This is a genomic window from Streptomyces sp. NPDC059499, assembly GCF_042749285.1.
Taxonomy (GTDB): domain Bacteria; phylum Actinomycetota; class Actinomycetes; order Streptomycetales; family Streptomycetaceae; genus Streptomyces.
Genome location: NZ_JBHYTT010000002.1, coordinates 56,443 through 167,222 on the forward strand (window position 1 = coordinate 56,443; position 110,780 = coordinate 167,222).

Annotated in this window: 117 protein-coding genes, 1 tRNA gene and 4 pseudogenes (1 of these 122 running past the window's edge); 76 read left to right on the forward strand and 46 right to left on the reverse strand. The window is 70.4% G+C overall.

The window, feature by feature from the left end:
• The 6 genes from ACFW9O_RS05480 to ACFW9O_RS05505 all read left to right on the forward strand — a co-directional run.
• Positions 1-501 carry the end of a phosphatidylglycerol lysyltransferase domain-containing protein gene (locus ACFW9O_RS05480; RefSeq protein WP_384605365.1) on the forward strand. Its footprint begins 1,335 nt before the window's first position, so only the last 501 of its 1,836 coding nucleotides appear in the window; its start codon lies off the left edge, out of view; its stop codon occupies positions 499-501.
• 93 nt (positions 502-594) lie between these two features.
• Positions 595-1,392, forward strand: coding sequence for a dihydropteroate synthase (gene folP / locus ACFW9O_RS05485; RefSeq protein WP_384606603.1), 798 nt, complete (start codon positions 595-597; stop codon positions 1,390-1,392).
• Positions 1,389-1,871 carry a nuclear transport factor 2 family protein gene (locus ACFW9O_RS05490; protein WP_384605367.1) on the forward strand — a complete coding sequence of 161 codons (483 nt, stop codon included), beginning with the start codon at positions 1,389-1,391 and terminating at the stop codon, positions 1,869-1,871. The genes folP and ACFW9O_RS05490 overlap by 4 nt, the downstream gene beginning before the upstream one ends.
• Before the next feature lie 170 nt (positions 1,872-2,041).
• Positions 2,042-2,401 (forward strand): dihydroneopterin aldolase, encoded by a 360-nt coding sequence (gene folB / locus ACFW9O_RS05495; protein ID WP_329209760.1) that lies wholly within the window; start codon positions 2,042-2,044, stop codon positions 2,399-2,401.
• Positions 2,398-3,009: a 2-amino-4-hydroxy-6-hydroxymethyldihydropteridine diphosphokinase gene (gene folK / locus ACFW9O_RS05500; RefSeq protein ID WP_384605371.1), complete on the forward strand. Its 612-nt coding sequence runs from the start codon at positions 2,398-2,400 to the stop codon at positions 3,007-3,009. The genes folB and folK overlap by 4 nt, the downstream gene beginning before the upstream one ends.
• A 76-nt stretch (positions 3,010-3,085) precedes the next feature.
• Positions 3,086-3,568: a DUF3180 domain-containing protein gene (locus ACFW9O_RS05505; RefSeq protein WP_351165777.1), complete on the forward strand. Its 483-nt coding sequence runs from the start codon at positions 3,086-3,088 to the stop codon at positions 3,566-3,568.
• Positions 3,569-3,739: 171 nt separating this feature from the next.
• Here ACFW9O_RS05505 and folE read toward each other — a convergent pair whose 3' ends face one another.
• The 6 genes from folE to dacB form a co-directional block, all read right to left on the reverse strand.
• On the reverse strand, positions 3,740-4,345 hold the full coding sequence (gene folE / locus ACFW9O_RS05510; protein ID WP_384605375.1) for a GTP cyclohydrolase I FolE: 606 nt from the start codon (positions 4,343-4,345) through the stop codon (positions 3,740-3,742).
• A gap of 184 nt (positions 4,346-4,529) precedes the next feature.
• Positions 4,530-6,590 carry an ATP-dependent zinc metalloprotease FtsH gene (gene ftsH / locus ACFW9O_RS05515; RefSeq protein ID WP_384605377.1) on the reverse strand — a complete coding sequence of 687 codons (2,061 nt, stop codon included), beginning with the start codon at positions 6,588-6,590 and terminating at the stop codon, positions 4,530-4,532.
• A gap of 281 nt (positions 6,591-6,871) precedes the next feature.
• The gene (gene hpt, locus ACFW9O_RS05520; RefSeq protein ID WP_329215242.1) at positions 6,872-7,411 is read right to left on the reverse strand and encodes a hypoxanthine phosphoribosyltransferase; all 540 of its coding nucleotides are present in this window, start codon (positions 7,409-7,411) and stop codon (positions 6,872-6,874) included.
• A gap of 99 nt (positions 7,412-7,510) precedes the next feature.
• On the reverse strand, positions 7,511-8,584 hold the full coding sequence (gene tilS, locus ACFW9O_RS05525) for a tRNA lysidine(34) synthetase TilS (RefSeq protein ID WP_351165770.1): 1,074 nt from the start codon (positions 8,582-8,584) through the stop codon (positions 7,511-7,513).
• Between the two features lie 190 nt (positions 8,585-8,774).
• Entirely contained in the window at positions 8,775-9,914 is a 1,140-nt protein-coding gene (locus ACFW9O_RS05530; RefSeq protein WP_351165768.1) for a zinc-dependent metalloprotease, read from the reverse strand.
• A gap of 48 nt (positions 9,915-9,962) precedes the next feature.
• The gene (dacB, locus tag ACFW9O_RS05535) at positions 9,963-11,447 is read right to left on the reverse strand and encodes a D-alanyl-D-alanine carboxypeptidase/D-alanyl-D-alanine-endopeptidase (RefSeq protein WP_384605381.1); all 1,485 of its coding nucleotides are present in this window, start codon (positions 11,445-11,447) and stop codon (positions 9,963-9,965) included.
• An 86-nt stretch (positions 11,448-11,533) separates the two neighbouring features.
• On the opposite strand from dacB, the gene ACFW9O_RS05540 reads away from it, so the two are divergent.
• Together ACFW9O_RS05540 and ACFW9O_RS05545 are read left to right on the forward strand one after the other, a co-directional pair.
• Positions 11,534-12,028 (forward strand): inorganic diphosphatase, encoded by a 495-nt coding sequence (locus ACFW9O_RS05540; RefSeq protein ID WP_014155500.1) that lies wholly within the window; start codon positions 11,534-11,536, stop codon positions 12,026-12,028.
• Between the two features lie 200 nt (positions 12,029-12,228).
• Positions 12,229-13,941 carry a threonine/serine exporter family protein gene (locus ACFW9O_RS05545; protein WP_384605386.1) on the forward strand — a complete coding sequence of 571 codons (1,713 nt, stop codon included), beginning with the start codon at positions 12,229-12,231 and terminating at the stop codon, positions 13,939-13,941.
• 276 nt (positions 13,942-14,217) lie between these two features.
• On the opposite strand, the pseudogene ACFW9O_RS05550 reads toward ACFW9O_RS05545, so the two are convergent.
• Positions 14,218-14,925, reverse strand: a pseudogene (locus ACFW9O_RS05550) (DedA family protein); the annotation flags it as partial.
• 147 nt (positions 14,926-15,072) lie between these two features.
• Between ACFW9O_RS05550 and ACFW9O_RS05555 the strand changes: the two are divergent.
• Genes ACFW9O_RS05555 through ACFW9O_RS05565 form a run of 3 tightly spaced genes read left to right on the forward strand, consistent with a single transcriptional unit; the run spans position 15,073 to position 17,554 of the window.
• A complete protein-coding gene (locus ACFW9O_RS05555; protein ID WP_351165760.1) occupies positions 15,073-15,438 on the forward strand; it encodes a YbjQ family protein in 366 nt (121 codons plus the stop codon).
• Between the two features lie 55 nt (positions 15,439-15,493).
• Entirely contained in the window at positions 15,494-16,117 is a 624-nt protein-coding gene (gene wrbA, locus ACFW9O_RS05560; RefSeq protein WP_351165758.1) for an NAD(P)H:quinone oxidoreductase, read from the forward strand.
• Positions 16,118-16,132: 15 nt separating this feature from the next.
• Positions 16,133-17,554 carry a glutamate decarboxylase gene (locus tag ACFW9O_RS05565; RefSeq protein WP_351165756.1) on the forward strand — a complete coding sequence of 474 codons (1,422 nt, stop codon included), beginning with the start codon at positions 16,133-16,135 and terminating at the stop codon, positions 17,552-17,554.
• A 12-nt stretch (positions 17,555-17,566) separates the two neighbouring features.
• Here the strand turns inward: ACFW9O_RS05565 and ACFW9O_RS05570 are convergent, their stop codons facing one another.
• From ACFW9O_RS05570 to ACFW9O_RS05595, 6 genes are all read right to left on the reverse strand, one after another.
• Positions 17,567-18,373 (reverse strand): ABC transporter permease, encoded by an 807-nt coding sequence (locus tag ACFW9O_RS05570; protein ID WP_384605390.1) that lies wholly within the window; start codon positions 18,371-18,373, stop codon positions 17,567-17,569.
• Positions 18,370-19,332, reverse strand: a complete 963-nt coding sequence (locus tag ACFW9O_RS05575) for an ATP-binding cassette domain-containing protein (RefSeq protein WP_384605393.1) — start codon at positions 19,330-19,332, stop codon at positions 18,370-18,372. The genes ACFW9O_RS05570 and ACFW9O_RS05575 overlap by 4 nt, the downstream gene beginning before the upstream one ends.
• A gap of 84 nt (positions 19,333-19,416) precedes the next feature.
• Positions 19,417-20,058 (reverse strand): PadR family transcriptional regulator, encoded by a 642-nt coding sequence (locus ACFW9O_RS05580; RefSeq protein ID WP_384605396.1) that lies wholly within the window; start codon positions 20,056-20,058, stop codon positions 19,417-19,419.
• An 18-nt stretch (positions 20,059-20,076) separates the two neighbouring features.
• The gene (locus tag ACFW9O_RS05585; protein ID WP_384605399.1) at positions 20,077-20,628 is read right to left on the reverse strand and encodes a DinB family protein; all 552 of its coding nucleotides are present in this window, start codon (positions 20,626-20,628) and stop codon (positions 20,077-20,079) included.
• Between the two features lie 90 nt (positions 20,629-20,718).
• On the reverse strand, positions 20,719-22,176 hold the full coding sequence (locus tag ACFW9O_RS05590) for an aldehyde dehydrogenase family protein (RefSeq protein WP_384605402.1): 1,458 nt from the start codon (positions 22,174-22,176) through the stop codon (positions 20,719-20,721).
• Positions 22,177-22,230: 54 nt separating this feature from the next.
• Entirely contained in the window at positions 22,231-23,112 is an 882-nt protein-coding gene (locus tag ACFW9O_RS05595) for a helix-turn-helix domain-containing protein (RefSeq protein WP_384605405.1), read from the reverse strand.
• A 321-nt stretch (positions 23,113-23,433) separates the two neighbouring features.
• Here ACFW9O_RS05595 and ACFW9O_RS05600 point away from each other — a divergent pair, with 321 nt between their 5' ends.
• Positions 23,434-24,027 (forward strand): ATP-binding protein, encoded by a 594-nt coding sequence (locus ACFW9O_RS05600; protein WP_384605408.1) that lies wholly within the window; start codon positions 23,434-23,436, stop codon positions 24,025-24,027.
• 22 nt (positions 24,028-24,049) lie between these two features.
• Here the strand turns inward: ACFW9O_RS05600 and ACFW9O_RS05605 are convergent, their stop codons facing one another.
• Positions 24,050-24,292, reverse strand: a complete 243-nt coding sequence (locus ACFW9O_RS05605) for a DUF397 domain-containing protein (protein WP_033296523.1) — start codon at positions 24,290-24,292, stop codon at positions 24,050-24,052.
• A 256-nt stretch (positions 24,293-24,548) separates the two neighbouring features.
• Between ACFW9O_RS05605 and ACFW9O_RS05610 the strand changes: the two genes are divergently transcribed.
• The gene (locus tag ACFW9O_RS05610) at positions 24,549-25,037 is read left to right on the forward strand and encodes a hypothetical protein (protein WP_351165738.1); all 489 of its coding nucleotides are present in this window, start codon (positions 24,549-24,551) and stop codon (positions 25,035-25,037) included.
• Between the two features lie 68 nt (positions 25,038-25,105).
• Here the strand turns inward: ACFW9O_RS05610 and ACFW9O_RS05615 are convergent, their stop codons facing one another.
• The 3 genes from ACFW9O_RS05615 to ACFW9O_RS05625 are packed head-to-tail and all read right to left on the reverse strand — an operon-like array spanning position 25,106 to position 29,430.
• On the reverse strand, positions 25,106-27,202 hold the full coding sequence (locus tag ACFW9O_RS05615; RefSeq protein WP_384605411.1) for an FUSC family protein: 2,097 nt from the start codon (positions 27,200-27,202) through the stop codon (positions 25,106-25,108).
• A gap of 56 nt (positions 27,203-27,258) precedes the next feature.
• Positions 27,259-28,440, reverse strand: a complete 1,182-nt coding sequence (locus tag ACFW9O_RS05620; protein ID WP_351165733.1) for a DUF2786 domain-containing protein — start codon at positions 28,438-28,440, stop codon at positions 27,259-27,261.
• A gap of 60 nt (positions 28,441-28,500) precedes the next feature.
• Positions 28,501-29,430 (reverse strand): NADP-dependent oxidoreductase, encoded by a 930-nt coding sequence (locus tag ACFW9O_RS05625; protein WP_384605414.1) that lies wholly within the window; start codon positions 29,428-29,430, stop codon positions 28,501-28,503.
• A 143-nt stretch (positions 29,431-29,573) separates the two neighbouring features.
• Between ACFW9O_RS05625 and ACFW9O_RS05630 the strand changes: the two genes are divergently transcribed.
• Positions 29,574-31,280 (forward strand): bifunctional 3'-5' exonuclease/DNA polymerase, encoded by a 1,707-nt coding sequence (locus ACFW9O_RS05630; protein WP_384605417.1) that lies wholly within the window; start codon positions 29,574-29,576, stop codon positions 31,278-31,280.
• A gap of 90 nt (positions 31,281-31,370) precedes the next feature.
• Here the strand turns inward: ACFW9O_RS05630 and ACFW9O_RS05635 are convergent, their stop codons facing one another.
• Both ACFW9O_RS05635 and ACFW9O_RS05640 read right to left on the reverse strand, forming a co-directional pair.
• Positions 31,371-32,210, reverse strand: coding sequence for a carbohydrate-binding protein (locus tag ACFW9O_RS05635; RefSeq protein WP_384605419.1), 840 nt, complete (start codon positions 32,208-32,210; stop codon positions 31,371-31,373).
• A 74-nt stretch (positions 32,211-32,284) separates the two neighbouring features.
• On the reverse strand, positions 32,285-33,658 hold the full coding sequence (locus ACFW9O_RS05640) for an alpha-lytic protease prodomain-containing protein (RefSeq protein ID WP_384605422.1): 1,374 nt from the start codon (positions 33,656-33,658) through the stop codon (positions 32,285-32,287).
• A gap of 266 nt (positions 33,659-33,924) precedes the next feature.
• On the opposite strand from ACFW9O_RS05640, the gene ACFW9O_RS05645 reads away from it, so the two are divergent.
• Both ACFW9O_RS05645 and ACFW9O_RS05650 read left to right on the forward strand, forming a co-directional pair.
• Complete coding sequence (locus tag ACFW9O_RS05645) at positions 33,925-34,998, forward strand: DUF2804 domain-containing protein (protein ID WP_384605425.1); 1,074 nt, start codon at positions 33,925-33,927, stop codon at positions 34,996-34,998.
• 36 nt (positions 34,999-35,034) lie between these two features.
• The gene (locus ACFW9O_RS05650) at positions 35,035-35,715 is read left to right on the forward strand and encodes a phosphotransferase (RefSeq protein WP_384605428.1); all 681 of its coding nucleotides are present in this window, start codon (positions 35,035-35,037) and stop codon (positions 35,713-35,715) included.
• 50 nt (positions 35,716-35,765) lie between these two features.
• Here the strand turns inward: ACFW9O_RS05650 and ACFW9O_RS05655 are convergent, their stop codons facing one another.
• Positions 35,766-36,416, reverse strand: coding sequence for a response regulator (locus ACFW9O_RS05655; protein WP_384605431.1), 651 nt, complete (start codon positions 36,414-36,416; stop codon positions 35,766-35,768).
• A gap of 7 nt (positions 36,417-36,423) precedes the next feature.
• A complete protein-coding gene (locus ACFW9O_RS05660) occupies positions 36,424-37,713 on the reverse strand; it encodes a sensor histidine kinase (RefSeq protein ID WP_384605434.1) in 1,290 nt (429 codons plus the stop codon).
• A gap of 132 nt (positions 37,714-37,845) precedes the next feature.
• Here ACFW9O_RS05660 and ACFW9O_RS05665 point away from each other — a divergent pair, with 132 nt between their 5' ends.
• Both ACFW9O_RS05665 and ACFW9O_RS05670 read left to right on the forward strand, forming a co-directional pair.
• Positions 37,846-38,586, forward strand: a complete 741-nt coding sequence (locus tag ACFW9O_RS05665; protein ID WP_384605438.1) for an ABC transporter ATP-binding protein — start codon at positions 37,846-37,848, stop codon at positions 38,584-38,586.
• The gene (locus tag ACFW9O_RS05670; protein ID WP_384605441.1) at positions 38,580-41,045 is read left to right on the forward strand and encodes an FtsX-like permease family protein; all 2,466 of its coding nucleotides are present in this window, start codon (positions 38,580-38,582) and stop codon (positions 41,043-41,045) included. Before ACFW9O_RS05665 ends, ACFW9O_RS05670 begins: the two co-directional genes overlap by 7 nt.
• Positions 41,046-41,057: 12 nt before the next feature.
• On the opposite strand, the gene ACFW9O_RS05675 is transcribed toward ACFW9O_RS05670, so the two are convergent.
• The 3 genes from ACFW9O_RS05675 to ACFW9O_RS05685 all read right to left on the reverse strand — a co-directional run bounded on the left by ACFW9O_RS05675 (position 41,058) and on the right by ACFW9O_RS05685 (position 43,071).
• On the reverse strand, positions 41,058-41,411 hold the full coding sequence (locus ACFW9O_RS05675; RefSeq protein WP_384605444.1) for a hypothetical protein: 354 nt from the start codon (positions 41,409-41,411) through the stop codon (positions 41,058-41,060).
• A gap of 139 nt (positions 41,412-41,550) precedes the next feature.
• Positions 41,551-42,435, reverse strand: a complete 885-nt coding sequence (locus ACFW9O_RS05680; protein ID WP_384605447.1) for a sulfurtransferase — start codon at positions 42,433-42,435, stop codon at positions 41,551-41,553.
• 27 nt (positions 42,436-42,462) lie between these two features.
• Positions 42,463-43,071: a hypothetical protein gene (locus tag ACFW9O_RS05685; protein ID WP_384605450.1), complete on the reverse strand. Its 609-nt coding sequence runs from the start codon at positions 43,069-43,071 to the stop codon at positions 42,463-42,465.
• 276 nt (positions 43,072-43,347) lie between these two features.
• On the opposite strand from ACFW9O_RS05685, the gene ACFW9O_RS05690 reads away from it, so the two are divergent.
• Positions 43,348-44,622: a family 16 glycosylhydrolase gene (locus ACFW9O_RS05690; protein ID WP_384605452.1), complete on the forward strand. Its 1,275-nt coding sequence runs from the start codon at positions 43,348-43,350 to the stop codon at positions 44,620-44,622.
• 118 nt (positions 44,623-44,740) lie between these two features.
• Complete coding sequence (locus ACFW9O_RS05695) at positions 44,741-45,973, forward strand: beta-1,3-glucanase family protein (protein WP_384605454.1); 1,233 nt, start codon at positions 44,741-44,743, stop codon at positions 45,971-45,973.
• 9 nt (positions 45,974-45,982) lie between these two features.
• On the opposite strand, the gene ACFW9O_RS05700 is transcribed toward ACFW9O_RS05695, so the two are convergent.
• Complete coding sequence (locus tag ACFW9O_RS05700) at positions 45,983-46,846, reverse strand: MBL fold metallo-hydrolase (RefSeq protein WP_384605457.1); 864 nt, start codon at positions 46,844-46,846, stop codon at positions 45,983-45,985.
• Between the two features lie 48 nt (positions 46,847-46,894).
• Between ACFW9O_RS05700 and ACFW9O_RS05705 the strand changes: the two genes are divergently transcribed.
• Positions 46,895-47,320: a MerR family transcriptional regulator gene (locus tag ACFW9O_RS05705; RefSeq protein WP_384605460.1), complete on the forward strand. Its 426-nt coding sequence runs from the start codon at positions 46,895-46,897 to the stop codon at positions 47,318-47,320.
• A gap of 135 nt (positions 47,321-47,455) precedes the next feature.
• Here ACFW9O_RS05705 and ACFW9O_RS05710 read toward each other — a convergent pair.
• The 11 genes from ACFW9O_RS05710 to ACFW9O_RS05760 form a co-directional block, all read right to left on the reverse strand.
• Positions 47,456-47,529: transfer RNA gene (locus ACFW9O_RS05710), tRNA-Thr, on the reverse strand.
• 99 nt (positions 47,530-47,628) lie between these two features.
• A complete protein-coding gene (locus ACFW9O_RS05715; RefSeq protein ID WP_384605463.1) occupies positions 47,629-49,158 on the reverse strand; it encodes an alpha/beta hydrolase in 1,530 nt (509 codons plus the stop codon).
• A 93-nt stretch (positions 49,159-49,251) separates the two neighbouring features.
• Positions 49,252-50,457 (reverse strand): DNA polymerase III subunit delta', encoded by a 1,206-nt coding sequence (locus ACFW9O_RS05720; RefSeq protein WP_384605466.1) that lies wholly within the window; start codon positions 50,455-50,457, stop codon positions 49,252-49,254.
• Positions 50,458-50,663: 206 nt separating this feature from the next.
• The gene (gene tmk / locus ACFW9O_RS05725; RefSeq protein ID WP_384605468.1) at positions 50,664-53,732 is read right to left on the reverse strand and encodes a dTMP kinase; all 3,069 of its coding nucleotides are present in this window, start codon (positions 53,730-53,732) and stop codon (positions 50,664-50,666) included.
• Positions 53,733-53,925: 193 nt separating this feature from the next.
• Positions 53,926-56,778: a type I DNA topoisomerase gene (gene topA / locus ACFW9O_RS05730; RefSeq protein WP_384605471.1), complete on the reverse strand. Its 2,853-nt coding sequence runs from the start codon at positions 56,776-56,778 to the stop codon at positions 53,926-53,928.
• A gap of 282 nt (positions 56,779-57,060) precedes the next feature.
• The gene (locus ACFW9O_RS05735; RefSeq protein ID WP_351165684.1) at positions 57,061-57,258 is read right to left on the reverse strand and encodes a hypothetical protein; all 198 of its coding nucleotides are present in this window, start codon (positions 57,256-57,258) and stop codon (positions 57,061-57,063) included.
• 926 nt (positions 57,259-58,184) lie between these two features.
• Entirely contained in the window at positions 58,185-59,699 is a 1,515-nt protein-coding gene (locus ACFW9O_RS05740) for a methyltransferase (protein WP_384605474.1), read from the reverse strand.
• Positions 59,700-59,878: 179 nt separating this feature from the next.
• The gene (locus tag ACFW9O_RS05745) at positions 59,879-60,529 is read right to left on the reverse strand and encodes a small secreted protein (RefSeq protein ID WP_351165680.1); all 651 of its coding nucleotides are present in this window, start codon (positions 60,527-60,529) and stop codon (positions 59,879-59,881) included.
• A gap of 281 nt (positions 60,530-60,810) precedes the next feature.
• Positions 60,811-63,243, reverse strand: coding sequence for a sodium-translocating pyrophosphatase (locus ACFW9O_RS05750; protein WP_384605477.1), 2,433 nt, complete (start codon positions 63,241-63,243; stop codon positions 60,811-60,813).
• A gap of 268 nt (positions 63,244-63,511) precedes the next feature.
• On the reverse strand, positions 63,512-63,958 hold the full coding sequence (locus ACFW9O_RS05755) for an ATP-binding protein (protein ID WP_384605479.1): 447 nt from the start codon (positions 63,956-63,958) through the stop codon (positions 63,512-63,514).
• A gap of 206 nt (positions 63,959-64,164) precedes the next feature.
• A complete protein-coding gene (locus tag ACFW9O_RS05760) occupies positions 64,165-64,518 on the reverse strand; it encodes an STAS domain-containing protein (RefSeq protein ID WP_003967428.1) in 354 nt (117 codons plus the stop codon).
• Between the two features lie 79 nt (positions 64,519-64,597).
• Here ACFW9O_RS05760 and ACFW9O_RS05765 point away from each other — a divergent pair, with 79 nt between their 5' ends.
• Positions 64,598-67,090, forward strand: coding sequence for a DEAD/DEAH box helicase (locus ACFW9O_RS05765; protein WP_384605482.1), 2,493 nt, complete (start codon positions 64,598-64,600; stop codon positions 67,088-67,090).
• A 421-nt stretch (positions 67,091-67,511) separates the two neighbouring features.
• On the opposite strand, the gene ACFW9O_RS05770 is transcribed toward ACFW9O_RS05765, so the two are convergent.
• From ACFW9O_RS05770 to ACFW9O_RS05795, 6 genes and pseudogenes are all read right to left on the reverse strand, one after another.
• Positions 67,512-67,958 carry an Rv3654c family TadE-like protein gene (locus tag ACFW9O_RS05770; RefSeq protein WP_384605484.1) on the reverse strand — a complete coding sequence of 149 codons (447 nt, stop codon included), beginning with the start codon at positions 67,956-67,958 and terminating at the stop codon, positions 67,512-67,514.
• 13 nt (positions 67,959-67,971) lie between these two features.
• Complete coding sequence (locus ACFW9O_RS05775) at positions 67,972-68,406, reverse strand: TadE family type IV pilus minor pilin (protein ID WP_384605487.1); 435 nt, start codon at positions 68,404-68,406, stop codon at positions 67,972-67,974.
• Positions 68,393-68,605 (reverse strand): DUF4244 domain-containing protein, encoded by a 213-nt coding sequence (locus ACFW9O_RS05780; RefSeq protein ID WP_384606606.1) that lies wholly within the window; start codon positions 68,603-68,605, stop codon positions 68,393-68,395. Before ACFW9O_RS05780 ends, ACFW9O_RS05775 begins: the two co-directional genes overlap by 14 nt.
• An 81-nt stretch (positions 68,606-68,686) precedes the next feature.
• Positions 68,687-69,493: a type II secretion system F family protein gene (locus ACFW9O_RS05785; RefSeq protein WP_384605491.1), complete on the reverse strand. Its 807-nt coding sequence runs from the start codon at positions 69,491-69,493 to the stop codon at positions 68,687-68,689.
• Positions 69,490-70,335 (reverse strand): type II secretion system F family protein, encoded by an 846-nt coding sequence (locus ACFW9O_RS05790; protein ID WP_384606608.1) that lies wholly within the window; start codon positions 70,333-70,335, stop codon positions 69,490-69,492. The genes ACFW9O_RS05785 and ACFW9O_RS05790 overlap by 4 nt, the downstream gene beginning before the upstream one ends.
• 23 nt (positions 70,336-70,358) lie before the next feature.
• Positions 70,359-70,937 (reverse strand): annotated as a pseudogene (locus tag ACFW9O_RS05795) (ATPase, T2SS/T4P/T4SS family); the annotation flags it as partial.
• 36 nt (positions 70,938-70,973) lie between these two features.
• Here ACFW9O_RS05795 and ACFW9O_RS05800 point away from each other — a divergent pair.
• Positions 70,974-72,473: a recombinase family protein gene (locus ACFW9O_RS05800; RefSeq protein ID WP_384605493.1), complete on the forward strand. Its 1,500-nt coding sequence runs from the start codon at positions 70,974-70,976 to the stop codon at positions 72,471-72,473.
• Positions 72,474-72,477: 4 nt separating this feature from the next.
• Here the strand turns inward: ACFW9O_RS05800 and ACFW9O_RS05805 are convergent, their stop codons facing one another.
• Positions 72,478-73,179 (reverse strand): helix-turn-helix domain-containing protein, encoded by a 702-nt coding sequence (locus ACFW9O_RS05805; protein ID WP_384605496.1) that lies wholly within the window; start codon positions 73,177-73,179, stop codon positions 72,478-72,480.
• A 166-nt stretch (positions 73,180-73,345) separates the two neighbouring features.
• Between ACFW9O_RS05805 and ACFW9O_RS05810 the strand changes: the two are divergent.
• The 49 genes and pseudogenes from ACFW9O_RS05810 to ACFW9O_RS06050 all read left to right on the forward strand — a co-directional run.
• Positions 73,346-73,537: pseudogene (locus ACFW9O_RS05810) on the forward strand (helix-turn-helix domain-containing protein); the annotation flags it as partial.
• Between the two features lie 131 nt (positions 73,538-73,668).
• Positions 73,669-74,229 carry a DUF6907 domain-containing protein gene (locus ACFW9O_RS05815; protein WP_384605499.1) on the forward strand — a complete coding sequence of 187 codons (561 nt, stop codon included), beginning with the start codon at positions 73,669-73,671 and terminating at the stop codon, positions 74,227-74,229.
• Between the two features lie 5 nt (positions 74,230-74,234).
• Entirely contained in the window at positions 74,235-74,420 is a 186-nt protein-coding gene (locus ACFW9O_RS05820; RefSeq protein ID WP_384606611.1) for a hypothetical protein, read from the forward strand.
• Positions 74,417-74,668, forward strand: coding sequence for a hypothetical protein (locus ACFW9O_RS05825; RefSeq protein WP_384605502.1), 252 nt, complete (start codon positions 74,417-74,419; stop codon positions 74,666-74,668). The genes ACFW9O_RS05820 and ACFW9O_RS05825 overlap by 4 nt, the downstream gene beginning before the upstream one ends.
• A gap of 68 nt (positions 74,669-74,736) precedes the next feature.
• Positions 74,737-75,027, forward strand: coding sequence for a hypothetical protein (locus ACFW9O_RS05830; RefSeq protein ID WP_384605505.1), 291 nt, complete (start codon positions 74,737-74,739; stop codon positions 75,025-75,027).
• Positions 75,024-77,684: a hypothetical protein gene (locus ACFW9O_RS05835; protein ID WP_384605508.1), complete on the forward strand. Its 2,661-nt coding sequence runs from the start codon at positions 75,024-75,026 to the stop codon at positions 77,682-77,684. Before ACFW9O_RS05830 ends, ACFW9O_RS05835 begins: the two co-directional genes overlap by 4 nt.
• A 256-nt stretch (positions 77,685-77,940) precedes the next feature.
• Positions 77,941-78,324 carry a hypothetical protein gene (locus ACFW9O_RS05840; RefSeq protein ID WP_384605510.1) on the forward strand — a complete coding sequence of 128 codons (384 nt, stop codon included), beginning with the start codon at positions 77,941-77,943 and terminating at the stop codon, positions 78,322-78,324.
• Entirely contained in the window at positions 78,321-78,521 is a 201-nt protein-coding gene (locus ACFW9O_RS05845; protein ID WP_384605512.1) for a hypothetical protein, read from the forward strand. The genes ACFW9O_RS05840 and ACFW9O_RS05845 overlap by 4 nt, the downstream gene beginning before the upstream one ends.
• Positions 78,521-79,012, forward strand: a complete 492-nt coding sequence (locus tag ACFW9O_RS05850) for a single-stranded DNA-binding protein (protein WP_384605515.1) — start codon at positions 78,521-78,523, stop codon at positions 79,010-79,012. The genes ACFW9O_RS05845 and ACFW9O_RS05850 overlap by 1 nt, the downstream gene beginning before the upstream one ends.
• Positions 79,013-79,025: 13 nt before the next feature.
• Positions 79,026-79,457: a hypothetical protein gene (locus tag ACFW9O_RS05855; RefSeq protein ID WP_384605516.1), complete on the forward strand. Its 432-nt coding sequence runs from the start codon at positions 79,026-79,028 to the stop codon at positions 79,455-79,457.
• Complete coding sequence (locus ACFW9O_RS05860) at positions 79,457-79,696, forward strand: hypothetical protein (protein WP_384605518.1); 240 nt, start codon at positions 79,457-79,459, stop codon at positions 79,694-79,696. The genes ACFW9O_RS05855 and ACFW9O_RS05860 overlap by 1 nt, the downstream gene beginning before the upstream one ends.
• On the forward strand, positions 79,693-79,917 hold the full coding sequence (locus tag ACFW9O_RS05865; RefSeq protein WP_384605521.1) for a hypothetical protein: 225 nt from the start codon (positions 79,693-79,695) through the stop codon (positions 79,915-79,917). Before ACFW9O_RS05860 ends, ACFW9O_RS05865 begins: the two co-directional genes overlap by 4 nt.
• Positions 79,914-80,558, forward strand: a complete 645-nt coding sequence (locus ACFW9O_RS05870) for a hypothetical protein (RefSeq protein WP_384605524.1) — start codon at positions 79,914-79,916, stop codon at positions 80,556-80,558. The genes ACFW9O_RS05865 and ACFW9O_RS05870 overlap by 4 nt, the downstream gene beginning before the upstream one ends.
• A gap of 39 nt (positions 80,559-80,597) precedes the next feature.
• Positions 80,598-80,831 carry a hypothetical protein gene (locus ACFW9O_RS05875; RefSeq protein ID WP_384605527.1) on the forward strand — a complete coding sequence of 78 codons (234 nt, stop codon included), beginning with the start codon at positions 80,598-80,600 and terminating at the stop codon, positions 80,829-80,831.
• 115 nt (positions 80,832-80,946) lie between these two features.
• A complete protein-coding gene (locus tag ACFW9O_RS05880; protein ID WP_384605530.1) occupies positions 80,947-81,123 on the forward strand; it encodes a hypothetical protein in 177 nt (58 codons plus the stop codon).
• Positions 81,120-81,419 carry a hypothetical protein gene (locus tag ACFW9O_RS05885; RefSeq protein WP_384605532.1) on the forward strand — a complete coding sequence of 100 codons (300 nt, stop codon included), beginning with the start codon at positions 81,120-81,122 and terminating at the stop codon, positions 81,417-81,419. The genes ACFW9O_RS05880 and ACFW9O_RS05885 overlap by 4 nt, the downstream gene beginning before the upstream one ends.
• Positions 81,416-81,676: a hypothetical protein gene (locus ACFW9O_RS05890; protein ID WP_384605535.1), complete on the forward strand. Its 261-nt coding sequence runs from the start codon at positions 81,416-81,418 to the stop codon at positions 81,674-81,676. The genes ACFW9O_RS05885 and ACFW9O_RS05890 overlap by 4 nt, the downstream gene beginning before the upstream one ends.
• Positions 81,673-82,041, forward strand: coding sequence for a DUF6907 domain-containing protein (locus ACFW9O_RS05895; protein WP_384605538.1), 369 nt, complete (start codon positions 81,673-81,675; stop codon positions 82,039-82,041). The genes ACFW9O_RS05890 and ACFW9O_RS05895 overlap by 4 nt, the downstream gene beginning before the upstream one ends.
• Entirely contained in the window at positions 82,038-83,171 is a 1,134-nt protein-coding gene (locus tag ACFW9O_RS05900) for a hypothetical protein (RefSeq protein WP_384605540.1), read from the forward strand. The genes ACFW9O_RS05895 and ACFW9O_RS05900 overlap by 4 nt, the downstream gene beginning before the upstream one ends.
• The gene (locus ACFW9O_RS05905) at positions 83,168-83,332 is read left to right on the forward strand and encodes a hypothetical protein (protein WP_384605542.1); all 165 of its coding nucleotides are present in this window, start codon (positions 83,168-83,170) and stop codon (positions 83,330-83,332) included. Before ACFW9O_RS05900 ends, ACFW9O_RS05905 begins: the two co-directional genes overlap by 4 nt.
• Before the next feature lie 11 nt (positions 83,333-83,343).
• Positions 83,344-83,643: a hypothetical protein gene (locus ACFW9O_RS05910; RefSeq protein ID WP_384605544.1), complete on the forward strand. Its 300-nt coding sequence runs from the start codon at positions 83,344-83,346 to the stop codon at positions 83,641-83,643.
• 2 nt (positions 83,644-83,645) lie between these two features.
• The gene (locus ACFW9O_RS05915; protein ID WP_384605547.1) at positions 83,646-84,293 is read left to right on the forward strand and encodes a hypothetical protein; all 648 of its coding nucleotides are present in this window, start codon (positions 83,646-83,648) and stop codon (positions 84,291-84,293) included.
• Positions 84,294-84,499: 206 nt separating this feature from the next.
• On the forward strand, positions 84,500-84,730 hold the full coding sequence (locus ACFW9O_RS05920; protein ID WP_384605550.1) for a hypothetical protein: 231 nt from the start codon (positions 84,500-84,502) through the stop codon (positions 84,728-84,730).
• Positions 84,731-84,744: 14 nt separating this feature from the next.
• Positions 84,745-84,924, forward strand: a complete 180-nt coding sequence (locus tag ACFW9O_RS05925) for a hypothetical protein (protein WP_384605552.1) — start codon at positions 84,745-84,747, stop codon at positions 84,922-84,924.
• Between the two features lie 166 nt (positions 84,925-85,090).
• Positions 85,091-85,525: a hypothetical protein gene (locus tag ACFW9O_RS05930; protein ID WP_384605555.1), complete on the forward strand. Its 435-nt coding sequence runs from the start codon at positions 85,091-85,093 to the stop codon at positions 85,523-85,525.
• Positions 85,526-85,591: 66 nt separating this feature from the next.
• The gene (locus tag ACFW9O_RS05935; RefSeq protein WP_384605558.1) at positions 85,592-85,825 is read left to right on the forward strand and encodes a hypothetical protein; all 234 of its coding nucleotides are present in this window, start codon (positions 85,592-85,594) and stop codon (positions 85,823-85,825) included.
• Position 85,826: 1 nt separating this feature from the next.
• The gene (locus ACFW9O_RS05940) at positions 85,827-86,597 is read left to right on the forward strand and encodes a hypothetical protein (protein WP_384605561.1); all 771 of its coding nucleotides are present in this window, start codon (positions 85,827-85,829) and stop codon (positions 86,595-86,597) included.
• Between the two features lie 169 nt (positions 86,598-86,766).
• Complete coding sequence (locus ACFW9O_RS05945; protein WP_384605564.1) at positions 86,767-87,225, forward strand: phage terminase small subunit P27 family; 459 nt, start codon at positions 86,767-86,769, stop codon at positions 87,223-87,225.
• Entirely contained in the window at positions 87,194-88,990 is a 1,797-nt protein-coding gene (locus ACFW9O_RS05950; RefSeq protein ID WP_384605566.1) for a terminase large subunit, read from the forward strand. The genes ACFW9O_RS05945 and ACFW9O_RS05950 overlap by 32 nt, the downstream gene beginning before the upstream one ends.
• A gap of 17 nt (positions 88,991-89,007) precedes the next feature.
• The gene (locus ACFW9O_RS05955) at positions 89,008-89,178 is read left to right on the forward strand and encodes a hypothetical protein (RefSeq protein ID WP_384605569.1); all 171 of its coding nucleotides are present in this window, start codon (positions 89,008-89,010) and stop codon (positions 89,176-89,178) included.
• Entirely contained in the window at positions 89,178-91,661 is a 2,484-nt protein-coding gene (locus tag ACFW9O_RS05960) for a phage portal protein (protein ID WP_384605572.1), read from the forward strand. The genes ACFW9O_RS05955 and ACFW9O_RS05960 overlap by 1 nt, the downstream gene beginning before the upstream one ends.
• Entirely contained in the window at positions 91,648-92,382 is a 735-nt protein-coding gene (locus ACFW9O_RS05965; protein ID WP_384605575.1) for an HK97 family phage prohead protease, read from the forward strand. The genes ACFW9O_RS05960 and ACFW9O_RS05965 overlap by 14 nt, the downstream gene beginning before the upstream one ends.
• A 63-nt stretch (positions 92,383-92,445) precedes the next feature.
• Positions 92,446-93,651, forward strand: a complete 1,206-nt coding sequence (locus ACFW9O_RS05970) for a phage major capsid protein (RefSeq protein WP_384605577.1) — start codon at positions 92,446-92,448, stop codon at positions 93,649-93,651.
• A complete protein-coding gene (locus ACFW9O_RS05975) occupies positions 93,651-93,893 on the forward strand; it encodes a hypothetical protein (protein WP_384605580.1) in 243 nt (80 codons plus the stop codon). The genes ACFW9O_RS05970 and ACFW9O_RS05975 overlap by 1 nt, the downstream gene beginning before the upstream one ends.
• Positions 93,894-93,908: 15 nt before the next feature.
• Positions 93,909-94,463 (forward strand): hypothetical protein, encoded by a 555-nt coding sequence (locus ACFW9O_RS05980; RefSeq protein WP_384605581.1) that lies wholly within the window; start codon positions 93,909-93,911, stop codon positions 94,461-94,463.
• Complete coding sequence (locus tag ACFW9O_RS05985; protein WP_384605583.1) at positions 94,463-94,792, forward strand: phage head closure protein; 330 nt, start codon at positions 94,463-94,465, stop codon at positions 94,790-94,792. Before ACFW9O_RS05980 ends, ACFW9O_RS05985 begins: the two co-directional genes overlap by 1 nt.
• A gap of 1 nt (position 94,793) precedes the next feature.
• Positions 94,794-94,973 carry a hypothetical protein gene (locus ACFW9O_RS05990; RefSeq protein ID WP_384605586.1) on the forward strand — a complete coding sequence of 60 codons (180 nt, stop codon included), beginning with the start codon at positions 94,794-94,796 and terminating at the stop codon, positions 94,971-94,973.
• A 10-nt stretch (positions 94,974-94,983) separates the two neighbouring features.
• Positions 94,984-95,352, forward strand: a complete 369-nt coding sequence (locus ACFW9O_RS05995) for an HK97-gp10 family putative phage morphogenesis protein (protein WP_384605588.1) — start codon at positions 94,984-94,986, stop codon at positions 95,350-95,352.
• Positions 95,349-95,771, forward strand: coding sequence for a DUF3168 domain-containing protein (locus ACFW9O_RS06000; protein WP_384605591.1), 423 nt, complete (start codon positions 95,349-95,351; stop codon positions 95,769-95,771). Before ACFW9O_RS05995 ends, ACFW9O_RS06000 begins: the two co-directional genes overlap by 4 nt.
• A gap of 70 nt (positions 95,772-95,841) precedes the next feature.
• A complete protein-coding gene (locus ACFW9O_RS06005) occupies positions 95,842-96,276 on the forward strand; it encodes a phage tail tube protein (RefSeq protein ID WP_384605593.1) in 435 nt (144 codons plus the stop codon).
• A gap of 2 nt (positions 96,277-96,278) precedes the next feature.
• The gene (locus tag ACFW9O_RS06010) at positions 96,279-96,692 is read left to right on the forward strand and encodes a hypothetical protein (protein ID WP_384605596.1); all 414 of its coding nucleotides are present in this window, start codon (positions 96,279-96,281) and stop codon (positions 96,690-96,692) included.
• A gap of 32 nt (positions 96,693-96,724) precedes the next feature.
• A complete protein-coding gene (locus ACFW9O_RS06015; protein ID WP_384605599.1) occupies positions 96,725-97,021 on the forward strand; it encodes a hypothetical protein in 297 nt (98 codons plus the stop codon).
• Positions 97,021-98,997, forward strand: coding sequence for a hypothetical protein (locus tag ACFW9O_RS06020; RefSeq protein ID WP_384605602.1), 1,977 nt, complete (start codon positions 97,021-97,023; stop codon positions 98,995-98,997). Before ACFW9O_RS06015 ends, ACFW9O_RS06020 begins: the two co-directional genes overlap by 1 nt.
• Before the next feature lie 8 nt (positions 98,998-99,005).
• The gene (locus ACFW9O_RS06025) at positions 99,006-101,726 is read left to right on the forward strand and encodes a hypothetical protein (protein WP_384605605.1); all 2,721 of its coding nucleotides are present in this window, start codon (positions 99,006-99,008) and stop codon (positions 101,724-101,726) included.
• 12 nt (positions 101,727-101,738) lie between these two features.
• The gene (locus ACFW9O_RS06030) at positions 101,739-102,179 is read left to right on the forward strand and encodes a hypothetical protein (protein WP_384605608.1); all 441 of its coding nucleotides are present in this window, start codon (positions 101,739-101,741) and stop codon (positions 102,177-102,179) included.
• A gap of 3 nt (positions 102,180-102,182) precedes the next feature.
• Entirely contained in the window at positions 102,183-102,689 is a 507-nt protein-coding gene (locus ACFW9O_RS06035) for a hypothetical protein (protein ID WP_384605611.1), read from the forward strand.
• 64 nt (positions 102,690-102,753) lie between these two features.
• Entirely contained in the window at positions 102,754-103,494 is a 741-nt protein-coding gene (locus ACFW9O_RS06040) for an N-acetylmuramoyl-L-alanine amidase (RefSeq protein ID WP_384605614.1), read from the forward strand.
• Between the two features lies 1 nt (position 103,495).
• Entirely contained in the window at positions 103,496-103,720 is a 225-nt protein-coding gene (locus ACFW9O_RS06045; RefSeq protein ID WP_384605617.1) for a holin, read from the forward strand.
• Between the two features lie 21 nt (positions 103,721-103,741).
• Positions 103,742-104,080 (forward strand): hypothetical protein, encoded by a 339-nt coding sequence (locus ACFW9O_RS06050; protein WP_384605620.1) that lies wholly within the window; start codon positions 103,742-103,744, stop codon positions 104,078-104,080.
• A gap of 766 nt (positions 104,081-104,846) precedes the next feature.
• Here ACFW9O_RS06050 and ACFW9O_RS06055 read toward each other — a convergent pair.
• A complete protein-coding gene (locus ACFW9O_RS06055) occupies positions 104,847-105,602 on the reverse strand; it encodes an XRE family transcriptional regulator (protein ID WP_384605623.1) in 756 nt (251 codons plus the stop codon).
• Positions 105,603-105,720: 118 nt separating this feature from the next.
• Between ACFW9O_RS06055 and ACFW9O_RS06060 the strand changes: the two genes are divergently transcribed.
• From ACFW9O_RS06060 to ACFW9O_RS06070, 3 genes are all read left to right on the forward strand, one after another.
• Complete coding sequence (locus ACFW9O_RS06060; protein ID WP_384605626.1) at positions 105,721-105,891, forward strand: hypothetical protein; 171 nt, start codon at positions 105,721-105,723, stop codon at positions 105,889-105,891.
• A 232-nt stretch (positions 105,892-106,123) separates the two neighbouring features.
• Positions 106,124-106,600, forward strand: a complete 477-nt coding sequence (locus ACFW9O_RS06065) for a glycine-rich domain-containing protein (protein WP_384605629.1) — start codon at positions 106,124-106,126, stop codon at positions 106,598-106,600.
• An 83-nt stretch (positions 106,601-106,683) separates the two neighbouring features.
• Positions 106,684-107,487: a hypothetical protein gene (locus tag ACFW9O_RS06070; RefSeq protein ID WP_384605631.1), complete on the forward strand. Its 804-nt coding sequence runs from the start codon at positions 106,684-106,686 to the stop codon at positions 107,485-107,487.
• Between the two features lie 207 nt (positions 107,488-107,694).
• Here the strand turns inward: ACFW9O_RS06070 and ACFW9O_RS06075 are convergent.
• Positions 107,695-108,273 (reverse strand): annotated as a pseudogene (locus ACFW9O_RS06075) (ATPase, T2SS/T4P/T4SS family); the annotation flags it as partial.
• Positions 108,270-109,409, reverse strand: coding sequence for a septum site-determining protein Ssd (gene ssd, locus ACFW9O_RS06080; RefSeq protein WP_384605634.1), 1,140 nt, complete (start codon positions 109,407-109,409; stop codon positions 108,270-108,272). The gene ssd and the pseudogene ACFW9O_RS06075, both read right to left, overlap by 4 nt.
• 510 nt (positions 109,410-109,919) lie before the next feature.
• Between ssd and ACFW9O_RS06085 the strand changes: the two genes are divergently transcribed.
• Positions 109,920-110,759 carry an HAD-IB family hydrolase gene (locus tag ACFW9O_RS06085; protein WP_351165659.1) on the forward strand — a complete coding sequence of 280 codons (840 nt, stop codon included), beginning with the start codon at positions 109,920-109,922 and terminating at the stop codon, positions 110,757-110,759.
• Positions 110,760-110,780 lie beyond the last annotated feature (21 nt).

The window sequence follows — 110,780 nt, forward strand, 5'->3', positions numbered from 1 at the left end:
TCGCCGTACGGCGATCTGAAGGCGGTACTCCACTTCGTGCCGTGGGGCGGGGACGGTCTGTCCCTGGAGCTGATGCGACGCGACCGCTCGGCCGACCCCGGCATGAACGAACTCCTGATCGTCGCCTCCCTGCAGGCCGCCCCCAGGCTGTCCGTCGCACGCGTCTCGCTGAACTTCGCCATGTTCCGCTCCGCCCTCGCACGGGGCGAGCGGCTGGGGGCGGGACCTGTGCTGCGCTGCTGGCGCGGGCTGTTGATCTTCCTGTCGCGCTGGTTCCAGATCGAATCGCTGTACAGGTTCAACGCGAAGTTCCAGCCACGCTGGGAGCCCCGTTTCGTGGTCTTCCGCACCAGCCGCGACCTGCCCCGGATCGGCATCGCCGCCCTGCAGGCCGAGGGCTTCGTGAGCCTCGCGCTGCCCCGCCCGTTCCGCGCCCGCCGCCCCCGCCCCTGCGGCCACCGGCCCGAGCAGGGCGCGGAGCGCGGCGTCCGGGCGGCCTGACGGACCCGTTCCCGGGCCTAGGCTGGTCGTATGAGTACGTTGCGAGGACGGGGCACAGTGCAGGGACTGCCGGAGTGGGACCGCTGCGCGGTCATGGGGGTCGTCAACGTGACGCCCGATTCTTTCTCCGACGGGGGCCACTGGTTCGACACCACAGCCGCGATCAAGCACGGCCTCGAACTGGTGGCCGAGGGTGCCGACCTGATCGACGTCGGCGGTGAGTCGACCCGTCCCGGCGCGAGCCGGGTGGACGAGTCGGAGGAGCTCCGGCGGGTGATCCCCGTCGTGCGGGAGCTGGCCTCCGAGGGCGTCACGATCTCCGTGGACACCATGCGGGCCCGCGTCGCCGAGCAGGCCGTCGCCGCCGGCGCGGCCCTCGTCAACGATGTGAGCGGCGGCCTCGCCGACCCGGACATGGTCCCGGTGGTCGCCGGGGCCGGTGTGCCCTTCGTCGTCATGCACTGGCGCGGTTTCAGCGAGTCGATGAACAGCAGGGCGGTGTACGAGGACGTCGTCGCCGAGGTGATCGCGGAACTGCGCACGCGCATGGACGCCGTGATCGCGGGCGGCGTCGCCCCGGAGAAGCTGGTGATCGACCCCGGCCTCGGCTTCGCCAAGGACGCCTCCCACGACCTCGCGCTCATGGCGCACCTCGGCGAGCTGCGTGACCTGGGCCGGCCGGTGCTCGTCGCCGCCTCCCGCAAACGCTTCCTCGGGCACGTCCTGGCCGGCGAGGGCGCCGCCCCGCCACCCGCCCGTGAGCGCGACGCCGCCACGGCCGCGATCTCCGCCCTCTCCGCCCGTGCGGGCGCCTGGGCGGTCCGGGTGCACGAGGTGCGCGCCACGGCCGACGCCGTACGCGTCGCCCGTGCCGTCGAGGGGGCGGCGTGACCGACCCTCGCGAGGAGCAAGAAGAGGCCGCCGCCGACATCGAGTCCGTCGAGCAGGCCAATACCGCCTTCTACGAGGCGATGGAGCGAGGCGACTTCGACGAGCTCTCCGCCCTCTGGCTGCCGGGCGAGGACCTCACCATCTCCTGCGTCCACCCGGGCTGGCCGGTGCTCACCGGCCGCGGCGAGGTGCTGCGCAGCTACGCGCTGATCATGGCGAACACCGAGTACATCCAGTTCTTCCTGACCGATGTCGGGGTCGCGATGACCGGCGACACGGCTTTGGTGACCTGCACCGAGAACATCCTCAGCGGCGGCCCGGCCGAGGAGGGCAACTCGCTCGGACCGCTCGTCGGCCAGCTCGTCGTCGCCACGAATGTGTTCCGGCGCACGCCGGACGGCTGGAAGCTCTGGTCCCACCACGGCTCACCGGTGCTGGCCGAAACCGGTGAGGAGGACGACGAGGAGTCGTCCTCCTGATTGAGCCCCCGGATCTCGGGGTATACGCGGCTACCGACCTCCGTGCGGTCCGGCGCGCGTCCCCTGCGGGCGGGCACTGTCCGTGCTCGCAGGTAGATTCGAAAGAAGGCACTGTGCCGCCCGCACGCGGCCTGGTGCCCCTACGACCAACAACAGCAGGAGTGATTCGCGTGGATCGTGTCGCGCTGCGCGGCCTCAAGGCCCGTGGGCACCACGGTGTCTTCCCCCGGGAACGGGAAGAGGGCCAGACCTTCATCGTGGACCTGGTGCTGGGCCTCGACACCCGCCCCGCGGCAGCCGCCGACGACCTGACCAAGACCGTGCACTACGGCGTCGTCGCGGAAGAGGTCGTCGACATCGTCAAGGGTGAGCCGGTCGACCTGATCGAGACCCTCGCTGAACGCATCGCGCAGCAGTGCCTCAAGCACGACGGGGTTCAGGAGGTCGAGGTCGTCGTCCACAAGCCGGACGCCCCGATCACCGTGCCCTTCGACGACGTGACCATCACCATCACCCGGAGCCGAACGTGACTGCATTTTCCACCGAGGGGCAGAGCGATCCGACCGTCCAGCCGGTTCCCGCCGCCGTGGTCGAGCAGGTGGACGCGGCGGACGTCACCCTGTCCAATCCCAAACGGGCCGTGATCTCGCTGGGCTCCAACCTCGGCAACCGTCTGGAGACGCTCCAGGGCGCCATCGACGCCCTGGAGGACACCCCCGGCCTGCGGGTCAAGGCGGTCTCCCCCGTCTACGAGACGGAGCCCTGGGGTGTGGACCCCGGCTCCCAGCCTTCGTACTTCAACGCGGTGATCGTCGTGAAGACCACGCTGCCCCCGTCCTCCCTGCTGGAGCGCGGCCAGGCCATCGAGGAGGCCTTCGACCGGGTCCGCGAGGAGCGCTGGGGGCCGCGCACCATCGACGTCGACATCGTGGCGTACGCCGATGTGGTGTCCGACGACCCGCTGCTCACCCTCCCCCACCCGCGCGCCCACGAGCGGGCGTTCGTGCTCGCCCCCTGGCACGACGTGGATCCCGACGCCCAACTGCCCGGCTCCGGCCCGGTCGCCGATCTGCTGGCCGGCGTCGGACGCGACAGTGTGCTTCCCCGGGCCGACCTGGAACTCAGGCTGCCCGAGTAGTCGTTAGGCTCAACGCACAGGGACATCCGGTACAGGTGTCCGACACGGGCAACGGCGGCGAAGGGCGGCACTCTCGGTGAAGCAACTACGGCTCGGGCTACTGGCCGGACTCTTCGCCGGAGCCGGCGTGCTGTCCTGGGGCGCTGCCCGTCTCTGGGACGCCCTGGGGACCTTGCCGAGCGTGCCCCTCGCCGCACCCATCGTGCTCGCGGTGATCGCCGTCGTCCTGCTCGCCACGGCTCTGTCGATCCGTGCGCGCCTGCGCGCGCAGCGGGAGCGCCGCCCCGGAGCGAAGGGCGTCGAACCCCTGATGGCGGCACGCGCGGTGGTCTTCGGCCAGGCGAGCGCGCTCGTGGCCGCCCTGGTCTGCGGGCTGTACGGCGGCGTGGGCGTCTTCCTGCTCGGCTCCCTCGACGTCCCGCCCCGCCGCGACCAGGCCATCTACGCGGGCTTCGCGGTCCTGGCCGGCGTGGCCGTCGTCGCTGCCGCCTTCTTCCTGGAGCGCGTCTGCAAGCTCCCGGAGGACGGGGACGACAGCAAGAAGACCGCAGCCGCCTGACGGGCTTCTGCGGGCCCCGGAACCGCGCTGCGGCGCGGTGGCCACGGAAGCCGGGCCGCGGCAGCCGTGCTGCCGCGGCGGTGCGGCGGTGCGGCGGTGCGGCGGTGCCGGGCTACGGGGTCCTGGTCACCGGGTTCTCGATCAGAGTGATCCGCCGCCCCGCCTTCGGGCTCAGCGCGCCATGATGAGGCTCATCGCCTCCGCACGCGTCGCCGGATCCCGCAGCTGGCCGCGGACCGCCGACGTGATCGTCTTGGCGCCGGGCTTGCGGATGCCTCGCATCGACATGCACATGTGCTCGCACTCGACGACCACGATGACCCCGCGCGGCTCCAGGATCGCCATCAGGGAATCGGCGATCTGCGTGGTGAGCCGCTCCTGGACCTGCGGACGCCGGGCATAGACATCGACGAGCCGGGCCAGCTTGGACAGCCCCGTGATCTTGCCGCTGGTCGCCGGGATGTACCCGACGTGGGCGACGCCGCGGAAGGGCACCAGGTGGTGCTCACAGGTGCTGAACACCTCGATGTCCTTGACCAGCACCATCTCGTCGTGACCGAGGTCGAACGTCGTCGTCAGAACGTCCTCGGGTTCCTGGTGGAGCCCGGCGAATATCTCCTTGTACGCACGCGCCACCCGCCCCGGCGTCTCGCGCAGCCCTTCGCGGTCAGGGTCCTCCCCGACCGCGATGAGGAGCTCACGTACGGCGGACTCGGCCCGCTTCTCGTCGAAAACGCCGATCGAGCCCTGCCCGTCCAGCGTCACCGGGTCGGTCATCTGTGCCTCGTTCCTCTGTGCTGTCGCAAGCGCATGGTCGCCCCGACATCGCGGGCGTGGCCCGGCCATGTCGCAGGCATACGGAAAAGCCGCGCCCCCACAGGCTAGAACCTGGGGGGCGCGGCTTCCATTCCGGGCCTGGTGGTGCGTCCGTGACAGGGGCCACACCAGTCGGACAGGGGTACTAGCTCTCGGGACGCTCCTCCGGAACCGCTTCCGAGGAGGTGCCGAGGTCCTTCGACGTGATGTCCTTCGGAGCGATCTCCGGCGGGGTGGCCGAACCGTTGGCAGTGCTCGTGCCGTTGGTCAGGGCCAGCTCCTTGGGAGACAGGACCGGCGGACGCGTCGACGGGGTGCGCCGGGCGGATCCGGTCCACGCCGGGCGGGCCGGACGCCTCACGATCGGGGCGAAGATCTCGGCGATCTGGTCCTTGCCGAGCGTCTCCTTCTCGAGAAGCTCAAGAACCAGTGCGTCGAGGATGTCGCGATTCTCTACGAGAATCTCCCACGCGTCGTTGTGCGCGGTCTCGATGAGCTTCTTGACCTCTTCGTCGACGAGCGCCGCGACCTCTTCCGAGTAGTCGCGCTGGTGGCCCATCTCCCGGCCCACGAAGGGCTCGGTGTTGTCGCCGCCGAACTTGATCGCGCCGAGACGCTCCGTCATGCCGTACTGCGTGACCATCGCGCGGGCCGTGGCAGTGGCCTTCTCGATGTCGTTCGCAGCGCCGGTGGTCGGGTCGTGGAAGACCAGCTCCTCGGCCGCGCGCCCGCCCAGCATGTAAGCCAGCTGGTCGAGCATCTCGTTGCGCGTCGTGGAGTACTTGTCCTCTTCCGGGAGCACCATCGTGTAACCGAGGGCGCGGCCGCGGGAGAGAATCGTGATCTTGTGGACCGGGTCCGACTGGGGAGAAGCCGCCGCAACCAGGGCGTGGCCGCCCTCGTGGTACGCGGTGATCTTCTTTTCCTTCTCGGACATGATCCGAGTCCGCTTCTGCGGACCCGCCACGACGCGGTCGATGGCCTCGTCGAGCATCTCGTTGTCGATCAGCTTCTTGTTGCTGCGCGCCGTGAGGAGCGCCGCTTCGTTCAGCACGTTCGACAGATCGGCACCGGTGAAGCCGGGCGTACGACGGGCGACCGCGTTGAGGTCGACGTCGGGGGCGACCGGCTTGCCCTTCTGGTGCACCTTGAGGATCTCGAGGCGGCCCTGCATGTCCGGCCGGTCGACGGCGATCTGCCGGTCGAACCGTCCCGGGCGCAGCAGCGCCGGGTCCAGGATGTCCGGCCGGTTCGTGGCGGCGATCAGGATGACGCCGCCCTTCACGTCGAAGCCGTCCATCTCGACGAGCAGCTGGTTCAGCGTCTGCTCGCGCTCGTCGTGCCCGCCGCCCATGCCGGCGCCGCGGTGGCGGCCGACAGCGTCGATCTCGTCGACGAAGACGATCGCCGGAGCGTTCGCCTTGGCCTGCTCGAAGAGGTCACGCACCCGGGAGGCACCGACACCGACGAACATCTCGACGAAGTCGGAACCCGAGATCGAGTAGAACGGCACGCCGGCCTCGCCCGCGACTGCGCGAGCGAGCAGCGTCTTGCCCGTACCGGGCGGCCCGTACAGCAGGACGCCCTTGGGGATCTTGGCGCCGACGGCCTGGAACTTCGCCGGCTCCTGGAGGAATTCCTTGATCTCGTACAGTTCCTCGACGGCCTCGTCCGACCCCGCCACATCGGCGAAGGTCGTCTTCGGCGTGTCCTTGGTGATGAGCTTGGCCTTGGACTTGCCGAACTGCATGACCTTGGAACCGCCGCCCTGCATCTGATTCATCAGAAACAGGAAGACGACGACGATCAGGACGAAGGGCAGCAGCGAGAGAAGGATCGAGACGAACGGGGACTGCTTCGACGGCGAGACGGTGTAACCCTTCTCGATGTCACCGCTCTCGAACTTCTGCTGCAGCGTGTTGGCCAGCTCGACGCCCTGGTTGCCGATATAGCTCGCCTGGAACTTGCTGCCGGACTCGCCCTTGAGCTTCTGGCCGTCCTTCAGCTCGATCTTGAGAATCTGTTCGTCACCGGTGGTCAGCTTGGCCTGCTCCACCTGGTCCTTGCTGATCGCCTGGATCACCTTGCCGGTGTCCACCGTCTTGTAGCCGCCGGACGAGCCGACGACCTGCATCAACACGACCACGGCGAGGACGGCCAGCACGATCCACATGACCGGCCCACGGAAGTATCGCTTCACGTCCATCCATACGGAGCGAAGACGCCCCGTCCCTCCTGCCCGTAGGTAAATGCTGCTGTGAGAAAAGACTGTTCTTCGGACGGTACCCCAGCATTGTCACCCGCGACCGCAGGGGACGTCCGACAAACCCGCCTTCGAAGGCTCCAACGGCGGGAAAGCGACGAGGGTTCCCCAGAGTTCGGCCGGGTTCGGCGGGGTCCCCGCGCCTCGTCCGTGCGACGGGTCCTTACGCCGCTCCCGTACACCGGGTCGGCACACCCGTCCGCACGCCGCGTCCGGACGGGGACTCAGCCGCCGTAGACGTGCGGGGCGAGCGTGCCGACGAAGGGAAGGTTGCGGTACTTCTCCGCGTAGTCCAGCCCGTAGCCGACGACGAACTCGTTGGGGATGTCGAAGCCGACCCACTTCACGTCGATCGCGACCTTCGCGGCGTCCGGCTTGCGGAGCAGGGTGCAGACCTCCAGGCTCGCCGGTTCGCGCGAGCCGAGGTTGGTCAGCAGCCAGGACAGCGTCAGGCCGGAGTCGATGATGTCCTCGACGATCAGGACGTGCTTGCCCTTGATGTCGGTGTCGAGGTCCTTGAGGATCCGGACGACGCCCGAGGACTGCGTGCCCGCTCCGTACGAGGAGACGGCCATCCAGTCCATGGTGATCGGGGTGGACAGCGCGCGCGCCAGGTCCGCCATCACCATCACCGCGCCCTTGAGCACGCCGACGATGAGCAGGTCCTTGCCCGCGTACTCCGCGTCGATCTTCGCGGCCAGCTCGACGAGCTTCGCGTCGATCTCTTCCTTGGTGAGGAGCACCGACTGAAGGTCGGTGCCCATGTCCTTCTCGTTCACCCGCGTCTCTTTCTTTGCCTTCCGGACCCGGGCTGTTCCCCGGGCCGGACCGGCCGTCTCGCCTGCACTTCAGCCGCTTGCGCTTCAGCTCTGCCGAATCACCAGTCTGCCACCCTGCCGCAGCGCTTCGACGCGGCCGGGCAGGTTGATGGCCCCCTGGCCACGCCATCCGGTGATGAGCCGGTCGACTTCCTCGATGTGGCGGGCGAAGAGCGAACCGGCCGGGGATCCGGCGTCGATGACGGCTCGGCGCAGCACCCGGCGGCGCACCGCGGGCGGCAGGACGGAGAGCTTGGCGCACTCCAGGCGCCCGTCGTCGTCACGCACCGAGCGGTCGGCCTCGGCCGCCCACGTGTCGAGGGCGTCGGCATCGTCGCGCGAGAGCTGCGCCGTACGGGCGAGGGCTTCGACGACGCCTTTGCCCAGCGCCTTCTCCAGGGCGGGCAGACCCTCGTGGCGCAGCCGGGAGCGGGTGTAGGCGGGGTCGACGTTGTGGGGGTCGTCCCAGACGGGGATCGACTGGACCAGGCAGGCCTTTCGGGCGGTCTGCCGGTCGAGCTGGAGGAAGGGACGGCGGTAGCGGCCCGCGGGGCCCGAGGCTGCGGCCATCCCGGAGAGCGAACGGATGCCGGATCCACGGGCGAGGCCGAGGAGGACGGTCTCGGCCTGGTCGTCGCGGGTGTGGCCGAGGAGGACGGCGGCGGCGCCGTGGCGCTCTGCGGCGGCGTCCAGCGCGGAGTAGCGGGCTTCACGGGCGGCGGCTTCGGGACCGCCGTCGCGGCCGACGTGGACGGCGACGGCCTCGACCGGGTCGAGCCGCATCTCGGCGAGGCGGGTGACGACCTCGGTGGCGCGGAGTCCGGAGCCCGGCTGGAGGTTGTGGTCGACGGTGATGCCCCCGGCCCTGACGGGCAGCTTGCGCGACTCGAAGGCGAGGGCGGAGGCGAGCGCCATCGAATCGGCGCCCCCGGAGCATGCGACGAGCACCAGCGGGGTATCGGGCCGTTCGGGAAGGGCGGCCCGCCGCGGGCCCGCTCCGGCTTCGGCGAACTCGGCACGGCCGGCCTGTTCGATGTGGCGGTTGTAGTCGGTGACGACGTCGTGGAGTACGCGGCGGACCGCCAGGCGTATCGCCGCGACCGCAGGATGGGGACCCATGTCCGGTGCCCTTCGGTGAGGTTCTGGGAAGGTGCCTCGGAGTGCCGGGACGCAAGGATCCCGTTACTCAGAGTGCGTCGATGGTGACAGAGCCAAGCTGTTCATCGAGCATTGCACGCCTTCCCATGCCCCTATGGTCCCTCGGATGGGTGATTGGAGGGGCAATCCCGTGCCATCGGGCGGGCCATGATCACGAATCTGCCTTACGGTGCACCCTCGCGACCCAGTCCGCCGGCTTGGCGATCTCCGCCTTGGTGGGAAGGGTGTTGGGCGAGGTCCAGACGCGATTGAAACCGTCCATACCGACCTCGTCGACCACGGCCCGGACGAACTTCTCGCCGTCGCGGTACTGCCGCAGCTTGGCGTCGAGGCCCAGGAGCTTGCGCAGCGCCAGGTCCAGACGGCTCGCACCGCGCGCCCTGCGCTGCTGGAACTTCTCCCGGATCTCCGCGACGGAACCCACCACTTCGGGTCCCACCCCGTCCATCACGAAGTCCGCGTGGCCTTCGAGCAGGGACATCACCGCGGTGAGGCGGCCGAGGATCTCGCGCTGGGCGGGCGTCTGGACGATCTCGACGAGGCTGCGCCCACCGTCGTCCTCGCCCTGCTCGCCCTCGGGGCGGCTGCTGCCCGAGAAGGTCTGGGCGGCCTCACGGAGGCGCTCCAGAACGGTCATCGGGTCGACGTCGGTCTCGTCGAGGAACGACTGGATTTCGCCCTGCAGATGGTCGCGGAGCCAGGGCACCCCGGTGAACTGGGTGCGATGGGTCTCCTCGTGGAGGGCCACCCAGAGCCTGAAGTCGTGCGGGTCGACATCGAGTTCGCGTTCGACGTGGACGATGTTGGGGGCCACGAGCAGCAGCCTGCCGCCGCCCTTGGTGGAGGCGGGCAGCTCGCGGGTGGCGGGCGCGAAGGTCTCGTACTGGCCGAGCACCCGGGAGGCGAGGAAGGACAGCAGCATGCCGAGTTCGACACCGGTCACCTTGCCGCCGACCGCGCCGAGCACGGCACCGCCGGGGCCGTTGCCACGCCTGTCCTGCATCTTCCCCAGCAGGGGACGCAGCAGTTCACGGAAGCCGGCGACGTTGGCCCTGATCCAGCCGGCCCGGTCGACGACCAGGACCGGGGTGTCCTCGGGTTCGTGCCCCTCCGGGATCATCCGGGTGAACGAACGGACGTGCTCCTCCGACGCCTTGGCATGTCGGCGGAGTTCCGCGACGACGGCGCGGGCCTCCTCGCGACTGATCTCGGGACCCGGCCGTACCAGCCGGGTCGCGGTCGCGACCGCGAGATTCCAGTCGACCATCTCGGCACCACCGATGCTCGTCATGCGTCAACCGTACGTGAGACGGCCCCCCGGTGGTGGGGTGTCAGCCGCTCATCGGGTGCCTTTGGTGAGGGTGGTGGCCAGGGCGTCGAGAGAGGACTCCGCCTCACGCGGGGATGTGGTGCCCGATGCCAGGAAGGCGAAGGCGAGCAGCCGGCCCTGTGCGTCGACTGCGGTTCCCGCGAGGGCGTTCACCCCCGTGAGCGTGCCCGTCTTGGCCCGGATCAGGCCGGTGCCGCGGGAGGTCGCGGGGTAGCGGCTGCCGAGCGTTCCGGTGAAGCCGGCAACCGGCAGACCGGTGAGGGCGGACCTGAGTTCGGGGTGGTCCGGGTCGGCGGCGAGGGCCACCAGGGCCGCGAGCAGGCCGGCCGTCACCTTGTCACCGCGGTTCAGGCCGCTGCCGTCGGCGAGATTCGCGCCGGCCAGCGGCAGACCCAGCTTCTTGAGCCGGTCGGTGACGGCACGCTTGCCTCCGGCGAAGGATGCCGGCCGGCCCGCCTTGAGGGCGGTCTGGCGGACGAGGGCCTCGGCGATGTCGTTGTCGCTGTTGGTCAGCGCCCGTTCGACGAGGGCGGAGAGCGGCTTCGAGAGGTGCGTGGCCACGGTCCTGGACCCTGATCCGGCCCGCCCGGAGGAGGGGGCGGACCGCGTGGCGACACCGGCCTCGTCGAGCAGGTCCGCGAAGGTGCGGGCGGCGTCACCGGCCGGGTCGTCGGTGCGGCGGGCGGGGCCGCGGTCGCTGCCGTCGAGCCGGCCCTCGTCGACCATGAGCGCGCTGACGGGCGCGATGTTCTCGTTGGGGCCGATGGGGTGCAGAGCGGGGCCCGAGTAGCGCGACGTGTCGTACTTCAGCTCGACGGCCCTGGTGCCGCCGTCGCGCAGGGCGTGCGCGGTGTCGGCGGCCAGGTCGCGCAGCGCGGCCTTGTCGAGGGTGGGGTCGCCGCCGCCGACGAGGGTGACCGTGCGGGAGTCCGCGGACACCCGGACCGTCGTCGCGATGCGGTGGCCCGGACCGAGGGCGGAGAGCGCGGCGACGGTGGAAGCGATCTTCACGGTGGAGGCGGGGGTCATGGGGGTGGCAGCGCCGCGCGCGTACAGCTGCTCGCCGGTGGCCGTGTCGACGACGACCGCGGTGCGCACGGTACCGAGCGCGGGCGCGTCCAGAAGGGGCGTGAGGGCGGCCTTCAGGCCGCTCGCGCCCGCCGGGGCCGTCAGTCCGGCCGTGGCGCCCAGGGGGGCGAGTACGGCAAGGGCGCTCGGTGCGGGCTCCGGCCCGGTGGGCTCGGCCCGCCCGTGATGTGCGCCACCTGCGCGCTCCCGGGCGACCGCCCGGTCCTGCTCGGCCTTACGCTGACCGGAGTCCCAGGGACCGGCGGCCAGCACGGCACCGGCGGCGACCACCAGGCCGAGCACCGCGGAGCCTGCGACGAACCGCCAGTCGTTCGGCCCGTTCCCTCGCTTCACGTACTTCGAGTCTTTCCACTTGTCCCACCTGTTCAACGGTTCGTTCGACGGTCTTTCCACCGGCTCGGCCACCGTTGACCAGCCCCTTTCGCGAGCACTCGTCTGCGTGAGGGACACTTAACCACCAGTCGTATGTGTTGATCATGGAGGAGCCACCCGTGGAGTTCGACGTCGTTATCGAGATCCCGAAGGGTTCGCGGAACAAGTACGAGGTGGATCACGAGACCGGCCGGATCCGCCTGGACCGTCGACTCTTCACCTCGACCAGCTACCCGGCGGACTACGGTTTCGTCGAGAACACCCTCGGCGAGGACGGCGACCCGCTGGACGCGCTGGTCATCCTGGAGGAGCCGACCTTCCCGGGCTGCCTCATCAAGTGCCGCGCGATCGGCATGTTCCGGATGACCGACGAGGCCGGCGGCGACGACAAGCTGCTGTGCGTCCCGGCGTCCGACCCCCGGGTGGAGCACCTGCGCGACATCCACCACGTGTCGGAGTTCGACCGCCTGGAGATCCAGCACTTCTTCGAGGTCTACAAGGACCTTGAGCCCGGCAAGTCCGTCGAGGGCGCCGACTGGGTCGGCCGCACCGAGGCCGAGGCCGAGATCGAGGCCTCCTACAAGCGCCTCGAGGCGCAGGGCGGCGCGCACTGACGTGATCCTTCCGGTTCCGCTTCGGGCGGAGCCGAACGGATCGCGGCGCATCGGGCCGATCGGGCCCAGCTGACCGTACGAGGAATGGGCGGCGCACCTTTCACCGGTGCGCCGCCCTTTCGCGTGACGGCCCATGTCCGTGCCCATACTGGGCAGAAGCGCAGCCGGGGACACGCGCAGCCGAGGAGGAACGAGGTCGAGTGGTGGCGGAACAGGGCGGTCCGGAGGACCAGAAGCCCCAGTCCGACGAGGCGCACAGCGCCTTCGTCCCACCTGCCGGGGTGGAGCAGCCTTCGCCCCCGTCGGAGGACGACCACCCCACATCGGAATTCGCCCTTCCGGCCGGTCTGCACACCGATCCGTCGGCACCCCAGGGATCGGGCCAGGGTTCCGCTTCCGGCCCGGGCGGCAGTGCCGCCGAGGCCCTGAGTTCCGCCTTCGTCCCACCGAGCGGGTACAACGCGCAGCATCAGCCGCCGGCCTTCACTCCGGCGCACGGCATTCCCATGGTCCGGCTGACCAAGGAAGCCCCTTGGCAGGACCGGATGCGCACGATGCTGCGGATGCCCGTGACCGAGCGTCCGGCGCCCGAGAGCGTGCAGAGGACCGATGATTCGGGCCCCGCGGTTCCCCGCGTGCTCGACCTGACGCTGCGTATCGGGGAGCTGCTGCTCGCGGGCGGCGAGGGTGCCGAGGACGTCGAGGCGGCCATGTTCGCGGTGACGCGCTCGTACGGTCTCGACCGGTGCGAGCCGACGGTCACCTTCACCCTGCTGTCCATCTCGCACCAGCCGTCGCTGGTCGAGGACCCCGTGACGGCGAGCCGTACCGTACGCCGCCGGGGCACCGACTACACGCGGCTGGCCGCCGTCTTCCAGCTGATCGACGACATCACGACCGCGGAACACGTCGAGGTCTCGCTGGAGGAGGCCTACCGGCGCCTCGCCGAGATCCGCCGTAACCGGCACCCGTACTCGGGCTGGGTGCTGACGGCCGCGGCCGGCCTGCTCGCCGGTTCGGCATCGGTGCTGGTCGGCGGTGGTGTGCTGGTCTTCATCGTGGCAGCGGCCGGCGCGATGCTCGGGGACCGGCTGGCCTGGCTCTGCGCCGGCCGAGGGCTGCCCGAGTTCTACCAGTTCATGGCCGCCGCCATGCCGCCCGCCGCGATGGGCATCGCACTGACCCTCACCCATTCGACCGATGTCCGCCCGTCCGCGGTGATCACCGGTGGGCTGTTCGCACTGCTGCCCGGGCGGGCCCTGGTGGCGGGCGTGCAGGACGGGCTGACCGGCTACTACATCACCGCGGGTGCCCGGCTGCTCGAAGTCATGTACTTCTTCATCGGCATCGTCGCCGGTGTGCTGCTGATGCTCTATCTGGGCGTCCAGCTCGGTGCCGAGCTGAACCCCGAAGCGAAATTCGTGCCCAACGACCGGCCGGTGCTGCAGATCCTGGCCTCGATGGCCCTCAGTCTGTGCTTCGCCATCCTGCTCCAGCAGGAACGCTCCACGGTGCTCGCCGTGACCCTCAACGGTGGCGTGGCCTGGGTCATCTACGGGGCGATGGCCCGCACCGGCGACATCTCGCCGGTGGCGGCGACAGCGGTGGCGGCCGGCCTGGTGGGGCTGTTCGGCCAGCTGTTCTCGCGCTACCGGTACACGTCGTCGCTGCCGTTCATCACTGCGGCGATCGGCCCGCTCCTACCGGGCTCCGCGACGTACTTCGGTCTGCTGGGTGTGGCCCAGAACGAGCTGGACGCCGGGCTCGCCTCGCTCTCCACCGCGGTGGCGACGGCGCTGGCCATCGCCATCGGGGTGAATCTCGGGGGCGAGATCTCCCGGCTGTTCATGCGGGTACCGGGAGCGGTCGAGGGCCCGACCCGCCGGGCGGCCAAGCGGACCCGCGGCTTCTGACACGCGAACGGCGCCCTGTCCCGTGGCGGAATCAGGACGCCGTGTGCCTCGCCGGATGCGCGGTCAGCGCCTGGCGTGCCGCCCGCGCTGACCGGAAGCGCCACCCTGGCCGTTGCCCTGTCCGTTGCCCTGTCCGTTGTCGTAGGGACCCGCACCGGGGCCACCGTTGTACGGGCCGTTGCCGGGGCCGCTGTACGGGCCGTTGCCCGGGCCGTCGTACGGACCCGCACCGGGGCCGCCGCCGTACGGACCGTTGCCCGGTCCGCCGTACGGGCCGCCGTACGGGCCCGCGCCGGGGCCGTCGTCGGAGGGGCCCCGGCCCTCGCCCCGGTCCTCGCGCCGGGCCTCCGCCGCGGCCTCCTTCTTGGACCTGCTGCGGGCGCGGAGGAACTCGATCGCGATCGGCACCACAGAGATCAGCACGATCAGGATGAGGATCAGCTCGATGTGCTCGTGCACGAAGTCGATCTTGCCGAGAGCGGCGCCGAGCACCGTGACCCCGACGCCCCAGAGGATGCCGCCGATGATGTTGAACGTGATGAACGAGCGGTAGTTCATCCGGCTCACACCGGCGATGATCGGCGTGAAGGTCCGGACGACGGGGACGAAGCGGGCCAGCACCAGCGACTTCGGTCCGTACTTCTCGAAGAACTCGTGGGCCTTCTCCACGTTCTCCTGTTTGAAGAGACGGGAGTCCGGGCGCCTGAAGAGGGCCGGGCCCACCTTGCGGCCGAAGAGGTAGCCGACCTGGTCCCCGATGATCGCCGCCAGGGCGACCAGGGTGCAGACCAGCCAGAGCGGGTACTTCAGGTCGCCGGTGGTCACCAGCAGACCCGTGGTGAACAGCAGGGAGTCACCCGGCAGGAAGAAGCCGATCAGCAGCCCGGACTCGGCGAAGACGATGAGCAGGAGGCCGGGAAGCCCGAACGTGTTGAGCAGGTAATCCGGGTCCAGCCAGCTCGGGCCGAGCGCAAGCGTATTCAAGGGTCCGGGCTCCAGGATCGATCGATGGCGGCTGCGTGGCCGTTCCAAAGCTACCAACGCTGCGGGGCGCCTCTGGGTTCCAGTGGCGTAAGCAGGGATGCGTGCGGTACGAACCGGGGCAAAGCTGTCCTCAGGAGGTGCCACCCCATGGGCATTGAGGACTACGGCGGCGGACAGACGACCCGGGCGGACGTGCTCGTCGTCACCACGAATGACGTACCCGGCTACCAGGTGACGCAAGTCATCGGCGAGGTCTTCGGACTGACCGTCCGCTCCCGCCATCTCGGCAGCCAGATCGGCGCGGGGCTGAAGTCGATGGTCGGCGGCGAGCTGAAAGGGCTGACCAAGACCCTGGTCGAGACCCGCAACCAGGCGATGGAACGGCTCGTCGAGCAGGCGAAGGCACGCGGCGCCAACGCGGTGCTGATGATGCGCTTCGACGTGAGCGAGGCGGCCGACGTGGGCACGGAGGTCTGCGCATACGGAACCGCGGCCGTGATCAGCGAAACCTGACCGGTCACCCCGCACTCCCCCGCTCGCTCCCGACCTGCTTCCCGGAGGTTCCCGCATGCCCACGTCGGTCAACGTCGCCGTCGTCTACTACTCCTCGACCGGCACCGTCGCCACGATCGCCAAGGCCATCGCCAAGGACGCCGAGAACGCCGGCGCCGAGGTAAGGCTGCGCCGAGCCGCCGAGCTCGCCCCGCAGGCCGCCATCGACTCCAACCCGGCGTGGGCCGCGAACGCGAAGGCGACGGCGGACATCCCCGAGGTCTCTCCGGACGACATGGTCTGGGCGGACGCGGTGATCCTCGGCACACCCACCCGGTACGGCAACGTCACCGCCCAGCTCAAGCAGTTCCTCGACACCCTGGGCGGCCTCTGGCAGGCGGGGAAGCTCGCCGACAAGGTCTACAGCGGCTTCACCTCCACCAGTACGACCCACGGAGGCCAGGAGTCCACGCTGCTGGCGCTCTACAACACGGTCCACCACTTCGGCGGCATCCTCGTCACCCCCGGCTACACGGACCCGTCGAAATTCGTCGACGGCAATCCGTACGGCACCTCGCACGTCGCGGGGCAGGGCGACATCCCGGTCGGTGAGCAGACCCTGACCGCGGCCAGGGTCCAGGCCGAACGCGTCGTGAAGTTCACCCGGGCCGTCAAGGCCGGACTCGCGGCCGAGAACTGAGAGGGATTTCCGCAGATGGCTCTCCACAAGGGTTCCCACGGCAAGGCCCCGTCCGACGAGCAGCGCAGACTCGCTCTCAACCCCTTCTTCGGCGAGGCGGACCCCACCGCCGAGATGGCCACCGCGCCGCCCACGCACCAGCTGCCCGACGGTCCGCTGCCGCCTTCGACCGCCTACCGGCTCGTCCACGACGAGCTGATGCTCGACGGCAACTCACGGCTGAACCTCGCCACGTTCGTCACCACCTGGATGGAGCCCCAGGCCGATGTGCTGATGGGGGAGTGCCGCGACAAGAACATGATCGACAAGGACGAGTACCCCCGCACCGCCGAACTGGAACGGCGCTGTGTGGCGATGCTCGCCGACCTCTGGCACGCCCCGGACCCGGAGGCCGCCGTGGGCTGCTCGACCACCGGTTCCAGCGAAGCCTGCATGCTGGCCGGGATGGCGCTCAAGCGGCGCTGGGCGGCAAGGAACAAGGACCGCTATCCGGGGACCGCACGGCCCAATCTGGTGATGGGCGTCAATGTGCAGGTCTGCTGGGACAAATTCTGTACCTTCTGGGAGGTCGAGCCCCGCCAGGTCCCCATGGACGGCGAGCGCTTCCATCTGGACCCGCAGGCGGCCGCCGATCTCTGCGACGAGAACACCATCGGTGTGGTCGGCATCCTCGGCTCGACGTTCGACGGTTCGTACGAGCCGATCGCCGAACTCTGCGCCGCGCTGGACGAGCTCCAGGAGCGCACCGGGCTCGACATCCCCGTCCATGTGGACGGGGCCTCGGGCGCGATGGTGGCCCCCTTCCTCGACGAGGACCTGGTGTGGGACTTCCGGCTGCCCCGGGTCTCCTCGATCAACACCTCCGGGCACAAATACGGTCTGGTCTACCCGGGGGTCGGCTGGGCCCTGTGGCGCTCGCCGGCCGAACTTCCCGAGGACCTCGTCTTCCGGGTCAACTACCTGGGCGGCGACATGCCGACGTTCGCCCTGAACTTCTCCCGGCCCGGCGCGCAGGTGGTGGCGCAGTACTACACGTTCCTGCGGCTGGGCCGGGAGGGATACCGGGCGGTTCAGCAGGCGTCCCGGGATGTGGCACGCGGGCTGGCCGAGGCGTTCGAGGCACTGGGCGACTTCCGGCTCCTCACCCGGGGCGACGAACTTCCCGTGTTCGCCCTGACGACGGAGCCCGGCGTGGACGCGTACGACGTCTTCGACGTGTCGAGGCGGCTTCGCGAGAACGGCTGGCTGGTGCCCGCGTACACCTTCCCCGCCAACCGCCAGGACCTGTCGGTACTGCGGGTGGTGTGCCGCAACGGATTCTCCTCGGACCTCGCGGAGCTGCTCATCGAGGACATGCGCAGACTCCTGCCCGAACTACGCAGCCAGTCTGGCCCGTTGAGCCGCAAACACGGACCGCAGACCGGCTTCCACCACTGAGGACGGCGCCGGTCAGCGACTGAGCAGAGCGAACTTCCGCACGGCCAGCGGGAAGAACAGGGCCGTCAGCGCCACCGGCCAGGCCACCGCGAGCAGTTCGGCGTGTTCGGCGGCCCAGGAACCCCCGGCCCCGCCCGGGTTGCCGAACAGGTCGCGCACGGCCGTCGCCGTGGCCGACATCGGGTTCCACTCGACGGCCGCGCCCAGCCAGCCCGGCATCGACTCCGGCGACGCGAACACGTTGGAGAGGAAGCCGATCGGCCAGACCAGGATCTGCACCGCCTGCACCATCTCCGGCTTCCCCGCGACCATCGCCAGGTGGATGCCGATCCACAGCATCGCGAACCGCAGGAGCAACAGCAGCCCCACGGCCCCCAGTGCGGCGGCAGGCCCGTTGTGCCAGCGCCAGCCGACCGCGTACCCCACACCGATCATCACGGCGAGCGCGGCCACCGACTGGAGCATGTCCGCGACGCTCCGTCCGACCAGGACCGTGCCGGAGACCATCGGCATGGAACGGAACCGGTCGATGACCCCCTTGTTCAGGTCCTGGGTGACGGAGAGCATCGTCCCCTCCAGGCCGAAGGCCATGGTGAGCGCGAGCATGCCGGGCACCAGGAACTCGGTGTTGTCCCCGTTGACGCCCTGGCCGCCGCCGACCAGGTAGTTGAACATCAGGAGCAGCATCACCGGGAAGACCAGGCCGACGACCATCTGCACCGGCTGCCTTGCCCAGTGCGCCAGTTCGCGCCGGGTCATCGTCCAGGAGTCGGTCAGCGCCCAGCCGATGCCGCCCGCTCCCGCCGCTGCCGTACTCATACCGCCACCGCCGCATCCGTTGCCATGTGCACCGTTTCGTCCGTCCCGGTCAGGGACAGGAACACCTCGTCCAGCGTGGGGCGGCGCACCGCGATGTCCTCCGCCTCGATACCCGCCTCCTCCAGTGCCCGTACCGTCCGGGTCAGGGTCGCCATCCGGTCCGGAGCCGGGGCGCTGAGCAGCCGCCGGTCCGCGTCCACGCTCACGCCCTCGCCCAGGAGCCGCGCGGCGGCACCGAGCCGGGCAGCGTCGTGGACGACCACATCGATGCGGTCGCCGCCGACCATGGCCTTGAGCTGGTCGGCCGTCCCCTCCGCGATGGCCCGGCCCTTGTCGATCACCGAGATCCGGTCGGCCAGCTGGTCCGCCTCTTCCAGGTACTGCGTCGTCAGCAGTACGGTCGTGCCGCCCGCGGCCAGTGAGCGCACGGCATTCCACACCTCGGTCCGGCCGCGCGGGTCGAGTCCGGTCGTGGGCTCGTCCAGGAAGAGCACCTCCGGATCCGTGATCAGCGACGCGGCCAGGTCGAGGCGGCGCCGCATACCTCCGCTGAACTGCTTGACCGCCTTGCGTCCGGTGTCCGCGAGCCCGAACCGCTCGAGGAGCTCGTCGGCCCGCACGCCCGCGCGGCGTGCGCCCAGGTGGTGGAGCCTGCCGAACATCTCCAGGTTCTGCCGGCCGCCCAGCTCCTCGTCGACAGCCGCGTTCTGCCCGAGCAGCCCGATCCTCCGGCGGATCTCGACGGCCTTGTCCCGCACGTCGAACCCCGCCACCTCGGCCCGGCCCTCGTCGGGCCTGAGCAGGGTCGACAGGATGCGTACAGCGGTGGTCTTGCCCGCCCCGTTGGGGCCGAGCACCCCGTGCACGGCGCCCCTGCGGACGATGAGGTCCAGTCCGTCCAGGGCCTGCTTGGCCCCGTACCGCTTGTGAAGTCCTTCGACGACGATCGCGTCGCTCACGATCCCACCAGCCCTCCGGAACACGTAGTCAAACTTGACTAGCTCGTCGAAGGTAAGCCATCCGGCAGCATTCGTCAAACTTGATTAGCTGGCGTCGCCCGGATCGGGGATGCCCGTCGCGAACGGGTTCTCCTGCCCCTCGGACAGCACCCCGACGAAGGGTTCCCCCTCACCCGCGAAGGTGTACGCCCCGCCCTCGATCCGCTCGATCAGACCGCGGGTCCACTCGGCGCCCGCGTCCGCCGTATGGATCCACAGATGCATGATCTCGCCGATGTGCCCGAGCGACTCGGGGCCCTCCGACGGCGTGTAGTAGTCCGTGACCGAGGCCCGCCAGCCCTCGATGGCGGCGATGCGCTCACGGAGCAGGGCGACGGCCTCGGACCGCTCGAGTTCGACGATGAAGCCGATGCCCGCCGAGAGCACGTCCGTGTTCTGGTCGTACGACGTGAGCGCCGCGCGCAGCAGGGAGAGGAACTCCTCGGTGCCCCGCTCGGTGATCTCGTACTCCGTACGGGGCGGGCCGCCGACGGTGGAGGGGGCGGTCTCGTGCGCGAGGAGCAGGCCCTGCTTCGCCATCTGCTTCAGCGCGTGGTAGATCGAGCCCGGCTTGGCGCTGGACCACTCGTGCGCGCCCCAGTACTCGAGGTCGTTGCGGACCTGGTAGCCGTGCGCGCGGCCGTGCTGGCGTACGGCACCGAGGACCAGCAGCCGGATCGCGGACATGTCACCCACCCCTTGTATTCAACTTTGACTAGGGTAGCCCGCTTCCTCCGCGACCAGCTGGAGGGCGCTCCTGCCGTCCAGCGATTCACGGATGATGTCGGCGTGCCCCGCGTGGCGTGCGGTCTCCTCGACGAGATGGACCAGCAGCCAGCGCATGGAGCAGCGCTCGCCCTTCGGGTACCAGGGGGCCTCGGGAAGCGGGAAGGTGTCGTTCATGCTGTCGACCCCGTGGATGAAGGCCTCGGTCTCCGCGGCGACCTTCGCCCAGAACTCGATCACCTGGGGGACCGTCTCGTCACCGACGAGGCGGAAGCTGTCGGCCCAGGTCTCCGCGTCGCGCTGCCTCTCGTTCGGCAGCCGCTGGGCCATCCGCAGCCAGTTCAGCTCCGTCTCGGCCACGTGCTTGACCAGCCCTGACAGGGAGAGCTCACTGACGCTGGGCCGGCTCGCCGCCTGCTCCTCGGTGAGCCCCAGCACGGAGCGCCGGATCGCACCGCGCTGCGCCTCGACGAAGGCCAGGAGCGCACCGCGCTCGTCGCCGGGGGCCTCTGAGGGAACGTGAGTGACCATGATGTCTGCCTTCGGTGGTACGTGACGGTATTGCCTGCCCCGTCAACGTACGTACCCATCAGGCCGGCCTCGGCCCCCGACCCGCGGGTGTCAGAAGGGAAAAACCGTTCGCCCGTGCTGGATCGAGATCCACCTCTGGGTGGTGAAGGCCTCCACCGCGGCCTCCCCGTTCAGCCGCCCCATGCCGGACATCTTCTCGCCGCCGAACGCGACCAGCGGATCGTCCTGCACGGTGGCGTCGTTGACATGGAACATCCCGCTCGTGATGCGGCGGGCGAACCGCACCCCGCGCTCCGCGTCCGCCGTGTGCACCGCACCGCTCAGCCCGTAGGGACTGTCGTTGACCATCCGCACGGCCTCGTCCTCGCCGTCGAACGGCACGAGCAGGGCGACCGGGCCGAATATCTCCTGCTCGAGCAGCGGCGAGTCCTCGGGCAGGCCGGACAGCACGGTGGGCTCGACGAGACTGCCGCGGGTGCGGCCCCGTACGAGCGCGGTCGCTCCCGCCGCGAGCGCCTCGTCGACCAGCGTCCTGAGCGCCTCGGCCTGGAACTCGCTGATGACCGGGCCGATGCGGGTATCCGGGTCGCGCGGGTCGCCCGTCGTGAGCGCGGCGACCGCCGCGGTGAACAGCTCGGTGAACTCCGCCTCGACCGACCGGTCGACCAGGATGCGGTTGGCGGCCATGCTGACCTGCCCCTGGTACAGGAAGCGGCTGAAGACGGCCGCCCTGACCGCGTGGTCGATGTCCGCGTCCTCCAGCACCACCAGGGCGCTGTTGCCGCTCAGTTCGAGGATGGTCTTCTTGAAGAGCCCGGCGGCGGTGGCCGCGACATGGCGCCCGACCCGGTCCGAGCCGGTGAACGAGATCACCTTGGGTACGGGATGCTCGATGAACGCGTCGCCGATCTCCGCACTGTCGGTGATCACGACGTTGAGCAGCCCGGCCGGCAGCCCGGCGTCCTCGAAGATCTTGGCGACCAGCCCTCCGCCGACGACCGGAGCGTTCTGGTGGGGCTTGACCACCACCGCGTTGCCGAGTGCGATCGCGGGGGCGACCGTCTTCATCGTCACCAGGAAGGGGAAGTTGAAGGCGCTGATCACACCTATGACACCGACGGGCAGCCGGTAGACCCGGTTCTCCTTGCTGTCGGCGACCGAGGGCAGCAGCCTCGCCGAGGGGCGGAGCGCCTGCCGGACCGCCTCGCGCAGGAACTCCTGGGCGGCATCGACCTCGTACTCGGCCTTGAACCGCGTGCCGCCGAGCTCGTCGATGATCGCCTCGACGATGTCGTTCCTGCGCTCACCCACGAGGCGTACGGCGTTCTCGAGAACGGCCCTTCGCTCGTACGCCGTGGCCGCCGCCCACTCGGTCTGGGCGCGCTCGGCAGCCCGGTAGGCCCGGTCGACCTCCGCCGCGGTGGCCACCGTGATGGCACCGAGCTTTTCGCCGTTGTAGGGATTGAAATCAATGATGTCCCACGAGCCGCTGCCGGTCAGCCACTCGCCGTCGATGTACTGGTGGGCCAGTTCATTGAAGAAGGACATGCAATCCCTTACTGCAGGCGCAGACTCCTGTCGGTAGCTCATCGTACGTGTGAATCACGCCAGTTGAAGGAGACCGCGAAGGAGATCCCGGCTCTCTTCCGGCCCCGGGCTCTCCTTGTGGAGCCGGGCCATGGCCTTTTCGTACTGGGCGACTTCCTCGGCCTTGTCCAGATAGAGCGCACTTGTCAGCTGCTCCAAGTAGACAATGTCCGACAGATCGGATTCCGGAAAGCTCAGCATGGTGAATGCGCCGCTCTCGCCCGCGTGGCCGCCGAAACTGAAGGGCATCACCTGAAGCGTGATGTTCGGCTGTTCCGACATGTCGATCAGATGCCGCAACTGGGCGCGCATCACGTCGCGCTCGCCGTAAGGGCGGCGCAGCGCCGCCTCGTCGAGCACGGCGTGGAAGCGGGGCGCCCGCTCGGAGACGAGTACCTTCTGGCGTGCCAGCCGCAGCGCGACCCGGCGGTCGATCTCCGCCGCGGGAGCGCCGCGCATGCCGCGCGAGACGACGGCATGGGCGTACGCCTCGGTCTGCAACAGGCCGTGGACGAACTGGACTTCGTAGATCCGGATGAGCGAGGCCGCTCCCTCCAGACCGATATACGTCTGGAACCAGCCGGGCAGCACATCGCCGTAACTGTGCCACCAGCCCGCCACGTTGGCCTCACGGGCCAGGCCGAGGAGGGAGTCCCGCTCCGCCTCGTCCGTGACTCCGTACAGCGTGAGCAGGTCCTCGACGTCCCTGGCCTTGAAGCTCACCCGTCCCAACTCCATGCGGCTGATCTTCGATTCGGAGGCGCGGATGGAGTAGCCGGCCGCCTCACGGGTGATGCCGCGCGACTCGCGCAGGCGCCTGAGCTGTGAGCCCAGCAGGATGCGCCGCACCACAGATCCACTCGACTCGCCTGCCGGCACTGGTCCAACCCTCCCCATCGCTTCCCGGACTCCGGGGTCCCCCCGAACCCCGGAGCCGGATTCTGCCACCAAAACGCTTCAGCCCGTACTCATTCGATTACGGAAATGGCAAGAGTTCCGGAAAGCTCCGAAACTTGATGCCGGAAGAAATGAGTCAGAACCGGCACGCTACCGGGCAGGTCCGGCGCGTGCACGTGCATCTGCCCTTGCATCTGCCGTGCGCATTCGGAACCATGGTCCTCGCGCACCTGCGTGCTCGTTCGTGTTGTGCCGCTGTACCCCGCAGTACCGCTGCAACCAGCAGTGCCGCTACAGCCGCGAATCCCGGGAGTGCCTCGCATGGGGACGAATGGATCGACGATGCTCGAGCCGTTACGGCAGGGGCTTCCACCCATCGACCCCTCGGCGGTCGCGGGCTCGGCCTCCTGCGCGTTGCCGGCCCGGTTCGAAGCGGTGGGCGGCGCGCGGAAGTTCACCCGTACGACTCTGACGTCGTGGGATCTCGGCGACCGGTTCGACGATGTCGCCCTGGTCGTCTCCGAGCTGGTCACCAACGCGTTGCGGCACGCCCTTCCCGCCGACCTCGCGTGTGAGCGCCAGGACACGTCCGTGCGGCTGCATCTGATGCGCTGGACCTCACGGCTGGTGTGCGCGGTGCGCGATCCCAGCGACAAGAGCCCGGTGGCGGGCGAGGCCGCCGACTCGGCCGAATCGGGCCGCGGTCTCTTCCTGGTGGAGTCGTTCAGCGACGGCTGGGGCTGGCACCCCTCCCCCGTGCTGGGCGGCGAGCAGCAGACGGCCGGAGTACACCGCGGCAAGGTGGTGTGGGCACTGTTCCGTCTGCAGGACAGGACCCCGGCGGAGAGTGCGGTTCCGGAGCTCCCGCCCCTCGGCGGCGCGGTGCCGGCCGAGGCAATTCCCGACAGCGTGTAGGCAGGGCGGCGGAGCGATTTCTTCAGCCGCCCGCCGCCAGATGATCGAACTCCCCGTCCTTGACGCCCAGCAGCAGCGCCTCTATCTCGGCCGGCGTATAGACGAGGGCGGGCCCGTCGGGGTGGCGCGAGTTGCGCATCGCCACATTCCCGCCGGGCAGTTTCGCGAACTCCACGCAGGACCCCTGGGAGTTGCTGTGTCTGCTCTTCTGCCAGACGACTCCGCGAAGCTCTGTGGCCGCCATGCCGTTGTACACGTGGTGCACAGGACGCTCCCCGAGTTGCAAGGTGCAAGTGTCAACTAGCTCGGATCATAGCTGTGTTCATATGCCAATGCATGAGCAGATGCACGTGCACGGGGGGTATGCGCGCGATTACAGCTTTCCCGGCCTACCGGTGTGCCCCTGCTGGGAGAGAGACGAACGGCACGCCTATTCGGCTCCCTCTTCCGGAAGTTGTTCCGTTCCCCCCTGGTAGCTTGGCGCGGACTTTTGCCCGCGAATCAACAAGGGGGATCTCCACATGGACAGGCTCGTACGTTCCGGCGCCGTTCTTGCCGCCGGCCTCGTCGCCGCTCTCACGCTGACCGCGTGCGGCAGCGGGGACGACAGCGGCAAGGGGAAGGATTCCGGCAGCGGATCCGATGCCGGGCAGAGCGCGACACCCGGCGCCGGCAGCGACGACAGCGGCACCCCGGGCGCGGAAGCGACCGCGCTGGACGGCACGTGGGCGGGTCTGTCCGACGGCAAGGCCGTCGCCCTGTCCGTCGCCTCGGGCAAGGTGGCGCTCGTTGCCGACCAGCACGTCTGTCAGGGCGATGTGAAGGACATGGGCGAGGTGATGCTCGCGCTGACGTGCACCGACGGCAACACCGACCGCACCATGGGATCCATCGAGTCCAACGACGGCAAGACGCTCGTCGTCTCCTGGGACGCCGGAGGCAAGGACACCCTGACCAAGACCGATCCCGGCAAGCTGCCGACGGGCCTGCCGGACGTCCCCGCCCCCTGACGCACCGCCGGCCCCGGATCCTGTCGGGCGGCCTTCGATCGCCCGGTCGGACGTCGCCCGGCCGGCTCTCAGACCCTGCGCTTGCCCTTGGGGAGGTCCAGACCCCGCGCGAACTCCTCCAGGGCGTCGAGGAGCATGGCCGCTCCGCTGCGCACGAAGGCGTTGGGCGGGGGCACCGCCTCCGGGTGGCCCTCCGGCCTGTCCCAGCCCGCGAGCACCTGGCGCACCGGCTCCCAGTCCGGCACACGGCGCTCCCGCACCGCCTTCGCGCCCTGCTCACTGACCCGCCGCAGCGTGGCCGCCAGGTCCGCCGCCCCCGGCACGGGCACGGCCGTGCCCGGGGGCAGATGGGCCTCCAGCAGCATCGTGACCCGGCCGAACTGGGCGAGCGCGTGCTGGGCCTCGTCGGCGGAGAGGCGTGAGATGCCGCGGTGTCGCACGGGTTCGTGCCGGGCGGTCGCCAGCGCTTCCTGCCACGCGACGCGCGCCTCACGGGTGTCGAGCAGCGCCTTGCGCACATCGGTGTCGCTCCGGGCCGCCGGATCGGCGTACCCGTCGAGGACGGTCGCCGCGTACCGCGCGTCCGTGATCAGCCAGCGGGCCAGCCGGTTGCGCAGCCTCGGGGTCTCCCAGGCCGGGTAGACGGCGTACGAGATCATCGCGAGCATGCCTCCGGCGAGCGTGAGGACCACCCTTTCGGTGACGGTCTGCGACCAGTCCTCCCCCGCCATTCCGAGCAGGAAGACGACATAGGCGGACACGCAGGCCTGGGAGACCGCGTATCCGCTGCGCATCAGCAGGTACATCAGCCACGCGCAGGTCACCGCGAGGACGGCGGCGAACGTCACGCCCGGCTCGACCGCCTGTACGAGGCCGGTGGCGAGGGCCACGCCGACGACGGTGCCGCCGAACCGGGCGACGGACCGTGAGTAGGTCTGCGAGAAGTCCGGGCGCATCGCCATCACCGCGGCCATCGGCGCCCAGTAGCCGTGCCCGAAGGGCAGTGCGGCGCCCAGCAGGAAGCCGAGCGTGGCGACCGCCGAGAGCCTGATGGCGTGCCGCAGGACCGGCGACTCCCTGCGCAGCTCGCCGCGCATCGCCGCCAGCGCCACCGGGACGAGCCGCAGCAGGCTCTGCCGGCGCCGGGTGTCGGCGGCGTGTCCGGCCGGCTCGCGGGTGCCCGCGCCCTCGGCGATCTCGATGACGTCCGCGAGCAGTGCGTCGAGCCGGTCGGCGGCGCGGCGCGGAGGCCCTGCCAGGATCACCTCGTTGTCGGGTGTCCCGAGAACTCCCAGGTCGGTGGCGGCGAGGTGGACCGGTTCTCCGTGCCGGACCGCGTGGGCCGCCGCGTCCAGTACGGATCCGGCGGCGCCGAGCAGCTCCCGCACCCAGACCCGCTCCAGCCCCTCGCCGGGCACTCCCAGCGCCGGATCCGCCAGTGAGGCGAGGACCGGCCGCAGCCGTTCGGCGACGCCTCGGGCGCCGTGCAGTTCGACGGGGAGCCGACGGGCCTCACGAGGGGTGATGGCGGCGGCGCTGCGGGCCGTCATCAGCGGTACGGGGTCGAAGGGCGCGACCGGGTCGTGGCGCAGCCTGCGGGCGTAGTCGGCCTCGGCGGCGAGGGCGTCGGCGAGCGCGTCGCGCTGGGCACCCCATCTGCGTACCGGGAACAGCACGATGAGGGCCGCCTGGACCAGCCCCCCGAACGCCATCATCGCGGCGTGCGCGGCGGCTTCGGCGACGGAGCCGGGAAGAGTGATCGTGACGAGCATGATCGCGACGTTGGATCCCGCGAGAATGCCGGCCGTGGGACCCACGGCCCAGGTCATCCCCGCGGCGAACGTCCAGAGCGCCAGCAGGACCAGGAACACGACGGGCTGGGTGATGCTGACGTAGCCGACGAACGTCGACACGGCCAGACTGCTGCCGGAGATCAGGGCGAGCACGGGCCGGGGGCGCCAGCTGCGTTCGAAGGTGGCGATCCCCGCCTGGAAGGCCCCGAAGGCGGAACTGGCCGCGATCGCCGGGCCGAAGAAGGCGAGGGACAGCCCGACGACGAGGGCGAGGCCCGCGGCACCGCGCAGAGCGATCAGCGGTTCGAGACGCTGCCGCTCGATGCTCAGCCCCGAGCGAGCGGTCTCCTTCAGCGCCCGGAGCCAGCTCATGAGGGCGAGCCTAACCGCATTCCCCTGCAAGCCCGACTTATGCCGCCCTCGCGGCGCTATCTGTCGATTTCCGGCCTCCTGCCGCCCATCCTGGCCCGGTCCGCGGCGGCCGTGCCGTGGGTCCAGCCCTCGGCGTCCGTGGCGCCGCGCACCCGGGCGGTGGTCGTCCGCGGGAACATCCGCTCCGCGGCGTCCGTCACCGCGACGTCCCGGGCCGCGAGCACGGGCAGCAGGCCACCGACGGGAACGTCGCCGGCCTCCCCCGCCGCTCGGCTGCCGGCGTCGGCCGCCGCCGTGACGCGTGCGGTGTCGTCGGCGAGCCGGCTGCCCAGGCGCTGGGCGTACGCCATCAGGAAGGACTGCCGGAAGGTCTTGGTCCGCTTGCGTCCGCCGGCCCTCTGCCCGGCCTCCGCCTTCGTCATCGCGGCCGTGCCCTGCACCAGCAAGGAGGTGAAGAGCAGCTCCACGGCTTCCAGGTCGGGCTCGAAGCCGACGACCGTGGTGAAGCCGAGATCGCTGTTCCACACGGCCCGGCAGCGGTTCGCGGAGGCGATCGAGTCGAGCAGGATCGCCTTCGCGCTCTCGTACGGGGCATCGACCCCGATCCGGCAGGCCCCCGGCGTACCGGAGCCGTGGGTACGGGCGGCGAGCAGGGCCTCGTCGATGCTGTGCCGGGCCATCAGTTCCTGCGCCTTGGTGGTGAGTGCCTCCGCCTCCTCCGGGAAGCCGGTCGCCTCCGCCTTGGCGAGCAGGGCACGGATCCGGGTGAGCATCCGGGGTTCGCCGTGGGCGGGCGGCCGGTGGAGGTCGTCGGCAGCGGTCCCGGGCGGCGGGCCCACCGGCTCGATCACCGGCAGCCGCAGGAGGAGGCGGTACAGCTCCAGCAGTCCGGATGCGTACGTGAAGCGGTCGGGCCGGTTGCGCGGCGCCGGGGCGGGCAGCCCGGCGAGCTGGTCCGCCCAGCGCGGCGGGAGCTGTCCGTAGCGCGCCGTCTCCGCGGTGATCAGCGCGGCGGCGAGCCCGGCCCCGGACTCGTCCAGCTCGCGCCGGACGATCCGTACGACATCTGCGGGCTGCCAGCCGCGCGACCAGGCACGCCGCAGGAATTCCTCGCCGCGCAGGTGCAGCGCGTCGTCGGCCGACGGATCGGCGGCGAGGAGGGACGCTCCGGTGTCGAGGCCGGCGTCACCGTCCGAGTAGAGGGCTGCCGCGCATGCCTGGTCGATCACCGATTCCATCGGATCAGGGTAGGCCGGACGGTGCGGCCGGGGCCGGTCGGGCCGGGGGCACCGTGCCTCTCAGTGCGCCCCGGGGAGGAGCACGAGCTTTCCGCGTACGTGCCCCGCCTCGCTCAGCTCGTGCGCCCTCGCCGCATCACGGAGCGCGAAGGTCTGCGCGACCGGAATCCGCAGCTCGCCGACCGCGGCCAGCGCCGCGTACTCCGCAAGCTGTTCGGCCTCGTCCGGATGCCGCCCGCCGCCCGCGGAGAAGGCCACGCCGTACTTCGCCGCGTCCGCGTCGGCGATGGTGACGATCCGTTCGGCCGTACCGCCGCGCAGCTCGACCGAGTCCGCCAGCGCGCCCTTGCCCGCCGCGTCGAACACCGCGTCCACGCCCTGCGGTGCCACCGCGCGGACCCGTTCCACGAGCCCGTCCCCGTACTCCACCGGAATCGCGCCGAGCACCCGCAGGTAGTCATGGTTGGCAGGCGATGCCGTCCCGATGACCGTGGCGCCCCGGGACGCGGCCAGCTGGACCCCGGCGGAGCCCACCGCGCCGGCCGCGCCGTGCACCAGCAGGGTGTCGCCCTCTGTCACCGCGAGCTCGTCCAGCACGCGGGCCGCGGTCGCCGTCGCCACCGGCAGGGCCGCGGCCTCCTCCCAGCCCAGCCCCTCGGGCTTGAGCGCGACGGCATCCGCATCGGCCAGGGCGTGGGCGGCGTACGCGCCGGTGGCGCTCCGCCCGAGGACCTCGTCGCCGGCCGAGAACCCTGTGACGCCCTCACCCGTCTCGTCGACGACTCCGGCGAACTCACTGCCGGGTGTGGCGGGCAGCGGGGTGGGGAACGCCGCCTCCATCCAGCCGTTGCGGATCTTGTAGTCGACCGGGTTGACCCCGGCGGCCCTGACCGCCACCCGGATCTGCCCGGGTCCTGCGTGGACGTCCTCGGTCCGGACGAGGCGCAGTACCTCCGGTCCGCCGAACTCCTCGTACACGATCGCTTCCATCACCTGTCTCCTCCGCACTTCGCCGCGCACCGGGACACGCAGCGCGTCCCCCACCGATACTCGCGGCTGCCCCGCGCGCCCGCCCGGCGAGCCGGGCCCGCCGCACCCCTGTCGATGTCAGTGCCGGGTGCCAGACTCGGACCATGACCGAACGTTGGGCTCTGGCCACCGCGGAGGGGGGCGCCGCACTCCTGGTGCCGCTGGAGCGCGACGGCCTGCCCGCCGGACCGGTCGTGTCCGAGCCCGACCTCGTCGAGGCCGTCCGCTCCCGCCCCGACGTGATCCGCTGGGTCTGGCGCTCCACCGCGGAGATCTACCCCAGGCTGCTCGCGGCGGGCGTGCGCGTCGAGCGCTGTTACGACATGGAGTGTGCCGAGCTGCTCCTGCTCGGCCACGAGGGGCGACTCGGGGAACCCCGCTCCGCCGCGGCCGCCTGGGCCCGGCTGCGGCATGCCGCGGTGCCGCCGGACCCGCCCGCCCGCTCCGCGGAACCCGGTTCCCAGTCCTCCCTCTTCGAGCCGCAGTCCGGCACGGACGTTCCGTTCGAGGCGCTGCTCCAGGTGTACGCGGAGCAGCTGCGCCGCCACGACGCGACGGAGCATCCCGACCGGATGCGGCTGCTCACGGCCTCCGAGTCGGCCGGAATGCTGGTCGCCGCCGAGATGAACCGGTCCGGGCTCCCCTGGCGGGCCGATGTGCACCGGGAGGTGCTCCACGGCCTGCTGGGCGAGCGCTACGCGGGCGGCGGCGAGCCACGTCGGCTGGCCGAGCTGGCGGAGGAGGTGTCGGCCGCGTTCGGCAGACGGGTGCGCCCCGATCTGCCCGCCGATGTGGTGAAGGCCTTCGCGCAGGCCGGGATCAAGGTGAAGTCGACCCGGCGGTGGGAGCTGGAGGAGCTCGACCACCCGGCGGTCGAGCCGCTGATCCAGTACAAGAAGCTGTACCGCATCTGGACGGCCCACGGCTGGAGCTGGCTCCAGGACTGGGTCCGCGAGGGCCGCTTCCGCCCCGAGTACCAGCCGGGCGGCACCGTCAGCGGGCGCTGGACGACCAACGGCGGCGGAGCCCTGCAGATCCCCAAGGTGATACGGCAGGCGGTCGTCGCCGACGAGGGCTGGCGCCTGGTCGTGGCGGACGCCGACCAGATGGAGCCGCGGGTGCTGGCCGCTATCTCCCGCGACCCGGGGCTGATGGAGGTGGCCGGCCACGACGGCGACCTCTACAAGGCGCTGTCCGACCGGGCGTTCCAGGGCGACCGCGAGCACGCCAAGCTCGCGCTGCTGAGCGCCGTCTACGGTCAGACCTCCGGCGACGGCCTCAAGAACCTGGCGGCGCTGAGGCGGCGGTTCCCGCTCGCCGTCGCCTATGTCGACGACGCCGCGAAGGCGGGCGAGGAGGGCCGCCTCGTCCGTACATGGCTGGGCCGGACGAGCCCCCCGGCTGCGGGGGCGGGTGAGGACGAGGAGGCGGGCATCCCGCAGGAGAGCGAGGATCCGCCGGCCGCGGAGAGCTCCGGGGAGTACGGGTTCGTCCCGGGGTACGCGTCGTCGAACACCCGGGCCCGCGGCCGCTTCACGCGCAATTTCGTCGTCCAGGGCAGCGCCGCGGACTGGGCGCTGCTGCTCCTGGCGGCGCTGCGGCAGACGCTGGCCGCCGGTCACATGCGGGCCGAGCTGGTGTTCTTCCAGCACGACGAGGTGATCGTGCACTGCCCTGCCGACGAGGCGCCCGGGGTGGTGGACGCGATCCGGGCGGCCGGCGAGCTGGCCGGACGGATCGCGTTCGGTGAGACGCCCGTGCGGTTCCCGTTCACGACAGCTGTCGTCGAGCGGTACTCCGACGCCAAGTAGGGGCCGTTCCTGCCGGGCCGGTGGCTGTTTCCGGTGCGGGAGAGCCGGACGGCCAGGACCGGGATCCCGGTCCTGGCCTCTGCCGCGTATCTACCCGCGTTCCCACAGCGCGGGGACCCGCGGCGGTTCCCACCCGGCCATGGCCGAGTGTGCCTGGAGGCAGCGATAGGCCACACCGTCGTACGTGACACCGTCCCCGGCACGGTAGGAGGTCCCGGCCGCCCACGTGCCGCCCGGGGAGCCGGTCGGCGGGTCCGTCGGCGGGCCGGTCGGATCCGGCTGCTGAGCGACATCGAGGACGAAGTCGAACGTGCCCTGTTTCCCGGATCCGACGGTACGGACGTTCATCAGCAGCGCCGGATCGTAGAGGGCGTCCGTGGCGTTGCGTGGCTCACCGGGGAAGTACAGCTGGGTGGTCAGCACGGGCCGGCCGGGCGCCTGGGCCTTCACGTGGATGTGCCGGGTACGCCCCGGATACAGGCCCGCCACCACGGTGGTGAGCGTGAAGGAACCGTCCGCACCGGTGAACTGGTGCCCACGGAAGGCGAATCCCCGCATGTCGTACGCCCCGGCGGCGTCGGCCTGCCAGAAGTCGAGCAGCACTCCGGCGACCGGCCTGCAGGCCCGGCCGAAGACGTATCCACTCACCGTGAGCGGGGTACCCGCCGTGCCCGGGGTCACCAGGACGGTACGGAGCGGTGAGGCGGGCTTGAAGTACGGCCCCTCCATTTGCGGCGGGGTCGGATCGTCCCCGTCGTCGCAGGCCGGAGTGGGGGCGAGAGGGCTCCCTGCGGAACCCGTGTCACGGGCGAGAGCGACACCGCCGCCCGCGATCAGTGGGGCCGCGCTCGCGGCGACGGCGGCTTTCAGGAGGCTCTTGCGGCTGATCCGGCGGGCGCCGGGAAAGCCATCGGGGGTTTCTGGAGTCATGGCTGGGTCCTCGGAGTTCCTCGGAACGGGGAAGCGGAGCGGGGAAGGCGGGAGGCCGGGTGCGGTGCGCCGGATCAGAGGCGCTGCCAGAGGGCGGGCACGTTCGGCGGCTGCCAGCCGGCCTGGGCCCGGTGGCCCTGCAGGCAGCGGTAGCCGGCGCCGCCGTACGTGACCGTGGCACCGGCCGCGTAGGTCGTGCCCGCCGCCCAGGTGCCGCCCGGCTCGGTCGGCGGGTCCGTCGGGTCGGTGGGCGGGTCCGTCGGCGTACCGCTGGTCATCAGGGTCAGCCCGTAGACCTGGAGCGCGGCGTTGACCGGCTGGAAGTACGTCGTACCGCCCGATGAGCAGTTGCCGGAGCCGCCCGACGTGACCCCCTGGGCCTGGCTTCCGGAGATGAACGAGCCGCCGGAGTCGCCGGGTTCGGCGCACACACTGGTCCGCGTCACCGGGGAGATGGTCCCCTCGGGGTAGGTGACGCTGGTGTTGCGCTGCTGGATCGTGCCGCAGTGCCAGCCGGTCGTCGATCCGGAGCGGCAGACCGAGGAGCCTTCGAGCATCTCGGTGGAACCGGCGACGGTCACGTCCCCCCGGCCGTATCCGTTGACCAGGGCGCGCGGGGTCCAGTTGGCGTCGGTGGCGACCCAGGCGTAGTCCCGGCCGGGGAAGGTGGAGGCCTGGAAGGAGCCCTGGGCCTGCTGGTTGACGCCGTTGGTCGTTGTTCCGGCCCTGCCGCAGTGCCCGGCGGTGACGAAACCGTTCTGCGTGCCGCGCCTGACCGGGAAGCCTATGGAGCAGCGGCCCGAGCCGTTCATGTAGTACGCGTCGCCGCCGCGCAGGTCCGCGAGGGCGCGGGGCTGCTCGCCGGACCGGTTGACCTTCACCACCGAACGGGAGACCCCTGCGGCGGCGAGCAGGGCGTCCGCCGCGGAGGTGTCCGCCGCGTTGACGACGACCCGGTTGGTGCGCACGTCGACGTACCAGGACGGCACACCCTCGGGGGTGGTGCGACGAGCCGCCTCGTCGAGGGCGGCCTTGGCCGCTTCGAGCCGGTCCAGGCTGTGGCCGACGACTTCGGCATCGGCGCCGGCCCCGGTGATCCGGGCGGCTTCGGAGGCGTCGGTGGTGGCGACGGTGAGAGCCGCGCCGTCACCGCTCACCCGTGCTCCGGCGAAGCTGGCGCCGAGGGACCTCTCCAGTCCCGAGGCGATGACCGCCGCCCGGTACTCGTTGCCTGTCCGGGCGGCTGCCTCGTCGGCGTCGAGGCCGAGGTCGCGCTGCAGGGCCTTGATCAGTCCGGGTGGGGGCGTGCCGGGCGCCGCGGCCGGGGCGGTGGCGCCGGCCGGGTCTGCCGATGCGACACCGGTCAGCCCTGCGAGGGCGAGCGCGCCCACCGCCAGGGCGGCGGTACCTGCGGCGAGTGCGCGTCTGCGGAGCACGGTTCTCTCCACGTAACTCTCCTTGGGGTAAGGGATGTCGAGCCCTCGGGTACAGGGCACGGTGAGGGTGGGGAACTGCCGGAAACGTAGCCGCGCCACACGTCCCCCGAGGAGATCCCGTCCGCCCCCTCCCGTCGCGTTATGGGGTCCCCGCGAGCCCTCCCGAAGCATTGCCGGGACGTGCTCGGAGCCGTACCCGGCCACCTCCCGGGGGCCGCATCCGGACGCGTCCCGAGCCGTACCGGAGTACGGTCCGGCGCCCGCTATAGGCTCCGCCCATGGCGACGCACGAGCGCGAGATCACCGAGCCCGTCGACCTCTGCCTGCCCGACGGCAAGCTGAATCCGGCAGCGGTCGGCTGGTCGAGGAAGCCGCTGCACCGGGCCAATCTGCGCGGCTGGGGCCGGACCAAGCGGTGGGAGTACTGGTGCGTGACCACGCCCACCCACCTGGTGGCGCTGACCGTGAGCGACCTCGACTTCCTGGCACTGAACGCGGTCTACGTCCTCGAGTACGGGCCCCGGGGCCGCGAGTTCGAGTGTTCCTCGATCGTCCCCGCCGGCCGTGGCGTCCATCTGCCGGACACCGTCGCGGGGGCGCCGGGCTCCGAGGACGTGGTCGTCGGACCCGCCCGGCCGAGCGGCGGCAAGGTACGCATCGAGATCCGCGACGAGAACGCCGGCACCCGGCTGCGGGCCCGCTGTCTGACCCGGGACCGGCTGCCGCTGGAGGCCGACATCCTCGTCTCGCGCCCGGCGGGACACGAATCGCTCTCCGTCGTCGTGCCGTGGAGCGAGCAGCGCTTCCAGTACACCTCCAAGCACACCGCGCTCCCCGCCGCGGGCCGGGTCCGTATCGGCACCGAGATCCTGGAGTTCGGCGCCTCCCGGACCACGAGCGCGGCCGGCAACGACACCTGGGCCGTCCTGGACCACGGCCGGGGGCGCTGGCCGCGCGCGGTCGACTGGAACTGGGGTGCCGCGTCCGGCCGTACGGACGGGCGCACGCTGGGTCTCCAGTTCGGCGGCCGCTGGACGGCGGGGACGGTTTCCACCGAGAACGGCCTGTGCGTGAACGGCCGGCTCACCAAGATCGGTGAGGAGCTGGACTGGCGCTGGTCCGCCTCCGACCCCCTCGCCCCCTGGACCGTCCGTACGACGTCGTCCCGCCAGGTCGATCTGACGTTCACCCCGTTCCACAACCGCTCCACCCACACGGACGTCGGACTGATCGCCAACCGAACCGACCAGTGCTTCGGCCACTACAACGGCCGGGTCCGGACCGACGACGGCACCGAGATCGCCGTGACGCAGCTGCTCGGCTGGGCCGAGGACGTCCGTATGCGCTGGTGACTCCCCCTCGCGCGGCCGCCCGGGTAGGTTTCCCTCATGCACATAGGCCATCTGCTGGGCTCAGGACGCACCGCCGATGTGTACGCACTCGACGAGTCCTGGGTCCTGCGCCGCTACCGTGACGGCGCCGACGCCACCGCGGAACTGGCAGTGATGTCGTACCTGTCGGCCTCCGGGTTCCCGGTCCCGCGCATCGGTCCGCCGTCCGACCCCGCACTGTCCACGGATCTGGTGCTGCAGCGGCTGACCGGCCCGACCATGGCCGAAGCGCTGATGGCGGGCACGCTCACCGAGGCCGAGGGGGGCGAGCTGCTGGCACGTCTGCTGCGGGACCTGCACGCGATCCCGCCCCGGCTCTCCCAGGACCCCGAGGACCGGATCCTCCACCTGGACCTGCATCCGGAGAACGTGATGCTGACTCCGCAGGGTGCCGTGGTGATCGACTGGAGCACGGCCTGCGAGGGGCCGCCCGCCCTGGACCGGGCGATGTCCGCGCTGATCCTGGCCCAGGTGTCGCTCGACCCGTCGTTCGCCGCCGGTGAGCGCGTCAGGATCCTGCTCGCGACGATGCTGGCCCGGCTCGCGGACGAAGGCGGTGTCCCCTCAGGCGCCCTGGCCCGTGCCACCGCCCGGCGCGCGGCGGATCCTCGGCTCACCGCGCAGGAGTCGGCGGTGCTGGACGAGGCGGCGGAACTGGTCTCGGCGCTCGCGGGCTGACGGGGCCTCGGCTGCCCGTCGTCGCCGGGGTCCGGAACGAACGGTTCCAGCTAGGGGCTGCCCCGGAGATAGGCCAGCACGGCCAGCACCCGGCGGTTCGTCGCGTCCGTCAGTGAGAGGTCCAGCTTCGTCAGGATCGAGCCGAAGTGCTTGCTGACCGTGCCTTCGCTGACGGTCAGCGCCTCGGCGACCGAGGCGTTCGACCGGCCCTCGGCCATCAGGGCCAGCACCTCCTGCTCCCGCGCGGTGAGCCTGGACAGCGGGTCGCGGCGGTGTCTGAGCAACTGCCGCACCACCTCCGGGTCGACGACGGTGCCGCCGTCCGCCACCCGCTGGAGGGCATCGACGAACTCCTCGACGTTCCCGACCCGTTCCTTCAGCAGATAGCCCACGCCCCGGCCGTCGCAGGAGTCAAGCAACTCCTCGGCGTAGGCCCGCTGGACGTACTGGCTGAGGACGAGGACGGGCAGCTTCGGGCGGGTCTCCCGCAGGGCGACCGCGGCTCTGAGCCCCTCGTCGGTGAAGCCCGGCGGCATCCTCACATCCGTCACCACGATGTCCGGGGTGTGCGCGGTGACGGCCTCGGTGAGCTCGTCCGCGCTGCCGGCACCCGCCACCACCTGGTGGCCGAACCGCTCCAGCAGACCGATGAGGCCCTCTCTCAGGAGCACGCTGTCCTCGGCCAGCACGATACGCAGCATCAGACCCTCATTCGACCAGGTGGGCGGGGGAGCAGGGGGCGTCCAGCCGGAACACCGTCGGCCCGCCGGGCGGGCTGGAGATTAGCAGCTGACCGCCCACCACGGAGATGCGGTCGGCCACTCCCTGAAGGCCGCTGCCCCCCGACGTCCCGGCGCCACCGGTTCCGTCGTCCCGGACCTCGACGGTCAGGCGTTCCCCGTCGGTCCGGCCGGTCACCCGTGCCCGGCTCGCCCCACTGTGCTTGGCGACATTCGCCAGTGCCTCGCAGACCGCGAAGTACACGGCGGTCTCCACCGGTTGCGGAAGCCTGCCCGGAATCTCGAAGTCCATATCGACCGGCACGGCCGAGCGGTCGGCGATGTCCTCGACCGCGGCGGCCAGGCCCCGGTCGGTGAGCACCTGGGGATGGATGCCCCGGATGAGTTCCCTGATTTCCACGAGGGCCACCCCTGCTTCCTCGTGCGCCTTGGCCAGCAGGCTGCCCAGCGGCTCGGCGGGAGCTTCGAGCCTGGCCAGGCCGAGCGTCATCGAGAGGGCGACGAGCCGCTGCTGGGCACCGTCGTGCAGATCGCGTTCGATCCTGCGGCGCTCCGCCTCGAAGGCGTCGACGAGCCGCATCCGGGAGCGCCCCAGCTCCTCCAGCCGGCTGTCGAGCCCGCCCGGCCCGGCGGACAGCAGGACCCGGGTGAGCGCGGCGCGCGCCACGGCCGCCCACCCCAGCGGATAGGCGAACAGCGGCAGCAGCACCAGCCCGAGGAGCGCGAGCGCGAACGCCTGCGGATACGAGTCGGCCAGCCAGAGCTTCATGACCCGCACCTCCTCCCCACCGGTGACGGTGGCCATGACGAGGGGCGTCGCCAACAGACCGCCGCAGACGGCCAGTACGGCGCCTGCCACCAGACCCTCCAGGGGCCACAGCACGAAGGCGAACACCAGCACGTACCCGAACTCCCGCCAGGTGGCCCGCTCCCGGAGCCGGATGCGCAGCCAGGCCGCCAGGCCGGTGCGCTCGGGCGCGCGGTGCGGATCGGCGAGGGGAACGGGGTCGATCAGCAGCAGCCTGCGCCGTTCCACCGCGGCCACCGGAATGCCGATGAGGGCGAGCATCAGCAGGAGCAGGATGCCGACGATCACGAGGGTCAGCGCGCTGCCCACCACGGCAAGCAGCACGACCGACGCGAGGAGGCCGGCACCGATCGGAACGCTGCTCAGCAGGTAGAGCGCCGCGCACCAGGGCCGGCTGCCCAGGAGGTAGCGGGGCTGCCGAAGGGCCTGCCGGAGGGTGAGGGAACTCATGAGCGCACCGTAGACAGCGCGGGCCGGGTGCCACCACCCTCCTGGCAGGGGGCCGGAGGTGGAGCTGGCTCCACCCCCAGGACTCCTCCTCGCTGCGATGTGCGCGCCGGACTCCGCCGGTTGACTCGAAGCATGAAGAACCAGCCAACTGCCGTCCGGCTCGACTCGGTCACCCGGTCCTTCGGGAAGCCTTCCGAGGCGGTCACCGCCCTCGACGCGGTCAGCCTGACCATCCCCCGGGGCTCCTTCACCGCGATCATGGGCCCGTCCGGCTCCGGGAAGTCGACGCTGCTCCAGTGCACGGCCGGACTCGACCGCCCGACGGCCGGCCGGGTGTTCCTGGGGGACACGGACCTGACCGTACTGAGCGAGAGAAAGCTGACACTGCTGCGCCGCGAGCGGATCGGCTTCGTCTTCCAGGCCTTCAATCTGCTGCCCGCGCTCACCGCGGAGCAGAATGTGGCGCTCCCCCTCCGGCTGGCGGGCCGCAGACCCGCACGGACCGAGGTACGCGCGGTCCTGGAACGGGTCGGCCTGGGCGACCGGGCGCGGCACCGGCCCGGCGAGCTGTCCGGCGGACAGCAACAACGCGTCGCCCTGGCCAGGGCCTTGGTCACCCGCCCCGAGGTGCTCTTCGCCGACGAGCCGACGGGCGCGCTCGACTCGCAGACCGGCCGCGAGGTCCTGACGCTGCTGCGGGCCATGGCCGACGCCGGCCAGACCGTGATCATGGTGACGCACGATCCGGTGGCCGCCTCCTACGCGGACCGGGTGGTGTTCCTGGCCGACGGTTCCGTGAGGGACGAGCTGGACGACCCGGCGGCCGAACAGGTCGCCGCCCGTATGACCGCCCTGGCGGTGGTCCCGTGCTGACCCTGGCACTGCGCTCGATGCGCGCCCGCTGGGTCACGTTCGTCGGTTCCTTCGTCGCACTCGCCCTGGGCGTCGGACTGATCGCCATGACGGGCCTGGCACTGGCCGCCACGTTCGACGCCCCTGAGCGCTCCCCCGAACGGTTCGCCGCCGCCCCGGTGGTGGTGCGCCCCTCGGAGACCCTGCGGGTCGCCACGCCCGTCGGGGACCGTACCGCCCGGCTCTCCGACCCCCGGCCCGTACCGGGTTCTCTCGCCGCCGCGCTCAGCGGTCTGGGCCGTACGGCCGAGGACCGGACCTTCCCGGTACGGCTCGCCGGGAAGAGCCTGACCGGCCACCCGTGGTCCATCGCCGCCGCCACCCCGTACCGCCTCACCGCGGGCCGTGCTCCCCGGACCGCCGACGAGATCGTCGTGACGGCGGGCGGCGCCCCGGTCCCGCGCATCGGTGACCGCGTCCGGGTCTCCGCGCCGGGTCACACCCGGGTACGGACGGTTGTCGGCACGGTGGCTGACGCGGGTTTCGAGACCGCGGTGTTCCTCAGCGATGCCGAAGCCGCCCGTATCCACCCGGACATCGACGCCGTGGTGGTGCACGCCGACGCCGACGCCGTACGTGCGCTGACCGGGTCCGTTCCCGGCATGAGCGTCCTCACCGGCGACGACCGGCGCCGGGCCGACCCCGATCCTGACCGGGACAGCGAGGCGCTGACCGCCGTCAACGCGATGCTCGGAACAGCGGCCGGCATCACCGGCTTCGTCTCGGTCTTCGTCGTCGCCTCGACGTTCTCCTTCACGGTGGCCCAGCGCAGGAGGGAGTTCGGGCTGCTCCGCACCGCGGGAGCCACCCCGGGGCAGGTGCGACGCATGGTCGTCGCCGAAGCCTGCGTGGTCGGTGTCCTGGCCGCTGCCGCGGGCTGTCTGCTGGGCGAAGCGGCCGCGCCGCGGCTGGCCGCATGGCTCGTCGACGAGGGTCTCGCCCCCGCGTGGTTCGCCATCGGGGACGCGAACTGGCCGCTGCACACCGCCTTCTGGACAGGACTCGGCGTGGCACTCACCGGAGTGGTCGTCTCCTCGCACCGGGCAGGGCGGATCCGGCCCGTGGAGGCGCTCCGCGAATCCTCTGTGGACAGCCGGCCCATGCCGACGAGCCGCCTGCTGCTGGGGGCGGCGGTCCTGCTGACCGGCCTGGGACTGCTCTGCTGGTCCCTGCTGACCGACCCGGGGGACGTACTGAAGCGGAAGACGTACATCCTGCAGCCGCTGTGGCTCATCGTGGGCTCCGCCCTGCTCGCCCCCCTGTTCCTGCGCCCGCTGACCCGCCTGGTCACCTGGCTGCCCGCCCGGCTCCCCGGCGCCACGGGCATGCTCGCCCGGCAGAACGCCTCCACCTCGATCCGCCGCACCGCGGCGGTCGCCGCACCCGTCCTCGTCACCGTGGCCCTGGCCGCCTCGCTGCTGGGTACCGTGGCCACGATCAACCAGGCCAAAGCCACCGAGGCAGCGACGCAGACCCGGGCGGACTACGTGGCCGGCGGGGACGGCCCGCTGGACCCGCGCTTCGTGCAGCGGGTACGGAGCATCCCCGAAACGGTGAGCAGCGCCTCCCGTTCCACGTCCGTCACCGTCCTGGAGGAGGGCACCGCCCTCATCAGGTCGGACGCCAGGGCGGTCGATCCGGCCGCCCTGGCCGCGACCGCGCACCTCCCCGTCGTCTCCGGCCGCATCGGCGACCTCGACGACGGCTCCATCGTCGTCAACGAGGAATGGGCGACCCGCACCGTCGGCGACCGGGTGAGCGTCTGGCTGGGCGACGGCAGGAAGGTGTCGCTGCGTATCGCGGCGGTACTGCGGGTCGGCACGGGGAGCAACGGCGTGTACGTGACCCCGAAGAACGCGGCGGGCGCAGCCGTCGACCGCGTCGACATCGAACTCCTTGCCGGAGCGAACCGTTCCACCGTCCGCGCCCAGCTCGGGCAGACCGGCCGGGCCACCGGCACCCCGGTCCTCACGAAGGACGCCTGGATGGCCACGCACGACCCGGGAACCAGCGGCAACACCCGTGCGGGCCTGCTGCTGATCCTGGGTATCGCCCTTCTGTACACAGGCATCGCCCTGGCGAACACCCTGGTCATGGCCACCTCCGACCGGACGCGCGACCTGGCGGTGCTCCGTCTGACCGGCGCCACGAAGACACAGGTCGTCGGACTGGTCACGGCCGAGGCGCTGATGGTGGTCGCGGTGGGCACCGTCCTGGGCGGCGCGGTGGCCGGGCTGAACCTGTTGGGCGTCAAGGGCGCACTGGAACTGCTCACCGTGAGCTCCCAGGTGATCGTGCCCTGGGCCGGCCTGGGAGCCGTGGCGGCCGCGAGCGCCGTACTGGCGACGGTCTCCGCCGTTCTGCCCGCGCTCGCCGCGATGCGCACCCGGCCGGTCGGGACGGCGGGCACCCGCGAGTGACCCGGTGGCGGTTCAGCTGTTGAGCGCGTACGCCAGTGTGATCACCGGGAACGGCCACACCACCGCGCCGAGCAGGGCCAGTCGGCCCATCGGGGTCATGCGGCGCAACGGAGGGGACCGGTACAGGCCGGTCAGCAGGGCAGCTCCCGCAGCGAGCACACCGGCCGCACCCAGCAGGAACGACGTGGGGGACTCACCGGAGGCCGCGCCCCAGAGCGCCGCCATCAGGACCAGGAAGCCCAGGATGCCCAGGGCGGCGAGGGGTACGCACCAGATCAGAGCGACCAGGACGACCTGCCGGGTGGATGCGGGGCGGGGGCGCGCCACGGGCGGAACGGGGGAGCGGGCGGGGAGTGCGGGGAACATGCGCGGCTGCCTTTCAGCGCTGCGGAGTACGTGTGCCCACCCTGCGGGATGCGGCCCCGCCGACGCATGCGCGCACGTACTCAGCCGCGCGGTCCACGGCACTCATTCCGCAGCCTCGACGCGCCCCGGCAGAACCGCTCTACTCGCCCGTCACGACCGGCAGTTCCGACGGCCGGCCCCACTCGCTCCACGAACCGTCGTACACGGACACCGCGCCGTATCCGGCGAGTTCGGCGCCCAGCGCCAGGACACAGGCGGTGACACCCGATCCGCAACTGACGACCAGGCGTTCCCGCTCCCCCACCAACGCACCGAAGGAGGCACGCAGTTCGTCGGCCGGAAGCATCCGACCGTCGCGCTGGATCTCCCCGAAGGGCAGGTTCAACGCACCCGGCATATGGCCCGGCCGGAGCCCCGGCCGCGGCTCGGCCCCCGTACCGGCGAACCGCTCCCGGGAACGCGCGTCGAGGACGGCGGAACGCGGGTCCACCAAGGCGGCCACCACCGCACCACTGCCGACCAGCATTCCGTCGCGCGGGCGGGCGGTGAAGTCACCGACAGGCTCGGCGCCTCCCTTCATGCAACCCGCCCCCTGCGCCTTCTCCGCCCTGTCGACCGGAAACCCGGCCGCGGTCCATGCGGGCAGGCCACCGTCCAGCACCGCGACCCGGTCGAAGCCCATGGCCCGCAGCATCCACCAGGCGCGGGCACTGGAGTAGATCCCGGCGGCGTCGTAGACGACCACGGTGTCCGTGCCGTCGACCCCCAGAGCGCGCATCTCCTCGGTGAAGCGGCGGGCACCGGGCATCGTGTGCGGCAACGACCCGGCACCGTCGGACATCGCCCCGTCGATATCGAAGCGCCGCGCCCCGGGAATCCGCCACCCGGCCCCGCGGTGCGCACCCACCGAGGCGTCGAGGACCACGAGGTCCGCAGCCGCGATCCGCGCCGCCAGCCAGTCGGCGCCGACGAGCGGCCCCGGCAGGCTTCCGGCGTTATCGGCCGTTCCCGCGTCGTCGGTCATGCCCGTTCTCCCCCTGGCCGTCCGTCGTCAGCTCCCGTCCGCCATGCGTATCAGCCTGACCACGCGCAGCAGATCGCGATGACGAAAATACGTGGCCGCGTCATCCTGGTGGGCGGGCGGCTCCATACCCCGCTCCAGTGCGACGGCGCAGGCTGCCAGGCGGGCCCGCTCCCGCTCCCCCGACGCCCCTTCGGACTCCAGGCAGTCGGCGGCACAGAGATCCACGGCGCGGCTCAGCCCGTCGGTGAGCCCCGCGCTCCTCAGCCGTACGCGCCAGTGGCCCACGGCGTGCAGCGCCGCCTCGCGCCGCGCGCCGTACCAGTACTCCGGGCTGTTCGGATTGCGCTCACGGGGGCCCGGGGTGCGGAGCCCGCGCCGTTTCGCCCCTGCCCGCTCCTCCGCGTACGCCCTCAACTCCAGCTGCCACGCGGCTCTGCTGGCCTCGATCACGCCCAGAGCTCGCAGCAGGGCGTCCTCGTCCGTGCGGAAGGGACCGGCCTTGTGCGCGAGATAGCTCACCGTCGCCTCGAAGCCGATCGGCCGGTACAGCTGCACGCAGGAACGGAGCGAGACCACCCGGCGCCCGTACGGCAGGGAGGAGTCGCGGACCTTGCGTGCGAAGTTGGTGAAGCCCATCCACGGGAGGCTAACCGGCCCTTCGGACTTAAGACCGAATTAAAAGCGCCTTAAGCGATCCGGGCTTTGTGACGCCCTCTCAAGTAATAGCAGGTCAGGGCGATTTCATCGTTGAAACCACAGTTGGCCGAGCCGGGGCATCTGCGTACCATCAGGCTCCGTCGGCGGCGAACACCGCAGGACGAGAGCGCTCTCAAAACGCTCCCGCGCGCACTTCCGCACCTCCCCCGCCGGCTCCGCGTCCTGCTCTTCCCCACAGAAAAGGGTACGTAGCCCATGGCCGCTCACCGCTCACCCAGATGGTCACTCGGCGGACTGGTTCTCCTGCTCTCCGCCGCGCTCTCCGCCGCACTCCTGATCACCACGACCGGGCCCGCCGCCACGCGGGCCAACGCCGCCTCCGCCGCCGCGCAGACATGGTCCGACGAGTTCAACGGCGCCGCGGGCAGCGCGCCGGACGCCTCGAAGTGGACTCTGGAGACCGGAGGTTCGGGCAACGGCAACAACGAACTGCAGTACTACACCAACAGCACCCAGAACGCGTCCCTGGACGGCAACGGGAACCTCGTCATCACCGCTCGCAAGAGCAGCGGCTCCGGCCTCCAGTGCTGGTACGGGGCCTGTCAGTACACCTCCGCACGCCTGAACACGGCGAGGACCTTCACGCAGGCGTACGGCCGCTACGAGGCCCGGATCAAGATCCCGCGCGGTCAGGGCATCTGGCCGGCCTTCTGGATGCTCGGCGACGACCTCGGCAGTGCGGGATGGCCGAACAGCGGCGAGATCGACATCATGGAGAACGTGGGCTACGAGCCCAACACCGTCCACGGCACCATCCACGGCCCCGGTTACTCCGGCGGTGCCGGCATCGGTGCCTCGTACAGCCTGCCGGGCGGCAAGGCGTTCGCCGACGACTTCCACACCTTCGCGGTCGACTGGAGCCCGAACGCCTTGGTCTGGTCGGTGGACGGTCAGACCTACCAGACCCGCACACCCGCCGATGTGAACGGCAACAAGTGGGTGTTCGACCACCCCTTCTTCATCATCCTGAACCTGGCCGTCGGCGGTAACTGGCCGGGCAGCCCGGACGGTTCCACCGCCTTCCCGCAGACCATGACCGTCGACTACGTACGGGTCTCCACCTCCGACGGTTCCGGCGGCGGCACGGGCAAGACCGGCCCGATCAAGGGCATCGGCGGCATGTGCGTCGACGTCGCGGGCGCCTCGAACGCCGACGGCACCCCGATCCAGCTGCACGGCTGCAACGGCGTCGACGCCCAGAAGTGGACCCTGGGCACCGACGGAACGGTGCGCGCGCTGGGCAAGTGCCTGGACGTACAGGGTGGTTCCACCGCGGACGGTGCGGTCGTCCAGCTCTACACGTGCAACGGCACCGGGGCCCAGAAGTGGGTCCACACCCAGGCCGGCGACCTGACCAACACCGGGGCGAACAAGTGCCTCGACGCCAAGGGCGGTTCCTCGGCCGACGGCACCCGGCTCCAGATCTGGACGTGCACCGGGGCAGCCAACCAGAAGTGGACCGTCGGCTGACCCTCGGAGTCCCGACCCCCGCACACCCCTCGGGGGCCGGGTCCCCGTACCCCCCTCTCGGGGGGCCGGCCCCCACACAACTCCCCACACGCACACGCACGAAGGCGAGAACCCTCATATGACCCCCCGCCACCAGCGCAACGTCTCCCGCCGCAAGCTGATCACCGCTCTTGCCGGAGCCGCTGTGGCCGTCCCCGCCATCGCCGTGATCGCCCCGCACGCCCTCGCCACGGTCGACTCCGACGACCCGGCCGACTCGGCCGGCACCGGCACGAAGGCCACGTCCGCCGGGGCGCTCCCGCTGACGATCGTCAACAACTCCGGTTCGTTCGCCAACTCCTCGGTGTTCGTCTACATCGTCGGCAACCTGGACGGCAAGCAGGTCCGGGTCACGCCCGAGGGCACCCTGGCTCCGATATCCCTCTCGGACAACGGCGCGGACGGCTTCACCGACTACGCCATCGCCCTGTCCGGCAGCGGCGAGACGAAGCTGTCGCTGCCGTACATGTCCGGCCGCATCTACGTCGCCCTGGGCGACCGGCTGAAGTTCAAGGCAGTGGCGGACGGCAACGGCAACGCCGCCCTCCAGTACCCCGCGGGCTGGGTGACCTCCGACCCCAACTACTCCGTGCTGCACGACTGCGCGGAGTTCACGTACAACTCCTCCGGGATGTTCTGCAACACCACCATGGTCGACATGTTCAGCGTCCCCATGAGCATCGGCCTGACCGGCGCCAAGGACCAGACGACCGGCACCCTGCGCGACGGCGGACGCGAACGGGCCTTCGCCGCTGTCAGGGCGATCCCCGAGTTCGCACCCCTGGTGGTGGCCGACCGGCGCATCATCGCCCCCGGACACGGCCTGGACGCGGGAATCTTCGCCAAGGACTACTTCGCCCCGTACATCGACGAGGTGTGGAGCACCTACACGGGCAGGGACCTCACCGTGACCACCAACGCGGGAACCTTCACCGGCCGGGTCCGCGGCGACAAGTTCGTCTTCGGCGGCCCGGCATCGGTCTCGTTCAGCCGGCCGACCACCCGCGACGTGCTCTTCTGCGACGGCAACCTGGCCGCCCCCAACGACGGCACCACCGGCCCGGTCGCCGCCGTCCTCGGCGCGGGCTTCAACCGCTCCACCCTGATCAGCAACCCGTCCCAGCCCACCACGGACCCGGCCGCCTTCTACCGGTCGTCACGGCTGACCAACCACTACTCGGCGGCCATCCACGCGGCAACCCAGGACGGCAAGGCGTACGGCTTCGCCTTCGACGACGTGGCCGACTTCGCCTCGTACATCCAGGACACCGCCCCCACGGGGGCACGACTGACGCTGACACCGTTCCAGTAAGGGGGCGGCTCAGCCGCGCTGTGCGCCGGGGTCGAGGATCGGAACCGGTCCCGCCCCGGCTCCCGGCGCGACGCCATCGCCGTAGCGGGCCAGTTCCCACGGGTCGTGTGCGGAGAAGACCTCGACCTGGTCACCATGGTCGCGGACCAGCTCGCGCAGCCGGGCCTGAGTTCCGAGCCTCAGATCGCCATGCACCTGTGACTGCGTCTGAACGATGTCCAGCAGGGGGTGGGGTTCCCTGGGGTGCCCGATCTCCCGGTGGTAGTAGTAGGCGTCGCCGCAGTGGAGGAGCCAGCGGTCACCGTTCTGTACGGCGACCCCCGTGTGGCCGGCGGTGTGACCGCCGAGAGGGACCAGTTTGATCTCCGGCGGCAGCCCCTTCGGCTGCAGTGCGGTGAATCCGAACCACTGCTCGCCAGGCTCGGGATCGTAAGTGATCCAGCGGGGCTCGTGTGCCCAGTGAGCAGGGCGATAACGGAAGTTGGGCGCCTCGGCGCGCGCGGCCTCGAGTTCGGATGCGAGCACGTGGACGTGGGCGTCGGGGAAGTCGGGAAGACCTCCGCTGTGGTCCACGTCCAGGTGGGTGACGAGGATGTGCCGCACGTCGGACGGCGCGTACCCCAGCCGGGCGATCTGCCGGACGGCGGTCTCTTCCTCGTCGAGCACCGGTTGTGCCATGTCGACCCAGTCGGTGCCGAGCGTACCGGCCGGGTCCCGGACGTTGCCGAGGCCCAAGCCGGTCTCGACCAGGACCAGTCCGTCGACGTCGGTCTCGATCAGCAGACAGTGGTTCACCGCGGGTGCGGGCTGCGGGCCGTCGTACGTGGCCTCGATCGTCCGGACCGATCCGCAGTTCAAGTGATGAATCTTCATGGCGCCTAGACTGCAACTTGAACCGCGATTCAAGTCAAGGGAGACGTGGTGGACGAACCGTTGCTGGACATCGCCGAGGTCGCACGGTCGTCAGGGCTCGCACCCTCCGCTCTGAGGTTCTACGAGAAGAAGGGCCTGATCGCTGCCGCGGGCCGCAACGGCCTGCGCCGTACGTACCGTCCGGACGTACTGGAACGCCTGGCGCTCATCACCTGCGCGCGCAGCGCCGGACTCTCGGTCGCCGAAATCGGCCGCTTCCTGGTGGCGCGACCGTCCGACGCGGCACTGCGCGTCCGCATGGCCGCCAAGGCCACGGACCTCGACGAGCAGCTCGGCCGGCTCACGCGACTGCGCGACAGCCTTCGGCACGCGGCCGTCTGCGACCACGAGCCGATCGTCGACTGCCCGGACTTCAAGCGGGCCATCGGCAATGTGTCCGCACCGGCGATCGACACGAGCGGGCCCGCCTTCTGACCACCGCTCGCGGTGGACCGCCCTGGACTCGAGTGGGCCGGGAACAGCAGCAGCCCGCGCCGCCCGGAGGCGTCACCGCGTCCGGAAAAAGCAAAAGCCCCAGGTCACGGCGAGTGAGTCCTGAGGCTTCTACAGAGCCGCCTTCGGGATTCGAACCCGAGACCTACGCATTACGAGTGCGTTGCTCTGGCCAACTGAGCTAAGGCGGCACCGCTCTGTCGCACCATGGTGCGGTCAGCAGCGACGCCAAGTCTACACAGTTTCGAAGGGTGCTCCGCACCGCCCGCCCCCGCGGCCTTGTCCGCAGGTCAGGAGCACTTCTTGCCGTCCTTGGGCGGGGTGCCTTCGAGCAGGTACGTGTTGATCGCCGTGTCGATGCAGTCGCTTCCCCGGCCGTACGCCGTGTGCCCGTCGCCGTCGTAGGTCAGCAGGGTTGCGGAGGAGAGCTGGTCGGCGAGGGACTCGGCCCACTTGTAGGGGGTGGCGGGGTCGCGTGTGGTGCCGACCACAACGATCGGGGCGGCCCCCTCCGCCTCGATGCGGTGCGGGGCACCGGTGGCGTCGACGGGCCAGGAACCGCAGTTCAGGGCGGCCCAGGCGAAGCCCCTGCCGAAGACCGGGGATGCCTTCTCGAAGGCGGGGACGGCCTCCGCGACGGCTCCCGGGCCGGAGAAGGCTGGGGGCAGGTCGAGGCAGTTCACGGCGGCGTTGGCGAACATCAGATTCGCGTACGTGCCGCTCGGATCGCGCTCGTAGTAGCTGTCGGCCAGGGCGAGGAGCCCGGAGCCGTCACCGTGCTGGGCCCCGGCAAGGGCCTCGCGGAGCTGCGGCCAGGCCGCCTCGTCGTACATCGCGGCGATCACACCCGTGGTCGCCAGGGACTCGCCCAGCTGCCGGGTCTCACCGGTCGGCACGGGATTCGCGTCCAGGTCGGCGAAGAGCTTCTTCAGTGCGGTCGCCGCGTCCGCTGCGGACGTCCTGCCGAGGGGGCAGTCCGGCTGCTTCACACAGTCGGCGGCGAAGGACTGGAACGCCGCCTCGAAGCCGGCGGTCTGATCGCGGTTGATGTCGACCGCGGGGAGCGAGGGATCCATCGCCCCGTCCAGGACGAGGCGGCCCACCCGGTCGGGGTACAGCTCCGCGTAGGTCGCGCCCAGGAACGTGCCGTACGAGGCGCCCACGTAGTGCAGCTTCTCGTCGCCGAGCAGGGAACGCAGGACGTCCATGTCACGCGCCGTCTCGACGGTGGAGACATGCGGGAGCACCTTGCCGGAGTTCTTCTCGCAGCCGTCCGCGAACGCGCCGAAGGACTTGCCCAGCTTCGCGATCTCGGCGTCGCCGTCGGGAGTCTGGTCCACCTGCGTGTACGCGTCCATCTCCTTGCCCGTCAGGCACGTGACCGGCTCACTGCGTGCCACCCCGCGCGGGTCGATCGCGACCATGTCGTACCGGGCACGGACCGGGGCCGGGTAGCCGATGGCCGCGTACCCCTGGACGTAGTCGACGGCCGAGCCGCCGGGGCCGCCCGGATTCACCAGGAGCGATCCGATCCGCTTGCCGGGGCCGGTGGCCTTCTTCCGGGAGACGGCCAGCTTGATGTCTCCGTCATCGGGCTTCTCGTAGTCCAGCGGCGCCTTCATCGTGGTGCACTGGAAGCCCTCCACCCCGCAGTCCCGCCAGCGCAGCTTCTGCCCGTAGTACGGCTCGAGGTCCTCCGGCACAGCCGATCCGGTGGCCGACGCACTGGGCGCCGAACTTCCGCTGCTGCAACCGGAGACGAGGAGGCCGGCAGTGCCGAGCGCAGTGGCGAAGATGTGGAGCAGGCGCCTGGAGTCCATCCCCGGAGCGTAGCCGCCGGGTGATGACTCAACCGATTCCCTACTCATACGGGTGAATTCGCGCACCCTCAGGACTGTCCGCGGGCACCAGCATCAGCCCGCCCGCAGCGCCATCGTCATCGCCTCCACCGCGAGCAGCGGCGCCACGTTACGGTCCAGGGCCTGGCGACAGGCGATCACGGCCTCTATCCGGCGCAGGGTGCGCTCGGGGCCCGAGGACTCGGCGATCCGCTCGAGGGCGTCCCGCACATCGGTGTTGGAGAGGGCGATCTGCGAACCGAGCTGGAGCGCCAGGACATCGCGGTAGAAGCCGGTGAGGTCGGTGAGCGCCAGATCGAGGCTGTCGCGCTGTGTACGCGTCTTGCGGCGCTTCTGCTTGTCCTCCAGCTCCTTCATCACCCCCGCCGTGCCGCGGGGCATCCGGCCCCCGGCGACGGCGCCGAGCGCGGCCTTCATGTCCTCGGTCTCCTTGACGTCGACCTCCTCGGCCACCTGCTTGGCGTCGTCGGTGGCCGTGTCGATCAGCTCCTGGGCCGCTTTGAGGCAGCCGCCGACGTCATGCACGCGGAGCGGGAGCTTCAGAACGGCGGCGCGGCGGGCGCGGGCCCGCTCGTCCGTCGCGAGGCGTCGTGCCCGGCCGATGTGGCCCTGCGTGGCGCGGGCTGCCGCGGCGGCCCGCTCGGGGTCGATGCCGTCGCGCCGGATCAGCACATCGGCGACGGCCTCGACCGGGGGCGTACGAAGTGTGAGGTGGCGGCAGCGCGAGCGGATCGTGGGCAGCACATCCTCGAGCGAGGGCGCGCACAGCAGCCATACCGTGCGGGGTGCGGGCTCCTCGACCGCCTTCAGCAGGACGTTGCCCGCGCCTTCGGTGAGGCGGTCCGCGTCCTCCATGACGATGACCTGCCAGCGGCCGACGGCCGGGGAGAGCTGGGCGCGACGGACCAGCTCACGGGTCTCCTTCACGCCGATGGAGAGCAGGTCCGTGCGGATCACGTCCACGTCCGCGTGCGTACCGATCAGCGAGGTGTGGCAGCCGTCGCAGAAGCCGCAGCCCGGTGCCCCGCCCAGCGCCCGGTCCGGGCTGGTGCACTGGAGCGCGGCGGCGAAGGCACGGGCGGCGGTGGACCGTCCCGAGCCCGGCGGCCCCGTGAACAGCCATGCGTGGGTCATCCTCGACCCCGGGGGCACCGGCTCCCCCGCGGAATTGGCGGTGACCAGCGCATCGGCGTCCCGGGCGGCGGCAGCGAGCTGCTCCTGCACTCGGTCCTGTCCGACCAGGTCGTCCCATACGGTCATGGGTCACCGCCCTTCCGGTGGTGTGGTGCGGGGAAAGCCGGATTCCCATTGTGCGGGAAGGGTCTGACAATCCTGACTTTCCGGCTTCCGCGCATTGACGGCTCCGGGGCCCGGGGCCCGGACGGCCCGGGGCCCGGGCGCCGGACGGCTCCCCGGCTCCCGGGCTTCACGGTCTCGCGGTTCCGGTCTTCGGCCCCGCCCTCCCGTCAGCGGCGCGGCCGGCGCCCGTCCCGCCCTGAGGTGCCCGGGTCGTCGTCCTGGCCGCCGAGCAGTTCGTCGGCAAGAGACGGCAGATCGTCGAGCGGCGTCTCTTCCGCCCAGTCGGAACGAGGACGCTTCTTGGCGCCCGTACGGCCCTGCGCGGCACGCCCGGCCTGCGGGTCGTCGCTGACCTGGGGCAGTTCGCGGGTGCGCTCGTTCTCGTTCTCGCCGGGCGAGGCACGGCGCTCGTCACGGAAGACACCCGGCGGCACCCGGTCCGCCGGGTCCTCGTCCCGCACGGGCGGCAGGACAGCGGTCTCGTCCGCGTCACGGGCCGGGCGGGCCGACGGCTGGGCGAGCGGGACCGGCTGCGTGATCTCGTTCGGATTCACGACCGGGGTCGGAACCGTGAGCTCGTTGTCCGGTGCGGGCGGTGCGGACCGCTTCCTCGCGGCCTCGTCCGCCTCGGCCCGGGCAGCCTCGGCCTCCGCACGGGCGGCCGCCTCGGCCTCGGCACGGCGGCGGGCCTCCTCGGCCCGTACCAGCGCGTCCTCCGCCTTGCGCTGCTTCTCCAGGCGCAGCTCCTCCGCCTCCTGGCGCAGCCTGGCCTCCTCCTCGGCCTGCCTGCTGAGCCGCGCCTGCTCGGCCTCGCGCACCCGCTCCTCGGCCTCGAGGCGGGACCGCTCCTCCTCCGCACGGCGACGGGCGTCCTCGGCGCGCCGGCGGGCCTCCTCGGCCTGGCGCTCGGCCTCGTGCCGGCGCGCGTCCTCCTCCTCGCGGCGCCTGCGCTCCTCCTCCTCGGCACGGAGCTTGGCGAGCTGTGCCTGCCGCTCGCGCTCCAGCCGCTCCTCCTCCGCCTTACGGGCGGCCTCTTCCTCGGCCTTGCGCCTGGCCTCCTCCTCGGCTGCCCTGCGCGCCTCCTCCTGAGCCCTGACCTCGGCCTCGGAGAGCGGGAGGAGCCGGTCGAGCCGGTGGCGTACGACGGTGGTGATCGTCTCCGGCTCCTGGCCGGCGTCCACCACCAGGTACCGGGACGGGTCGGCCGCGGCAAGGGTGAGGAAGCCGGACCGTACCCGGTTGTGGAACTCGGCCGGCTCGGACTCCAGCCGGTCCGGCGCCTCCGTGAAGCGTTCCCGCGCGGTCTCCGGGGCGACGTCCAGGAGCACCGTCAGATGCGGTACGAGACCACTCGTCGCCCACCGCGAGATCCGGGCGATCTCGGTCGGGGAGAGGTCGCGGCCCGCGCCCTGGTAGGCGACGGACGAGTCGATGTAGCGGTCCGAGATGACGATCGCGCCGCGCTCGAGCGCCGGGCGGACGACCGAGTCGACGTGCTCGGCGCGGTCCGCGGCGTACAGCAGGGCTTCGGCCCGGTTCGACAGTCCGGCCGACGACACGTCGAGCAGGATCGAACGCAGCCGCTGGCCGACCGGGGTGGCCCCCGGCTCGCGCGTCACGACGACCTCGTGGCCCTTGGCCCGGATCCATTCGGCGAGCGCTTCGACCTGAGTCGACTTCCCGGCCCCGTCGCCGCCCTCCAGAACGAGGAAGAAGCCGTCGGCAGCAGGCGCGACCGCGGGGTCGCCGCCACGCAGCGCCTCCCGCAGATCACGGCGGAGCGGCACCCCGGAGCGGTCGTCCGTCCTGGCGAGGACGATCACGGCCACGGGAAGCAGCAGGGCGCCGATGAGCATCAGCGCGAACGCGGCGCCGCCGTGGGCGAAGACGAAGTCGCCGGAGCCCAGCCGGTGCCGGCCGATGGCGGCGGCGAGCAGCGGCCCGCCCACCGCGCCGAGCGCGACCAGCACCCGGACGACGGCCTGGAGGTGTTCGGTGCTCCTGGCCTGCCGGAACTCCTCGGTCTCCTGCTCGACGATTACGTGCCCGACGTGCGCGGCGACACCCGCCGAGTAGCCGGCCAGCAGGGCGATCAGCAGCCCGGTCGCCGTGTCCGGCACCAGGCCGAGCGCGAGGAGCGCGATGCCGGTGACGGCCGTGGACAGGGCCAGCAGCCTGCGCCGCGACAGGGCGGGCAGTACCTTCTGCGCGGTACGGATTCCGAGCGCGGTGCCGCCGGTCAGGACGAGGATCAGGAGCGCGAAGGTGGCGGGTCCGCCGCCCAGGTCCGCCGCGTGCAGTACCGAGACGGCCGCGGCGGCGGAGATGGCCCCGGCGACCGCGGCGCATGCGGCGACGACGAGTGGCGCCGTGCCCGTGCGGCCCTTGTCCGGTCCCGTACCGGTGGTCGGCCTGCGCAGGCCCTCCAGCGGGGAGCGCGGGCGGGGCGTCGGAATGCCCGGCAGTTCGAGGAAGTACAGGGTCGAGATCGAGGCCGAGAAGAGGCCCGCAGCGACGTACGAGCCGAGGGCGGCCTGGTGGAAGGAGAACCAGTCGAGCCCCGACCCGAGCAGGTTGCCGACCAGCGTGGCGACCACGAGGACGGCCGCGGCCGCGGGGATCGCGAGGAAGTTCGTCCGCAGGGAGAGCCTGCGCAGTGCGTCGAGGTGGTCGGGCAGGGGGCGCACCGTGGCGCCCTCGGGGGGCGGAGAGGGGAGCAGGGCGGGGGCCGCGCTCTCCTTCGCCACCGTCCACAGACGCTCTCCGACACCGGTCACGAAGACGGTGATCAGGATCATCATGAGCGCCCTGTCCGGCATCCAGTCGATCCACAGCGGTGCGACGACCAGCAGGGCGAGCCGCAGCCCGTCCGCCCCGATCATCAGCCAGCGGCGGTCCACCGGACCGCCGGGCGCCGTGAGCGCCGTCAGCGGCCCCAGGAGTACGGCTCCGAAGAGCACGGTGGAAATAATCCGGGCACCGAACACGGCGGCGACGGCAAAGGCCGCCCCGCGGTATCCGGAGCCGAATGAGCCCTCAAGGACCGCCGCCTGCAGCGACAACAGCACAAGCACAAGAACGGCGAGTGAATCGCCGATACTGCCGACGAGCTGGGCACTCCACAACCGCCGGAGCGGGGGAACACCCAAGAGGGCTCGTACGGCGCGCTCGCGTGAGTCTGCGGCAAGTGTGTCGGAGGTGGGGCTCACGACCGGTAGCTGCTCGGCTCGCGTCATCCGCCCAGCCTATCGGGAGCGGTGCGGTGCTCGGGGGCCGCGTCCGAACATACGGCCGCCGGCCGCGGGCCCAGGGGCGCTCACGGTGGGCCCGGCTCACGGTGGGCCAGCCCACCGCCCGGACCCTCCACAGCACGATCTGCCTGACCCCCAGGAGCTGGAGATCCAGCTCCTGGGGGTCAGGCAGCGCGAATCAGTCCTCCGAGGACGACGACGCGGGGGCGGTCTTCTTGGCCGTGGCCTTCTTCGCCGTCGTCTTCTTCGCCGCGGTCGTCTTCTTCGCCGCGGTGGTCTTCTTCGCGGCCGCCGTCTTCGTCGCGGTCGCCTTCTTCGCGGGCGCCTTCTTGGCCGGGGCCTTCTTCGCCGTCTTCTTCTTGGCGGGTCCCTTGGCGCGCTTCTCCGCGAGGAGCTCGTAGCCGCGCTCCGGCGTGATGTCCTCGACGCTGTCGTCGGTCCGCAGCGTCGCGTTCGTCTCGCCGTCGGTGACGTACGCGCCGAAGCGCCCGTCCTTGACGACGACCGGAGCACCGCTCACCGGGTCCGTGCCCAGTTCCTTCAGCGGCGGCTTGGCGGCGGCCCGCCCGCGCTGCTTCGGCTGGGCGTAGATCGCGAGTGCCTCGTCGAGCGTGATGTCGAAGAGCTGGTCCTCGGACGTGAGCGAGCGCGAGTCCGTCCCCTTCTTGAGGTACGGACCGTAGCGGCCGTTCTGCGCGGTGATCTCCACGCCCTCGGCGTCCTCACCGACGACCCGGGGCAGCGACATCAGCTTGAGCGCGTCCGCCAGCGTCACCGTGTCCAGCGACATGGACTTGAAGAGGGAGGCGGTCCGCGGCTTCACCGCGTTCTTGCCGGTCTTCGGGGTGCCCTCGGGCAGCACCTCGGTGACGTACGGGCCGTAGCGCCCGTCCTTGGCGATGATCTGGTTGCCGGTGACCGGGTCCGCACCGAGCTCGAAGTCGCCGCTCGGCTTGGCCAGCAGCTCCTCCGCGTACTCCACGGACAGCTCGTCGGGTGCCAGGTCCTCCTGCACGTCGGCGCGCTGGTGCCCCTCGGAGTCCTTCTCGCCCCGCTCGATGTACGGGCCGTACCTGCCGACCCGGAGCTTGATGTCGTTGCCGACGGGGAAGGAGGAGATCTCCCTGGCGTCGATCGCACCGAGGTCGGTGACGAGCTCCTTCAGGCCGCCGAGGTGGTCGCCGTCGCCGTTGCCCGCGTCGGAGGCCGCTCCCGCACCGGCCGCGCCTTCGGCACCGGCGCCGAAGTAGAAGCGCCGCAGCCACGGCACGGACTGGGCCTCGCCCCGCGCGATGCGGTCGAGGTCGTCCTCCATGCGTGCGGTGAAGTCGTAGTCGACGAGCCGGCCGAAGTGCTTCTCCAGCAGGTTGACCACGGCGAACGAGAGGAACGACGGCACAAGGGCCGTGCCCTTCTTGAACACGTAGCCGCGGTCCAGGATGGTCCCGATGATCGAGGCGTACGTCGACGGGCGGCCGATCTCGCGCTCTTCGAGTTCCTTGACCAGCGAGGCCTCGGTGTAGCGGGCCGGCGGCTTGGTGGCGTGGCCGTCGACCGTGACCTCGTCGGCGGTCAGCGCGTCGCCCTCGGCGACCTGCGGCAGGCGCCGCTCGCGGTCGTCGAGCTCGGCGTTCGGGTCGTCGGCGCCTTCGACGTACGCCTTCATGAAGCCGTGGAAGGTGATCGTCTTGCCGGACGCGGAGAACTCGGCGTCCCGGCCGTCGCTCGCCCGGCCGCCGATCTTGACGGTGACGGAGTTGCCGACGGCGTCCTTCATCTGGGATGCGACGGTCCGCTTCCAGATCAGCTCGTACAGCCGGAACTGGTCGCCGGTGAGACCGGTCTCGGCCGGGGTGCGGAAACGGTCGCCGGACGGGCGGATCGCCTCGTGCGCCTCCTGGGCGTTCTTGACCTTCCCGGCGTAGACGCGGGGCTTGTCCGGGAGGTAGTTCGCCCCGTACAGCTGCGTGACCTGCGCCCGGGCCGCGGAGATCGCGGTGTCCGAGAGGGTCGTGGAGTCCGTACGCATGTAGGTGATGAAGCCGTTCTCGTACAGCTTCTGCGCCACCTGCATCGTGGCCTTGGCCCCGAAGCCCAGCTTCCTGCTCGCCTCCTGCTGGAGGGTCGTGGTGCGGAAGGGCGCGTACGGCGAGCGGCGGTACGGCTTCGACTCGACGGACCGTACGGCGAACGTGGAGTCGGCGAGCGCGGCGGCCAGGGCACGGGCGTTCGTCTCGTCCAGGTGCAGCGTCTGGGCGGAACCCTGCTTGAGCTGTCCGTCGGAGCCGAAGTCGCGGCCCTGCGCGATACGGCGCCCGTCGACCGCGCTGAGGCGCGCGGTCAGCGTCGAGGGGTCGGACGCGTCACCGGTGCGGCCGGTGGCGAACGTGCCGGTGAGGTCCCAGTACTCGGCGGAACGGAAGGCGATGCGCTCGCGCTCCCGCTCGACGACGAGGCGGGTGGCGACGGACTGGACACGGCCCGCGGAGAGCCGCGGCATGACCTTTTTCCACAGGACCGGCGAGACCTCGTAGCCGTAGAGGCGGTCGAGGATACGGCGGGTCTCCTGGGCGTCGACCATGCGCTGGTTCAGCTCGCGCGGGTTGGCGACGGCCGCCCGGATCGCGTCCTTGGTGATCTCGTGGAAGACCATCCGGTGGACCGGGACCTTGGGCTTGAGCACTTCCTGCAGGTGCCACGCGATGGCTTCGCCCTCGCGGTCCTCATCGGTGGCGAGGAAGAGTTCGTCGGATTCGGCAAGGAGCTGCTTGAGCTTCCTGACCTGGGCCTTCTTGTCAGCATTGACGACGTAGATCGGCTGGAAGTCGTTCTCGACGTCCACGCCGAGGCGGCGGACCTCACCGGTGTACTCGTCGGGCACCTCGGCGGCGCCGTTCGGCAGGTCGCGGATGTGCCCGACGCTCGCCTCGACGACGTATCCGGGGCCGAGATAGCCCTTGATCGTCTTCGCCTTGGCAGGCGACTCGACAATGACGAGTCGGCGGCCTGCGGTCTCGCTGGTCGGGGACAACTTCGCTCTTCTCTCCGGTCGGCACTCGTGGGGCATCCGGGCAGCGCAATGACGCTGCTCGCGGTGCTGTCGCTGCGGAGTGTGACGGTACAACCCGCCCCCGTGTCAAACGGCAAAAGCCCGCAACGGCCACTCGAACGGTAACCCGACTTCCGCCATTCCTGCCGCCCGGACTGCCCGGTCCGCGCTTCGCACCACTGCCGCCTGCGGGTTTCGAGGTGCCGTCGAGGTGCCTGCGGAGCGGTGGCAGAGCCGGTGAGTCGGCCCTGCCGGCGGTCTGGATCAGATGCGGGTGAAGCACCACACGCCGAGGAGGAGGAAGAGTACGCCGAAGAGCGTGGCGAGAGCGGTGGAGGCGACAGGGCTCACACCGTGCGCCACCGGCGCACGGTGGATGGTGCGCGCCCCGGTCCAGATCAGGAGGGCGGCGCCGAACAGCGCGAATGCCGATCCGGCGAAGACCGCTGTGACGTTCTCCATGCCCGTACCCCTCAAGCTCGTCGCATCGGCTGTCGCACGGCTACCAGGTACCAGCCACGCGCTGAGGGGACGGTGCCACGCCGGGGCGTCGCCGATGCGAACCCCGGGTGAACAGCACGCTCCGAAGGCGGGGAGCGGAGCCGGAGCGCACCACCCGCCCGAGGAGCCCGCGGTCCGGGCCGCCGCCCGCAGTCGGCAGGAGCAGTACGGATCCGGCCACCTTCGACACGAGGAAGGCATCCCGCAATCGGAGCCCGTGCGACCCCGGGGCCGGTCCTGACGCCGAGCAGCCCGCAGGCGCGGCGAGCAGGACGGTGGCCGGGCCCGGCAGCACCCCGAGCGGAATCCGTGGACCGGGCAGGAGCAGGGCGGCCGCGCTTGTGAAGAAGCTGGTCAGAAGGCTGTTGAGGCATACGGAAAGGGGCGGCCGAGTCGGAGCGGAGCGCGGGGGCGTGGACTGGGAGGAGCGCGCCGGGGTGACGTACCGGCTCTCATCGGCGATGGCCACGTGCCACCGGAGACGCGTGCTGTGGAGGAGCGATCACGGGGTTGCCGAGCAGAAAGAACCGGTCGTCGGAGACCGCGAGCTGCCGCCCGATGACGAGAGTTGGCGAACGCGTCGGCGTTGCGCAGCAGAACAAGGGGCACCGCGAGCAGCGGTCCCCCTCCCCGAGCGCCAGGACGCGGAGGGTCACGCCAGCCAGGATGAGCGCCGGATGCTGACGAGCTGTTCACTGCGACTTGGGCCGGCCAGGAGTGTCGAGTGCCCTGGCCTCCCGCAGTCGCCTCTACCGGTCGCGCGACCCGTCGGCCCCGGTCATGTACCGGGTCGTCAGCAGCACAGCGGCGCCGCCGGTGGGCAGATCCGCGACGGTGTGCCCGCCCCGACCGGCTCGCTCCGGATCACGGGGCGTCCGCCACCGCGCTCACGCGCCGCCCCTCACCGGCTCCAGGAAGCCCTCCTCCACCAACAGCCGGATCGCCTGCGGGGTGCGGTCGCGCAGCAGCACCGGGTCCTCGGCCATGAGCTGGGCGATGGCGTCCAGGATCCTGCCCGCCGGCAGCGAGCCGTCGCACACGCCCGCGAACCCGGCCCCGACCGCGTCGACCTTGGTGGCCCGTCGCATCCCGCGGTTCTGACGCAGCACCACATGCTCGGGGTCCTCGGCGCCCGGCAGGCCGACCTGCTCCTGCACCACCTCGGCGGAGAGGGTGAAATGCGCTGCCAGCAGTGCGGCGTCGTCATGCTCACGCAGATAGTCCTGCCGGACGAAATGGGCCTCGACGGCCGGCCCGAGGGGCTGCTCCACGGAATGCGGCCACTCCTCGATCACGACCGACGGATCGCCCGCAGCTGCGGCAGCGGACTTCCTGAGCGTGATCCACCCGAACCCGACGGCCTTGGTGCTGCGGGCCTCGAACTCGTCCAGCCAGGCCTCGTACCGCTCGGCGTAGGCGGCGGGTTCCGTGCGGTGGTCGCCGCTGTCGCGCAGCCAGAGCTCGGCGTACTGCGTGATGTCCTGCACCTCGCGCTGCACGATCCAGGCATCGCAGCCCTGAGGCACCCAGGTGCGCAGCCGGTCCTGCCACTCCTCGCCCTCCACGTGCTGCCAGTTGGCGAGGAACTGCGCGTAACCGCCCTCGTTCAGACGGTCGCCGGCCTGCTGCACCAGCGTCCTGCACAGGTCGTCGCCGCCCATGCCGCCGTCGCGGTACGTCAGCCGGGCGCCGGGCGAGATGACGAAGGGCGGGTTCGAGACGATCAGGTCGTACGTCCGCGTGCCGACCGGCTCGTACAGGGAGCCCACACGCAGATCGGCCGGAGCGGCACCGGACAGGGCGAGGGTGAGCCGCGTGAATTCCAGGGCGCGGGGATTGATGTCCGTGGCCGTGACCTGGGTGGCGTGCTGGGCGGCGTGGAGCGCCTGGATGCCGGACCCCGCACCGAGATCGAGAGCGGAGGCGACGGGCCTGCGCACGGTGATCCCGGCGAGCGTGGTGGACGCCCCGCCGACTCCGAGGACGACCCCCTCCTCGTGCGAGCCGATCCCGCCCGCACCGCCGACAGCACAGCCGAGGTCGGAGACGATGAACCAGTCCTCGCCCTCGGGTCCGCCGTACGGCCGGACGTCGACGGTCGCTGTGACGAGGTCTCCCTCACGGACCACCCAGCCGTCCTCCACGCACTCCTCCAGCGGAAGCGCCGCGGCTGCCCGGGCGGCCGGGACGGGGCTCTGCAGAAGGAACAGCCGCACGAGCGTGTCGAGCGGCGAATCCCCGCGGGTGGCCCGGAGCGCCGGGACGGTCTCGCTGCGGGCGAGCGCGGCGTAGGCGGGCGCGCCGAGCCGCTCCAGGAGGCCGTCGGCGGTGAAGGCCGCGGAGATCAGGGCCTCGCGGAGCCGGGGGGTGCGGGCGGATGCGGGAAGACTGGTCGTACTCACCCGCCCATTGTGTCCGCTCCCGCCCACAACGGCAGCGGTCCGGCACCCACGAGGGGCGACCGGACCGCTGCGAAGGGCGTCCTGCGGCGGGTTCTCATCCGCGGCACGCCCCTCGCCCGTAACCGATCTCTCGCTCGGCTACGTCCTTCTTCTCTGCTCTTGCTCCGCTTCCCGCTCCGCTACGACTTCTTGCTCGCCGATGCGGAGGGCGAGGCCGACTTCGATGCCGAGGGCGAGGCAGGCTTCGCCGCCGATGCGGACGGGGCGGCCGCGGGCGGGGCGGAGGCCGTCGGCTTCTGACAGCCCTTCTGCTTCGCCATCGCGGAACCGACCTCGCCGGACTGGAGCTTCCTCAGAGCCTGGTCACCGTTGGTGCTGATCTTGTTCAGCTCGTCTGCGATGCCCTTGAGGCCGTCGGCGAACTTCGCCTGGTCCGCCGTGTCGAGTGCGTCGACCTTCGTCTTCAGGCTCGCGTAGGCCACGGAGGAGGCATTGAGCTCCTTCACGGCCTCCTGCTGCGTGGTCTCGCCGTCGTCCACGGGCGGCGGGCCCGCGGACTCCACGGCTGCGCCCAGCGCCTTGTACGCCTGCGAGATCTGCTGGAAGGCGGCCGAGTCGGTCTTCTGGACGTCGGCGGGCTTGCTGTTGTCCGCCGTCTGCTGCTGGATCGCGGCATTGGCGTTCGCGATCTTCTGCAGCTGCGGCTGGACCTGGTCGCAGACCTTCTTCGCCCAGTCGTTCACCTTGTCGTCGCCGTCATCGCTGCAGCCCGACAGCGTCAGTACGAGTACCGCACCGCCGGACAGTGCGGCTGCAAGCTTCTTGTTCACCGGATTGGGTCCCTTCCAAGGCTCTCGGCCCCGGAACTTACACGCCAAGTGGGCGACATTCTGGCGCCGGGCATCCGATGTACGTGCTTTTGCAGCCATTTGCACCAAGGAGAATGAGGGAGATACAACTCACCTGAACGCTCGGCCACTCGTGCGGACACTCCCTCGCACGAGTGGAGTCCCCGGACACGGAGGGGGGCGGACGGCACATCAGAATGCGCCGCCCGCCCATGCACTGACCAGGTGCTACCTACGCGGTCACTCGCTCTCCTCCGTGCCGCTCACGAAACAGCGGCAGGATCAGTGGACTTGGCGGGACGGCCGCCGTCGCCGTCAGATCCGTCGTCGTCACCCATGGCGATCCCGCGCCGCTTGGAGACGTAGACCGCACCGATGATGACGACGATGGCGAACACCGCCACCACCGCTCGTACTCCCGCACTCGCGTCATCGCCGTAGCTGAACTGCACCACCGCAGGGGCGATGAGGAGCGCCACCAGGTTCATCACCTTGAGGAGCGGGTTGATCGCCGGGCCCGCCGTGTCCTTGAACGGGTCGCCGACCGTGTCACCGATGACCGTCGCGGCATGGGCCTCACTGCCCTTCCCACCGTGGGTGCCGTCCTCGACGAGTTTCTTGGCGTTGTCCCACGCCCCGCCGGAGTTGGCGAGGAAGACGGCCATCAGGGTTCCGGTGGCGATCGCTCCCGCGAGATACGAGCCGAGTGCGCCGACACCCAGGGTGAACCCGACCGCGATCGGTGCCAGGACCGCGAGCAGCCCGGGGGTGGCCAGCTCGCGCAGCGCGTCCTTGGTGCAGATGTCGACTACGCGTCCGTACTCCGGCTTCTCCGTGTAGTCCATGATCCCGGGATGCTCGCGGAACTGGCGCCGTACCTCGTAGACCACGGCCCCCGCGGATCGGGAGACCGCGTTGATGGCCAGCCCCGAGAACAGGAACACGACAGCGGCGCCGAGGATCAGACCGACCAGGTTGTTGGGCTGCGAGATGTCCAGGCTCAGCCCCAACTCCCCCGTCTGGGCCCCGACATCGTCGACCGCCGTCGCGATCGCGTCGCGGTACGAGCCGAAGAGCGCCGAAGCCGCCAGCACCGCGGTGGCGATCGCGATGCCCTTGGTGATGGCCTTGGTGGTGTTGCCGACGGCGTCCAGGTCGGTGAGGACCTGGGCCCCGGCACCGGTGACGTCGCCCGACATCTCGGCGATGCCCTGAGCGTTGTCGGAGACCGGGCCGAAGGTGTCCATCGCCACGATGACACCCACGGTGGTGAGGAGACCGGTCCCCGCGAGGGCCACCGCGAAGAGCGCCAGCATGATCGATGTCCCACCGAGCAGGAACGCCCCGTAGACACCGAGACCGATCAGGAGCGCGGTGTAGACGGCGGACTCCAGGCCGATGGAGATGCCGGCGAGAATCACGGTCGCCGGGCCGGTCAGGGACGACTTCCCGATGTCCCGGACAGGGCGGCGGTTGGTCTCGGTGAAGTAGCCCGTGAGCTGCTGGATCAGTGCGGCGAGCACGATGCCGATGGCGACCGCGACCAGAGCGAAGACCCGTGGGTCGCCGCCGTGCGAGGTGATCGCACTGTCGGTGACCCCGTCCAGGTCCGCGTACGAGGACGGCAGGTACACGAAGACCGCCACCGCGACGAGGGCCAGTGAGATCACCGCGGAGATGAAGAATCCGCGGTTGATGGCCGTCATCCCGCTGCGGTCGGCTCGCCGCGGGGCGACCGCGAAGATCCCGATCATCGCGGTGACCACGCCGATCGCCGGAACGATCAGCGGAAAGGCCAGCCCGGCATCGCCGAAGGCCGCCTTGCCGAGGATGAGTGCGGCGACGAGCGTCACCGCGTACGACTCGAAGAGGTCGGCGGCCATCCCCGCGCAGTCACCGACGTTGTCGCCCACGTTGTCCGCGATGGTGGCGGCGTTGCGCGGATCGTCCTCGGGAATGCCCTGCTCGACCTTGCCCACGAGGTCGGCACCCACGTCGGCGGCCTTGGTGAAGATGCCACCACCGACCCTCATGAACATGGCGATCAACGCCGCGCCGAGGCCGAATCCCTCCAGCACCTTGGGCGCGTCGGCGGCGTAGACGAGGACGACACAGGAGGCGCCGAGCAGACCTAGGCCCACCGTGATCATGCCGACCACACCGCCCGTACGGAAAGCGATCTTCATCGCTTTGTGCGAGACAACGGTGAGATCCTTTTCCGGTTCACCCTCCGCCGGAGTCGCCTCACGCGCGGCGGCGGCGACACGCACATTGCTGCGCACGGCGAGCCGCATACCGATGTATCCGGTGGCCGCCGAGAAAAGCGCCCCCACCAGGAAGAACAACGAGCGGCCTGCACGCTGTGACCAGTTGTCGGCCGGCAGCAGCAGAAGCAGGAAGAACACGACGACGGCAAAGATGCCGACGGTACGCAGTTGCCGGGCCAGATAGGCGTTCGCGCCCTCCTGGACGGCCGCCGCGATCTCCTTCATCCGGTCGGTGCCCTCACTTGCCGCCAGGACCTGGCGAACCAGCAGCTGGGCCACGACCAGTGCGGCGAGGGCAACGACCGCGATGACGACGACGATCAGCCGGTTGTCATCGGTGAGAACCGCGGCTGCGAGTGAAGTGGGCCGGCCGGAAGGTACGGAAACGTGCGTCAGTTCTGCGAGTGGGGTGTTGAAGAACTCCGCCATACGTCCTCCTTGACGCTCAGCGCTCAAGACGTGGACGGATTGTAGGGAGCAGAACCGGATCAAAACAGTGGGTGGTCAATGAAATCGGCTACCGCCCACCCAATGACAAATGATCTCTTCCGGGATTACACCCGAATGCAGTAATGGGACAGTCGCATGGCAACCGTCGGGAATTCATAGATCATCGATCAAGCGCACATGAAAAAGGCCCTGCTCAGCAGGGCCGGAAATTCGTGATCACACATCCCGCAGGTGGACGCGGCAACCCTCAGGGAAGCACGACCGCCGACGCCGTCGGCCACGTCATACGGATCACTCCGCCGTCCGCGCCCGAACGGACTTCCACGTCGTCGACCAGCCCGCTGATGACGGCGAGACCCATTTCGTCCTCGACATCGGCTTCCGGCTCGTCGAGTCCCCCGGCTGCGCCGTTCGCTCCCGCCGGCGAGGTGTCACTGCCGGGGCCGGGGACTCCGTCGCCGACCTCGATGGAGAACGCCTTCTCGTCCTCGGTCAGCACGACGGTGACCGGAGCGGCGATGTCATGACTGCGGTGCAGCCCGACAGCGCGACTGCACGCCTCGCCGACGGCGAGTCTGACCTCGTCGAGCACCGCCTCGTCCACGCCGGCCCTGCGTGCCACGGCGGCTGCCACGAGGCGGGCCGTCCTGACGTGTTCGGGCTGAGCGCTGAAGCGGAGTTCAACGGTTGGCATGCCATCCCCCTCAAACGTACGGGCGTGCTTCTCAGGGGCCCGGGCGTGGCGCCCGGTACCCCTGCTCTCAAATCTCCACCGGAAACCGACGAAGCCGACAGTCGACCAAAGGGGTCGACCGCCTGCTCCTGGCGGCCCGTATGCTGCCGCCTGCCGGTCTGTCACAACCTGCCGACCGACCGAAGAACGGCCGGCCTGCGCCGACGTCAGTCGGTGGCCGCGACAGCCTCGTCGACCGTGGTGTGAATGGGAAACACCTTGGTCAGACCGGTGATCCGGAAGATCTTGAGAATGCGCTCCTGGTTGCACACCAGTCGCAGCGAGCCCTCATGGGCCCGGACACGCTTCAAGCCGCCCACGAGCACGCCGAGGCCGGTGGAGTCGAGGAAATCGACACCTTCCATGTCGACAACCAGGTGGTAGCTGCCGTCATTCACCAACTCGACCAACTGCTCGCGCAGCTTGGGCGCGGTATACACATCAATCTCGCCACCGACCTCGACGACCGTACGGTCGCCACCAGGGCCGGACACATTGCGAGTCGACAGGGACAGGTCCACGGATCCTCCAGCACCTTGCTATCGAGCGGTCGCCCCTCAGTCTCCCCGACGGAGGCCAGGGGACGGATCGCCAGCCGCGATGGCATTCAATCACTTACCAGCAGCCATGCACGACGCCTTGGGACCATTGTCCGTCACGCCAGTGACACACTCGATGCCGATGGCCAAGAATCACCGTCCCAGTCGACCGCCGGAGAACGGGGGTTCCCGCCCCTCTCCCGACATGGTCCTCGACCGGCTCGCCGCAGGGGCGGGCCGGGCTGCGCGCATCACTCATACGGAGCACTTGCCCCCGCGCACGGGAACCCATGCCATCTGGCCGGATCGCATCCGGCCAGAAGTGATCGCGGCAATTGCCCGGGCCGGAATCGACCATCCGTGGGCGCACCAGGCCGCCGCCGCCGAGTACGCCCTCGACGGCGAATCCGTCGTGATCGCCACCGGAACCGCGTCCGGCAAGTCCCTCGCCTACCTCGCCCCGGTCATGAGCACCCTCCTCGACGGCTCACAGGCCCCGAACGGCCGAGGCACCACCGCCCTGTACCTCGCGCCCACCAAGGCCCTCGCAGCCGACCAGCGACGCTCGGTGAAGGCGCTCGCCGCACCGCTCGGCACCGCGGTCCGCCCGGCCGTCTACGACGGAGACACGCCGGTGGAAGAACGCGAATGGGTGCGCCAGTACGCCAATTACGTCCTGACGAACCCCGACATGCTGCACCGCGGAATACTTCCCTCCCACCCCCGCTGGGCCTCCTTCCTGCGCGCCCTGCGCTTCGTCGTCATCGACGAATGCCACACCTACCGGGGCGTGTTCGGGTCCCACGTCGCCCAGGTACTACGCCGTCTGCGCCGCCTGTGCGCCCGCTACGGCTCCGATCCGGTCTTCCTGCTCGCCTCCGCCACCGCGGCCCAGCCCTCGGTCGCTGCGGGCCGCCTCACGGGCCTGCCCGTCAAGGAGGTCGCCGACGACGCCTCGCCGCGTGGCGAGACGGTCTTCGCCCTCTGGGAGCCGCCACTGACGGAGCTGCACGGCGAGAAGGGGGCTCCCGTGCGCCGTACCGCCACCGCCGAGACCGCCGAGATCCTGACCGATCTGACCCTCCAGGGAGTCCGCTCGGTCGCCTTCGTACGCTCCCGGCGCGGCGCCGAGCTCATCTCCGTCATCGCCAAGGAACGCCTGGCCGAGGTGGACCGCTCCCTGCCGAAGCGAATCGCCGCCTACCGCGGCGGCTACCTGCCCGAGGAGCGCCGCGCCCTGGAGCGCGCGCTGCACTCCGGGGAGCTGCTCGGACTGGCCGCCACCACGGCCCTGGAGCTCGGCATCGACGTCTCGGGCCTGGATGCCGTCGTCATCGCCGGATATCCGGGCACCAGGGCGTCCCTGTGGCAACAGGCCGGGCGTGCCGGACGCGCCGGCCAGGGCGCCCTGGCCATCCTCGTCGCCAGGGACGACCCGCTGGACACATTCCTCGTCCATCACCCCGAGGCCCTGTTCCAGCAGCCCGTGGAGTCGACGGTCCTCGACCCGGACAATCCGTACGTCCTCGCCCCGCACCTCTGTGCCGCGGCCTCGGAGCTCCCGCTCACCGAAGCCGACATCGCCCTCTTCGGCCCCGCGGTTCCCGACCTGCTCCCGCAGCTGGAGACGGCGAAGCTGCTGCGCAGACGGGCGGCGGGCTGGCACTGGACCCGCCGCGAAAGGGCCGCCGACCTCACCGACATCCGCGGCGGCGGAGGTCGCCCTGTCCAGATCGTCGAGGAAGGGACCGGACGGCTGCTGGGCACCGTCGACGAATCGGCCGCACACACCGCGGTCCACGAGGGCGCCGTCCACCTCCACCAAGGCCGCACCTACCTGGTCCGGAAACTGGATCTGGAGGACTCGGTGGCCCTCGTCGAGGAAGCCGTCCCGCCGTACTCGACCACCGCCCGCGACACCACCGCCATCGCCGTGCTGGAGACCGACACCGAGATCCCGTGGGGGGACGGACGGCTCTGCTTCGGCTCGGTCGAGGTCACCAACCAGGTCGTCTCCTTCCTGCGTCGCAGGGTGATCACGGGAGAGGTCCTCGGCGAGACGAAGCTCGACCTGCCACCGCGCACGCTGCGCACGCGTGCCGTGTGGTGGACGGTCACCGAGGATCAGCTCGACGCGGCCAGGATCAATCCCGAGATCCTCGGTGGCGCCCTGCATGCCGCCGAACACGCTTCGATCGGAATGCTGCCGCTCTTCGCCACATGCGACCGCTGGGACATCGGCGGTGTCTCCGTGCCGCTACACCCGGACACGCTGCTGCCTACCGTCTTCGTGTACGACGGCCACCCGGGCGGCGCCGGATTCGCCGAACGGGCCTTCCACACCGCCCGCACGTGGCTGACGGCGACCCGCCAGGCCATCGCTTCCTGCGAGTGCGAGGCGGGCTGCCCCTCCTGCATCCAGTCCCCCAAGTGCGGCAACGGCAACGAACCGCTCCACAAACGGGGCGCCGTTCGCCTGCTCACCGAACTCCTCAGAACCGCGCCCCCGGACCCCGGAGAGAACCGTCCCGAGACGAACCCCGCCGAAGGCTAGACACCGCACGACTGTCCGGACCGGCGGCGCGGGGCAGAGCCGACGTCGCGGGGCGGAGCCGATGTCGCGGGGCGGAGCCGATGTCGCGGGGCGGAAGCTCAGGTCTGCAGGGCTGACCAGATCCGCAGGGCCGGGGCCGGCTTCGCAGGCCGGGCAACAGGTCCGCAGGGCAGCCCCGGGCGGTGCCCTGGGCCGGTGCCGGGTTGCCGGGCGTGTTCCCCGGGCCGGTGGGGGCCGAGCCGGTGCCGGGTGCCCGGGCAGGTACCCCGGGCTGGTGGGGCGAGGCCGAACCGGTGCGGCAGGCACCTGCCGGAACAGCAAGCCCCTGCCGGTGCCGCAGAGCGGGCCGGTGTCCCAGACCCAGTCGGCTTCGTTTCCCCAGCCGACGTTCGGCGTGGCGGGCGGCGGCAAAGGGCTGGTCTTACGGCAGTGGCGTGGCGGACAGCGGTGGCGGCATCGGTGGCGTGGCGGGCAGCGGTGGTGGGTCGGACGGCCCGGTCACCGGTGGCCCCGCTCGGGACCTGACCTGCGGCGTATACGGCCCGAAGCCCACGCGGGCCGTCACATCGGCAATCTCGCCCAGGATCGCGCACCGCACCACCTCCGCCCCCTGTGCGTCCGCTACACGTCTCGCCGCCCCGCACGCCTCCGATGCGCCGCCCAGCGCGCGGTCTGCCGCAGCGAGGGCCGCCAGGTCCGCCGCACCGGCCGCCTTGTGGCGGGCAGCCACGGCCTGCCCCAGCGCAAGCACCACCGCGAACACCGCGCACAGTGTCGCCGTCGTCATGGCAACCCACACCGTCGCCAGCCCTTGGTCCCCCGGCCTGGCCCCCTTCCCCGGCCCGCGCCCCTTCCCGACCCCTTTCACGACTCTGTCCCTTTCACGACTCCGCTCCCGCCTGCTCGGCCCCCACCATGTCCTCGGCCGACGCAACCGCAACCGCGCTCAACGTCAGAGCAAGCGGCCCCGGTCCTGGCGTCGGGGCCTCCACCCGAACCCGCCACAGCCCCCCGGTCCGCTGCACCGCGACCCGCGCCCTGCCCGGAGCCGCCTCCCGTGCCGCGGCGAGCACCGCTGCCTCCGGCTCCGAACGTGCCGCCGCACGCGCCCCGGCCCGTGCGGCGTCCACACATCGGATCTGCTCCGCCGCCGCAACCAGTGCCCACACCAGAGCCAGGGCGAACGCCACCAGTACGGGGATGGCCATCGCCGCCTCCGCCGTCACAGCGCCCCGATCCCGATCCCAATGCCGGCCCCGATGCCGGCCCCCGTCCCTGGGTCGGCTCACCTTCCGGGCCGTCTCAGAACTTCGCATCGAGCGCGTCCTTGACCAGCGACTGCATCGCCGACAGAACAGGCCCGCTGGTGACCACCTTGTAGAGCACCGCCGCGAACGCGCAGGCCGCGATGGTTCCCACCGCGTACTCGGACGTAGTCATCCCTCGGTCCTGTCGGTGGGATCGGACAAACCTGTCCATCCACACACGGCGCACCGCGCTCAGTGCTCGTCCCATGGCGTTCTTTCCCATCTCGACCCCCGTTGATCTTCGAATTGGTTCAGAGCGGGTGCCCGGTCGGGGCACCCGCGACTTCTGTCAGTTGCCGTGCAGCAGGCTCGTCGCAAGCCCGATCACCACCGGCGCAACCCCCACCGCCAGAAAGGCGGGCAGGAAGCAGAGCCCGACGGGTGCGGTGATCAACACACCCGCACGCTGGGCACGTGCCACGGCGGCACTCGCCCGCTCGGCGCGCATCTCGTCGGCCAGCCGGGAGACCGACGCCGCTGCCGGAGCCCCCGTCTCCCCGGCCCGTTCCAGACAACGGGCCAGTGGACCGGCGCCCGGTATCGCTCCGAACCGCCCCCACGCATCGGCTGGTTCGCCCCCGAGCCGGATCTCAGCCGCCGTACGGGCCAGCCGATCACCGACCGGACCGCCCATGGATTCCCCCACAGCCTCCGCCGCCTCCCGCGGACCAGCACCCGCCGAGATGCAGGCCGCCAACAGATCGGCAGCCAGGGGTAATTGCCGGTTCACTACCGCGGCCTCCGCCGCTTCCTGGGCACCGGTCTCGCGCCCTTGCGCGGAACGCTGCCACCGCCACACCCCGTACGCCGCGGCCAGACCGGTCCCCCAACCTGCCGGCCCGCCGACAAGGATCCAGCCGGTCGCCCAGACGCCCAGGAGCATTGCCCACTCCGCGGCACGGCTCCTGCCCCTCACTCGCCGCAACCGCCACACCCGCCACGGAGTTCCGGAGCCAACGGCCAACAACAACGCACCCCGTGCGCGAATCGCCCGCTCCCGCCGCCTTCCGGTAAGGGCCAGGGCCGCATACACAGCCGCACCCAGAACCGCTCCGGCCACACCGAGCCGGTGAACCTCCTCGGGGAGGCCGCTCACGGCGCCTCCCCGGCCCGGACGATCCGCCCCGCCCAGAACAGCCCCGCGGCCTCCAGCAGGCCTCCTGTCACCAGGCAGGCCAGCCCTCCCGGGCTGTGCAGCAGCACCCTCAGCGGGTCCGCACCGAGAGCCGCCCCCAGGCCCAGGCCCACCACCGGCAGCAAGGCCAGCACGACGACCGTCGACCACGCGCCCGCCAGCTGCGCCCGTAACTCCTCCCGCCGACGCCGCTCGGCCCTCAGGGCCCCTTCCACGCGGTCCAGACCGGCGGCGAGACCCGCCCCGCCGTCGACCGCCACCCGCCAGCAGGCCGCCACCCCCGCGAGCCCGTCCAGGCCCGGCCCGGCCGACGCCTGACGCAATGCGCCCGGCACATCGCCGCCGAACCGCGCAGCCGCCAGCACCGCGGCCTCGGCCGTGCCCAAAGCCCCCGCGTTCCGCCCGGCAGCGAGTAACGCCTGCCCCGGCTCCCGCCCTGCCCGCAGCTCACCCACCACTGCACCGCAGAGCGCCGCCACCGCTTCGGCCGACCGCTCCTGCTCACCCCGCAACGCCCGCCGCCGCAGCCATCGCCGCACCAGAGGCACCGCCACGGCCCCCGCGAGCAGGGGCAGCGCCGACTCGCCAAACACCGCGAGAAACACCGCTACAGGGGCACACAGCCATTCGCGTCGTGGGTCGAAGTGCGTCCGGGCCATGGCCCAAACGGCCCGGAGCCCTTGCCGATGCGGCCCTCCTGGCCCGAACAATGCCCGCGCCCGCCGCACGCCCGGATCCCGTATCACCGTCAACCCGCATGCCAGGCCCGCGCAGATGGCCATGATCACTGCCAGCGCCTGCATCAGGGAATCCGGAGCGGCAGTTGTCACAGCGCACCCCCGACCAGCGACCCGAGCTGCTCCCAGCCGCGGTCCCGGACGAATCCATCAGCGCCCCAACGCAGCGCGGGTACGGTGACCACGAGCCCTGCCGGATCCCGCTCCAGCACGTGCACTTCGGCGAGCTTCCGCTGCCCCGCTCGGTCCCGTACGAGATGAAGCACCACGGACAGCGCGGCAGCCAACTGGCTGTGCAGCGCCGCCCGGTCGAGCCCGGCGGCAGTCCCCAGGGCTTCCAGGCGGGCCGGGACGTGCTCCGCAGCGTTGGCGTGCACTGTGCCGCATCCGCCTTCGTGTCCGGTGTTCAACGCGGCCAGCAGTTCCGTCACTTCGGCGCCTCGTACCTCTCCCACCACCAGCCGGTCGGGGCGCATGCGCAACGCCTGGCGGACCAGGTCCCGCAGCGCCACCCGCCCCGCCCCTTCCTGATTGGCGGGGCGCGACTCCAGACGCACCACATGCGGGTGGTCCGGGCGCAGTTCCGCCGAATCCTCGGCGAGCACGATGCGTTCCCGCTCCCCGACCGCGCCCAGCAGGCTCGACAACAAGGTCGTCTTCCCGAACCCATGACAAAGACACCTCTCTTGACGGACACTCGGGTCATGAGCCCCACACTTCGCGCCGCCATCGACACCGCCGCAGGTGGCCGACAGCGCGCCGTCATCTACTGCCGCATCAGCCAGGACCGCACCGGCGCCAACCTCGGCGTCGACCGGCAGCGCGAGGACTGCGAGGCGCTCGCCGATCGGAACGGCTGGGACGTCGTCGAGGTGTACGTCGACAACGACGTATCAGCGTTCTCCGGGAAACTCCGCAAGGACTACCGGCGCATGCTCGCCGACCTCGAACTCGGCACCGCCACGATCGTGATCGCGTGGCACACCGACCGGCTCCACCGCTCCCCCACTGAGTTGGAGGAGTACATCGACCTGTCCGAGCGGCGCGGCGTATCCACGCACACCTGCCAGGCAGGATCGATCGACCTGTCCTCGCCGTCCGGCCGGATGACCGCCCGCATCCTCGGCGCCGTCGCCCGCCAGGAGTCGGAGCACAAGGGGCACCGTGTCGCCGCGGCCCGCCGGCAGAAGGCGAAGGCCGGACTCTGGTCCGGCGGCTTGCGCCCGTTCGGGTGGGGAGTGCCCACCGGCGAGACGAAGAAGAAGACCGTGAAGGGCACGGGCGAGGAGATCGACGTGCCCGTCCTCGACATGAACAAGCTGGTGCCCGAGGAGGCTGCGGCGCTCGAGGCCGGTACGGATCAGATCCTGGCTGGCGGATCGGTCCGGGGCTGGGTGCGGTGGCTCGCCGACAAGGGGCTGACGTCCAGCACGGGCAAGCCGATCGACCACCAGTCGGCGCGTGATCTGCTGCTGCGCCCAAGGAACGCCGGAATCGCCGTCTACCAGGGCGAGGAGATCGGTCGTGGACTCTGGGAGCCCGCAGTCGACGAGGCGCGCTTCAGGGCCGTTGTGGCGATCCTGACGAACCCGTCACGGCTGACGTCACCCGGGCCGACACCGAAGTGGTTCGGCTCGCTGATCTACCTGTGCGGTCACCGCGGGTGCAACCGGCCGGTGACGTGCACCCGGACTGGTGGCGGGAACCACCCGAGCTACCGGTGCCCCGACCAGCACGGTGGCGGGCGGAAGGCCGAGACTCTCGACGCGTACATCCAGGACCTGCTCGTCGAGCGGCTGTCACGCGACGACGCGGGCGAGCTCCTCGAACCGGCCGCGGACGGAGTCGACGTCGCCGGACTGCAGGTGGAGAGCGAGCAGATCCGCCGGCGGCTCACCGACCTGGCGAGCATGTTCGGTGCGGGGCAGATCGACATGGCCCAGTTCACCGAAGGGTCGGACACGGCGCGCGCCCAGCTCGAAGGCGTCACCAGCCAGCTGGCCCGGGCCACGGTGAAGGATCCACTCGTCGGCCTGGTCGGCGTACCCGATGTACGCAAGGCGTGGGACGCGCTCGACCTCGACCGCCGGCGGACGGTCCTGCGGTCCCTGCTGAAGGTGGTCCTGCACAAGCCCCGCCCCGGCCGCATGCCCGACGGCGGGTACTTCGACTACGAAGCGATCGAGACGCGGTGGAAGAGGTAGAAGCTCACATTTGAGAAACCTCTCCATTCACAACAACTTCACCGTCTTCAAGGCTGAGACTCCCCATGCCCACCCACCCCTTCCTCCACACATTCACCATTCCGGCACTGAAGTATTCATCCAACTCGTCCCCCATTCCAATTTCGTCCGCCGCCTCCCTCATGTCATCGATAGACATTCCTCGCGAGTTCCAGTAGGCAAAGAGCCCTGACTTGTCAATGAGGGACTGCCTCCGGCCCCAATCGAACCCCTCACCCTTTGCCAGAATCCTCAGCTTGACCTGCACCTGGAAGTCAAGATGCGTGGCCTGGTGCCGATCCAGGTACTCCATCACTAGCTCTCGGAAGTGCGGCACCACGCCTGGGTAATGGCGCATCAAGACCGCTAGGTCACCAAAGCGCATGCGGGTGCTGAGCTCGGCTTGATAAACCTCCTCCTCATCCTTGAGCCATTGACTTAGATAGGCCTCGAAGAGTTCCTTCGGATACCCCTCAATTACCGGCTTGAGTAGCTCCTCGATCGACCGCTCAAAGACCTTCCCGAAGGCGATCAGCTCATCCACGGAAATCTTCCTGCGCGGTTCACCGCTTTCGATACGCCAGACAGCCGACTGGCTTAGGGGGCAGCCAGCGTCAGTGACACGCCGCGCCAGCTCGGCCGTGCTCCACCCCCTCGCCTCGCGCTCCACTGCCACGTGTGCTGCCACGTTTTGCTCACTGCTGCTGAACCCACTGTCACTCGGCCGAGCACCCACGCCAACGCCTCCCAACGCTATTCAACATGACTCGCAGGTTATCCCGTGTTGACTTGGCACGTCCAGCGCTGTCTACTGATCCCACTGGCATCACCTGCCAATCCAGAAGGGATCGCCCATGGAAAGCCCTGCCGCCACACAGGAGTTGCAGAGCTTCCTCACCACAGAGGACGTCGCTACCAGGTACCGGACCGCCCCAGGAACAGTGCGCTACTGGCGGCATGTGGGCTACGGGCCCCGTTGGACAAAGGTCGGGCGACGAGTCCTGTATCCCAACGCAGAGATCAAACGGTTCGACGAGGAGCTCCTCGCCAGAGCAGCCGGAAACGACAACAGCGCCGGGGGTGCAACCCCGGCGCCGTCTGTCGAGCGCAGTAACGAAACAGCCGCGAAGCAGATCGGAACACGCTCATGAACAGCATCCCACAGCCCGCTGACACCATGCAGCACGTTGACTTGGGCCAGCCCTGCGACACGCACTCCTGGTGCGCCGAGGTCGGCAACCACACGACGCACGCCTCCGCCTACGTCGAGGCCCCCACCCTCGACGGATACGGCGACTGCGTCCTCCCCGCCAACCTCATGGCCGAGGACGGAGCCGCCTCGTTCGCCCCCACCGTCGGATTCCTCGACCACAACCTGACGGCCGAGCAGACCCGCGCCAGGGTCACCGAGCTCCGCCGCCACCTCGACCAGGTTGCCGCGCTCGCCGACCTGCTCGACGGCCAGGCCCCGCTGGAGCCCGCCACCGAGTGCTACTCGGTCACCGCACCCGGGGCAGAGGGCGCACTCATCAGCGCGGAGATCTTCCGAAGCGACGACCCGCAGCCCGGCGGTCCTGCCGCCCGCATTGCCGTCTTCGGACTGCAGGGGGCTGACGCCGATCTCGACGTCGCGGGCGCCGACCAGCTGATCGCCTGCCTCGAGGACTTCCTCCCCCAGCTCCGCGCGCTCCGCAACCACCTCGCCGCGACCGTCGCCGGACCGGAGGCCCGCCCGTGACAAAGATGCACACCACTGCGGCGGCCGAGGACACCCTCGGCCGCCCGGCCGGGGCCGACCACGGCGACGCCGCGTACTGGGCACGTATCCGACGCATCGTCGACCAGGCCCCGCCTCTCTCTGATCACCAGCGCGCCGTCATCCGAACCGCGTTCCACCAGCCGGCCGACCACAAGGAGCGGGCAGCATGAGCGAGCACCGTCCCGGCCAGTGGCCGGTCGACCAGCCCGTCGAGCTGCCCCAGCCCGACGACCAGGACGCCCAGCACCTGGCGCTCACCGCCGAACAGGCCCGCTTCCACGTCACGTTGGGCGCCGTCCGCGCCGACCTCGAAGGCCAACCGAGCGAGATGTGCCTCCGCGCCGCCGCACGCCGCTGGACCAACGCCATCACGGCGATGTCAGAGGAACTGACTCAGCAGCTGAAGAAGACCGGGTAACGGGTCACGGCGCGCCGGACCGGCGCGCCACACGAACACCTCACCAGCACGAGAGAAAGCCACCGTTCGTGAAGACCATCGCACCCCCGTCGGACACCCTCTTCGGCACGCCCGCCGCAGTGGCCACGCCGCCGCGCGGCCTGGTCCCCGCCACCGCGCGGCTCATCGCCACCCGCAGCCCCGACACCACCGACGCCGAGCAGCGCCTCCTCCTGCTCCTCGTCGTCCACTGCCCGTACTGCGACCGCGCGCACGTCCATCCCGGCGGCCACCTCGGCGCCCCCCGCCTGTGCCCCCGTAACTCCCGTTGCGTCGGAGCCCCGGGCGGCACCTACTACTTCCCGGCGGTGCAGCAGTGACCGAACAGCCGCCGACCCAGGTGACCATCGACGAAGCCCTCGTCCGCGCGTCGCTGGCCCACCAGTACCAAGGTGTCCCCGGTCTCCTCAGCATTTGCAGCGACGCCGACGGCTGGGCCGGACGCCGCTTCACCACCGACGAGGCTGGCATCGCCGCCGCGGTGCAGTACGCCATCCAGCTCGACAGGCGCAAGGCGAAGGGCATCTACGCCCAGGTCACCACCCTCCGCGAACGGCCCAAGGAGGGCCGCGGCGGGAAGGACCTGGCCCACGGCCTCACGTTCCTGTGGGCCGACGGCGACTTCGGCAACGTCGGCCACAAACCGGGCCCCGACGAGATGTCCCACCCTGAAGACGCCGACCACGTGCGGGAGATCGTGGCGTCGTCCGGGCTGCCCGAGCCGAGTGGCTGGGTACTGTCCGGCGGCGGCTTCAACCCCATGTGGATGCTCGACCAGGCGCACGTCATCACAGACGACGACCGGGCCCGCATCGAGGGCATGACGTCCGGGCTGCAGGCCATCCTCGGCGCTGCCGCATATGGGCACGGCTGCACCTGGGACACGGAGATCGGCAACCTCGACCGGCTGATGCGTGTGCCCGGCACCGTGAACCGGAAGGCCGGTCAGGCCCGGGCGACGGGTAGCGTCCCGGGCTCCGCAGCGCCGGTCCCACTGGGCCTCATGTTCGAGCGGGTCGCCGCGCTGGAGCCCGGTGCTCGGGCCGCCCTGGAAAAGGCCGCGGCGGAGAAGCGCGCCCGGCAGGACGTCCGGACCGGGCGCCCCGCCGTACCGCCGCCGCGCGCCCGCGCCGTGAGCAACGGGGGCAGCAGCGTCTTCGACATCCTCGCCGCCAACCTCACCTTCCGGGACATCCTCGAACCTGCGGGCTGGACCTACCGGGGTACGTCCGGCGGGCGGGACAAGTGGCTGCGGCCGGCGAGCTCGGAAGGCTCGGCCGAGAGCGACTACAGCCTCATCTGTGACGACCACGTCGCGGTGAACTGGTCGGAGCGGTCCGGACTCCCGGTCGGACAGCAGCCGTCCGGCCGGAAGCTCACTGTCCCCACCCTGTGGGCTCACCTGCACTACAGCGGGAACGAGCCCGAGGCGGCGCGCGACGTGCTGCGCGCCGCATACGACCAGCCGTGCGCGTCGCCCGCACGGGGCCTGTCCACCCAGATCCTGCTGCAGGTGAAACAGCGGTGCCGGCCGCCCCGGCAGGAGCCGCGGGATGTCGTGCCTCCCCTGCTCGAAGACAGCTGGGACGCTCTCGAAGAGCCCGAGCCCGAGCACGGGCGCCCGGACCAGGATCCCGGCCAGCCTCAGGCGTTGCCCGGGCTGCTGCCTGAAACGTTCTGGTCGGCCCGGCCCGAGCTCCGGCAGATCCGGCAGGCAGCCCACTCCCGCAACCGGTCCGGCGACGTCGCGTTCTACTCCACGCTCACCCGCCTGTCCGCGCTGGTCCCGCACCACATTCGCGCGGACACCGGCGTCGCCGACTTCGTATCCCTCAACCTGTTCGTCGCACTCGTCGGCCCGTCCGGCTCCGGCAAGTCGACCGGCGTCCGAGTCAGCAAGCGACTGCTCGTCGCGCCGCCGACCATGGACTTCCGGGACGGGCTGCCCATCGGCTCCGGCGAGGGCATGGCCGAGGTGTTCATGGGGACTATCGAGGAGGAGACCGGCGAGATCCACAAGGGCGGCCCGAAGAAGGGCGACCCTGTCACCGCGACCGTTCGAGCGCAGGTCCGGCACAACGCGTTCTTCTACATCGACGAAGGCGCCTCCCTGACCAGGCTCATGAAGGAGCGGACCGGCTCCACCCTCGGCGAGACGCTGCGAAGCGCGGCCGTCGGTCAGACCCTCGGGCAGACCAACGCCAGCAAGGACAACTCCCGCTACATCCCCGGCGGGTCGTACAGCATGGGCCTCCTCGTCGGGTTCCAGCCCGAGACTGCGGCCCCGCTCTTCGACGACACCGCCGAGGGCACCCCGCAGCGCTTCCTCTGGGGCGTCGTCACCGACCCGTCGATCCCAGACGAGCCCGTCGACTGGCCCGGCGAACTCCTCGACTGGCGGGCCGCCCTCGACATCCGCAGCGAAACCCTCATCACCTTCGACAAGACCATCACCACCGAGCTCCGTCGGGTCGACCTGGCGAACGCCCGCGGGGAGAAGCCCAGCGAAGACGTGGGCCCGCTCGACTCCCACGCACCCGTCATGAAGATCAAGGTCGCGTCGCTGCTCGCGATCCTCGCCGGCCGACTCCACGTCACCGTCGAAGACTGGGCCCTGGCCGAGACCGTGTGGCTGGCATCGTGCGCCGCACGGAACTGGGTCATCGCCTACAGCGAGCGGCAGCGCAAGGCCGAAGCGGAGAAGCGCACTCAGGCCCGCATCACGGAAGAGGTCCGCCTCGACCACGCCAAGCTCCTGGCCGACGACGCACGCACCGACAAGGCCGTCGACCGGCTCGCCACCCGGCTCGCCCTGCTCGTCCACGAGGCAGGCCCCGCCAGCCGCAGCGCCCTGCGGACCAAGGTCGCGGGCCGCGACAAGAAGCACGTCGCCGACGCGCTGAACCTTGCCGCACTGCGGGGCTGGCTCGACGAAGCCGACGGAAAGCTCACGCCGGGACGGTCCCGGCCGAGCTGATGTCCCAGGGGGGGACAGGGGGACACGTTGTCCCCCCTCCCCCTCACCCGGAGACAAACTTTCGTTCGCGAGCCTAACAATCAAATCTCGCACCAACTCGCTGACCTGCATAAATAAGAGAAGAGAAGAGATCTTTTATGACTCACGTAGCGCGCGACCCACCGAGGGTGAGACCCCCTGTCCCCCCCTGTCCCCCCGTCCCCCCTCTGTCCCCTTCCCGGGGCCGCGTCCCCGCCGACCTCACGAACGGAAACCCATGACTCCCACCGGCTGGATCGCCTGCTACCGCAGCGCCGAGCAGAAGCAGCTCAAGCAGCCCGGCCACACCCTGCCCGTCGACGGATGGACGGCCAACGGGCACGCCGTCGTGGTCGACAAGCGACTTGGCGCGCGCGTGATGGCCACTTCCCTGCCCAACTTCGTCAGCCTCGAGCAAGAGCCTGCGATCGTCGCCGTCCTGCCCGGGCAGGGGTGGCGCCTGGTCGTCGACGACGAGACGTCCCACCCCGTCCTCGGCTGGGCCATCGACTCGGCTGGCTTCGGCTCCCCGATCTTCACCGACCCCGATGGTCTGGCCCAGGTCGAAGACGGTGACCTCGGCGGGCAGATCCTGCCCCCGGCCCCGGGCGCCACGGGGTGAACGTCGACGACGTGGTGGCCGCGCGCGTAGAGGCCGCCCGTGTCCGCATCCAGGCGGCGAAGCGGCGGCGCGAGGAACTGTCCGCCGCCCGTGCCCGCGGCCTCGCTGCCCGGCACGCCAACAAGCTCCGGCGGCTCGCAGCCCGCGTTTCAGATGAAACACCCGCCGCCCCCAATCCTCCGAAGGAGAACCCCTGATGTCCGGAGAGACCGTCATCACGATCGTCGGGAACCTGGTCGACGAGCCCGAGCTCCGCTTTACCCCGGCCGGCGCCGCGGTCTGCAAGTTTCGGGTCGCGTCCACCCCCCGGGTGTTCGACCGGCAGAGCAACGAGTGGAAGGACGGCGAAGGCCTGTTCCTCACCTGCTCCGTGTGGCGGCAGGCCGCGGAGAACGCGGCCGAGACGCTGTCCCGCGGCATGCGCGTCATCGTCCAGGGCCAGCTGAAGCAGCGGTCGTATGAGGACCGTGACCAGGTGAAGCGGACCGTGTACGAGATCGACGTCCACGAGGTCGGGCCGAGCCTGGCCCGCGCGTCGGCGAAGGTCACGAAGAACCCGGCCGGTGGCGGCCAGCAGAACACCACAGCCCAGCCCCCGCAGCAGGCCGGCGGATGGGGCAGCCAGCCCGCTCCTGCAGCTGCACCCGCACCGGCGGCCAGCAGCTACTCGGACGAGCCCCCCTTCTGATCGGAGAGCGACCATGAGCACCGAGACCGAGAGCGCCGCTGCCGTCGCCCGTGTGCAGGCCCTGCACCCCGACAACGGCACCGGCTGGTGTCCGGCCGAGCCGTTCGTGAAATGGCCGTGCGACACCGCGCGAGCCCTTGACCCCGGGGCCGCCGACACGTCGGCCCCGCCGATCAGGCCGCGCCTCGACCTCCTCCGTGCGCTGGACCGCGCCCACGCTCTCGTCGAAGAGTGGGACGGCGACCCGGCACCCATCGCCAGGAGCGACGCGGCCGACATGCTCGCCGAAGTCCTCAAGCTGCACGGCTGGGAGCAGAAGCCCCAGCCCGGCCCCCGCCTGCGGGCCGTCCCCGCGCTCTCCGTCGCCGTGGTCCTCGGCCACGCGGACGACGGTCAGTGGCACGACGTCACCGACAGGCCGACCCCTGCAGAGGAGACTCCGTGATGGCTGACGCCCGGGTCACGATCAACCGTGACCACACCACTCGACTGGGGAACCTGGTCTTCGCCAGCTGGTGGTGGCAGGTCCACCTGCCCGGAGTCGGCAGCAAGTCCGGCTTCGCTCGTACCGAGTCACGAGCCCGGGCCAAGGCCGAGCGTGCTGCGGGCAAGCTCGCCCGCACCCCGCAGGCCACGACGTTTCGGTACACGCTGCCGACCAGCGCCGAGGAGGAGCCGACGTGACCTCGACCCTCGTGAACCTGATCTGCGCCTGCGGAGAAGGCTCCAGCCACAACTGCCCCCTGGAGTGGGACCCGCAGCGACTGCACAGCGCCGTCGTGCGCGGCTGCTGCCCGGCCTGCGGACAGCCGTCGCTCTTCCTCGGCGCCGGCGGCTACGTCACCTGCCGCCGTCTCGAATGCCCCCAGCCCGACGCAGCCAGCACCCTCCTGGAGCGGCCATGAACCTGTGCCTGCTGTGCGACGAACACGACGACACCGGCGGCACCCTCTGCCCGGGCTGCACCAAGGGGACCCGCGTCCGGCTGGAAGCCATGCCCGTTCTCTACCGAGGACTCGCCCCGCTCCTCACCCCGTCGGTCAGCGCCGGGCAGGGACGGTCCGGGAAGGGCGGGCCGGCGCCCATCCCCGTCACGCTCGACGTCCTCGACATCCGCGGCCCCGGCGGCATGGCGTCCCTGCTGGAGTCATGGGTCGACGCCGTGCGCCACGAGCGCGGCATGCCCGAGCAGCCGCACACCGGGAGCCCCGAAGGGCGGGTCGATCGGGCGGTCGGCACGCTGCTGGGTCACCTGCCCTGGATCGCCGTGTCCTGGTCCGAGGCCGGGGACTTCGCCAAGGAGATCAAGGAGCTGGCCCGGTCGGTGTCCACGATGATCCGGCCGCCCGACAATCAGCGCGGAACACGGATCGGGAACTGCCCGGCGATCGACCTATCCGGCGCGCTGTGCGGTGCCGTGCTGCGGCTGGCCCCGGGCGAGAAGGCGGTGCGGTGCGAGTGGTGCGGCAACCAGTACCCGCCCTTCGTGTGGGCGCAGTTGAAGACGTGGATCGACGAGGACACGAAGGCTGGCAATGCTGCCTGAACCGTCGACTATCACGCACCTACGTGATAGTGTCGCGACATGAGCACGAAGCCCTGGCGGCAACGGGTTCACGAGGAGGACGAGCTGCTCGAACAGCTCCGAACCCAGACATCCGAAGCAGCCGAACGACGCGCGACCGCCTTCGCCGAAGGCGTCAACGAGTTGGGCTCGGTCTACAAGGTGGCCAAGGCTCTCGATAAGCCCTGGACCACGGTGGACCAAGCGATCAAGAAGCACGGGCTGGCCAAGCCACGCCCCGACACAACCTCATAACGCAGAGCGGGAGCCAGACGACAGCTCTCCCCGGTGCTCGAACACCGGTGAGGCGCGCGCGTCGCCTGACTCCCTGACCGAAGAACCCCCTGAGTCAACCAGGAGGACCTCGGCTATGCCGAAGCCTATTGCGTCTGCAAGTGGATATGACGGCCACCCCGTCGTGATCCAGACCGACCGGCGTCTGATCGCCGTCGGCACCATCCACCGCCACGGCGGTCGCACCACCACAGTGCGAGCCACCGAGGCCGGCGTCACCGGCAGCATCCGCCCCACCGGCGGTGCCCGATGAGCATCGACGCCTTCACCGCCGAGCTGCAGCAGCTGCTTGCCGCACCGTCGCTCGCCCAGCAGATCCTCACCGCCGTGGCCAGCGCCCTGCAGTCCGAGGACCCGTTCGAGCCCCTCACCCTCGACACCCTCAACGCGGTGCTCGACGGAGTCGCCTACGTCCTCACCGACAGCATCCCCGTCCCGGTGGGCACGAACGCCACCGAGCGGGCCGAGGCCGCCCTCCCGCCCATCCACGACCGGGAGACCGCCGACGCCTACGCGCTCCGCGTCCTCCAGGCTGCGAGGACCGTGTGAGCGCCGCCGAAGAACTCCGCGAGCTCCTCGAAGCCGTCATCGACGCGATCGACCTCCCCCGCCCGGTGTCCATGGCCGATGAGTTCGCGTACCGCGTCACCCTCGACCACCGCCTCAGCCTGGCGGTCATCGTCGCCCGCGCCGCGTTGGACGAGAAGCCGGACGCCTACGCATGGAACGCCGCCTACCTTCGCCGCAAGCTCGATCAGCACCCGGTCACCTACCGCGCTTACGAGAAGCCGGAGGCCGGCCGATGAGCGCCCCGCGCACCGTCACGGTGCCCACCCTCGACCAGGGCAACATCACCATCACCGAACCGGCCTGGTGCGCCGGCCACGACGGAGACCAGCCGCAGTTCCGCAGCGACACCGGGCACCTCGGTGCCCCACACCGCGCGGACTTCGACGGCGACGAGCTCGCGTTCGCCGCCCTGGCACAGGACCCGTTCGCCGAGCACGCCGACCGCAGCGTCGGTGTCCTCGTCGAGATGGGCCAGCTCGCCCGCGCACTCACCCCGGCCGAGCTCGACGGCCTGGCCGCAGTCCTCGTCGACTACGCCGGAACACTGCGGCGCCTCGCCCGCCAGCTGTCAGCGCTCCGTACCGAAGGTGAGGGCCGATGAACGCCAAGCTCACCGGTGGACAGATCTTCGTCCTGTCCGCCGCCGCCGTCCCCATGGTGGCCGTCGGCATCGTCGGAGGCATCGGCACCTACGCCAACATCGCCGCCGAACTCCACCGCGCCGAAACCGCGCTCGGTGTCGTCGCCGCCGGTGAGGGCGTGACCCTCGTCCTGTCCCTCGTCATGGTCGGCGTCACCATGCTCGGCCAGGCCGCCCCCACCCCTGTCCGCATCGGCCTATGGGTGACACCCCTTGGCGCCGCAGCCATCGGCCTGTCCGCCGCCGACAGCCGAACCGAAGCCGCCATCTACGCCATGACGCCACTCGCCATGTCCGTGGCCGCCGAAGGACTCGGCTTCCTCGCCCGCCGGATCGTCATCCACCGCACCGGCCACGACATGGAAGCCCAGCGCCGCAACGCCGAGACAGTTCAGCGCCTGGCCTACCACCAGGCCCGCGCAGCCAAGCACCCCGGCAAGCTGGCGCCGTGGTGGTCCGAGCGAGTGTCCTGGCGCCTGGCCCGCCAGGTCGGCCGCGGCGACATCGAACTCGGCTTCAGCCTCGTCCAGGTCCAGCGCGAGAAGCTGACCGAGGGAGCAGGCGCGGCACTGGCCGGCATGTTCGCCACCGCCCCGCCCACGGAGCCGGAGGCGCCCGCCGCTGCGGTCCGGCACTCGGCCACCGAGGTGCTGCGGCGCCGCTTCGCCGAGATGGACCCCGCTGATGCGGTCCGCATCGCCCATGATGCGCACCCTGATACGCCCCCGGCCGAGCTGGCGTCTCTCCTCATCACCTACGGCGTGATCGTCGACGCCGTACAGGTCGCCCTCGTCCTCGGCAGTACGCCCGAGCGCATCACCCTGGAGCGCAGCGATACGGATGATGCGCCCGATGATGCGGATGATGCGCAGCAGGTCACGGGGCCACCGGCCCTCACCAAGGCGCAGGCGATCATCGAAGCCGCCACGGTCCTCGGACCCGACTTCAAAGCCGCCGACATCGTCGACCGCGTGAAGCGCATCAACCGCATCACCACGGACGACGCCTACGTCCGCGCCGTCCTCTCGCGCGAAGCGAAGAAGGCGAAGCCCGCCGACGAGCCCCGGCCGATGGAGGGCGGGTTCCTGTGATCACGTACCACTCGCTCGGCTACTACGGCCTCTTCGCCGCCCTCGGCGCCGTCGTCCTCATGACCCTGCTCCCCAACGGGTCCCGAGCCCACCGCCTGGTCACCCGCGCCGCCCTGGCCGCCCTCCTCGTCACCGCCGCCATCGTCGGCCTCTCGTACTGAAGGACCACACCGTGAAGACGTCGCTCCTCGCCGCCATCGACACCGCCAGCCACCACACCATCGCCGCACCCCCCGCCGCCGTCGGCACCGGCGGATCCGTCCCCATCAGCGTCCTGCTGATCATCGGCCTCGGCGGAATCGCCTGGTGGATGTTCAAGCACGGCGACAAGACCAAGAAGCTCCACCTCGCCCCCGGCTTCGTCTGCGTCGGCCTCGGCCTCTCCCTCTCCGGCACCCAGATCGGCACCATGGTCGCCCAGCTCTTCGCATCGGTCGCCCAGATGATCGCCACCTTCGCCAGCAACGCCTGAACATGACCACCAAGTCCGAGGCCGACACCCTCGAGCTGCCGCCCGTCCCCGAGTTCGGGACCGGGCGGCCCCGGTGGGCCGCACACCGCATCCACCCGAGGCGCCTCAGCCGCGGACACCTCACCCAGTGGGCGCGGCTCCGCGCCTGGACCATCGCCGAGAACCACCCGACCCGGGGGAAGACCGTCACCGCCCGCGCGGCCGGCCTCGGGCTCGGGGCGCTCATGGTCTGGCGTACCGCCAACGAGGAACCCAGGCTCCTCGCCATCGGGGCCGGCGCCTACGCCATCAGCGCCTGGCGCGCCGGACGCCCCGTCCCACCGACCGAGGACGAGCTGAAGCGCCGCGTCATCGAAGGCGTCGCCCACCTCATCGGGGACCGGCCCGCCGTGTTCCTCGCCGACGTGTACGCCGCCTTCCAACTGCGCCCCGCCGCCCAGCACCTCGACGACGCCCGGCTACGGGCCGTCCTCGTCCACAGCGGCATCACCATCCACCGCAGCGTCCGTATCAGCGCCACCGAGACCGGCCGCAGCGGCATCAAGGCCACCGACATCCAGGCCCTCCTCTCCCCCACCCCCGTAGACACCCCTTCCGAGGATGTAGACGCAGGTCAGCCGGATGGAGAAGGGGCCGTAGACCGCCCGTAGACCGGGCTGTAGACCACCCAAGGAGCACCATGCGACGCCACATCCACGCCCTCATCCGGACCCTCGGCTACGACTTCCCGCCGCTCCCGTACTGCGCCCAGTGCGGCGGCCACTACCCGGCACACAGCCACTGACGGGGATACCGAAATCGGCGCATCTACGGGTCAGTAACACCCAGACTGGCCCCCTAGCTAAGGGGTATCGCCATGAGCCAACTGCAGAGCCACGACCGACAGGGCGCAGAGATCAAGGTCGGGGACATCGTCACCTACGCCGACCGCGATGAGATGCACGGAGGAACAGTCGCCTACATCGCGGGGTCGGGGCTGCGGGAGCTGGCCATTGAGGACCCCAAGCGGGGGCTGGTCATCCGCTACGGCGAAGAAACTCCGGGTGCGTTCATCGTCTACGACTGCCTGATCGTGCAACGCTCCTAGCGCATCATGGGCTCATGACCGCACCGCTCCTCGTCGACGTGTATGCCGCCGCAGCCGCCACCGGGATCAAGCCGGGCGCCCTTCGCGTCCGGCTTCACCGCGGCACCCTCACCCACCACGGCTACGACCGCCAAGGCCGCACCCTCATCGACCTGCACGAACTCCAGCCCGCCGCGCTGATCAACGCTGCTTGACCAGCACGATCACCGGGTGTAACACTCAAGGGGCGTCCGGCGTGCCCACACACCGCCAGGAACCCAGGCCCCGCCCCTCACGGATGGGGTCTTCGCTATATCCGCCCCAACACGTCCCCGAGTGCCCGATGATGTCCCCCTCATCACGAACGTCCTTGGGGGACCCATGCGCACCCGCACAGCCGCCGCGCTCACCGCGGCCACACTCCTTGCCACGCTCACCGCATGCGGCAGCAGCGACGACAAGCCCACCGCCCCCGCCAGCGAAACCGCCAGCCAGGCAGACCGCGACGCCGCCCGTGACGCCGCACGCAAAGCCGCCGGCCTCCCGCCCGAGCCCAGCGCAACCGCCCGCTACGCCTACCTCGAAGCCCTCGACGCGATCGACCCACGCATCTCGAAGCCCGGCAAGGACGACCAAACCGTGTCCCGAGGCCTGAACCAGTGCGGGTCCATCAAAACGACGAAGGACAGGACCAAGCTGATCGAGCAGGCTCTCAGCCGGTTCACCATCGACACCCGGCTGCCCGACATCAACAACGCGGCCACCGGCGGCAAGATCGTGGACGCCGTCCACAAGAACCTCTGCCCCGACTTCTGACCCAGCCCCACCCGAGCCCGGCCGTGCACACCGCACCGCCGGGCCTTCCCATGCCAGGAGGTACCCGTGGCCGACGGTCAGACCATCGACATCCAGCTCCCGATCATCCCCGCGAGCATCCCCAGGGACACCCTGCGGGACATCTGCCGCACGCTCGGCCTCGACCCCGGCGACGTCCTGGAGCTCAAACTCGGCGTGAACGAACTCACCGTCACCCTGTACCTGAGCGACCACGACGGCCACAAGATCCGATACGGCGACGGGCCCGCCATCACCGTGGCCACCATCCCCATCGGCTGACATGCCGCGCCGCCCTGCTAGCCGCTGCACCGCCTGCGGCACCCGCAAGGACACCAACGGCCGTTGCGCCACCTGCAAGCCCGCACGCGCCCGCACCAGCGGCCAGAACCGCAAGGACTGGCGCTGGGTCTACGACGACAAGCGGTGGCCGCCCCTGCGCGACCAGGTCCTCTCCGAAGAGGCGATCTGCGCATGCGGCTGCGGCCGGCCACCTACCGTCGTCGACCACATCCGACCGCACCGCGGCGACGAGCAGCTGGCGTTCGACCGGGCCAACCTGCAGGCCATGACCAAGACATGCCACGACTCGAAGACCGCACACGAGACAGGGTTCGCCGGGCACGGCGTCAAGCGCCTCACCACCACAACGGTCACCCTCGTCTGCGGCCCGCCCTGCTCGGGCAAGACCACCTACGTCCGCGACCGCGCGCAGCCCGGCGACCTCGTCGTCGACTGGGATGTCCTCGCCCAGGCCCTGGGATCCCCCCACCCCTGGGACCACCCAGCCGCCCTCACCCCGTTCATCGCCGAGGCGCGCGACGCGGTGACAGCCCGCCTCAACCGCAGCCACCAGGTCGAGCGAGCGTGGCTCATCGCGACTGCACCGCGTGACGCCGACCGCCATCGCCTGGCCCCTGCCGGCGCGTCCGTCGTCGTCCTCGCGACCGAGGAGGACGAGTGCGTGCGTAGGGCCAGACAGGACGACCGTCCAGCGGGTACCATCGAAGCGATCGAGTCCTGGTGGCGCATCCACCGCGCTGACCAGCACTGACACCGCCTCCCACCGAGGTGATCCACCCCCAGGGGGGATGTGGATCTTGCCGGTGGGGGGACCCCCTAGCGCAGGCGGGGGAATCGCGCGCACGACCGCGAGTTTGGGCCGCGTTCCTGAGGATCCTGTGACCGACCGTCACCATGCGTGACAGGGCTGGGGGTGGGTCATGGGCGAGCGTGGACCGATCGGACAGCCGGACAACGTGCGGGCCCTGCGCGGCAACCCTGGCGGCCGGACAGCGCCGACGCGCGTCACCGCAGCACCCGGTATCCCCGCCCCCCCGGACTGGCTGGACGAGGAAGCGCTCGCCGAGTGGGACCGCATCGTGCCCGACCTGGACCGCCTCGGCGTCCTGGCCTTGGTCGACCGGGCCGCCCTGTCGACGTACTGCGCGGCGTGGTCCGTGTGGGTGCGTGCCGAGCGGCTGCTGCAGGAGGACGACCTGGTGGCCGAGCGGCGGGCGGGCAACGGGCCAGCCAAGAATCCGGCGTGGCAGATCTGGCGGGAGGCGGCCACCACCGCGTCCGCGCTGGCGAAGGAGCTGTTCATCACCCCGAGCTCGCGCCTGCGGTCTGTGAAACCGGAGGGTGACGATGGCAACGAGGGGGACGACATCCTCGACTAGGGGCCTCCGGGCCAAGCTCACCGCAGAGATCGACCAGGCCGTCACGCGCTGGGTCGACGAGGGCCTGATCGACGCCACTGAGTGGATGACGCACGGCCGCCGGCCGCTGATGGTGACGCCGCTGCCTGCGTCGCCTGGCGTCTGGTTCGATCCGGAAGCGGTCGAGCGGCTGCTGAAGTTCTTCCTCCTGCTGAAGCAGCTGATCGGCCGCCACGCTGGGCGGTCCTTCCGGCTGATGGACTGGCAGGTCCGCTACCTCATCGCCCCCGTGTTCGGGCTGAAGCGGCCAGACGGCTACCGGGTCATCCGTACCGTCTGGTTCGAGATCCCCCGGAAGAACGGCAAGTCCACCATCTGCTCCGGGCTCGGCCTCTACCTGGCGTTCGCCGACCGGGAGGCCGGGGCCGAGGTGTACGCCGCGGCCGGTGACCGCGAGCAGGCGAACATCGTCTTCCGTGCGGCCGCCAACATGGCGAGCGGCAGCCCGCCGTTGAAGAAGAAGCTCGGCCGGCGCGGGATCCAGCGCAAGCTGCTGGAGCACCCGGTCACGCACTCGATCTTCCGGGCCTTGTCCTCCGAGGGCCTGCGCGCGCATGGCCTGAACGTCCACGGTGGCGTCATCGACGAGGTCCACGTCCACCGGAACCCGGACGTCGTGGACGCCCTGGAGACCGGCACCGGATCCCGTACCCAGCCGCTCATCATCTTCATCACCACGGCGGACGACGGGGCCGAGACCGGCAGCATCTACGCCACGAAGCGCGAGGAGATCGAGGCCCTGGCGGGCGGGCACGCCGAGGACGACACCGTGTTCGGTGTGGTGTTCGGCGCCGACCACGAGGCCGAAGATTTCGACGCGTTCGCCGAGGACACCCTGCGCACCGCGAACCCCGGGTACGGCGTGACGGTGCTCGCCGACTACCTGGCGGGCAAGGCCGCGCAGGCGAAGCGTTCCCCGGCGCAGTTGAACCGGTATCTGCGTCTGCACCTGAACGTCCGCACGAAGCAGACCACCAGGTGGCTGTCCATGGAGGACTGGGACCGCTCGGCCCGGGAGCCGGTCTCGAACGTGCCGGTCCCGGTCGACCTGGCAGACCTGGAGGGCCGGGACTGCTACGGCGGTCTGGACCTCAGCTCGACAACCGACCTGACGTCGTTCTCCCTCTGGTTTCCGCCGGAGACGGACGACCCGGACGAGCCGCATATCTGGGTGCCGTTCTTCTGGCTGCCGGAGGACAACATCAAGGCCCTGGAGCGCAGTACGAAGGTCCCGCTGGAGCGGTGGTCGAAGACGGCCGCACACGAAGGGCCGGCGCTGCGGCTCACCGAAGGGAACGTCGTCGACTACCGGGCCGTGCGCGGCCTGGTCACCGACAAGCTGGCCGAGCGGTTCAACATCCTGGCCGTCGGCTACGACCGGTGGAACGCCACCGAGACGGTCAGCGAACTGATGGACGCAGGCGTGGAGATGGAGCAGGTCTCGCAGGGATACGCGGGCCTGAACCAGCCGTGCCAGCAGCTGGAACGCCTCGTCCTGTCCGGCCGGGTTTCCCACGGCGGCCACCCGATCCTGCGGTGGAACGTCGACTCGGTCGGCATCAAGACCAACAGCGACGGCTACGTGAAGCCGGTCAAGCCCGACCGCCAGGTGTCGTCAAAGCGCATCGACGGCGTGGCCTCTGGGCTGAACGCCCTGGCGATGCACCTGCTGCGGGCCGAGCCCGAGGAAAAGCCCGCACCGAACATCCGCTACATCGGCGGCTGACTGCCCAAGGGGGTGCCATGACCGAACGCGCCCAGTGGCTGTGTGAGCTGGCTGGACTGATCGCCGCGGTGGCTGGGGTGGTGGTGGTCGCCGTCGCGCTCTGGAGCGTGCTCGGCGCCGGCCTCTCACTCCTGGCCGTGTCCCTCCCGCTCCTGGTCCTCGGCAACCTGCGGAAGGGGGAGAGCTGATGCCGTTCATCCGCAACATCCTGACCGGCCGTGCCCAGCGCAGCAGGAAGACGATGCCGCGCCTGGACGGTCGGTCCACAGCGGCCGGGGTGTCCGTATCCCCGGATCGCGCCCTTCAGGTTGCCGCCGTATTTTCCTCGGTCCGGCTGCTCGCCGAGACAGGGTCGATGCTGCCGACCGGTGTGTACCAGCGGTCCGGGAACACGCGGCTGCCCGCGATGGAACACCCGCTTGCCCCGCTGCTCACGTACCAGGCCAACCCGCAGCTGCCGTCCGGTGAGTTCTGGTCACAGATCCTGGGGTGGATGCTGACCCGGGGCAATGCGGCGGCGTACATCGAGCGAAACAACGCCGGCCGTGAGGTGGGCCTGTGGCCGGTGTCGTGGCCGGGCGTGGAACCGCGCCGGGTCAAGGACACCGGAGAGCTGGTCTACAAGGTCGAGGTGGACGACGACGAGTGGGCGCCGATCCGGGAACCTGGCGGGCTGGTCCGCGCCGAGAATCTGCTGCATTTCAAGTCGTTCGGGGTCGGCGGCACAGAGGGCCTGTCCCCGATTGGCATGGCGCGGCAGTCCATCGGTACGGGCTGGGCGGCCTCCTCGTACATCGGCGGGTTCTTCGCCCGTGACGCGTCCCCGGGCAGCACGATCTCGGTTCCCGGCAAGCTCACCGACGAGCAGTTCGAGCGGCTGCTCCGACAGTGGAACGACAACCACGAAGGGTTCGAGAACTCGAACCGGATCGGGGTGATGGAGGGCGGGGCGAAGTGGGAGAAGACCACGCTGTCCCCGGCCGACGCGCAGTTCCTTGAGGTCTACAAGATGACCAGGTCGGAAATCGCCGGGATCTTCGGCGTACCGCCGCACATGATCGGTGATGTGGAGCGGTCCACCTCCTGGGGTTCGGGGATCGAGCAGCAGTCTCTCGGCTACGTCATCTACAGCTTGATGCCGTGGCTGACCCGCCTGGAACGCACGGTGCAGCGGATGTTCGGCGACCCGTCGCTGTACATGAAGTTCAATCCCGACGCGCTGTTGCGTGGCGACTCCGCGCAGCGCAATGCCGGATACGCGCTCGGCCGCCAGTGGGGCTGGTACTCCGTCAACGACATCCGCGCCAAGGAGGACGAGCCGCCGATCGAGGGCGGCGACGAGTACGTCGTCCCGCTCAACATGTCCCCAGCCGGGCAGACCGCACCGCCCGAGCAGCGTGCACTGCCCACGGCCCCGCAGACACGGGCGGCCGGTGACGTGCCGGAGGGCGCCACGATGGTGGCGCTGTTCCCGCCGGCCGATGTCGCCAAGAAGCTGGCTGTCGACGGCGGCCTGCCTGCCGAGGAGCTCCACATCACGCTCGCCTACCTCGGCGAGGACCTGAGCGCCGAGCAGCAGGCAGCGGCCTCCCTGGTCGTGGCAAGCGCAGCGGCGCAGCATGAGGTCCTGGCTGGCTCAGTGGGCGGCCTCGGCCACTTCCCCACCGGCGCCGACGAGGCTGCACCGTACTTCGCCACCGTGGATGTACCCGGCCTTGCGGAGCTGCGTCACCGCCTGGTCGACGCTCTGACTGCGGCTGGCATCGAGGTGGAGTCGGGGCACGGCTTCACCCCTCACATGACGCTCGCCTATGTGGCGGACGGGGAGCCCGTGCCCGAGCCCGTGCCGCCCACCGCAGTCGGGTTCACCGACCTCACGTTGGCGGTGGGCAGTGACCGGACAGCGTTCCGGCTCAGCGGCATTCGAGCACTGTCGTCGGCGCGGCAGATTCGGGCGACTGAGGAGAGTGTGGACGCGCCGTCGACCGAGGACCTGTCGAACTGGGTCACCCGGCACTACGACGCGATCAGCGCGTTCTTCGCCGAGCAGGGCGAGCGGGTCCTGGCCGCCCTGAACCTGGCGCCGGATACGCCGGCCGAGGACCTCATCGACCGCCTGGCCGACGACGAGGTCCTCACCGAGATCCTGGTCCGCCTGGCCATGGGCCTGGTGGGTGAGGTCGGGGCCGCGACCGCGGCGTCGCTCGGCGGAACGTTCGCCGCACAGGAGACGACCGCCGCGGTGGCCGCGTCCGCGGCAGCTACGGCGGCGAACGTCAACGGGACCACGGTCGAGAAGCTGAAGAGCACGATCGACCTGAAGTTCGCGCCGGACGAGGTGCGGAAGTCGGTGCGGGACATGTTCGGTCAGATGACCGAGTCCCGTGCCCGCGTCCTGGCCCAGGCCCGGGTGTCCGAGACGAGCAACTTCGGCAGCCACGAGGGCGCGAAGCAGGCTGGCGCCTCCTCGAAGACGTGGCGGGTCTGGGACGCGAAGCCCCGGAAGACGCACGCACGCGCGGACGGGCAGACCGTCGGCATGCGTGAGAACTTCCGGATCGGCTCCAAGTCCGGGCGCTGGCCGCACGACTACCGGCTCGGGGTCGACGAGATCGCCGGGTGCACATGCCGACTGCAGTTCAACCGGAAGGAACCCAATGCGGACGCGTGAGGTGCGGGCCTTCCCGCTGACCGACCTGCAGATCCGGGCCGCCGACGACCAGGCGCAGACGCTGCGCTTCACCGGGCGGGCCATCGTCTACGACTCGCTGTCCGAGGACATGGGCGGCTGGCGGGAACGCATCGTCCCCGGAGCTGCGACCCGCACCCTGGGCCAGTCACCCGACGTGCGGTTCCTCATCAACCACGACGCGAACCTCCTGCTCGCCCGCACCGCGGCGGGGACGGCCACCCTGGCAGAGGACGAGCAGGGCGTGATGGTCGAGGCGGACATGGCAGACGTGTCCTACGCCCGCGACCTGGCCGTGTCGCTGGAGCGCGGCGACATCGACCAGATGTCGTTCGGGTTCTGGGTCACCGCCGACGGCTGGAGCGGGTCGACACACGAGGTGTTCGGCATCGACCTCGACGGCGGCGACGTCAGCGTCGTGACGTACCCGGCGTTCGCCGCGACCTCGGCCGAGCTCCGGTCCGCCGCCGCCCGGGTGACGGGACAGGCCGCGGTCCCCGAGCCGGAGCAGGTCACCCGGGCGCTGGCCGAGTACCGGGCGGGCAAGGTCCTGTCCGCGTCGAACCGGCAGCTGGTCGCCGACGCGCACGACGCGCTCGGTGCGCTTCTTGAGGCGGCCGACACCACACGGGCCGCAGGCGGATACCCGCTGGAGCGGGCCCGCCACCGGCTGCACGAGCTGGAGATGCTCGCCACCCTCTGATCTTCCCGGCCACCGGCCCGGGACGCACCACCCCTTGCCACACCCACGAGTGAAGGAGTCACCATGCCCACGAGCGTGGAGCTGCGTCAGCAGCGGGCCGGCGTCGTTGAGTCGATGCGGGCCATCACTGAGACCGCCGAGGCCGCGAACCGCGGTCTGGAGGCGGAGGAGCGCCAGGCCTATGACCGGCACGAAGGCGACTTCACCAGCCTGACCGAGCGCATCAACCGCCAGGAGGCGGAGGAGGCGCGCTCGGCACAGATGGCGGAGCCGATCCAGCGCGGTGCGAACCGCCCCGACGACGGCAACCGTGGCGGGCAGGAAGCACGCTCGGCCGAGCGCCGGTCCGCGTTCTTCCAGGCCCTGCGCCGCGGCCTGCCGCGCATGGCACCCGAGCAGCGCGCCCTGGTCGAGAACACCGCCGGAGAGATCCTGGTCCCCGAGGACCTGGAGACGGAGATCTACCGGGCTCTGCCGGGCCTGACGGTCGTGCGGGCGATGGCCTCGCAGCGCAGCCTGACGTCGAACCGGGTGCGCCGGCGCAGCCTGTCCGAGGTGTCGGTGGGCTGGGGCAAGCTGGAGACCGGTACGGCCCTGACCGACTCGATGCCGTCGACGCCGACGGAGGAGTTCACCTACGTCGAGGACCTCTACGGTCTGGCGAAGGTCGGCGAGGACGAGCTCGACGACTCGGACACGAACATCGAGGCGTTCGTCCGCGACAGCTTCGGCCGCGCGGTCGGTGAGGCGGAGGACACCGCGTTCACCATCGGCACCGGGCACGCATCCCAGCAGCCGATCGGGTTCATGACCGCCGGCGGTGGCGTCGCTACGGTCGCCGCGGCGGCCGCTGCGGCGATCTCTGTCGACGACATGAAGAAGCTGATCTACGCCGTCCCGGCGCAGTACCGCCGCAACGGGCGCTTCGCCCTGTCGTCCACGACCGAGCTGGCCATCTCCCTCCTGAAGGACCTCAACGGCCAGTACGTGTGGCAGCAGTCCGTGCAGGCGGGCCGCCCGAACACGTTCCTCGGCTACGCGCTGGAGAACCAGGAGGACATCGCCGCGGTCGCCGCGTCCGCCCGCTCGGTGGCGTTCGGCGACTTCAACTCCGGCTACCGGGTCTACGACCGGGCCGGGATGACGGTCAAGGTCCTGGACCAGCTGTATGCCGAGGACGGCATGGTCGGCTGGAAGATCCGGATGCGTGTCGGCGGCGACGTCGTGCGCCCGGACGCCCTGCGGATCCTCGCGCACCCGGCGTCCTGATGCGGATCCGGATCACGTCGGTCACGTCCATCTCGGACGGGGCCGGGAATCGCTACCGGTCCGGGGATGTCGTCACGGTCGACGACGCCCTGGGCCGGTCATGGGTCGCTGCCGGACACGCGACGGCAGCGGACGGCGGGGCGAAGCGGGCGGCGACCCGCAGGGCTCCGCGCAAGGGCAAGGCGCAGGCCGAACCTGAGCCTGAGCAGGCGGAGCCTGCACCGTCTGACACCACCGAGTAGGCGGGAGGCGGAACTGTGGCGTCACCATGGGCACTGCCCGAACAACTACGGCTCCGCCTCCGGCTCGCGACCATCGACGAGGCCCAGGCCACGGACACGATCGCCGGGGCCGAGGCGGTCATCCGGGCCGCCCTGAACCAGACCATCGACGAGGTCGCAGGTGATGAGCTGGTTCTGGTCGGCAACGGCCGGCGCCTGCTGAACCTGCCCGAGATGCCGGTGACCGCGGTCACCTCCGTCACTGTCGGCGGCGTCCTCCTGGTGGACGGGGTCGGCTACCGGTGGAACCGGTACGGGAACCTGACCCGGCTCGGCTACGACGCCTGCTGGACGCTCGACGAGGACGTCGAGGTGATCTGTACGCACGGCTACCCGGTCGCACCGGCCGCGGTCGTCCAGGTGTGCCTGCAGCTCGCCGCCCGCGCCTGGGTCGCGCCGAAGGAAGCGGTCGCGGCCGAGTCACTGGGCGACTACTCCGTCACCTACGACAAGCAGCGCACCGGGCAGGCCCTGACCGATTTCGAGATGGGCATGCTGGAGCGGTACGCCATCGGCCCGGCGAGTCGCTGATGGACATCTCGCACCGGCTGAACCGGACCCTCGAAGTGTGGCGGGAATCCTTCACCGACGACGGGATGGGCGGCCAGGCCGCCACCCTCATCCGGCAGACAGACGTGGCGGCGAAGGTCGACCAGCCCTCCGCCACGGACCGGATGCTGGCCCAGCAGGCCGGGGCCGAACACACCCACGACATCTACCTCCTGCCCACCGCGGACGTGCAACGGGGCGACGAGCTGCGGGGGGACGGCCAGGTGTTCCGCGTCGGCTACGTTGTCGAGCCGTCCGCACCCATCTACCGCAAGGCCGAGTCCAAGCTGATCGAGCGACAGGGAGCCTGACATGGCAGAACAGGACACGCCTCGACTTCCGGAGATCGCTCCGAACGAAGCGCGCCGCCGGGCCGAGGACTGCCTCGGCCTCGGAGACATCGACACAGACGTCGTCGCCGCGGTGGCGTGGGGGCTGCTCGCCGTGGCCGGCGAACTTGCCGTGATCCGGCGCGACATGCGTAAGAGGTAGGGGGCCTGATATGGCACAGCCGACCGTACAGATCGAGGGCCTGGACCGGTTGCGTGAGCAGCTGCAGGCCCTCGCCCCGGAGATCGAGGCCGCTGCGAAGAGGACCGTGAAGGAGTCCGCAGAAGCGGTCCAGGCCCAAGCCCGGCAGAACGTGCGCGTCGACACGGGCAACCTGCGCAACGAGCTCAGCATCGACTACCAGGACGAGGGGCTCACAGCCGTCGTCGGCTGGAAGAACCGGCACGACTGGTACGCGTCGATCCACGAGCACGGCACCAGCCGCATCCCGGCACAACCCGCCCTGGGCCCCGCCCTCGAGGAGGAGCGGGCCAAGTTCGAGGAGCGGCTGCGGCAGGAGATCCGGAGGGCCCTGCGATGACCGCCGTGTTCTCGCCGATGGCGGCCGTTCAGACCGCCATCATGGGGCGTCTGCGCACGGACGAGCAGCTGGGGGAGCTCGTCAGCGGGGTGTACGACTACCTGCCCGAGACCACCCCGTTCCCCTATGTCGTGGTGGGCGAGGCGACCGAAACCCCCGACAACGCGCACGACCGGTACGGGCGGCAGACGACCGTCACCCTGCACGTGTGGTCGCAGTACCACGGCTACGCGCAGGCGCATCAGATCGCCGACCGGGTCACGGCTCTGCTGGACCACCAGCCGCTGACCGTCATCGGGCTGACGCACATCGTCACCCGGTACGAGTTTTCCCAGACGCTGACCGACCCGGAGACGCCGGGCAACATCCGGCACGTCGTGCTCCGCTACCGGATCATCACCGAGCAGCCGCCGGCCTGACCGGCCGCGCTTCAAGCCGCCCCCGGACCGTATCGGCTGGGGGCTTTCTCATGCACAGAAGGAGCCCGTCATGCCCGGTATCAATGCCAAGGGGACCCAGTTCCTCCGGGACACCGCTGTCCCCGGGGTGTTCGAAGCGATCGCCAACGTCTCCGACATCTCCGGCCCCAACCGTTCGCGGGAGGCCATCGAGGTCACCACCCACGACTCCCCAAACAACTACCGGGAGTTCATCAAGGGATTGAAGGACGGCGGTGAGGTGGAGCTCACCCTGAACTACGACCCGGCTTCGGCCACGCACGCGTCGCTGGACGCGGACTTCGAAGAGGACGACCTGCGCGACTACCAGGTCATCATGCTGCCGGGCACGGTCGACGAGCACACCTGGGAATTCTCCGCGCTCATCACCGACCTCGGCGACGAGTACCCGACCGACGCCCAGATGGAGCGGACCGCCACATTCAAGATCAGTGGCAAGCCGGTCCTGACCGCGACGGGAGCCTGATCATGCCGAGTCTGAAGGAACTCATCCGCAACGCGGACGACATCCAGGTCCAGGACGACGTGGAGATTCCCGAGTGGGCACCCGGGGTGATGTTCCGCGTCACCGGTCTGCCCAGTGGGGACTGGGAGGCCTACCAGAACAAGGTGTCCAAGATGACCCGCCAGGACAAGGCGGACGGCATGGAAATGTCGATCCGCTCCAACCGGGCGGAGATCGTCGCCAAGGCCCTGCGCGACCAGGAGACGGACGAGCTCGTCTTCCCTGACCTGCGTGAGGGCATCTCCATCCTGTCGAAGCGGCAGGCCGGAATCGTCACCGGCCTGTTCGTGCTCGTGCACCACCTCAGTGGTGAGGACCGCGACTTCAAGCAGAAGGTCGCGGCGGCCGAGTCGGATTTCGGCAGCGGCCAGAGCTGAAGCTGGTCTACGACCTGGCCGTCACCTTCCACATGACGCCGGACGAGGTTCTGCAGCGGTTCACCGAGGAGCAGATGATCCGCATGGTGGCGTACCAGAACCTCTACGGCCCGGCCGGCCCGCAGCGATTCGACGCCCTCTTCGCACGGCTCGGCATGGACGTCGCCGCGCCGCACATGCGCAAGGGCAAGAAGCCCAAGTTCAAAGACCACTTGATCGAGTGGAGCCGCAAGGCGCGCCCGCCCAAGAGCGGCCGCGAGCTGCTGGCGGCAGTCCGAGGAATCCAGGCCGGATACGACGAGGCCGAATCGCGAGGACGGAGAACCTGATGGCGCTGCTCGACGAACTCATCGTGCGGATCGGTATGGATTCCTCGGGTGTGGACGAGGGTGCGGACGAGGTGGCCGGCAAGCTCGACAAGATGGCCGGCCCGGCTGCCGCTGCCGGTGTCGCTGCCGGTGCTGTCTTCGCGATCGGCATCAGCTCCGCCATGGACATCGCGTCCGCGCAGACCAAACTGGAGGACCAGCTCGGCCTCACCGAGGCGGAGGCCGCCCGCGCTGGCAGCGTCGCAGGCGACGTGTACTCCGCTGGTTTCGGCGGATCGCTGGACGAGGTGGCAACGTCGCTGGGCGGTATCCAGTCCGGCATCGGTGAGCTCAGCACGTTCACCGAGGCAGAGCTCACGGCGATGAGCAAGAGCGCCATGGCTCTCGCCACCCGGTTCGAGGTGGACGTCGCCGACGCCACAGGCGCGGTCGGCCAGCTCATCAAAACCGGATTGGTCTCCGACGCCACCGAGGGATTCGACCTCGTCACCAAGGCCATGCAGACCATCCCCGCCGAGCTGCGGGACGACCTGCTGCCCACCATCCAGGAGTACTCGACCCAGTTCCGTCGGGTAGGCCTGGACGGCGAGACGTCCATGGGTCTGCTCAGCCAGGCCGTGAAGGCCGGTGCCCGCGACCTCGACCAGGTCGCCGACGCGATCGGCCAGTTCGGCGAACGCGCACTGGCCGGTGGCAAGCCCATCGACGATGCGTTCACGAGCATCGGCCTGAGCAGCTCGGAGATGGCGAAGCTGATCGGGGCCGGTGGCGAGTCAGCGGAGAAGGCTCTCCAGATGACGATGGACGGCCTGCGCGGCACAGAGAACGAGCAGACCAAGTTGACTGCGGCGGCCGCGCTGTTCGGTGATCCCGCGAACGTCATGGGCGAGGCGTTGTTCGCCCTCGACCCGGCGACTGCCGCAGCATCCGCGGGCATGGACAAGGCGGCTGGCAGCTCGGCTGCCCTGGCCGCCGGCATGGAGGACGACCCCGCCCAGCAGATGGACTCCGCGATGCGGATCCTGACACAGGGCCTGGGTGAGGCGCTCCTGCCTGTGCTGCTCCTGGTCTCCGGTTTCTTCACCGAGCACAAAGGACTGATGGAGACCCTGGTCCCGATCGTCCTCGGCCTGGCCGTGGCCCTGGGAATCATGGCCGCGGTGATCTGGCTGGTAAATATCGCGATGTTGGCGAACCCCGTCGCGTGGATCATCCTGGGGATCCTGGCGCTGATCGCCGTGATCGTCCTGATCATCGTCTACTGGGACGAGATCGCCGCCGCCACGGGGCGCGTCTGGGACTGGATCGTCGTCAAGCTCGGCGAGGCCTGGCAGTGGATCAAAGACCAGGTGGGCGCCGCCTGGGACTGGGTGGCACAGAAAACGGGGCAGGCCTGGTCCTGGGTGACGAAGCAGATCGAGACGGCCGTGAACGACGTGCTCGGCATCGTCGGCTGGCTCGCTGCGATCCCCGGCCGCGTCAGCTCGTGGTTCGGTCAGGTCGTGTCCTGGATCGGCGGCCTGCCCGGGAAGATCTCCCGCGCCGCGTCGGGCATGTGGGACGGGATCAGCCGGTCCTTCAAGAGCATGGTCAACTCCCTGATCAGCGGCTGGAACAACCTGTCGTTCACGATCGGTGGCGGCTCGATCATGGGCGTCAGCATCCCGTCGCTGACCCTGTCGACGCCGAACATCCCGATGCTCGCCGACGGCGGTATCGCCACTGGGGCAACTCTCGCGATGGTCGGTGAAGGCCGGGAGGACGAGGCGATCCTGCCTCTGTCGAAGCTCGACCAGATGATCAACACGGGGCAGGACATGCGCGCCCCGTCCGTCGGCAAGACCGCCGGTCAAGCCCGGACCGTCCTGGAAATCCGCTCCGGCGGGTCCGAGGCGGACGACTTCATCGTGGCCGCCATCCAGCGGGCCGTCCGGACCGACGGCCGTGGTGACCCCCTGATCCTCCTGACCCCCTGAGGAGCGGCATGACCTTCCCTCTGGACCGCCGTACCGAGTTCCAGATCGGTGGCACCTGGACCGTCGTTACCGGAGACGTGCGGGAGAGCGAGCCGATCACCATCGAGCGGGGCACGAAGAGCGAGGCGGCAAAGGCCGCCCCGTCGAAGTGCCGGCTGAAGCTCAACAACCGGCACGGCAAGTACTCCCCGAGGAACCCGCTCTCTCCGTACTACGGGCTGATCGGCAGGAACACACCGATCCGGGTGTCGGTGCGGGGGCCGGAGTCGTACCTGGCGGTGGAGGGCAGTGCCACCTCCTACGCCCGCACACCGGACCTGGCCGCGCTCGACATCACGGGGGACTTCGACCTGCGTGTCGAGGCCACCATGGACTGGAGTGCGACGGGCATTCAGCCGCTGCTCGGCAAGTGGATCTCCGCCACGAATCAGCGGTCGTACATGCTGGCCCTGAACTCCGGCTCGCTGGCCATCTACTGGTCGACGACCGGAGCGGATTCGTTCAACTACGCCTGGACGCTGCCGGCCCTGCCGAGGCGGGCGGCGCTCCGGGTCACGATGGACGTGAACAACGGGGCGGGCGGTCACACGGCCCGGCGGTACTGGGCTGAGTCCCTGGCCGGGCCGTGGGTGGAGTTCGGCGACCCGTACACGTCAACTCCGGCGATCAGCATCTACTCGAGCACCGCACCGCTGGAGATCGCGCTGCCCGCTGTGTCGGGGGCCGTGCCCGCTCAGGGCCGGATTCACTGTGCCGAGGTGCGGTCCGGGATCGCCGGCACTGTCGTCGCATCCCCGGACGTCCGGGCCCTGGCCGAGGGTGCGACCGGGTTCACGGACAGTGCCGGCCGAGTGTGGACGCTGGGCGCGGACGCCTCGATCAGCGACCGCCAGTACCGCTTTCACGGGGAGATCAGCGCCTGGCCGACCCGTTGGGATGTCTCTGGCTCCGACGTGTGGGTACCCATCGAGGCGGCCGGGGTGCTGCGCAGGATGGGCCAGGGCAAGAAGGCCCTGGGCTCCACCCTGCGCCGGAGAATCCCCGCGTTCGCCCCGCTGGCGTACTGGCCGTGCGAGGACGAGGATGGCGCCCTTCAGGCCTACTCACCGATCGCAGGCGTCAACCCGCTGGTGGTGTCCACCGGGTTCCGGTTCGGGCAGGACAGCAGCCTGGCCGGGTCGGCGGCCCTGCCCTCGGTGGCCGCCGGATCGAAGATGCGGGGCACTGTGCCCGCACCCTCGGCGACGCCGACGGAGTGGTCGGTGCACATGGTGTACGCCGTCGACACCGCTCCCGTCTCCGACGGCGAGTTCCTGTCGTGGCGGGCCACGGGCACCATCACCCGGTGGCAGATTCTCCAGCGGTCCGGAACGGCCACCGTTCGGGGCTACACCTCGGACGGCACGCTGACTGTTGAGCACTTCATCGGCATCGGCGCCGACGTGTTCTCCGGCTGGCAGCGGTTCTATTTCCGGGCGTCCGCGTCTGGCGGCACCGTCACATGGAGGATCGACTGGTTCAACATCGGCGGGTCGGCGGGCGGGTTCGGGTCCACCTATGCGGGCACCACCGGCCGGGTCACCGAGATCAACACAACCTTCGGCGCGTCAGTCACCGGGCTGAAGGTCGGGCACGTCGCGGTCCTGCCGGCCGCGGTCACCACCGCGTACACCTCGGCTGATCATGGTTTCTCGGGCGACACGGTCCTGGACCGGCTGTACCGGCTCGCCAACGAAGAGTCCGACCAGGTCGCCCTGAGCTGGGTCGACGGCGACACCAGCACACCGTCCGAGAAGCTCGGCCCGCAGCGCCCGAACACGCTCCTCACCCTCTTCGAGGAGGCGGCCGCCACCGACGGCGGGATCCTGTACGAGCGCCTCGACCGCACCGCCCTGATCTACCGGGACCGGACATCGCTGTACAACCAGCCCGCCCGCCTGGCCCTCGACTACTCGGCCGGGGAAGTGCCACCGCCGCTGGAGCCCGCACCGGACGACCAGGCAGTACGGAACGACGTCACCGTGACCCGCTCCGGCGGGTCCTCGGGGCGTGCGGTCCTGGAGTCCGGGCCGCTGTCCGTACAGCCACCGCCGGACGGGGTCGGCCCGTATGACGAGGCCCTGACTCTGTCCCTGTACACAGACGCACAGCCCCCACTGATCGCCCAGTGGCGCATGCATCTGGGCACCTGGGACGAGGAGCGGTACCCCACGATCACGGTGTGGCTACACAAAGCCCCCCACCTCATCGAGGACGTCCTCAGCATGGACATCGGGGACCGGGTCACCATCGACAACACCCCACCATGGCTGCCACCGGGGCTGATCGACCAGCACATGCGCGGCTACACCGAGGCCCTCGGCCGGTTCGAGTGGAAGCTGGCCATGAACTGCACGCCCGCCGGCCCATGGGCGGTAGGCGTGCTGGAAGACCCGCTGAGCGGCCGAGCGGACACGGACGGCTGCACTCTCACCGGAGCAATCACCTCGACTGCCGCGTCTGTCGGGGTGACCAGCTCCCCGGGCCCCCGGTGGATCACCTCGGCCGTGTTCCCCGCCATGTTCCCGTTCGACGTGACTGTCGGCGGCGAGGTGATGCGGGTGACCGCGTGCACCGGAACCGGGCTCGCCCAGACATTCACCGTGACGCGCAGCATCAACGGGATCGTCAAGGCACAGGCCGCCGGGGAACCGCTGAAGCTCACCTATCCGATGCGCGTCGCGCTGTAGCAGGAGGTACGCATGCCCGTTCTTGCGGGCCAGGTCCTCACGGCTGGCCAGTTCAACCGGATGCAGCCCGTGGTCAACGAGGCGACCGGGTCCAGCAACCTGGCGTTGACGACCACGGAAGCTGACGTCGCTGGGGCGACAGTCACTCTGACCACCGGCACGGCGAACGCCCGGTACGTGGTCACTGGCACCTTCGTTTTCGACATCACGTCAGCCACCACCGCTCTTGCCGAGGGCATCCTGCACGTCGATGGGGTTCAGGCCTCCGGCAACGCGCGGTGGTCCGGCGAGGTCACCACCGACTTCGGCACGGCGGCACAACAGTGGTCCGGGATCCTCGCCTCGGCCGGGTCGCACACCCTCAAGCTCCGCGGCGTGATGTCCACCGGCACCGGAATCCAGATCCTCGGTGCGTTCACTCGCATCATCGTGACCATCTATGAGGTGCCGTAACCCATGCCCCTTGCCCCACTTGCCCCCCTGGCCAGCGAACTGCTGCGCTCCTCGTCCATTCCGGTCGACCTGACGCCGAGCACGCCGCGGCCCCTGTATCTGGTGGTCACCGGGCCGCTTCGCCCGGGCGATCAGCTGGACATCACGGCGGACGCCCGGGTCACCAACGACTGCGGCCGGGACGGAGGGATCCGCTACACGGTCGGGGTGGGCTGGCATCTGTGGGCGTACACCTACGTTGGGCCCGGCATCAGCACCGGCCCTTGGTGGCGCATCAGCCACTCAGGGGGCGACAACGTCAGCCCTGACCGACATCATCTGCCGCTGCACATCAGCCGCCTGCACACCATCCCGGAGGACTGGCCGCCCGGGGACCGCATGGTCGTCGTGCTCCAGGCGGACGCGCACTCCACTGCCTGGGCGAAGAACGGCGGCAACGACCTCCTGACCTGCGATGCGGGGTACGGGCAGATGATCGTCCGCCCGTTGGTGGCCACGCCCACCGCCTGACCCCTGCTGAATCATCCCTGCCCCGCGCCTGCTGGCCGGGGCCTTCTGCATGTCTGGAGAGCACATGGCCGCACCACTGTCTGCTGCCGCGTTCATCGCGGCGCTGAAGGCCGAGGGGCTGCGCGTTGTCGAGGTCGGCGACTGGCGCACCCACAACCGCAACCACAAGGGCGCGTGGGGACCGGTCCACGGGGTGATGATTCATCACACCGTGACCAAGGGCACCGCGTCCACGGTGGCCCTCTGCCGCACCGGACACAGCACCCTGCCCGGCCCGCTCTGCCACGGCGTCATCGCGAAGGACGGCACCGTCCACCTCGTCGGCTACGGCCGGACGAACCATGCCGGGCTCGGGGATGACGACGTGCTCGCCGCGGTCATCGCGGAGAAGGCTCTGCCCGCGGACAACGAGGCGAACACCGACGGAAACCGGCACTTCTACGGGTTCGAGTGCGAGAACCTCGGCGACGGCAAGGACCCGTGGCCGCCGGTGCAGCGTGACGCAATCGTCCGCGCGTCGGCCGCCCTCGTTCGGGCGCACGGCTGGGGCAAGGACGGGCCCACCTCGGTCATCGGCCACGCCGAGTGGCAGCCCGGGAAGGTCGACCCGAAGGGGATCAGCGGCGGCATGCCCGGGATCCGGGCCGATGTGGCCGAGCGGTTGAAGCACTCCGCGTCCTGGTCGCCCACCGCACCGAAGCCGCCGACCACCCCGACCCCGCCGGCGCCGAAACCCCCCACGACCGACGAGCGAATCGACGCTCTGGAAAAGCGCATGACCGCGCTGGAAACGAAGGAGTCCTGACATGGCTGCCCGTGTAGAGAAGAAGGTCACCGCCGCATCCGCCGGCGCCTACGTCGCGTCGACCGGGCTCCTCGCCTCGCTCGGCGCGGTACAGGACGATGCCCGCCTGGTGGAGTGGATGCCCGGCGTGCTGAGCCCGTTCGTGCTCGCCCTGGTCCCGGCCGCGATCACGTTCGTCGGCGGCTGGCTGGCCCGGCATACGCCGCGTGGCCCGGCAGGCATCTGATCAATCCTCGTACCAGGAGGCATGCACGTGGACGCTGCGACGCTCGGCGCGGTCGGTGTCATCGTCGTCGGGCTCGCAACGGCCACGGGCGCCTGGATCGGGAAGCGCGGCGAGAACCGTGTGACCCAGTCCGGGACCGTGCTCGGCGGCTACTCAACGCTGGTCGACAACCTGCAAGAAGAGCGGGACAGGGTCCAACAGAAGCTGGCCGAGAACGAACTGGCCCTCTCTGCGGCGCGTGCGGAGCTCGACGGTGAGCGAGCGGGCAAGACCGCGCTTCTCGCGCAGATCACTGAGCTGACTACCGAGAATGCCCGGCTGCATGCGCGCATTGCCGAGCTGGGAGGAACCCCGTCGTGATGCACCGCAGTCCGAATGTTCTTGCACGCCGGTGGCGATCGTTCGCCCTCGCCGCTGTTCTGCTGGTGCTGTCCGGGGCTGTTCTCCTGGTGTGGCTCCGCATTGATGCTGAGGCTCAACGGACCCGGCAGGTGGCCGCTGAGGCAGACCGCAGGGGTGATGCGGTGAGCACGCTGGCCGGGGACGTGCGGACGTTGCGCGCGCAGATTCAGGCCGAGGGCGGGACCCCTGCCGCCCCGGATCCGGCGGCCGCCGTGGACGATCTGCCCGACCGGGTGGAGGTGCCGGTGCCCATCCCGGGGCCGCCGGGTGCGCAGGGCTCTCCCGGTGTGGATGGGGAAGACGGCAAGGACGGCGAGCCAGGGTCACCAGGGCCTGCGGTCACTGGCGCGCCGGGGCGGGACGGTAGCGCCGGTGCGGTCGGCCCAGCTGGCCCGGCCGGTCCCGCGGGGAAGGACGGGTCCGACGGGGCTGATGGGCGGGACGGTTCGGATGGGCAGACGTGCCCGGGCGGGTACAGCCTGCAGCCGCCGCCGGGAGATCCGGATGGGCTGATGTGCCGCCGGGATGGGGCACCGGAGCAGCCGGACCCGGAGCCGTCTCCCGGGCCGTTGGCGTTGGATCCTGCTCGCCGCCAGTACCCGTGATCACTTTCGTGGCACCCCGAAAGTGAAAACGCTTGTCACCTTATGGATGCCCGTAAAGCGATCACGCCCCCTGCTCGGCCACCAACGGCCGCGCGGGGGGCGCTTCGTCGTGTCCGGGGTCAGGCGTCGGGCCGCTTGTTGTACGCGGCCAGGGTCGCCTTGTTCGTCGACGCATCCTGGAACACCAGCTGCCACGGCCCCGTGTTCACGTCGAACTCCTTACCGAAGCCCACCCACTTGCCGGTCATCCGCCGGCCGGTCGTCTCGACCAAGAGCTGGATCGCGCCGTGGTAACGGGCGCCCCGGTAGTAGCTCTCGTTCGCGGTCTGCTCCGTCCACGTACCGGTGGCGACGTGCCCGTCGACCTCAAGGTCCATCGTCAGCGGGCTGTCAGAGGATCCAGGCAGGCTCCGCACAGTCAGCCGGTTGCCGTGCTGCAGCACCACGACATAGTGCTGCCCGACGAACGCAGCGTCCCGCCCGCTGGAGAAGTACTCGTACCGGGACAGCCACACCCCGGAGTGGTTGCCGCGCGCCGCCTGGGCTTCGCTCTGCGGTGGGGCGGGGATCGTCTGGTTGGTGGTGGGCTGCATGTCGTGGCCGCCGTGCCCGTCACCGGAGATCCGGACGGAGGGGGTAGCGCCGGCGAACCCGAGGGATTCGATGGGCAGGCCGGTCACTGTTTCGAGGGCGCGCGCGTACACGGGGCGGGGTGCGGTGGTCGCCCCGGATTCCCAGCGCTGGACGAGCCGCTTGTTCGCGTCGTTGGGCTGGCCCGTGCGGGTACCGGCATCGCGGACCGCGCGGGCGAAGTCGTCTTGGGACATGAGCAGACCGAGGCGGACCGCTCGCAGGGTGCTGTTCGGTGTGGCCATGCCTGAACGGTAGCGCCCAACCCCCTTTGAATGACACCGAAATGACGCCCCGTATGTCGCCGGTATGACGCCTGCACCGACGCCGCGCAACTCTATGTGGTCGCGCCATCTTGAATGCGTGACGACTACAGGCAGCGGCACCCCCCGGCCAGGGCTCACGATCAACGTCTACCGCGTGGACGCGAAGACCGGCGACCGCACCCCGCTCAAGCAGTACGAGACCGTCCCCGCGAACGGACCCTCGGCAACCGGCGCCTACCCGCCCTGCACCTGCCCGCGCTGCCGATGAGCCCCATGTGGGACGAAGAGCCCACCCGCGGCAGCGGCATCTGCGCCTCGTGCGGCCACGCCGTGGAGAGCGGCCCCGTCCACTGGGTACCGCGCATATCCGCTGCCGATATCCGGATCGTCGTCCACGACCCCGGCGACTGCCCGCCGGCGCCCGACCCCACAGACTCCCGCCCGAACCGAGGCGGGCCAGCAACCGCAGTGCACCACTCCAACCAGGAGGGAACACAGCAATGAACCCCTTACAGACACAGCCCGCGATCGATGCGGCAACCCTGCTCAACCCGGAGATGCGCGGCATCCTCGTGGCGAACATGCTCCACAAGTTCCCCGAGATGAAGGCCGAGTTCGCCCACCGCGGCGTCGGCCAGATGCTCGCCTTCCTCGCCGCCGGCGTCGACAGCCCGGAGCCGGTGAGCCCGTCCCCGATGGTGGACGACTTCTGGCACGCCTTCCTCCTCCACACGAAGGCGTACCGCGAGTTCTGCACCGACCGACTCGGCAAGTTCGTCGACCACCAGCCCGGCTTCCTGGACAAGGACGAGCACGGCGGCGGGAAGGCTCTGCGCGCCCGCACCGTCGACGCGATCACCGCCGCCGGGTACCTCGTCGACGAGGAGTTCTGGCCCGAACTCGACATTGCGGACTGCTCGCAGTGCCACGCGAACTGCCACAACAGCCCGAAGCACAACACCGCTCAGACCATCTGAGCATCCCGTCCGTCGGCCCCCGATCTTGTGCCACTCTGTGGCTGGGTCGGGGGTCGGCCCGTGTCCTACGAGGAGCAGCCTCCGTGCAGCGCACAGCTTGGACAGAACTTCCGCTCGCAACGCGGCGCGCCGTCGCCGCCCACACCGGCCCAATCGAGGGCGCCGAGACGGCCACCGAGGGAGTGATGTCCCCCCTCGCCTGCACACTGCGCACGGCCAGCGGGCATCGCGTGTTCGTCAAGGGCACGCCGCTGGACGCCCCCACCGCTTGGATGTACCGACTCGAAGCGCAGGTGACGGCGCAGGCCCTGAACGCCCCCACCCTGCTGTGGCAGATCGAGGATGGCGGCTGGCTGGTCGGCGGGTACGAGTTCATCGACGGCCCGCACCCGGACCTGTCTCCTCGTTCCGAGGATCTGCCCGCCCTGGTCGCGATGCTGCGCACGATGTCCGGGACTCCGTGGCCGGCGGCCGTGAAGAAGAAGCCACTCCCGGCCAGGTGGGGAGCGCTCGTTCCTCCCGGGCATGGCGATGTTCTGACCGGGGCCACCCTGGCCCACACCGACATGTCGCCGTTGAACATGCTGCGCACTGCTGACGGCATCGTCCTCGTCGACTGGGCGCTGGCTTGTCCGGCTCCGGCGTGGGCAGACACTGCGTTCACCGTGCCGCGTCTCATCCATGCCGGTCATACGGCAGAGGAGGCTGAGGCCGTCGCCCGCCTGGTGCCCGCCTACGACCTGGCGTCCGACCGGGCCATCAGTGTGTTCGCGCAGTCGCTGTGCGCGGTGTGGGAAAGCAGGGAGCGAACCGATCCGCTGCCCCACCGGAACGCCCTCTCGGAGGCTGCGCGGGCGTGGACCGAACACCGGTCGGTAGCTGCCTGACCTCCGGACGCGCCCCGGTCGCACACGCGGCAGGGGCTCCGTCATGTCCGGTTCGTACCTCAACCTTTGATTCAAAGGCCCCGCCCGGTGCTGACCTTCGCCGCTTTCTGGCACCATAAACATGCAGGTCAGAGGCTCGCGAGAGGCGCTATCCACAGCCTGTGGGCCCCGATTGCGCTAGGGGTGTCTTAGATCTGGTTCCGGGTTGCCCGCCCCGGTTCCTCCGCTGATGAGGTACGAGACCCTCGCCTCGACCAGCGCCCTCAGGAAACGGTCACCCCCGGGCGGGACCGTGCCCGCCCCGACAAGCTCCGCCAGAGCGAAAGCCCGGGGCCGAACCACCCGCAGCGACAGGCATGTCGAGCCCACGGACACAGGCGGAAGTACCGCATGCATCCGGGTACCGTCCGGCAGTCTCGCGTCCACCCACGGCCGAGCGTCATCCAGTCGGCGTCCTGCCACAGCGGCGAGCCTCTGCGCCAGTCTCCGGACGGCGGCCGCATCCGAAAAGGTGACCCCGGTCAACTCGAGTCCGCCTCCCCGGTCCACCCACACCCGGTCCGGGGCGGACACCAGTACGTCGGTCACCGCCGGGTCTGCCAGCAGTCTCTCCAGCACTCCCGTGCCGACCAGCTCGCCGCGCAACTCCTCTGCCGCCCCAAGCACTTCCGCATCACCGAGCAGGCGGCCCTGCGCTCTGAGGGCGGCCGCCACGCCGGCCGGGGTCGGCGCCTCGCCGCTGCGGGCGAGGCGTTGACGAACCGCGTCGAGCAGGGCCTCCGTCATGACACGCCTCCCCCGGAACGCCCTGCGACAAGGCCGCCAGCGCTGCCCGGGGCGTCCGCCAGATCCCAGAACGCCGTACAGAACCGGGCCAGTGGACCGCGAGGATCGGACCCCGGCGGCCTGCCGCCGTCCTGTGACGCCGACAACCCGGTTTCCCGGGGCAGATCTCCGACGAGGGGGAGGCCCAGCGCGTGGGCCACCCACTGTTCGTCGAGCCCTGCCGCATAGGGGCCCCGCGCGACGACCCGAAGGTCCTCCAGCACCATTCCGGCCGACGACGCCACGCGTTTGGCTGCCGCAACCGCCCTGAGTTCTCCAGGCACCACCAGCAGCCCGAGATCCAGCTGGGCAAGCGCCTCGGCGACACTTTCGTCGACCCTGCGCGGCAGGTCCACGATGACCACCCCGCCCAGCCGGCGTGCGGCCGCGAGCACCGCTTGCATGGCCTGCGGCGGGATGACTACCTCGTCGTCCCGCCCCCAACTGAGCACCCGCAGACCGTGCAGCGCGGGCAAGGACTCTTCAAGTGCGCCACTGCCCACCCTGCCTTTGGAACGGGCGAAATCCGGCCACCGCATTCCGTCGCTTCCTTCGCCTCCGAGCAGAACGTCGATGCCGCCGCCCAAGGGATCGCCGTCGATCAGCATCGTTCGCCTGCCCGAGCCGGCTGCCGTCACGGCGAGCGCACAAGCCAGAGTGGACGCGCCGGAGCCACCCCTTCCTCCCATCACTCCGACAGTGAGCGCGGGACGGCCCACACCTTCGGCCGCATTGGCGATCTGGTCGACGAGCCAGCCCTCGGAATCAGGAAGCCGCAGAACATATTCGGCCCCGATCTCCACCGCCCGGCGCCACACACCCGGGTCGTCCTGGTCCCGCCCGACGAGCATCACCCCACTCCTACGGGCCGCCCCGCGACACCGAAGGGCCGCGTCATCGCCCACCAGGACCATGGGAGCCTGTTCCCAGCCACCCCTCCGTCCGAGGGGACCCTGATGGACTTCCGGCACCGCCCCGGCAGCCGCGCAGAGCCTCAGCAGATCGTCCAGCAACTCCACGTCCTCGGTCACGATCAACGGTCCGCCCCGCCGCTCGCCATCGATCTGCAGACCTTCTTGTGCGAGGGATCCAGCCACGATCTCCGCCCCCTTCTCACTGCCCCTTCAGTACGGTTCGCGGCGATCTCGGACGGATCCGAGAAGCGCGATTCCGGAACCCGCGGACTTCGCGGGTGGAATCAACATGCAGCGCCTCGGAAAAACATGTGGATCTTGCTCGAAAACTGTGGACAACTTCGGCATTGTGAATATCTCGGTAGCTCATACCGGCGACTTTCACAGCGCAGCCATTCCGCTACACAGCGTGACGAGACATGCTTGTGTGAGCCCGCGGCAGAGCCCGGGCCCACACAGGCGCAAAGGGAGGAGGAGACTTGATTCCGGTGATTCCGGGTGGCAAAAAAGCGTCCGGACATGCGACGACCCCCGCCGGGGGGGAGAGCGGGGGTCGTCCCCACGGCCGACTCGGGGGGGGAGGAGCCGGACCGGGTTAGCACGGTCGCGAACGATCCGTGACTTCCATGGTGTACCCGAGAGCCTTCTCAGGCAAACCCACCCACCGGGGTTTACGCCGAATGGTGGGCCCCTATGCTCACCTTTGTGGAAAACTGCTTCTCGCCGCGCACAGCAGCCTTCTTTGACCTGGACAAGACGGTCATTGCGAAGTCATCGACGCTGACCTTCAGCAAGTCCTTCTACCAAGGCGGGCTGATCAACCGCCGTGCCGTACTGCGCACCGCGTACACACAGTTCGTCTTCCTCGCCGGTGGCGCCGATCACGACCAGATGGAGCGGATGCGCGAATATCTCTCAGCGCTCTGCAAGGGATGGAACGTCCAGCAGGTCAAGGAGATCGTCGCCGAGACTCTTCACGATCTGATCGACCCGATCATCTACGACGAGGCTGCAACCCTCATCGAGGAACACCACGCAGCTGGGCGGGACGTGGTCATCGTGTCGACCTCGGGCGCCGAAGTCGTCGAACCGATCGGCGAGCTGCTCGGCGCCGACCGTGTCGTCGCGACCCGGATGGTGGTCGGCGACGACGGCTGCTTCACCGGAGAGATCGAGTACTACGCCTACGGACCGACGAAGGCCGAGGCCGTCAAGGAGCTCGCCGCATCGGAGGGATACGACCTTTCGCGCTGCTACGCCTACAGCGACTCCGCCACCGATGTACCGATGCTGGAGTCCGTAGGCCACCCCCACGCGGTCAACCCGGACCGAGCACTGAGGCGCGAGGCCACCCTCAGGGAATGGCCGATTCTCGTCTTCGACCGGCCGGTACGCCTCAAGCAACGACTGCCCGCGTTCTCGATGCCGCCGCGACCGGCTCTCGTGGCCGCCGCAGCAGTCGGAGCCGCCGCCCTCACAGCGGGGCTGGTCTGGTACGTCAACCGGCGCCGCGCCGCCTCCGTCACCACCTGACGGCGCCAATGCGACCGGACA

What these genes read in the sequence shown, in the direction of transcription:
- ACFW9O_RS05735 (WP_351165684.1), bottom strand. Translation starts at nt 57,258, where the DNA reads ATGGAGAACGTCACAGCGGTCTTCGCCGGATCGGCATTCGCGCTGTTC.
- ACFW9O_RS05930 (WP_384605555.1), top strand. Translation starts at nt 85,091, where the DNA reads ATGCGCACCCGCACAGCCGCCGCGCTCACCGCGGCCACACTCCTTGCC.
- ACFW9O_RS05695 (WP_384605454.1), top strand. Translation starts at nt 44,741, where the DNA reads ATGACCCCCCGCCACCAGCGCAACGTCTCCCGCCGCAAGCTGATCACC.
- ACFW9O_RS06035 (WP_384605611.1), top strand. Translation starts at nt 102,183, where the DNA reads ATGCCCCTTGCCCCACTTGCCCCCCTGGCCAGCGAACTGCTGCGCTCC.
- ACFW9O_RS06025 (WP_384605605.1), top strand. Translation starts at nt 99,006, where the DNA reads ATGACCTTCCCTCTGGACCGCCGTACCGAGTTCCAGATCGGTGGCACC.
- ACFW9O_RS05655 (WP_384605431.1), bottom strand. Translation starts at nt 36,416, where the DNA reads ATGCTGCGTATCGTGCTGGCCGAGGACAGCGTGCTCCTGAGAGAGGGC.
- ACFW9O_RS05925 (WP_384605552.1), top strand. Translation starts at nt 84,745, where the DNA reads ATGACCGCACCGCTCCTCGTCGACGTGTATGCCGCCGCAGCCGCCACC.
- ACFW9O_RS06010 (WP_384605596.1), top strand. Translation starts at nt 96,279, where the DNA reads ATGCCGAGTCTGAAGGAACTCATCCGCAACGCGGACGACATCCAGGTC.
- ftsH (WP_384605377.1), bottom strand. Translation starts at nt 6,590, where the DNA reads ATGGACGTGAAGCGATACTTCCGTGGGCCGGTCATGTGGATCGTGCTG.
- ACFW9O_RS05895 (WP_384605538.1), top strand. Translation starts at nt 81,673, where the DNA reads ATGAGCGCCCCGCGCACCGTCACGGTGCCCACCCTCGACCAGGGCAAC.
- ACFW9O_RS05750 (WP_384605477.1), bottom strand. Translation starts at nt 63,243, where the DNA reads ATGGCGGAGTTCTTCAACACCCCACTCGCAGAACTGACGCACGTTTCC.
- ACFW9O_RS05860 (WP_384605518.1), top strand. Translation starts at nt 79,457, where the DNA reads ATGGCTGACGCCCGGGTCACGATCAACCGTGACCACACCACTCGACTG.
- ACFW9O_RS05840 (WP_384605510.1), top strand. Translation starts at nt 77,941, where the DNA reads ATGACTCCCACCGGCTGGATCGCCTGCTACCGCAGCGCCGAGCAGAAG.
- ACFW9O_RS05715 (WP_384605463.1), bottom strand. Translation starts at nt 49,158, where the DNA reads ATGGACTCCAGGCGCCTGCTCCACATCTTCGCCACTGCGCTCGGCACT.
- tmk (WP_384605468.1), bottom strand. Translation starts at nt 53,732, where the DNA reads ATGACGCGAGCCGAGCAGCTACCGGTCGTGAGCCCCACCTCCGACACA.
- ACFW9O_RS05635 (WP_384605419.1), bottom strand. Translation starts at nt 32,210, where the DNA reads ATGACTCCAGAAACCCCCGATGGCTTTCCCGGCGCCCGCCGGATCAGC.
- ACFW9O_RS05625 (WP_384605414.1), bottom strand. Translation starts at nt 29,430, where the DNA reads ATGGAAGCGATCGTGTACGAGGAGTTCGGCGGACCGGAGGTACTGCGC.
- ACFW9O_RS05975 (WP_384605580.1), top strand. Translation starts at nt 93,651, where the DNA reads ATGCGGATCCGGATCACGTCGGTCACGTCCATCTCGGACGGGGCCGGG.
- ACFW9O_RS05780 (WP_384606606.1), bottom strand. Translation starts at nt 68,605, where the DNA reads ATGGGACGAGCACTGAGCGCGGTGCGCCGTGTGTGGATGGACAGGTTT.
- ACFW9O_RS05650 (WP_384605428.1), top strand. Translation starts at nt 35,035, where the DNA reads ATGCACATAGGCCATCTGCTGGGCTCAGGACGCACCGCCGATGTGTAC.
- ACFW9O_RS05880 (WP_384605530.1), top strand. Translation starts at nt 80,947, where the DNA reads ATGCCGAAGCCTATTGCGTCTGCAAGTGGATATGACGGCCACCCCGTC.
- folE (WP_384605375.1), bottom strand. Translation starts at nt 4,345, where the DNA reads ATGACCGACCCGGTGACGCTGGACGGGCAGGGCTCGATCGGCGTTTTC.
- ACFW9O_RS05820 (WP_384606611.1), top strand. Translation starts at nt 74,235, where the DNA reads ATGCACACCACTGCGGCGGCCGAGGACACCCTCGGCCGCCCGGCCGGG.
- ACFW9O_RS05970 (WP_384605577.1), top strand. Translation starts at nt 92,446, where the DNA reads ATGCCCACGAGCGTGGAGCTGCGTCAGCAGCGGGCCGGCGTCGTTGAG.
- ACFW9O_RS05720 (WP_384605466.1), bottom strand. Translation starts at nt 50,457, where the DNA reads ATGACCGTATGGGACGACCTGGTCGGACAGGACCGAGTGCAGGAGCAG.
- ACFW9O_RS05920 (WP_384605550.1), top strand. Translation starts at nt 84,500, where the DNA reads ATGAGCCAACTGCAGAGCCACGACCGACAGGGCGCAGAGATCAAGGTC.
- ACFW9O_RS05960 (WP_384605572.1), top strand. Translation starts at nt 89,178, where the DNA reads ATGCCGTTCATCCGCAACATCCTGACCGGCCGTGCCCAGCGCAGCAGG.
- ACFW9O_RS06020 (WP_384605602.1), top strand. Translation starts at nt 97,021, where the DNA reads ATGGCGCTGCTCGACGAACTCATCGTGCGGATCGGTATGGATTCCTCG.
- ACFW9O_RS06040 (WP_384605614.1), top strand. Translation starts at nt 102,754, where the DNA reads ATGGCCGCACCACTGTCTGCTGCCGCGTTCATCGCGGCGCTGAAGGCC.
- ACFW9O_RS05580 (WP_384605396.1), bottom strand. Translation starts at nt 20,058, where the DNA reads ATGTCCGCGATCCGGCTGCTGGTCCTCGGTGCCGTACGCCAGCACGGC.
- ACFW9O_RS05665 (WP_384605438.1), top strand. Translation starts at nt 37,846, where the DNA reads ATGAAGAACCAGCCAACTGCCGTCCGGCTCGACTCGGTCACCCGGTCC.
- ACFW9O_RS05595 (WP_384605405.1), bottom strand. Translation starts at nt 23,112, where the DNA reads ATGGGGAGGGTTGGACCAGTGCCGGCAGGCGAGTCGAGTGGATCTGTG.
- ACFW9O_RS05630 (WP_384605417.1), top strand. Translation starts at nt 29,574, where the DNA reads ATGACCGAACGTTGGGCTCTGGCCACCGCGGAGGGGGGCGCCGCACTC.
- ACFW9O_RS05620 (WP_351165733.1), bottom strand. Translation starts at nt 28,440, where the DNA reads ATGGAATCGGTGATCGACCAGGCATGCGCGGCAGCCCTCTACTCGGAC.
- ACFW9O_RS05555 (WP_351165760.1), top strand. Translation starts at nt 15,073, where the DNA reads ATGGGCATTGAGGACTACGGCGGCGGACAGACGACCCGGGCGGACGTG.
- ACFW9O_RS05950 (WP_384605566.1), top strand. Translation starts at nt 87,194, where the DNA reads ATGGCAACGAGGGGGACGACATCCTCGACTAGGGGCCTCCGGGCCAAG.
- tilS (WP_351165770.1), bottom strand. Translation starts at nt 8,584, where the DNA reads ATGGGTCCCCATCCTGCGGTCGCGGCGATACGCCTGGCGGTCCGCCGC.
- ACFW9O_RS05680 (WP_384605447.1), bottom strand. Translation starts at nt 42,435, where the DNA reads ATGACCGACGACGCGGGAACGGCCGATAACGCCGGAAGCCTGCCGGGG.
- ACFW9O_RS06005 (WP_384605593.1), top strand. Translation starts at nt 95,842, where the DNA reads ATGCCCGGTATCAATGCCAAGGGGACCCAGTTCCTCCGGGACACCGCT.
- ACFW9O_RS06000 (WP_384605591.1), top strand. Translation starts at nt 95,349, where the DNA reads ATGACCGCCGTGTTCTCGCCGATGGCGGCCGTTCAGACCGCCATCATG.
- ACFW9O_RS05685 (WP_384605450.1), bottom strand. Translation starts at nt 43,071, where the DNA reads ATGGGCTTCACCAACTTCGCACGCAAGGTCCGCGACTCCTCCCTGCCG.
- ACFW9O_RS05965 (WP_384605575.1), top strand. Translation starts at nt 91,648, where the DNA reads ATGCGGACGCGTGAGGTGCGGGCCTTCCCGCTGACCGACCTGCAGATC.
- ACFW9O_RS05755 (WP_384605479.1), bottom strand. Translation starts at nt 63,958, where the DNA reads ATGCCAACCGTTGAACTCCGCTTCAGCGCTCAGCCCGAACACGTCAGG.
- ACFW9O_RS05955 (WP_384605569.1), top strand. Translation starts at nt 89,008, where the DNA reads ATGACCGAACGCGCCCAGTGGCTGTGTGAGCTGGCTGGACTGATCGCC.
- ACFW9O_RS05850 (WP_384605515.1), top strand. Translation starts at nt 78,521, where the DNA reads ATGTCCGGAGAGACCGTCATCACGATCGTCGGGAACCTGGTCGACGAG.
- ACFW9O_RS06055 (WP_384605623.1), bottom strand. Translation starts at nt 105,602, where the DNA reads ATGGCCACACCGAACAGCACCCTGCGAGCGGTCCGCCTCGGTCTGCTC.
- ACFW9O_RS06045 (WP_384605617.1), top strand. Translation starts at nt 103,496, where the DNA reads ATGGCTGCCCGTGTAGAGAAGAAGGTCACCGCCGCATCCGCCGGCGCC.
- ACFW9O_RS05900 (WP_384605540.1), top strand. Translation starts at nt 82,038, where the DNA reads ATGAACGCCAAGCTCACCGGTGGACAGATCTTCGTCCTGTCCGCCGCC.
- wrbA (WP_351165758.1), top strand. Translation starts at nt 15,494, where the DNA reads ATGCCCACGTCGGTCAACGTCGCCGTCGTCTACTACTCCTCGACCGGC.
- ACFW9O_RS05775 (WP_384605487.1), bottom strand. Translation starts at nt 68,406, where the DNA reads ATGCGAAGTTCTGAGACGGCCCGGAAGGTGAGCCGACCCAGGGACGGG.
- ACFW9O_RS05660 (WP_384605434.1), bottom strand. Translation starts at nt 37,713, where the DNA reads ATGAGTTCCCTCACCCTCCGGCAGGCCCTTCGGCAGCCCCGCTACCTC.
- ACFW9O_RS05940 (WP_384605561.1), top strand. Translation starts at nt 85,827, where the DNA reads ATGCCGCGCCGCCCTGCTAGCCGCTGCACCGCCTGCGGCACCCGCAAG.
- ACFW9O_RS05565 (WP_351165756.1), top strand. Translation starts at nt 16,133, where the DNA reads ATGGCTCTCCACAAGGGTTCCCACGGCAAGGCCCCGTCCGACGAGCAG.
- ACFW9O_RS06030 (WP_384605608.1), top strand. Translation starts at nt 101,739, where the DNA reads ATGCCCGTTCTTGCGGGCCAGGTCCTCACGGCTGGCCAGTTCAACCGG.
- ACFW9O_RS05885 (WP_384605532.1), top strand. Translation starts at nt 81,120, where the DNA reads ATGAGCATCGACGCCTTCACCGCCGAGCTGCAGCAGCTGCTTGCCGCA.
- ACFW9O_RS05995 (WP_384605588.1), top strand. Translation starts at nt 94,984, where the DNA reads ATGGCACAGCCGACCGTACAGATCGAGGGCCTGGACCGGTTGCGTGAG.
- ACFW9O_RS05855 (WP_384605516.1), top strand. Translation starts at nt 79,026, where the DNA reads ATGAGCACCGAGACCGAGAGCGCCGCTGCCGTCGCCCGTGTGCAGGCC.
- ACFW9O_RS05675 (WP_384605444.1), bottom strand. Translation starts at nt 41,411, where the DNA reads ATGTTCCCCGCACTCCCCGCCCGCTCCCCCGTTCCGCCCGTGGCGCGC.
- ACFW9O_RS05915 (WP_384605547.1), top strand. Translation starts at nt 83,646, where the DNA reads ATGACCACCAAGTCCGAGGCCGACACCCTCGAGCTGCCGCCCGTCCCC.
- ACFW9O_RS06015 (WP_384605599.1), top strand. Translation starts at nt 96,725, where the DNA reads ATGACGCCGGACGAGGTTCTGCAGCGGTTCACCGAGGAGCAGATGATC.
- ACFW9O_RS05530 (WP_351165768.1), bottom strand. Translation starts at nt 9,914, where the DNA reads ATGACGAGCATCGGTGGTGCCGAGATGGTCGACTGGAATCTCGCGGTC.
- hpt (WP_329215242.1), bottom strand. Translation starts at nt 7,411, where the DNA reads ATGGGCACCGACCTTCAGTCGGTGCTCCTCACCAAGGAAGAGATCGAC.
- ACFW9O_RS05800 (WP_384605493.1), top strand. Translation starts at nt 70,974, where the DNA reads ATGAGCCCCACACTTCGCGCCGCCATCGACACCGCCGCAGGTGGCCGA.
- ACFW9O_RS05570 (WP_384605390.1), bottom strand. Translation starts at nt 18,373, where the DNA reads ATGAGTACGGCAGCGGCGGGAGCGGGCGGCATCGGCTGGGCGCTGACC.
- ACFW9O_RS05600 (WP_384605408.1), top strand. Translation starts at nt 23,434, where the DNA reads ATGGGGACGAATGGATCGACGATGCTCGAGCCGTTACGGCAGGGGCTT.
- ACFW9O_RS05870 (WP_384605524.1), top strand. Translation starts at nt 79,914, where the DNA reads ATGAACCTGTGCCTGCTGTGCGACGAACACGACGACACCGGCGGCACC.
- ACFW9O_RS05985 (WP_384605583.1), top strand. Translation starts at nt 94,463, where the DNA reads ATGGACATCTCGCACCGGCTGAACCGGACCCTCGAAGTGTGGCGGGAA.
- ACFW9O_RS05585 (WP_384605399.1), bottom strand. Translation starts at nt 20,628, where the DNA reads ATGGTCACTCACGTTCCCTCAGAGGCCCCCGGCGACGAGCGCGGTGCG.
- ACFW9O_RS05645 (WP_384605425.1), top strand. Translation starts at nt 33,925, where the DNA reads ATGGCGACGCACGAGCGCGAGATCACCGAGCCCGTCGACCTCTGCCTG.
- ACFW9O_RS06065 (WP_384605629.1), top strand. Translation starts at nt 106,124, where the DNA reads ATGAACCCCTTACAGACACAGCCCGCGATCGATGCGGCAACCCTGCTC.
- ACFW9O_RS05945 (WP_384605564.1), top strand. Translation starts at nt 86,767, where the DNA reads ATGGGCGAGCGTGGACCGATCGGACAGCCGGACAACGTGCGGGCCCTG.
- ACFW9O_RS06050 (WP_384605620.1), top strand. Translation starts at nt 103,742, where the DNA reads ATGCACGTGGACGCTGCGACGCTCGGCGCGGTCGGTGTCATCGTCGTC.
- ACFW9O_RS05790 (WP_384606608.1), bottom strand. Translation starts at nt 70,335, where the DNA reads ATGCAGGCGCTGGCAGTGATCATGGCCATCTGCGCGGGCCTGGCATGC.
- ACFW9O_RS05615 (WP_384605411.1), bottom strand. Translation starts at nt 27,202, where the DNA reads ATGAGCTGGCTCCGGGCGCTGAAGGAGACCGCTCGCTCGGGGCTGAGC.
- ACFW9O_RS05875 (WP_384605527.1), top strand. Translation starts at nt 80,598, where the DNA reads ATGAGCACGAAGCCCTGGCGGCAACGGGTTCACGAGGAGGACGAGCTG.
- ACFW9O_RS05990 (WP_384605586.1), top strand. Translation starts at nt 94,794, where the DNA reads ATGGCAGAACAGGACACGCCTCGACTTCCGGAGATCGCTCCGAACGAA.
- ACFW9O_RS05610 (WP_351165738.1), top strand. Translation starts at nt 24,549, where the DNA reads ATGGACAGGCTCGTACGTTCCGGCGCCGTTCTTGCCGCCGGCCTCGTC.
- ACFW9O_RS05765 (WP_384605482.1), top strand. Translation starts at nt 64,598, where the DNA reads ATGGCATTCAATCACTTACCAGCAGCCATGCACGACGCCTTGGGACCA.
- ACFW9O_RS05700 (WP_384605457.1), bottom strand. Translation starts at nt 46,846, where the DNA reads ATGAAGATTCATCACTTGAACTGCGGATCGGTCCGGACGATCGAGGCC.
- ACFW9O_RS05590 (WP_384605402.1), bottom strand. Translation starts at nt 22,176, where the DNA reads ATGTCCTTCTTCAATGAACTGGCCCACCAGTACATCGACGGCGAGTGG.
- ACFW9O_RS05825 (WP_384605502.1), top strand. Translation starts at nt 74,417, where the DNA reads ATGAGCGAGCACCGTCCCGGCCAGTGGCCGGTCGACCAGCCCGTCGAG.
- ACFW9O_RS05690 (WP_384605452.1), top strand. Translation starts at nt 43,348, where the DNA reads ATGGCCGCTCACCGCTCACCCAGATGGTCACTCGGCGGACTGGTTCTC.
- ACFW9O_RS06085 (WP_351165659.1), top strand. Translation starts at nt 109,920, where the DNA reads ATGCTCACCTTTGTGGAAAACTGCTTCTCGCCGCGCACAGCAGCCTTC.
- folP (WP_384606603.1), top strand. Translation starts at nt 595, where the DNA reads ATGGGGGTCGTCAACGTGACGCCCGATTCTTTCTCCGACGGGGGCCAC.
- ACFW9O_RS05815 (WP_384605499.1), top strand. Translation starts at nt 73,669, where the DNA reads ATGCAGCACGTTGACTTGGGCCAGCCCTGCGACACGCACTCCTGGTGC.